The organism is Enterobacter sichuanensis (assembly GCF_009036245.1).
Taxonomy (GTDB): Bacteria; Pseudomonadota; Gammaproteobacteria; order Enterobacterales; family Enterobacteriaceae; genus Enterobacter; species Enterobacter sichuanensis.
Map to the genome: position 1 here is coordinate 4,284,100 of NZ_CP027986.1, position 113,989 is coordinate 4,398,088.

At 56.1% G+C, this 113,989-nt stretch carries 108 protein-coding genes and 1 pseudogene (2 of these 109 running past the window's edge); 46 read left to right on the top strand and 63 right to left on the bottom strand.

What is annotated here, in order from left to right; genetic code table 11:
- The 10 genes in view from gspE to C1N69_RS23090 are tightly spaced (at most 9 nt apart) and all read left to right on the top strand, a layout consistent with a single transcriptional unit that may run on beyond the window.
- Window positions 1–383 carry the 3' end of a type II secretion system ATPase GspE gene (gspE, locus tag C1N69_RS20815; protein WP_155031805.1) on the top strand. The gene continues 1,093 nt to the left of window position 1, outside the view, so only the last 383 of its 1,476 coding nucleotides appear in the window; the start codon falls outside the window, past its left edge; the stop codon is at window positions 381–383.
- Window positions 380–1,579: a type II secretion system inner membrane protein GspF gene (gspF, locus tag C1N69_RS20820; RefSeq protein WP_155031806.1), complete on the top strand. Its 1,200-nt coding sequence runs from the start codon at window positions 380–382 to the stop codon at window positions 1,577–1,579. Before gspE ends, gspF begins: the two co-directional genes overlap by 4 nt.
- Before the next feature lie 9 nt (window positions 1,580–1,588).
- Complete coding sequence (gene gspG, locus C1N69_RS20825) at window positions 1,589–2,032, top strand: type II secretion system major pseudopilin GspG (protein WP_155031807.1); 444 nt, start codon at window positions 1,589–1,591, stop codon at window positions 2,030–2,032.
- Between the two features lie 2 nt (window positions 2,033–2,034).
- On the top strand, window positions 2,035–2,535 hold the full coding sequence (locus C1N69_RS20830; RefSeq protein WP_155031808.1) for a type II secretion system protein: 501 nt from the start codon (window positions 2,035–2,037) through the stop codon (window positions 2,533–2,535).
- Window positions 2,532–2,888 (top strand): type II secretion system minor pseudopilin GspI, encoded by a 357-nt coding sequence (gene gspI / locus C1N69_RS20835; protein WP_155031809.1) that lies wholly within the window; start codon window positions 2,532–2,534, stop codon window positions 2,886–2,888. The genes C1N69_RS20830 and gspI overlap by 4 nt, the downstream gene beginning before the upstream one ends.
- Window positions 2,881–3,462: a PulJ/GspJ family protein gene (locus tag C1N69_RS20840; RefSeq protein WP_072049161.1), complete on the top strand. Its 582-nt coding sequence runs from the start codon at window positions 2,881–2,883 to the stop codon at window positions 3,460–3,462. The genes gspI and C1N69_RS20840 overlap by 8 nt, the downstream gene beginning before the upstream one ends.
- Complete coding sequence (gspK, locus tag C1N69_RS20845; protein ID WP_155031810.1) at window positions 3,459–4,418, top strand: type II secretion system minor pseudopilin GspK; 960 nt, start codon at window positions 3,459–3,461, stop codon at window positions 4,416–4,418. Before C1N69_RS20840 ends, gspK begins: the two co-directional genes overlap by 4 nt.
- Window positions 4,408–5,556, top strand: coding sequence for a type II secretion system protein GspL (gspL, locus tag C1N69_RS20850; RefSeq protein ID WP_161599388.1), 1,149 nt, complete (start codon window positions 4,408–4,410; stop codon window positions 5,554–5,556). The genes gspK and gspL overlap by 11 nt, the downstream gene beginning before the upstream one ends.
- Window positions 5,549–6,031, top strand: coding sequence for a type II secretion system protein GspM (gspM, locus tag C1N69_RS20855; RefSeq protein ID WP_155031812.1), 483 nt, complete (start codon window positions 5,549–5,551; stop codon window positions 6,029–6,031). Before gspL ends, gspM begins: the two co-directional genes overlap by 8 nt.
- Window positions 6,024–6,800, top strand: a complete 777-nt coding sequence (locus C1N69_RS23090) for a prepilin peptidase (RefSeq protein WP_275544598.1) — start codon at window positions 6,024–6,026, stop codon at window positions 6,798–6,800. The genes gspM and C1N69_RS23090 overlap by 8 nt, the downstream gene beginning before the upstream one ends.
- A gap of 34 nt (window positions 6,801–6,834) precedes the next feature.
- Here C1N69_RS23090 and bfr read toward each other — a convergent pair whose 3' ends face one another.
- The 12 genes from bfr to fkpA all read right to left on the bottom strand — a co-directional run bounded on the left by bfr (window position 6,835) and on the right by fkpA (window position 17,762).
- A complete protein-coding gene (gene bfr / locus C1N69_RS20865; protein ID WP_025759242.1) occupies window positions 6,835–7,311 on the bottom strand; it encodes a bacterioferritin in 477 nt (158 codons plus the stop codon).
- A gap of 71 nt (window positions 7,312–7,382) precedes the next feature.
- On the bottom strand, window positions 7,383–7,577 hold the full coding sequence (gene bfd, locus C1N69_RS20870) for a bacterioferritin-associated ferredoxin (RefSeq protein ID WP_025759243.1): 195 nt from the start codon (window positions 7,575–7,577) through the stop codon (window positions 7,383–7,385).
- A gap of 218 nt (window positions 7,578–7,795) precedes the next feature.
- Window positions 7,796–10,219 carry a glycosyl hydrolase family 18 protein gene (locus C1N69_RS20875; protein WP_155031813.1) on the bottom strand — a complete coding sequence of 808 codons (2,424 nt, stop codon included), beginning with the start codon at window positions 10,217–10,219 and terminating at the stop codon, window positions 7,796–7,798.
- A 262-nt stretch (window positions 10,220–10,481) separates the two neighbouring features.
- Complete coding sequence (gene tuf, locus C1N69_RS20880) at window positions 10,482–11,666, bottom strand: elongation factor Tu (protein WP_014830236.1); 1,185 nt, start codon at window positions 11,664–11,666, stop codon at window positions 10,482–10,484.
- Window positions 11,667–11,735: 69 nt separating this feature from the next.
- Window positions 11,736–13,850, bottom strand: a complete 2,115-nt coding sequence (gene fusA / locus C1N69_RS20885) for an elongation factor G (RefSeq protein ID WP_021242224.1) — start codon at window positions 13,848–13,850, stop codon at window positions 11,736–11,738.
- A 96-nt stretch (window positions 13,851–13,946) separates the two neighbouring features.
- On the bottom strand, window positions 13,947–14,417 hold the full coding sequence (rpsG, locus tag C1N69_RS20890) for a 30S ribosomal protein S7 (RefSeq protein ID WP_004106370.1): 471 nt from the start codon (window positions 14,415–14,417) through the stop codon (window positions 13,947–13,949).
- Between the two features lie 96 nt (window positions 14,418–14,513).
- Window positions 14,514–14,888 carry a 30S ribosomal protein S12 gene (gene rpsL / locus C1N69_RS20895; protein WP_000246815.1) on the bottom strand — a complete coding sequence of 125 codons (375 nt, stop codon included), beginning with the start codon at window positions 14,886–14,888 and terminating at the stop codon, window positions 14,514–14,516.
- A gap of 124 nt (window positions 14,889–15,012) precedes the next feature.
- The gene (tusB, locus tag C1N69_RS20900) at window positions 15,013–15,300 is read right to left on the bottom strand and encodes a sulfurtransferase complex subunit TusB (protein WP_155031814.1); all 288 of its coding nucleotides are present in this window, start codon (window positions 15,298–15,300) and stop codon (window positions 15,013–15,015) included.
- A gap of 7 nt (window positions 15,301–15,307) precedes the next feature.
- Window positions 15,308–15,667: a sulfurtransferase complex subunit TusC gene (gene tusC, locus C1N69_RS20905; protein ID WP_155031815.1), complete on the bottom strand. Its 360-nt coding sequence runs from the start codon at window positions 15,665–15,667 to the stop codon at window positions 15,308–15,310.
- Complete coding sequence (gene tusD / locus C1N69_RS20910) at window positions 15,667–16,053, bottom strand: sulfurtransferase complex subunit TusD (RefSeq protein ID WP_155031816.1); 387 nt, start codon at window positions 16,051–16,053, stop codon at window positions 15,667–15,669. Before tusD ends, tusC begins: the two co-directional genes overlap by 1 nt.
- Window positions 16,053–16,775: a helix-turn-helix transcriptional regulator gene (locus tag C1N69_RS20915; RefSeq protein ID WP_003861697.1), complete on the bottom strand. Its 723-nt coding sequence runs from the start codon at window positions 16,773–16,775 to the stop codon at window positions 16,053–16,055. Before C1N69_RS20915 ends, tusD begins: the two co-directional genes overlap by 1 nt.
- 165 nt (window positions 16,776–16,940) lie before the next feature.
- Window positions 16,941–17,762, bottom strand: coding sequence for an FKBP-type peptidyl-prolyl cis-trans isomerase (gene fkpA, locus C1N69_RS20920; RefSeq protein ID WP_025758059.1), 822 nt, complete (start codon window positions 17,760–17,762; stop codon window positions 16,941–16,943).
- A 239-nt stretch (window positions 17,763–18,001) separates the two neighbouring features.
- Here fkpA and C1N69_RS20925 point away from each other — a divergent pair, with 239 nt between their 5' ends.
- Entirely contained in the window at window positions 18,002–18,220 is a 219-nt protein-coding gene (locus C1N69_RS20925; RefSeq protein ID WP_024907948.1) for a protein SlyX, read from the top strand.
- Between the two features lie 82 nt (window positions 18,221–18,302).
- On the opposite strand, the gene slyD is transcribed toward C1N69_RS20925, so the two are convergent.
- The 4 genes from slyD to kefG form a co-directional block, all read right to left on the bottom strand.
- On the bottom strand, window positions 18,303–18,893 hold the full coding sequence (gene slyD, locus C1N69_RS20930; RefSeq protein ID WP_008503010.1) for a peptidylprolyl isomerase: 591 nt from the start codon (window positions 18,891–18,893) through the stop codon (window positions 18,303–18,305).
- Between the two features lie 94 nt (window positions 18,894–18,987).
- Window positions 18,988–19,188: a YheV family putative zinc ribbon protein gene (locus tag C1N69_RS20935; protein ID WP_013099038.1), complete on the bottom strand. Its 201-nt coding sequence runs from the start codon at window positions 19,186–19,188 to the stop codon at window positions 18,988–18,990.
- A gap of 13 nt (window positions 19,189–19,201) precedes the next feature.
- Complete coding sequence (gene kefB, locus C1N69_RS20940) at window positions 19,202–21,007, bottom strand: glutathione-regulated potassium-efflux system protein KefB (protein WP_025758061.1); 1,806 nt, start codon at window positions 21,005–21,007, stop codon at window positions 19,202–19,204.
- Window positions 21,007–21,558: a glutathione-regulated potassium-efflux system ancillary protein KefG gene (gene kefG / locus C1N69_RS20945; protein ID WP_014885493.1), complete on the bottom strand. Its 552-nt coding sequence runs from the start codon at window positions 21,556–21,558 to the stop codon at window positions 21,007–21,009. Before kefG ends, kefB begins: the two co-directional genes overlap by 1 nt.
- Window positions 21,559–21,696: 138 nt before the next feature.
- Here kefG and C1N69_RS20950 point away from each other — a divergent pair, with 138 nt between their 5' ends.
- The 4 genes from C1N69_RS20950 (at window position 21,697) to C1N69_RS20965 (ending at window position 25,850) form a co-directional block, all read left to right on the top strand.
- The gene (locus C1N69_RS20950) at window positions 21,697–23,601 is read left to right on the top strand and encodes an ABC transporter ATP-binding protein (RefSeq protein ID WP_059386645.1); all 1,905 of its coding nucleotides are present in this window, start codon (window positions 21,697–21,699) and stop codon (window positions 23,599–23,601) included.
- A 111-nt stretch (window positions 23,602–23,712) separates the two neighbouring features.
- Window positions 23,713–24,735 carry a hydrolase gene (locus C1N69_RS20955; protein WP_045285963.1) on the top strand — a complete coding sequence of 341 codons (1,023 nt, stop codon included), beginning with the start codon at window positions 23,713–23,715 and terminating at the stop codon, window positions 24,733–24,735.
- A complete protein-coding gene (locus tag C1N69_RS20960; RefSeq protein WP_013099053.1) occupies window positions 24,732–24,950 on the top strand; it encodes a YheU family protein in 219 nt (72 codons plus the stop codon). Before C1N69_RS20955 ends, C1N69_RS20960 begins: the two co-directional genes overlap by 4 nt.
- Window positions 24,951–24,980: 30 nt before the next feature.
- The gene (locus tag C1N69_RS20965; RefSeq protein ID WP_155031817.1) at window positions 24,981–25,850 is read left to right on the top strand and encodes a phosphoribulokinase; all 870 of its coding nucleotides are present in this window, start codon (window positions 24,981–24,983) and stop codon (window positions 25,848–25,850) included.
- A gap of 66 nt (window positions 25,851–25,916) precedes the next feature.
- Here C1N69_RS20965 and C1N69_RS20970 read toward each other — a convergent pair whose 3' ends face one another.
- Window positions 25,917–26,321 (bottom strand): OsmC family protein, encoded by a 405-nt coding sequence (locus C1N69_RS20970; RefSeq protein ID WP_155031818.1) that lies wholly within the window; start codon window positions 26,319–26,321, stop codon window positions 25,917–25,919.
- A gap of 311 nt (window positions 26,322–26,632) precedes the next feature.
- Between C1N69_RS20970 and crp the strand changes: the two genes are divergently transcribed.
- Both crp and C1N69_RS20980 read left to right on the top strand, forming a co-directional pair.
- On the top strand, window positions 26,633–27,265 hold the full coding sequence (gene crp / locus C1N69_RS20975) for a cAMP-activated global transcriptional regulator CRP (protein ID WP_000242758.1): 633 nt from the start codon (window positions 26,633–26,635) through the stop codon (window positions 27,263–27,265).
- 57 nt (window positions 27,266–27,322) lie between these two features.
- Entirely contained in the window at window positions 27,323–29,410 is a 2,088-nt protein-coding gene (locus C1N69_RS20980; RefSeq protein WP_155031955.1) for a YccS/YhfK family putative transporter, read from the top strand.
- On the opposite strand, the gene argD is transcribed toward C1N69_RS20980, so the two are convergent.
- The 4 genes from argD to ppiA all read right to left on the bottom strand — a co-directional run bounded on the left by argD (window position 29,407) and on the right by ppiA (window position 32,571).
- Window positions 29,407–30,627, bottom strand: coding sequence for a bifunctional acetylornithine/succinyldiaminopimelate transaminase (gene argD / locus C1N69_RS20985; RefSeq protein ID WP_179958044.1), 1,221 nt, complete (start codon window positions 30,625–30,627; stop codon window positions 29,407–29,409). The genes C1N69_RS20980 and argD overlap by 4 nt on opposite strands.
- A gap of 86 nt (window positions 30,628–30,713) precedes the next feature.
- Window positions 30,714–31,277, bottom strand: coding sequence for an aminodeoxychorismate synthase component 2 (pabA, locus tag C1N69_RS20990; RefSeq protein ID WP_155031820.1), 564 nt, complete (start codon window positions 31,275–31,277; stop codon window positions 30,714–30,716).
- A 30-nt stretch (window positions 31,278–31,307) separates the two neighbouring features.
- On the bottom strand, window positions 31,308–31,892 hold the full coding sequence (locus tag C1N69_RS20995) for a putative adenosine monophosphate-protein transferase Fic (RefSeq protein ID WP_095442059.1): 585 nt from the start codon (window positions 31,890–31,892) through the stop codon (window positions 31,308–31,310).
- Between the two features lie 106 nt (window positions 31,893–31,998).
- Window positions 31,999–32,571, bottom strand: coding sequence for a peptidylprolyl isomerase A (ppiA, locus tag C1N69_RS21000; protein ID WP_025758075.1), 573 nt, complete (start codon window positions 32,569–32,571; stop codon window positions 31,999–32,001).
- Window positions 32,572–32,849: 278 nt separating this feature from the next.
- On the opposite strand from ppiA, the gene tsgA reads away from it, so the two are divergent.
- The gene (gene tsgA, locus C1N69_RS21005; protein WP_047959606.1) at window positions 32,850–34,034 is read left to right on the top strand and encodes an MFS transporter TsgA; all 1,185 of its coding nucleotides are present in this window, start codon (window positions 32,850–32,852) and stop codon (window positions 34,032–34,034) included.
- 17 nt (window positions 34,035–34,051) lie between these two features.
- Here the strand turns inward: tsgA and C1N69_RS21010 are convergent, their stop codons facing one another.
- Window positions 34,052–35,353: a cytosine deaminase gene (locus C1N69_RS21010; RefSeq protein WP_047959607.1), complete on the bottom strand. Its 1,302-nt coding sequence runs from the start codon at window positions 35,351–35,353 to the stop codon at window positions 34,052–34,054.
- A gap of 238 nt (window positions 35,354–35,591) precedes the next feature.
- Between C1N69_RS21010 and nirB the strand changes: the two genes are divergently transcribed.
- From nirB to C1N69_RS21030, 4 genes are all read left to right on the top strand, one after another.
- Window positions 35,592–38,135 carry a nitrite reductase large subunit NirB gene (gene nirB, locus C1N69_RS21015; protein ID WP_045285971.1) on the top strand — a complete coding sequence of 848 codons (2,544 nt, stop codon included), beginning with the start codon at window positions 35,592–35,594 and terminating at the stop codon, window positions 38,133–38,135.
- The gene (gene nirD / locus C1N69_RS21020; RefSeq protein ID WP_025758081.1) at window positions 38,132–38,458 is read left to right on the top strand and encodes a nitrite reductase small subunit NirD; all 327 of its coding nucleotides are present in this window, start codon (window positions 38,132–38,134) and stop codon (window positions 38,456–38,458) included. The genes nirB and nirD overlap by 4 nt, the downstream gene beginning before the upstream one ends.
- Before the next feature lie 135 nt (window positions 38,459–38,593).
- Complete coding sequence (gene cysG / locus C1N69_RS21025) at window positions 38,594–39,967, top strand: siroheme synthase CysG (RefSeq protein WP_095442055.1); 1,374 nt, start codon at window positions 38,594–38,596, stop codon at window positions 39,965–39,967.
- 143 nt (window positions 39,968–40,110) lie between these two features.
- Window positions 40,111–40,281: a YhfL family protein gene (locus C1N69_RS21030; protein ID WP_003861638.1), complete on the top strand. Its 171-nt coding sequence runs from the start codon at window positions 40,111–40,113 to the stop codon at window positions 40,279–40,281.
- A gap of 97 nt (window positions 40,282–40,378) precedes the next feature.
- Here the strand turns inward: C1N69_RS21030 and trpS are convergent, their stop codons facing one another.
- The 12 genes from trpS to C1N69_RS21090 all read right to left on the bottom strand — a co-directional run bounded on the left by trpS (window position 40,379) and on the right by C1N69_RS21090 (window position 50,338).
- On the bottom strand, window positions 40,379–41,383 hold the full coding sequence (trpS, locus tag C1N69_RS21035; protein WP_020687783.1) for a tryptophan--tRNA ligase: 1,005 nt from the start codon (window positions 41,381–41,383) through the stop codon (window positions 40,379–40,381).
- Complete coding sequence (gene gph, locus C1N69_RS21040; protein WP_025758086.1) at window positions 41,376–42,137, bottom strand: phosphoglycolate phosphatase; 762 nt, start codon at window positions 42,135–42,137, stop codon at window positions 41,376–41,378. Before gph ends, trpS begins: the two co-directional genes overlap by 8 nt.
- Window positions 42,130–42,807 carry a ribulose-phosphate 3-epimerase gene (gene rpe / locus C1N69_RS21045; protein ID WP_024907923.1) on the bottom strand — a complete coding sequence of 226 codons (678 nt, stop codon included), beginning with the start codon at window positions 42,805–42,807 and terminating at the stop codon, window positions 42,130–42,132. The genes gph and rpe overlap by 8 nt, the downstream gene beginning before the upstream one ends.
- 41 nt (window positions 42,808–42,848) lie before the next feature.
- Window positions 42,849–43,661 carry an adenine-specific DNA-methyltransferase gene (dam, locus tag C1N69_RS21050; RefSeq protein WP_025758088.1) on the bottom strand — a complete coding sequence of 271 codons (813 nt, stop codon included), beginning with the start codon at window positions 43,659–43,661 and terminating at the stop codon, window positions 42,849–42,851.
- A 67-nt stretch (window positions 43,662–43,728) separates the two neighbouring features.
- On the bottom strand, window positions 43,729–45,030 hold the full coding sequence (damX, locus tag C1N69_RS21055) for a cell division protein DamX (RefSeq protein ID WP_095452480.1): 1,302 nt from the start codon (window positions 45,028–45,030) through the stop codon (window positions 43,729–43,731).
- A 92-nt stretch (window positions 45,031–45,122) separates the two neighbouring features.
- Window positions 45,123–46,211 (bottom strand): 3-dehydroquinate synthase, encoded by a 1,089-nt coding sequence (gene aroB / locus C1N69_RS21060; RefSeq protein ID WP_025758090.1) that lies wholly within the window; start codon window positions 46,209–46,211, stop codon window positions 45,123–45,125.
- Window positions 46,212–46,268: 57 nt separating this feature from the next.
- Window positions 46,269–46,790: a shikimate kinase AroK gene (gene aroK, locus C1N69_RS21065; RefSeq protein WP_003861630.1), complete on the bottom strand. Its 522-nt coding sequence runs from the start codon at window positions 46,788–46,790 to the stop codon at window positions 46,269–46,271.
- Window positions 46,791–47,076: 286 nt separating this feature from the next.
- Window positions 47,077–48,315: a DNA uptake porin HofQ gene (gene hofQ / locus C1N69_RS21070; protein ID WP_155031821.1), complete on the bottom strand. Its 1,239-nt coding sequence runs from the start codon at window positions 48,313–48,315 to the stop codon at window positions 47,077–47,079.
- A complete protein-coding gene (locus C1N69_RS21075; RefSeq protein ID WP_095452478.1) occupies window positions 48,227–48,631 on the bottom strand; it encodes a HofP DNA utilization family protein in 405 nt (134 codons plus the stop codon). Before C1N69_RS21075 ends, hofQ begins: the two co-directional genes overlap by 89 nt.
- A complete protein-coding gene (locus tag C1N69_RS21080; protein WP_155031822.1) occupies window positions 48,621–49,076 on the bottom strand; it encodes a HofO family protein in 456 nt (151 codons plus the stop codon). Before C1N69_RS21080 ends, C1N69_RS21075 begins: the two co-directional genes overlap by 11 nt.
- A 3-nt stretch (window positions 49,077–49,079) precedes the next feature.
- Entirely contained in the window at window positions 49,080–49,565 is a 486-nt protein-coding gene (locus tag C1N69_RS21085; protein WP_155031823.1) for a PilN domain-containing protein, read from the bottom strand.
- A complete protein-coding gene (locus C1N69_RS21090; RefSeq protein WP_155031824.1) occupies window positions 49,562–50,338 on the bottom strand; it encodes a DNA utilization protein HofM in 777 nt (258 codons plus the stop codon). The genes C1N69_RS21085 and C1N69_RS21090 overlap by 4 nt, the downstream gene beginning before the upstream one ends.
- A gap of 120 nt (window positions 50,339–50,458) precedes the next feature.
- Here C1N69_RS21090 and mrcA point away from each other — a divergent pair, with 120 nt between their 5' ends.
- The gene (gene mrcA / locus C1N69_RS21095; protein ID WP_045285979.1) at window positions 50,459–53,011 is read left to right on the top strand and encodes a peptidoglycan glycosyltransferase/peptidoglycan DD-transpeptidase MrcA; all 2,553 of its coding nucleotides are present in this window, start codon (window positions 50,459–50,461) and stop codon (window positions 53,009–53,011) included.
- 79 nt (window positions 53,012–53,090) lie between these two features.
- Here mrcA and nudE read toward each other — a convergent pair whose 3' ends face one another.
- Complete coding sequence (gene nudE, locus C1N69_RS21100; protein WP_008503041.1) at window positions 53,091–53,651, bottom strand: ADP compounds hydrolase NudE; 561 nt, start codon at window positions 53,649–53,651, stop codon at window positions 53,091–53,093.
- A gap of 324 nt (window positions 53,652–53,975) precedes the next feature.
- Here nudE and C1N69_RS21105 point away from each other — a divergent pair, with 324 nt between their 5' ends.
- The 5 genes from C1N69_RS21105 to pckA all read left to right on the top strand — a co-directional run bounded on the left by C1N69_RS21105 (window position 53,976) and on the right by pckA (window position 60,132).
- The gene (locus tag C1N69_RS21105; RefSeq protein WP_045285980.1) at window positions 53,976–56,111 is read left to right on the top strand and encodes an intracellular growth attenuator family protein; all 2,136 of its coding nucleotides are present in this window, start codon (window positions 53,976–53,978) and stop codon (window positions 56,109–56,111) included.
- Window positions 56,112–56,178: 67 nt separating this feature from the next.
- Window positions 56,179–56,880: a GMP/IMP nucleotidase gene (gene yrfG, locus C1N69_RS21110; protein ID WP_025758101.1), complete on the top strand. Its 702-nt coding sequence runs from the start codon at window positions 56,179–56,181 to the stop codon at window positions 56,878–56,880.
- Complete coding sequence (hslR, locus tag C1N69_RS21115; RefSeq protein WP_126801282.1) at window positions 56,861–57,262, top strand: ribosome-associated heat shock protein Hsp15; 402 nt, start codon at window positions 56,861–56,863, stop codon at window positions 57,260–57,262. Before yrfG ends, hslR begins: the two co-directional genes overlap by 20 nt.
- A 23-nt stretch (window positions 57,263–57,285) precedes the next feature.
- Window positions 57,286–58,164 (top strand): Hsp33 family molecular chaperone HslO, encoded by an 879-nt coding sequence (gene hslO / locus C1N69_RS21120; protein WP_025758104.1) that lies wholly within the window; start codon window positions 57,286–57,288, stop codon window positions 58,162–58,164.
- A gap of 348 nt (window positions 58,165–58,512) precedes the next feature.
- On the top strand, window positions 58,513–60,132 hold the full coding sequence (gene pckA / locus C1N69_RS21125; RefSeq protein WP_023309493.1) for a phosphoenolpyruvate carboxykinase (ATP): 1,620 nt from the start codon (window positions 58,513–58,515) through the stop codon (window positions 60,130–60,132).
- A 90-nt stretch (window positions 60,133–60,222) separates the two neighbouring features.
- Here the strand turns inward: pckA and envZ are convergent, their stop codons facing one another.
- Window positions 60,223–61,569, bottom strand: a complete 1,347-nt coding sequence (envZ, locus tag C1N69_RS21130) for a two-component system sensor histidine kinase EnvZ (protein WP_029882169.1) — start codon at window positions 61,567–61,569, stop codon at window positions 60,223–60,225.
- A complete protein-coding gene (ompR, locus tag C1N69_RS21135) occupies window positions 61,566–62,285 on the bottom strand; it encodes an osmolarity response regulator transcription factor OmpR (protein ID WP_001157751.1) in 720 nt (239 codons plus the stop codon). Before ompR ends, envZ begins: the two co-directional genes overlap by 4 nt.
- 232 nt (window positions 62,286–62,517) lie before the next feature.
- On the opposite strand from ompR, the gene greB reads away from it, so the two are divergent.
- The 5 genes from greB to feoC all read left to right on the top strand — a co-directional run bounded on the left by greB (window position 62,518) and on the right by feoC (window position 68,512).
- Complete coding sequence (gene greB, locus C1N69_RS21140; protein WP_045285981.1) at window positions 62,518–62,991, top strand: transcription elongation factor GreB; 474 nt, start codon at window positions 62,518–62,520, stop codon at window positions 62,989–62,991.
- 86 nt (window positions 62,992–63,077) lie between these two features.
- On the top strand, window positions 63,078–65,408 hold the full coding sequence (locus C1N69_RS21145) for a Tex family protein (protein WP_155031825.1): 2,331 nt from the start codon (window positions 63,078–63,080) through the stop codon (window positions 65,406–65,408).
- 280 nt (window positions 65,409–65,688) lie between these two features.
- Window positions 65,689–65,916 (top strand): ferrous iron transporter A, encoded by a 228-nt coding sequence (feoA, locus tag C1N69_RS21150; RefSeq protein ID WP_008503050.1) that lies wholly within the window; start codon window positions 65,689–65,691, stop codon window positions 65,914–65,916.
- A 30-nt stretch (window positions 65,917–65,946) separates the two neighbouring features.
- Window positions 65,947–68,265 (top strand): Fe(2+) transporter permease subunit FeoB, encoded by a 2,319-nt coding sequence (gene feoB / locus C1N69_RS21155; RefSeq protein WP_155031826.1) that lies wholly within the window; start codon window positions 65,947–65,949, stop codon window positions 68,263–68,265.
- A 10-nt stretch (window positions 68,266–68,275) separates the two neighbouring features.
- Window positions 68,276–68,512, top strand: a complete 237-nt coding sequence (feoC, locus tag C1N69_RS21160) for a [Fe-S]-dependent transcriptional repressor FeoC (RefSeq protein ID WP_025758111.1) — start codon at window positions 68,276–68,278, stop codon at window positions 68,510–68,512.
- A 33-nt stretch (window positions 68,513–68,545) separates the two neighbouring features.
- Here feoC and C1N69_RS21165 read toward each other — a convergent pair whose 3' ends face one another.
- Window positions 68,546–68,815 carry a YdgH/BhsA/McbA-like domain containing protein gene (locus C1N69_RS21165; RefSeq protein ID WP_025758113.1) on the bottom strand — a complete coding sequence of 90 codons (270 nt, stop codon included), beginning with the start codon at window positions 68,813–68,815 and terminating at the stop codon, window positions 68,546–68,548.
- Between the two features lie 111 nt (window positions 68,816–68,926).
- Entirely contained in the window at window positions 68,927–69,700 is a 774-nt protein-coding gene (gene bioH / locus C1N69_RS21170; RefSeq protein WP_045285985.1) for a pimeloyl-ACP methyl ester esterase BioH, read from the bottom strand.
- Window positions 69,701–69,736: 36 nt separating this feature from the next.
- Between bioH and gntX the strand changes: the two genes are divergently transcribed.
- The 3 genes from gntX (at window position 69,737) to gntT (ending at window position 72,736) form a co-directional block, all read left to right on the top strand.
- Window positions 69,737–70,420, top strand: coding sequence for a DNA utilization protein GntX (gene gntX, locus C1N69_RS21175; RefSeq protein ID WP_047959620.1), 684 nt, complete (start codon window positions 69,737–69,739; stop codon window positions 70,418–70,420).
- A gap of 61 nt (window positions 70,421–70,481) precedes the next feature.
- Entirely contained in the window at window positions 70,482–71,057 is a 576-nt protein-coding gene (gene nfuA / locus C1N69_RS21180; RefSeq protein ID WP_008503055.1) for a Fe-S biogenesis protein NfuA, read from the top strand.
- 362 nt (window positions 71,058–71,419) lie between these two features.
- Complete coding sequence (gene gntT, locus C1N69_RS21185) at window positions 71,420–72,736, top strand: gluconate transporter (protein ID WP_024907902.1); 1,317 nt, start codon at window positions 71,420–71,422, stop codon at window positions 72,734–72,736.
- An 86-nt stretch (window positions 72,737–72,822) separates the two neighbouring features.
- Here the strand turns inward: gntT and malQ are convergent, their stop codons facing one another.
- Together malQ and malP are read right to left on the bottom strand one after the other, a co-directional pair.
- Entirely contained in the window at window positions 72,823–74,904 is a 2,082-nt protein-coding gene (malQ, locus tag C1N69_RS21190; protein ID WP_155031827.1) for a 4-alpha-glucanotransferase, read from the bottom strand.
- Between the two features lie 9 nt (window positions 74,905–74,913).
- Window positions 74,914–77,307 (bottom strand): maltodextrin phosphorylase, encoded by a 2,394-nt coding sequence (gene malP / locus C1N69_RS21195; RefSeq protein WP_155031828.1) that lies wholly within the window; start codon window positions 77,305–77,307, stop codon window positions 74,914–74,916.
- Window positions 77,308–77,891: 584 nt separating this feature from the next.
- On the opposite strand from malP, the gene malT reads away from it, so the two are divergent.
- Window positions 77,892–80,597, top strand: a complete 2,706-nt coding sequence (gene malT / locus C1N69_RS21200; protein WP_045285989.1) for an HTH-type transcriptional regulator MalT — start codon at window positions 77,892–77,894, stop codon at window positions 80,595–80,597.
- Between the two features lie 62 nt (window positions 80,598–80,659).
- Here the strand turns inward: malT and C1N69_RS21205 are convergent, their stop codons facing one another.
- Genes C1N69_RS21205 through glpE form a run of 3 tightly spaced genes read right to left on the bottom strand, consistent with a single transcriptional unit; the run spans window position 80,660 to window position 82,645 of the window.
- On the bottom strand, window positions 80,660–81,418 hold the full coding sequence (locus C1N69_RS21205) for a DeoR/GlpR family transcriptional regulator (RefSeq protein ID WP_025758123.1): 759 nt from the start codon (window positions 81,416–81,418) through the stop codon (window positions 80,660–80,662).
- Between the two features lie 16 nt (window positions 81,419–81,434).
- Entirely contained in the window at window positions 81,435–82,265 is an 831-nt protein-coding gene (gene glpG / locus C1N69_RS21210; RefSeq protein ID WP_155031829.1) for a rhomboid family intramembrane serine protease GlpG, read from the bottom strand.
- 47 nt (window positions 82,266–82,312) lie between these two features.
- Window positions 82,313–82,645, bottom strand: coding sequence for a thiosulfate sulfurtransferase GlpE (gene glpE, locus C1N69_RS21215; RefSeq protein ID WP_003861590.1), 333 nt, complete (start codon window positions 82,643–82,645; stop codon window positions 82,313–82,315).
- A gap of 188 nt (window positions 82,646–82,833) precedes the next feature.
- Here glpE and glpD point away from each other — a divergent pair, with 188 nt between their 5' ends.
- Window positions 82,834–84,342, top strand: a complete 1,509-nt coding sequence (glpD, locus tag C1N69_RS21220; protein ID WP_094919398.1) for a glycerol-3-phosphate dehydrogenase — start codon at window positions 82,834–82,836, stop codon at window positions 84,340–84,342.
- A gap of 89 nt (window positions 84,343–84,431) precedes the next feature.
- On the opposite strand, the gene glgP is transcribed toward glpD, so the two are convergent.
- The 6 genes from glgP to asd form a co-directional block, all read right to left on the bottom strand.
- Window positions 84,432–86,879: a glycogen phosphorylase gene (gene glgP, locus C1N69_RS21225; protein ID WP_059386870.1), complete on the bottom strand. Its 2,448-nt coding sequence runs from the start codon at window positions 86,877–86,879 to the stop codon at window positions 84,432–84,434.
- An 18-nt stretch (window positions 86,880–86,897) separates the two neighbouring features.
- On the bottom strand, window positions 86,898–88,331 hold the full coding sequence (gene glgA / locus C1N69_RS21230; protein WP_025759652.1) for a glycogen synthase GlgA: 1,434 nt from the start codon (window positions 88,329–88,331) through the stop codon (window positions 86,898–86,900).
- Window positions 88,331–89,626, bottom strand: coding sequence for a glucose-1-phosphate adenylyltransferase (glgC, locus tag C1N69_RS21235; protein ID WP_008503066.1), 1,296 nt, complete (start codon window positions 89,624–89,626; stop codon window positions 88,331–88,333). Before glgC ends, glgA begins: the two co-directional genes overlap by 1 nt.
- A gap of 17 nt (window positions 89,627–89,643) precedes the next feature.
- Entirely contained in the window at window positions 89,644–91,617 is a 1,974-nt protein-coding gene (gene glgX / locus C1N69_RS21240; RefSeq protein ID WP_155031830.1) for a glycogen debranching protein GlgX, read from the bottom strand.
- Entirely contained in the window at window positions 91,614–93,800 is a 2,187-nt protein-coding gene (gene glgB / locus C1N69_RS21245; RefSeq protein WP_155031831.1) for a 1,4-alpha-glucan branching enzyme, read from the bottom strand. Before glgB ends, glgX begins: the two co-directional genes overlap by 4 nt.
- A gap of 230 nt (window positions 93,801–94,030) precedes the next feature.
- Window positions 94,031–95,134, bottom strand: coding sequence for an aspartate-semialdehyde dehydrogenase (gene asd / locus C1N69_RS21250; RefSeq protein WP_047959626.1), 1,104 nt, complete (start codon window positions 95,132–95,134; stop codon window positions 94,031–94,033).
- Between the two features lie 177 nt (window positions 95,135–95,311).
- Here asd and yhgN point away from each other — a divergent pair, with 177 nt between their 5' ends.
- Window positions 95,312–95,905: an NAAT family transporter YhgN gene (yhgN, locus tag C1N69_RS21255; protein WP_025759646.1), complete on the top strand. Its 594-nt coding sequence runs from the start codon at window positions 95,312–95,314 to the stop codon at window positions 95,903–95,905.
- 34 nt (window positions 95,906–95,939) lie between these two features.
- On the opposite strand, the pseudogene C1N69_RS21260 reads toward yhgN, so the two are convergent.
- Window positions 95,940–97,161: pseudogene (locus C1N69_RS21260) on the bottom strand (IS481 family transposase).
- Window positions 97,162–97,334: 173 nt separating this feature from the next.
- A complete protein-coding gene (tusA, locus tag C1N69_RS21265; RefSeq protein ID WP_008503071.1) occupies window positions 97,335–97,577 on the bottom strand; it encodes a sulfurtransferase TusA in 243 nt (80 codons plus the stop codon).
- Between the two features lie 167 nt (window positions 97,578–97,744).
- Between tusA and C1N69_RS21270 the strand changes: the two genes are divergently transcribed.
- The gene (locus tag C1N69_RS21270; RefSeq protein ID WP_155031832.1) at window positions 97,745–98,410 is read left to right on the top strand and encodes a 7-cyano-7-deazaguanine/7-aminomethyl-7-deazaguanine transporter; all 666 of its coding nucleotides are present in this window, start codon (window positions 97,745–97,747) and stop codon (window positions 98,408–98,410) included.
- 72 nt (window positions 98,411–98,482) lie between these two features.
- Window positions 98,483–99,040: a DcrB family lipoprotein gene (locus C1N69_RS21275; RefSeq protein ID WP_047959627.1), complete on the top strand. Its 558-nt coding sequence runs from the start codon at window positions 98,483–98,485 to the stop codon at window positions 99,038–99,040.
- Window positions 99,041–99,044: 4 nt separating this feature from the next.
- Here the strand turns inward: C1N69_RS21275 and C1N69_RS21280 are convergent, their stop codons facing one another.
- On the bottom strand, window positions 99,045–100,262 hold the full coding sequence (locus C1N69_RS21280; protein WP_155031833.1) for an MFS transporter: 1,218 nt from the start codon (window positions 100,260–100,262) through the stop codon (window positions 99,045–99,047).
- A 145-nt stretch (window positions 100,263–100,407) separates the two neighbouring features.
- On the opposite strand from C1N69_RS21280, the gene C1N69_RS21285 reads away from it, so the two are divergent.
- Together C1N69_RS21285 and acpT are read left to right on the top strand one after the other, a co-directional pair.
- Window positions 100,408–101,457 carry an AI-2E family transporter gene (locus tag C1N69_RS21285; protein WP_045286765.1) on the top strand — a complete coding sequence of 350 codons (1,050 nt, stop codon included), beginning with the start codon at window positions 100,408–100,410 and terminating at the stop codon, window positions 101,455–101,457.
- 104 nt (window positions 101,458–101,561) lie between these two features.
- Entirely contained in the window at window positions 101,562–102,173 is a 612-nt protein-coding gene (gene acpT / locus C1N69_RS21290; RefSeq protein WP_155031834.1) for a 4'-phosphopantetheinyl transferase AcpT, read from the top strand.
- On the opposite strand, the gene arnF is transcribed toward acpT, so the two are convergent.
- The 8 genes from arnF to C1N69_RS21330 form a co-directional block, all read right to left on the bottom strand.
- Complete coding sequence (gene arnF / locus C1N69_RS21295) at window positions 102,115–102,510, bottom strand: 4-amino-4-deoxy-L-arabinose-phosphoundecaprenol flippase subunit ArnF (RefSeq protein ID WP_094919393.1); 396 nt, start codon at window positions 102,508–102,510, stop codon at window positions 102,115–102,117. The two genes, acpT and arnF, sit on opposite strands and share 59 nt — an antisense overlap.
- A complete protein-coding gene (arnE, locus tag C1N69_RS21300) occupies window positions 102,507–102,845 on the bottom strand; it encodes a 4-amino-4-deoxy-L-arabinose-phosphoundecaprenol flippase subunit ArnE (protein ID WP_025759637.1) in 339 nt (112 codons plus the stop codon). Before arnE ends, arnF begins: the two co-directional genes overlap by 4 nt.
- Entirely contained in the window at window positions 102,842–104,497 is a 1,656-nt protein-coding gene (gene arnT, locus C1N69_RS21305) for a lipid IV(A) 4-amino-4-deoxy-L-arabinosyltransferase (RefSeq protein ID WP_155031835.1), read from the bottom strand. The genes arnE and arnT overlap by 4 nt, the downstream gene beginning before the upstream one ends.
- On the bottom strand, window positions 104,494–105,396 hold the full coding sequence (gene arnD / locus C1N69_RS21310; RefSeq protein WP_047959646.1) for a 4-deoxy-4-formamido-L-arabinose-phosphoundecaprenol deformylase: 903 nt from the start codon (window positions 105,394–105,396) through the stop codon (window positions 104,494–104,496). The genes arnT and arnD overlap by 4 nt, the downstream gene beginning before the upstream one ends.
- The gene (arnA, locus tag C1N69_RS21315) at window positions 105,393–107,375 is read right to left on the bottom strand and encodes a bifunctional UDP-4-amino-4-deoxy-L-arabinose formyltransferase/UDP-glucuronic acid oxidase ArnA (RefSeq protein ID WP_155031836.1); all 1,983 of its coding nucleotides are present in this window, start codon (window positions 107,373–107,375) and stop codon (window positions 105,393–105,395) included. Before arnA ends, arnD begins: the two co-directional genes overlap by 4 nt.
- Window positions 107,372–108,355 (bottom strand): undecaprenyl-phosphate 4-deoxy-4-formamido-L-arabinose transferase, encoded by a 984-nt coding sequence (gene arnC, locus C1N69_RS21320; RefSeq protein ID WP_155031957.1) that lies wholly within the window; start codon window positions 108,353–108,355, stop codon window positions 107,372–107,374. Before arnC ends, arnA begins: the two co-directional genes overlap by 4 nt.
- A 1-nt stretch (window position 108,356) precedes the next feature.
- Complete coding sequence (gene arnB / locus C1N69_RS21325) at window positions 108,357–109,496, bottom strand: UDP-4-amino-4-deoxy-L-arabinose aminotransferase (RefSeq protein WP_155031956.1); 1,140 nt, start codon at window positions 109,494–109,496, stop codon at window positions 108,357–108,359.
- A 324-nt stretch (window positions 109,497–109,820) separates the two neighbouring features.
- On the bottom strand, window positions 109,821–110,327 hold the full coding sequence (locus C1N69_RS21330) for a phenolic acid decarboxylase (RefSeq protein ID WP_104557184.1): 507 nt from the start codon (window positions 110,325–110,327) through the stop codon (window positions 109,821–109,823).
- A gap of 99 nt (window positions 110,328–110,426) precedes the next feature.
- On the opposite strand from C1N69_RS21330, the gene C1N69_RS21335 reads away from it, so the two are divergent.
- Both C1N69_RS21335 and C1N69_RS21340 read left to right on the top strand, forming a co-directional pair.
- On the top strand, window positions 110,427–111,308 hold the full coding sequence (locus tag C1N69_RS21335; RefSeq protein WP_155031837.1) for a LysR family transcriptional regulator: 882 nt from the start codon (window positions 110,427–110,429) through the stop codon (window positions 111,306–111,308).
- 33 nt (window positions 111,309–111,341) lie between these two features.
- Entirely contained in the window at window positions 111,342–112,136 is a 795-nt protein-coding gene (locus tag C1N69_RS21340; protein ID WP_047959651.1) for an SDR family NAD(P)-dependent oxidoreductase, read from the top strand.
- A gap of 5 nt (window positions 112,137–112,141) precedes the next feature.
- Here C1N69_RS21340 and C1N69_RS21345 read toward each other — a convergent pair whose 3' ends face one another.
- A complete protein-coding gene (locus C1N69_RS21345; protein WP_032672654.1) occupies window positions 112,142–112,669 on the bottom strand; it encodes an NlpC/P60 family protein in 528 nt (175 codons plus the stop codon).
- Between the two features lie 236 nt (window positions 112,670–112,905).
- On the opposite strand from C1N69_RS21345, the gene C1N69_RS21350 reads away from it, so the two are divergent.
- On the top strand, window positions 112,906–113,565 hold the full coding sequence (locus C1N69_RS21350) for an HAD family hydrolase (RefSeq protein WP_080337400.1): 660 nt from the start codon (window positions 112,906–112,908) through the stop codon (window positions 113,563–113,565).
- An 83-nt stretch (window positions 113,566–113,648) separates the two neighbouring features.
- On the opposite strand, the gene C1N69_RS21355 is transcribed toward C1N69_RS21350, so the two are convergent.
- Window positions 113,649–113,989: the final stretch of a TerC/Alx family metal homeostasis membrane protein gene (locus tag C1N69_RS21355; RefSeq protein ID WP_025759668.1), read on the bottom strand. 685 nt of this gene lie beyond the right edge of the window; 341 of the gene's 1,026 nt are visible here — the last part of the coding sequence; its start codon lies beyond the right edge, outside the window — the gene reads right to left on this strand; it ends in the stop codon at window positions 113,649–113,651.

The following is a 113,989-nucleotide window of genomic DNA, read 5'->3' on the forward strand; positions in this document are numbered from 1 at the left end:
TCGGCGTGATCGCACAGCGCCTGGTCAGGCGACTGTGTCATCAGTGCAAAACACCGCATCCTCTCACCGCTCAACAACATCAACTACTCGTTGCTGAGGGGGTCACCGCGACGCAACTCTGGCAAGCCGCTGGGTGCCCGGCCTGCCGTCAGAGCGGCTATCAGGGCCGCCTGGCTATTCATGAACTCTTCGTGATGACGCCTGAAATTCGCCAGGCCGTACACGCTGAGGTCAACGAGCAACAGCTTGAACAGCTCCAGCGCCAGAACCATCGCAGCTTACTGGCAAACGGATTGCGAGCAGCCGCGCAAGGGTTGACCTCACTGCAGGAGGTGCTGCGCGTTACGTCCGAAGGGCAGATATCAGCGGAGCAAGGTGAATGAAATTTCGCTGGGTAGCCACGGACCCCAGAGGAAATCGCCATACTGGCGTGAGTGATGTTGGCTCCGAGCGGGAGTTGGTCGCCCAACTGCGAAGTCAGTCCCTGTTGCCGCAGTCCATCAAACAGCAGCGGCGCAAGCTGACAGTACGATGGTCACCGGCACGGGTAAGTCATGACGAATTGACACTTTTTACGCGTCAGCTTGCCACATTGATGGCTGCGGCTCTGCCGCTGGATGAAGCACTCGCCGCCATTCAGCAGCAGAAAGAGAACAAGAATCTTATCGGCGTGATCGGCTTGCTTCGTCAGGCTGTGCTTGAAGGACAGTCACTCTCCAGCGCAATGCAACAGCACCCCCGGGTCTTTGATACGGTGTATTGCACGCTGGTAAAAGCAGGTGAAGCGGTAGGCAAGGCTGGCGCCGTACTGGAAAGGCTGGCTGATTTTAATGAAGCCCGCCAGCGAATGCATAGCAAACTGATGCAGGCGCTGATCTACCCCTCCCTGCTGACCATCGTCGCCATTGTGGTGGTGGTGATTTTACTCACCGCCGTCGTGCCCAACGTCGCGGCACAGTTTATTCATCTCAAACACGAACTGCCACTCACGACCCGGATACTGCTCGCGATCAGCGACTTTTTGTCGGTCTACGGTCCGGGGATTTTAGGTCTGCTCTTTGTGGGTGGTGGCCTGTTTTCATACTGGCTGAAGCGAGAAGGCAACCGCCACCGGTTTCATCGTCTGTTGATTCACTTTCGCGCTACTGCACCACTGGTCTGCGCTATTGACAGCGCCCGGTACTTACGCGCCCTCAGCATCCTCAACGCCAGCGGCGTGCCGTTGCTGCAGGGGATGTCACTTTCAGCGGAAGGCGTGGGTAACCAGGAGATACGGCAGCGACTGAGTGACGCCGCTGAGCGCGTACGCCAGGGAAACAGCGTGAGCCAGTCTCTTGAGAAAACCGCCATTTTCCCGCCAATGATGCTGTACATGATCGCTTCCGGGGAAAAAAGCGGTCAGCTCGGAGAACTCATGCAAAGAGCAGCGGATAACCAGGACGTCCGGTTACAGAACCGCATCACCCTGACGCTGGCGATTTTTGAACCGGCGCTGATTGTCGTCATGGCCGCCATCGTTCTGTTTATCGTGGTGGCGGTCATGCAACCCATTTTACAACTCAACTCATTGATGAACTGAGGAAAGGCTATGGAAAGACAAACGTTTAAAACGCAACGCGGTTTTACCCTGATGGAGCTTATGGTGGTCATTGTCATTCTGGGCGTTCTGGCGAGCCTGGTGGTGCCCAATCTGATGGGCAACAAAGATCGTGCGGACCGGCAAAAAGCGGTCAGCGACATAGTCGCTCTCGAAAATGCGCTGGATATGTACAAGCTGGATAACCATCGTTATCCCACAACAGACCAGGGTCTGGACGCACTGGTTGTGGCCCCGACGCTCGCGCCGCTCGCGGAAAATTACAATCCCGAAGGTTATATTCGCCGTCTTCCCGCGGATCCGTGGGGCAATGAGTATGTCCTGATAAGCCCGGGTGAACATGGTGCTATCGATATCAGCTCAACCGGTCCGGATGGTGAAATCGATACGGCGGATGACATTAACAACTGGGATAACGACAAAAAATCGCGCTGAACATGGCTCAGGAAAAGGGATTTACCTTGCTGGAGGTGATGCTGGTGATTGTCATTCTCGCGGCGGCCGTCGCAGGCGTGACGGCCATGCAAAGTGAACGTTTAAGCGTGAGCGGAAAGCTACGTCAGCGTGTCGACATGTTCAAACAAACCGTTGAGTATGCTGCCGATCTGGCGCTGCTGGAAAAACATGCGGTTGCCCTGCTGGTGTCTGAAGAAGGGTGGTTACTCTACGTTCCACAGAAACGCGCACGTACTGGCTGGCAGTGGGAGGCAATCCAGCGTGACGATAACTTGCCGCTTCAGGGAGCATGGGATGGCCCAGCGCGGCCCGAGCTTACCCCCTCGCCACAGGGCGATACACCGCAGATTATCGTTCTGCCTGATGGCCAGATAACGCCCTTCACGCTGTTATTCAGAAATGCAAACGGTGAAAAATTGTTGCATGTGCGCTGCACGGGCTCTCTGCCGCTGGATATCACTCCGCTAAAGGTGGCGCAATGAAAGCGCAAAGTGGAATGCTCCTGCTTGAGGTGTTACTGGCCATGGCCATCTTTGCCTCGGCGGTAACGGCGTTAGTCACCAGCATGCAGTGGCAACTCTCCGCTCTGGAGACCCTGGAGCAGGAGACGCTTGCGCTGTGGGTGGCGGATAATCAGTTAATCAAAACGCACGCCGTCCTTTCCGCCACGGAGCAAGGAGAGTCCTCCCAGCAGGGAAACGCCTTTACCTGGACGCTCACCGGCGTACCCTCTGCCGCCCTGAACTACATTACCGTGACATCCTCCCGGGGTAAAACGGTGAAGCTTTATGCCTGGAGCCCGGTACAAGAGAAGCAAGAGGCGAAACATGACTAATCATCAGAGAGGCTTTACGCTTCTGGAAGTCATGCTGGCTATCGCGATTTTCTCGGTCCTCAGCTTCCTCGCCTCAATGGTCTTTTCTCAGGCATCTGAGCAACATCAGCGCGCCCAAAAGCTGGCCAGTGATTTTCATGCCCTGCAGTACACCCTTCTGCTGCTGGAAAATGATCTGATGCAATACGTCCCGCGCAAAAATCGCCAGACTCACCAGACCTTTGCAAGTGGAACCGATGAGTTGCTCTTCAGCACCCAGATGCGGGACACGACTACCCCTTTCGAAGCCGCTTTCGTACTCACGACCGTACATTGGTACGTCCTGGACGGGACCTTGTATCGTGCTGTGCGCTACTCTCCTGACGGAAAAGAGGACAAGCCCGCGCGTGCCCTGCTGACGAATATCACCCGTTTTGCCTCTGTACTGCTCGCTGGCGAGGGCAATACGGCGTCAGCCACCGTTGCCATTACGCTGGAGCGCGAAAACCGTGAAAGCGTTCGTCGTGTTTTTATTTTGCCTGGATGGGTTCCGGAGAAACAGCAAACCGGCCAGCGCCGTGAGGATAAAAAATGAATCCTCAGAAAGGCGCTGCGCTGTTGATTGTGTTGATGATTCTTGCGCTGATGGCGGCGCTCGCGGCTGAAATGACCCTTAGCTTCCAGACCCAGCTTCAGCGTAGCCGGCGTACCAACGCCAGCGTGCAGGCAAAATATGCCCTGCTTTATGCCGAAGGGGAAGCCACCGCTGGCGTGTTAAAGCATGATGATGAAAGGTTAAACGGCAAGGCCGATCTGGACGCGGATACCACCGTCAGCTGGCGTACGGAGGATCGACAACAGTGCTTCAATCTCAATGCCCTGGAAAACGCTCCCGTTGAAGGCATGGCTACGCCTCCCTACGAAATCAGCGTGTTTCAGGCGCTGCTGGATCAGCTGGGCGCGGAAAAAAACCGCGCTGAAGAGATAATCCAGTCCACTGCAGATTACATCGACGCCGACACATCCCCCCGGCTGAAAGGGGCCGAAGATGAATATTACCTGCAAAACGGCATTCACTCCCTGACGGCAAACCAAATGATCTTTTTACCGGCGGAGATCCGCACGATCAAAGGGATGACGGGCCCCCTCTGGCAGAAACTCGCGCCTTTTGTCTGTACTGCCTTCAGCAGCGAGTTAAACATCAACATCAATAGCCTCACCGAAGCGCAGGCCCCGCTGCTGGCAGCCCTTTTTCTGAACGATATCAGCACATCGGATGCAACAGCCTTACTCAAAAAACGCCCCCGGGAAGGCTGGAAAACGGTCGATGCCTTTCTTTATCAGGCTCAACAGGATCACAGCGCGGCCAAAGCACGTGTGGACACGCTTAAAAAATACCTGACCGTCATCAGCCATTATTTTGTGACCACGTCGAGCGCACGAGAAGGCGAACTGAGCTCAGGGATGAAAACCTTTTTTTATTATGACGACAAGAAGAAAACCATTGGCATCTATCTGCGCCAGCTTACGGACGGCGAACATGACGAGTAAAACGCCACCTGACACTGCCCGGCTGCTCATCCGCCTGAACAGCGAGCCAACGTTGCCGGTGGAATGGACCCTTTTTGACGGCGGCGGCCATGGAGAAATTCACTCCCTGCCACGCGAAAAGCTCGCTGAGCTTTCAGGGATTTCTGCATCCCGGGTAACGCATCTGCTCATTCCGGTTGAGAAGGCAACCTGCCGCACACTGACCGTTCTCGATGAAAAGGACGTCCTGTCCGATCGGCAGTTGCACTGGCTTGCCGATGAGACGCTCGATGAGGATGCTCCCGCTCTCCACTGGACGTTGCTGTCACGCGCAGGAACGACACTCACTGTTGTCGGGGTGGAGAAAGTGTGGCTGGAGGAAGAACTCGCTGCACTCAGTGCCTGCGGATTAAACGTGACGCATGCAACCCTGGATGTGCTCTGTTTACCCAACGTGGAAAACGGCTGGGCGGTGCTGAAAGAGGATGACACCTGGCTTGTCAGGACGCACGAAAATTACGTTTCGCGCCTGACAGGCGCCTGGTTAACTCACCTCCTGCAGCACTTCCCTCCCCGACAGCTTACACACTACGGTGAGTTATCCGCTCCCTGTGCAAACGCGTCAGGAAAACCGGAATGCCACATCATGTCGCTTTATCCGCAAAGGGAGACCGCAAATCTACTGCATGACAGCGTTCTTCCCCCTGTGGCGTTTTCCCCCTGGACATCGCGCCTGAAACGTATCGCCCTTTGCTGTGTTGTTCTGACAGCGGCAGTCGCGCTACTGACTCAGCTATTCTCCTGGTGGCAACTTCAGCAGCGGGAAATACAGCTGAAGGGCAATCTGGCTCAACAGTGGCAACGCTACATTCCCGAGAACCGGCACAGCAATAATCTGCGTTCCTATCTTCCAGAACAGTTACGGCAGCGTTCACCCGCGCCGTTAATGCTTCTGCTTCGTCTGCAGTCCAGTCTGGCCCGTTTCCCCGACATCGCGCTCGAGGGGGTGAGCTATAACCCGCAGCAAAAATCCCTGCGACTTTTTCTTTATGCCGCTGAGGAAAACCAGATACAGCAATTTATCAAAGAGAACACCTTAGGATTTTCTTTGACGATCGACAAACACGAACAGGGAAAGTGGACGTTACGCAATGATTAAATCTGCGCTGAACAGTTTCAGACAAAAACCGCTCAATGAGCAACGGCTCATCATGACGCTGGGAGCATGTAGCCTGATAATACTTTTCTGGTTTGGCCTCTATCAGCCACTCGACCAGACAATTAATACACTGCAGTCGCGTTGTGAACGTTTACGTAACGACGCGGCATGGTTCAGCAAACAGGTTACCGCTGCGGGTCTTTTACCCGAAAAAAAACCGCCAGGTAAACCGGGGGATCTCGTCAGGAATAGCCTCAAAAAAGCGAATCTGGTCGCGACGGTACAGCAGGGAAACGCAGGTGAGTTGAGCGTCTTCGCCACCGACATAGAAATGGAGAGCTTCATGCGCTGGCTCGAGGAGATACAGCTCAGTTACGGCCTGCGCGTTGTGGACCTGGAATTCCATGCCAGTCCCCAAAAAGCGGATTCGATTATTCTCACGCGTCTGACCATCGGGGTGAAGCGAAATGGATAGTATGCTTGCCCTGCTCTTTCTGGTTATTGGCTTACTGGCAGGCAGCACCATGGGGATGGTCACCTGGCGGCTACCGATAATGATCGCACAGACCAACACTGACGGCGCCGCTTCCCGCTTAAATTTATGGTGGCCGGCGTCACACTGCTGCCACTGTCGCATACCTCTGGTGTGGCATGACAATATCCCCCTCTACAGCTGGCTGCATCTGAAGGGAAAATGCCGACATTGTGGACACGCTGTCTCCGGGCGTTACCCGTTGCTCGAAGCGAGTTGCGCGGTTATGGCCCCTCTCTGCTACGCCCTTCACCCTGATAATCTGATGCTTGTTTCAGCTCTTTTACTCTACTTCTGGTTCGCGCTGGCGCTTAGCGTCATCGATGCGCAGCACTTATTACTGCCCGATAAACTGACCCTGCCCTTATTGTGGCTTGGATTGCTGTTTAACCTTATGACAGGTCTCATTCCCTGTGAAGATGCCGTTCTGGGTGCCGTGGCGGGCTACCTCAGCCTGTGGCTGCTTTACTGGATCGTCTGGCTGATATGGCACAAAGAGGGGATCGGCTACGGCGATTTCAAACTGCTGGCGGCGGCAGGCGCCTGGACCGGGTGGCAAAGTCTGTCGGTAATCCTTTATGTGGCGTCCATAATTGGGATTTTATGTGGGCTGGTGTTGTGGTTCAAAAACAGACGATTCACGGGCGCCCTCCCATTCGGTCCTGCGCTCGCGTTGAGCGGCTGGGGTTACTTCTGCTGGCTAACCCTGTAAGTAAACAGGAAGGTGTAACACCTTCCTGCAATCGTTACTCTTCTTCGCGAATTTGCGCCTGCAGATAGTTCTGGATACCCAGTTTCTGGATAAGATCTAACTCGGTCTCCAGCCAGTCGATATGGCCCTCTTCATCTGCCAGAATCTCAATCATCATGTCACGACTCACGTAATCATGAACGCTGTCGGCATAGGCGATAGCTTCCCGGAGATCTTTAGCGCCTTCAAGTTCCAGCCTGAGGTCGGAACGCAGCATCTCCTCGACATCTTCACCAATGCCCAGTTTGCCAAGATCCTGCAGATTTGGGATACCTTCGAGGAAAAGGATACGCTCAATATACTTATCGGCGTGCTTCATCTCGTCGATAGATTCATGATATTCAACGTCATTCAGACGCTTAAGACCCCAGTTTTTGAACATTCTCGCATGGAGAAAATACTGGTTAATTGCGACAAGCTCATTTCCCAATAATTTATTGAGATAACTTATGATTTTAACATCACCTTTCATTATATAGTCCCTCCGCTTCCACACTTAGAGCGTAGATGGGGCTACGGAGATGTCAAAAAAAAGAGCGTCGTTCAGGCGATCTCTTTAAATTCCGGCATTTGCATTAACTCGTCTTGCATAACTTCCCGTGCAGCACGAACACATTTACCACATTGATTTCCAATGGGAATAAACTTGCGTAATTGTTGAAAGGATTGTGGCTGAAACTGACGCACAGCCTGACGGATTTTTTTATCGCTAACGCCATTACACAAACAGATGTACATATGCACTCCCGAACCATGAACACCTTCAGCATAAATGATTATTGTTCTCAATTCAATGGTATGAAAAAGAAATGTACCTGCTGCTCATTAACAAGCGCCTCCGTTAATCGTCACTTACTGCGGAAGCATTAACGACAGGAAAATGCGCAGGATTAAAAAACCTGAGCCAAATAACACATCTGGCTCAGGCTAATTTAAAGATTAAATATCTATTTCATTTATTTAAGCATATCTTCCGTCACAACAACTTTGGCAATTGTCGCTGGATTAGGAGCACTACGTTCCACAACCACGGTTTCTCCAACCGAAATATCGCGCTCATCTGACTTAACGGTAGTGACGCCGTCATGGGTGGATTTCGAAGAGTAGAAGCAACTACCATTCTCGCAGCTAAATACGTAGTTACCGTTCTTTTCATCCCCCATGACTTTAACAACGTAAGCGCTATTAGTTCCTGAAGCGACTTTGTCCGCAGCAAAATCAACATAAACCATTGGGATGCCTTTCTCTTTCTTCACCGACAGTGAGATAACATCAGAGCTGTTTACTAACGGATTGTTTCCCTTAAGCATATCCTCAGTAACAGTCAATGTAGCCAAAACGGCATTATCAGGACTGGTACGTTTAACTGTAACCAAAGAGCCTGCATGAAGAATCGAGCTTACATCTCCGGTGCGTACGGCAGTCTGCGCGCCATAGTTATACTTGACGGCATTTTTTATGCTCGCACCTTCCGTTGAAAAAAGGTATTTGCCATCAACTTCAACGCGATAACTATTTGAACCACTAAGCCTGGTGCTATCAACGTTCATAATCAGGTGATTTTTGCCATCAAATACGTCTACAAAAACAGCTTTGACGTCACCAGGCAGATCGCCTGCCGCATCGCTCTTCGTAAACGGCGCAAACACCTCACTGAAAGCATACTTAGACGCCTGCTGCTCGGTCAGACCGCTGTGTTCAGGAGAAACCTGCTTCGGCACACCCGACTGGTCGCGCATCATAGACCAGATACCAATCATGCCCAGACCACGCTCTGTGGCATCCTGCATCACCAGGTTCGCATCAGACATATAGAACACTTCACCCTGAACATCGTTATAACCGATCATTGGGGTGGTACCCATCATCGCGTTGATTTCAGCATCGCTCTTCTCGGTGAAGATCTGCTTCAGCTGGCTGAACAGGTTTTCAATGGCCGATGTGGCGCACTTGCCATGTATGTTCTGGCCTTCAGTACCGTCGGACTGACAGATGCTGTTGCCATAGTCCATCGCCATCACGTTAACACCTGCCAGCTCCACACCTTTGGCTTTCGCATCTTCCAGCACGTAAAGACCTTCAGCGGTCAAACCGGTTGGCAAAATGGGCAGGGTATACCAGATACCGACCTTGCGGCCTTCTGACTTCCAGGTGTCCTGCACGGCTTTCACCGCTTCATTACGACGGTTGATGGAATCATGATCGGCAACCCAGGTACCTTCAATATCGAAGTCCAGTACGTTCAGGTTCAGGTTGTCCACGATGTCGTAGTAGTGCTGCTTCAGATCGTCGATATTCTTACAGGATGCCGCCAGCGGAGCATTATTGGCGCCGCCAATGGAAACCATCACGTCACCACCCACTTCACGCAGCGCTTTAATCTTGCTGTACTGCGCGTAGTCGTTAATGTTATAGGACGTACCCCAGGTTGGCAGACAGGTTTGGGCATCCTTACTCACCACGAAGGCCATCGTAAAGTGATTAACGCCCTGGTTCTGAGCAAGGCTTGCCAGGTCTGGCTGGGCATTCAGGGTAAAGTCGACATACGGAGCATAGACGTGAGTTGGCCATGCAGATGTTGGCGTACCGACTTTTTCTTTGGTGCCTGTCCAGTCGATAAAGACACGCCACGGGTTGGTATCAGATGGGGAGACTTTCTGTACTTTAGCCTGCGAGACGTAATTCCCACCGTTGTAGCGAATCAGCGTACCGCTTTCATATAGGGTTGAGGAATTATAAACCGGCGCCTTGTTCAGCTGATCCTGAGTGTATGTGGTAACGGCACCCAGTGGTTTCCAGGGACGGCCGTTTGAACCGGTCGGGTTCTGGTTAGCGGCAAGCGAAGGGTCGTCTCCTACGGTATAAAACAGAGCTTCATATTCCTGACCGTTTTTCTGAACTTTATCGCCTTTATTATAAACGGTGGAAGATGACCACTGCGAAACAGGCGCATAAGCTTCCCATGGATTATCCTGGCCCGGAACAAAACCATATGCACTTTGCGCAATTGAGGTTTTATACGTTGCATTGTTATAGCTAACAACGTCACCCGCTTTATAAGCAACGCTATTATTATAGGCTGGATAGGTTACCGTACCACCACTGGTTTCACAGGTAACAGGATTACCGTATTTATCCATTTCAGCGGCGGTCGCGTTGCGTTCAAAACGCCAGGGGTTATTTGCCTGATCGTTAGCAGCATTGCCCGGGCAATCTGAGGCGCCTACCCACCATGCATTCTTATACACACCGCCATCGAAAATAACTTCATAAGTACTGCCACCTTCCTGACCGCTCCATGCTTCGAGCGCGAATGCAGGCAGCGCAGCACATGTCAGCCCCATGCAAAATAAAGCTTTCGTTGCGAGATTTAATTTCATTTTAAACATTCCTGTTGTTTTTAATCCATTGGGTTATTACATAACGATGTAGCAGCCCATAAGGTAATGACCACAGGAATCAAACTCAAATAAGTTTATCTAACAAAAGCCGTTTTAAGAAATAAGCATACTCATCTTACCAGCAAAATAAAAATGAATAATATCGCCTTATATTTATTTAAATTTGCATGTAGTAAAAATAAAAAAAACCCCGAAATAAATTCGGGGTTTTTAAGACTAAAACGTTAATTAAAACGTATAATTAGCCCAGAACTTTAGCAACCACGCCCGCGCCAACGGTACGGCCACCTTCACGGATTGCGAAACGCAGACCGTCGTCCATCGCGATTGGGTGGATCAGAGTCACAACCATCTTGATGTTGTCGCCTGGCATTACCATCTCAACGCCTTCTGGCAGTTCGATGGTACCGGTCACGTCAGTTGTACGGAAGTAGAACTGTGGACGGTAGCCTTTGAAGAACGGAGTATGACGGCCGCCTTCGTCTTTGGACAGGATGTACACTTCAGATTCGAACTTGGTGTGTGGCTTGATTGAGCCTGGCTTCGCCAGAACCTGACCACGTTCGATTTCTTCACGTTTGATACCACGCAGCAGAACACCAACGTTCTCACCAGCACGGCCTTCGTCCAGCAGTTTGCGGAACATTTCAACGCCAGTACAGGTAGACTTCGCAGTCTCTTTGATACCAACGATTTCAACTTCTTCGCCAACTTTGATGATACCGCGCTCTACACGACCGGTAACAACGGTACCACGACCGGAGATGGAGAATACGTCTTCGATTGGCAGCAGGAATGGCTTGTCAATCGCACGCTCTGGTTCTGGGATGTAAGAATCCAGGAAGCCAGCCAGTTCGATGATTTTCGCTTCCCACTCTGCGTCGCCTTCCAGCGCTTTCAGAGCAGAACCACGAACGATTGGGGTATCGTCGCCTGGGAAATCGTACTGAGACAGCAGTTCACGAACTTCCATCTCTACCAGTTCCAGCAGCTCTTCGTCATCAACCATGTCGCACTTGTTCAGGAACACGATGATGTAAGGAACGCCTACCTGACGACCCAGCAGGATGTGCTCACGAGTCTGAGGCATTGGGCCGTCAGTCGCAGCAACTACCAGGATCGCGCCGTCCATCTGCGCAGCACCGGTGATCATGTTTTTAACATAGTCGGCGTGGCCTGGGCAGTCTACGTGTGCGTAGTGGCGAGTCGGGGTGTCGTACTCAACGTGTGAAGTGTTGATGGTGATACCACGAGCTTTTTCTTCTGGTGCGTTATCGATCTGGTCGAATGCACGAGCAGAACCACCGTAGGTTTTAGCCAGAACGGTAGTGATTGCAGCAGTCAGGGTAGTTTTACCATGGTCAACGTGGCCGATAGTACCAACGTTGACGTGCGGTTTTGTACGTTCAAATTTTTCTTTAGACACGGCTATATTCCTTACTATAGTGCTCTCCCCTTGGGAGAGAGCACGGGACTTAGGTTTTAATCCTGTGGATTACTTACCACGGGCTTCAATAACGGCCTGAGCAACGTTGTTAGGCGCATCATCATACTTCAGGAATTCCATGGTGTATGATGCACGACCTTTGGTCAGAGAACGCAGCTGAGTTGCATATCCGAACATTTCAGACAGCGGAACTTCAGCGTGGATCTTAACGCCAGTCACTTCGGATTCCTGACCACGCAGCATACCGCGACGACGGCTCAAGTCACCGATAACGTCACCGGTGTTCTCTTCAGGAGTTTCTACTTCAACCTTCATGATTGGCTCAAGCAGAACTGGTTTTGCTTTCTTAAAGCCTTCTTTAAAGGCAATAGACGCAGCCAGTTTAAACGCCAGTTCAGAGGAGTCAACGTCGTGGTAAGAACCGAAGTGCAGACGGATACCCATGTCAACAACCGGATAGCCAGCCAGAGGGCCCGCTTTCAGCTGTTCCTGGATGCCTTTATCAACGGCTGGGATGTATTCGCCAGGAATTACACCACCTTTGATGTCGTTGATGAACTCGTAACCTTTCGGGTTAGAGCCCGGCTCCAGTGGGTACATGTCGATCACAACGTGACCGTACTGACCGCGACCACCAGACTGCTTAGCGTGTTTACCTTCGATATCGGTAACTTTCGCGCGAATCGCTTCGCGGTAAGCAACCTGAGGTTTACCCACGTTCGCTTCAACGTTGAATTCACGCTTCATACGGTCAACGATGATGTCCAGGTGCAGTTCACCCATACCAGCGATGATGGTCTGGTTAGATTCTTCATCAGTCCATACGCGGAATGATGGGTCTTCTTTCGCCAGACGGCCCAGAGCCAGACCCATTTTTTCCTGGTCAGCTTTGGTTTTTGGTTCAACTGCGATGGAGATTACCGGCTCTGGGAATTCCATACGCTCCAGAATGATTGGGTGATCCGGGTCACACAGGGTGTCACCAGTGGTCACGTCTTTCAGACCAATAGCTGCAGCGATGTCGCCCGCACGAACTTCTTTGATCTCTTCACGTTTGTTAGCGTGCATCTGTACGATACGGCCAAAACGTTCACGCGCCGCTTTCACGGAGTTCAGGATGGTGTCACCGGAGTTAACCACACCAGAGTATACGCGGAAGAAGGTCAGGTTACCCACGAATGGGTCGGTAGCAATTTTGAACGCCAGTGCAGAGAATGGCTCTTCGTCGCTTGCGTGACGCTCAGCCGGAGTATCTTTACCGTCGTCCAGGATGCCGTTGATCGCAGGAACGTCAACCGGGGATGGCAGGTAGTCAACTACCGCATCCAGCATCGCCTGAACACCTTTGTTCTTGAACGCAGAACCACAGGTTACCAGGATGATTTCGTTGTTCAGAACGCGCTGACGCAGAGCTTTTTTGATCTCTTCTTCAGTCAGTTCTTCACCACCCAGGTATTTCTCCATCAGCTCTTCAGAAGCTTCAGCAGCGGATTCGATCAGGTTCTGGTGCCATTCGTCAGCCAGGTCCTGCATTGCAGCTGGGATATCTTCGTATTCGAAGGTAACGCCCTGGTCTGCATCGTTCCAGTTGATGGCTTTCATTTTCACCAGGTCGATAACGCCGGTGAAGCCTTCTTCAGCACCAATTGCCAGCTGCAGCGGAACAGGGTTCGCGCCCAGACGGGTTTTGATCTGGCCAACAACTTTCAGGAAGTTAGCACCCATACGGTCCATTTTGTTAACGAACGCGATGCGTGGAACTTTATATTTGTTCGCCTGACGCCATACGGTTTCAGACTGTGGCTGAACACCACCAACTGCGCAATAAACCATTACCGCGCCGTCAAGAACACGCATGGAACGTTCTACTTCGATGGTGAAGTCAACGTGCCCTGGGGTGTCGATGATGTTTACGCGATGCGGTTCGTACTGCTTAGCCATACCTGACCAGAATGCAGTAGTCGCTGCGGAGGTGATAGTGATACCACGCTCCTGCTCCTGTTCCATCCAGTCCATGGTGGCTGCGCCGTCATGAACTTCACCGATTTTGTGGTTTACACCGGTGTAGAACAGAATACGTTCGGTAGTAGTGGTTTTACCGGCGTCGATGTGCGCACTGATACCGATGTTACGGTAGCGTGCGATGGGTGTTGTACGAGCCATTTGATTCCTCGTTTATATCTTTAGACGTTCAGTTAAGTTACCCAGAGCGGGCGGCTTCTCTGAAGCGCCCGCCTGGTGACTAATACTCCGAAGGGATTACCAACGGTAGTGTGCGAACGCCTTGTTGGCTTCTGCCATACGGTGAACGTCTTCACGTTTCTTAACTGCAGTACCTTTGTTGTCTGCAGCATCAGAAAGTTCGTTCGCCAGACGCAGAGCCATGGATTTATCACCGCGTTTACGAGCAGCTTCAACGATCCAACGCATTGCCAGAGCATTACGACGAACCGGACGAACTTCAACTGGAACCTGATAAGTAGAACCACCAACGCGGCGAGACTTAACTTCTACAGTCGGGCGCACGTTGTCGAGAGCGACTTCGAAAGCTTCCAGTTCATTTTTACCAGAGCGCTGAGCCAGGGTCTCCAGCGCGCTGTATACGATTGCTTCTGCAGTAGATTTTTTACCATCTACCATCAGGATATTTACAAATTTTGCCAGCAGTTCTGATCCGAATTTCGGATCTGGAAGAATTTTACGCTGACCAATGACGCGACGACGTGGCATGGGAATACTCCGTTGTTAATTCAGGATTGTCCAAAACTCTACGAGTTTAGTTTGACATTAAGATAAATCAGTTTGGCCTTACTTAACGGAGAACCATTAAGCCTTAGGACGCTTCACGCCGTACTTGGAGCGAGCCTGCTTACGGTCTTTAACACCTGAGCAGTCCAGCGCACCACGAACGGTGTGGTAACGAACACCCGGAAGGTCTTTAACACGACCGCCACGGATCAGGATCACGGAGTGCTCCTGCAGGTTGTGACCTTCACCACCGATGTAGGAAGTCACTTCGAAACCGTTAGTCAAACGCACACGGCATACTTTACGCAGTGCGGAGTTTGGTTTTTTAGGAGTGGTGGTATATACACGAGTACATACACCACGTTTCTGCGGGCAGGCTTCCAGCGCAGGCACGTTGCTCTTTGCAACTTTGCGTGCACGTGGTTTGCGTACCAGCTGGTTAACTGTTGCCATTAAATAGCTCCTGGTTTTAGCTTTTGCTTCGTAAACACGTAATAAAACGACCTCATACAATATGAGGACGCGAAATTTTAGGGCTACGTCGAAAAGGTGTCAAGAAATATACAGCGATCTCAAATCACCAGTTCATTTGACTGGCGTGCGTCACAGTAAGATTGACGAAATCAGTATAGCCAACCACGTCAATTTTGGCTGAAATTTGACCAGAAAGACCCCGCGCATCCAGATCCTCCTTCAGCGCAGAGACACTTATGGGGGCATTCGTGAGGATTTCAACGAAACGGCTGCCTTCCAGCGCAGCAAGCACGCCATCCTGAATCAACAGCAGATCATCGCCTTCGCGCAGCATGCTCACGAGCGTGTCGATATCACATTGCCACGGTGAGCGGCTCAGGGTATGGAGCATGGCAGCCTCAGAAAGTCAGAATAGTGTCGTAATGCGAGAGTTGCTCGCGCAGGGCAGCGGAGGGCAAGCGCGTCGCATCCAGCACCAGGGGCGTCTTGTCATTTAATCCGCGCGCGGTCAGCGAATCGGCGCAGACATACACCGTTTCAATGTCGTACAGCGGTAACACTTTGAAGGTGGCGATATAATCCCGCGCCAGAATGGCCTGTGGCTGCTGACCCGCCAGAAGCTGAAACACCCCGTCCCCCAAAAAGAAGACGCCGATATCTTCAGTCAACGCGGAAGTCGCGAGCAGCGCATCCAGCCCTTCTCTGCCGGATGCATTGCCGTGCGGTGCCGAGGTAAAAACAAACGCGACACGCTTCATCAGAACTGCACCACTCTGTCGCAGGTTAACGCCGCCTGGGCCAGTGCCCCGAGACCACTCAACGAAAAACCGGGCTGCAGGTTAGCGCCTGCTAAACCAAGACGCCCGGCTTCAGTTGCATCAGCGACACCGCGACGCAGCGCCGCCGCGACGCAGATATGCAGCGCAACGCCCTGCTTTTCGTTTAAGGCCTGCCAGGCACGTACCAGATCAAACTCGTCGCTCGCCGGCGACGTAAACTGGTTCGCGTTATACACCCCTTCCCGATAGAAGAAGACGCTCACCAGGTCATGCCCGGCCGCCAGAAGCGCATGCGCAAACTGCAGCGCGCTGCTGGCCTGCTGTGTACCGTACGCCGGGCCTGTCACCATTAACGCAAAACGCATTACTTGTCTTGTCCCAGGAAATCACCGCTTTTGAACTGGCGGATGTAGAGGTAGACCGTGTGCTTGGAGATGTTCAGACGATCGGCAACCTGGTTGATGGCGTCTTTAATATCAAAAATCCCTTTCTCGTAGAGATTAAGCACGATCTGGCGATTCTTGGCGTTGTTTGAGACGTTGCGATCGGCATTCACCTCTTCAATCGTAAACTCAAGCGTCTGCGTGACCAGATCTTCGACGGAGGAGGCAAAGTTAACCGATGAGCCAACATCCGGCGTTTCAGGTGGAATAAAGGTGCTCATGATTTGCGAGAATGGCACATCAAGGTTCATGTTGATGCACAGCAGCCCAATCACACGATGCTCGCGGTTTCGAATCGCGATAGTTTCTGATTTCATCAGCACGCCACTTTTGGCGCGGGTGAAATAGCATTTGGAGACGCTGCTGTCCGCGCCGGTCATGTCATGCAACATACGCAATGCAAGGTCGGTGATTGGCGAACCAATTTTACGGCCAGTATGCTCACCATTCGCAATGCGGATAGCGGAACACTTCAGATCTTGCAGGGAGTGCAATACGATTTCGCAGTGGGAGCCAATGAGCATCGCTAACCCGTCCACCACCGCTTCATAGGATTTCAGAATATCGAAGTCGGTCTGGTCAAAAGGACGTTGATCCAGCAAATCAAGTTCACTGGTTTCGTTGGTTAAAAGCGACCTGGACATGAAAAAAACACTCCTTTTCAGGAGCCTGTCATTCGGTTTTCAGGGCAGGCTCATTATCTACACGGACAACTAAATTAATACAGCGTGTATAGCGCTTTCCAGTGTTAATTATATCTGCCCCACAATAAAAAAACCGCCGCCTGAAAGGCGGCGGTTTTTGTCACATTACTTCTTAGCGTCTGTCGCTGCTTTTTCTTCAGCCGGCGCGTCTGCCTTCGCATCCGCTTTCGGAGCCGGTTTGATGTCCAGCAGCTCTACGTCAAAGACCAGCGTAGAGTTGGCAGGGATACCCGGAACGCCGGTTTTGCCATAGGCCAGATCCGGTGGGATAACCAGCTTGATTTTGCCGCCTTTCTTGATGTTTTTCAGGCCTTCAGTCCAGCCAGGGATCACACCATCCAGACGGAAAGAGAGTGGCTCACCACGGGTGTAAGAGTTATCGAACTCTTTACCGTCGATCAGCGTACCTTTGTAGTTCACGACAACAGTGTCGCTGTCTTTAGGTGCATCGCCGGTACCTTCTTTCTCAACTTTGTACACCAGGCCAGTAGACGAGGTTTTCACGCCTTTCTCTTTAGCAAAGGTATCGCGGTAGGCTTTGCCTTTCGCTTCGTTGTCTTTCGCGTCCGCTTCCATCTTAGTCTGAGCGGCACCTTTCACACGCGCTTCAAACGCCTGCAGAGTCTGTTCGATTTCCTGGTCAGAGAGCTTGCTCTTATCAGCAAAGGCGTCCTGAACGCCGGCGATCAGTTGGGCTTTATCCAGTTTGATGCCCAGTTTCTCTTGTTCTTTCAGAGAGTTTTCCATGTAACGGCCCAGAGATGCGCCCAGTGCGTAGGCGGATTTCTGGTCGTCATTTTTGAACGCCGCTTTGCTGTCTGCCGTGGCAGCAGGCTTCGCAGCAGTGTCAGCCGCGAATGACAGCGGCGCGTTCAGCGCAACAGCCATTGTCGTTGCCAGCAGCGTTACTTTAAACAGTGATTTCATCCATATCTCCAGGGCCTGGGGACTCTCACCCCAGCATTAAACGTAAAATGAGTGACGTACTATAAAACGTTGCGGAAGAAATCTACAGACAGACACTTCCAATTCTCGCCACTTTTCAGACTATTTTTGTTTAAATAAGTTTCTTGCCAGGGGGATGCAGACTGTACTTAAGGATAAACTCAGTTAAACTGCGCCGCCGCGGGGCCATTATGGCGAATCTGAAATAAACGAGGTGAATGATGAAGGATACAGCATTAGAAGCGAGAATGGCTGAGCTGGAAAGCCGCCTGGCTTTTCAGGACATCACCATCGAAGAACTAAACCAGACCGTGACCGCACATGAGCTCGAAATGGCGAAACTGCGAGATCATATGCGCCTGCTGACGGAAAAGCTGAAGGCCACCCAGCCGTCGAACATTGCCTCTCAGTCAGAAGAGACGCCACCTCCTCATTATTGAGGCATAAAAAAAGCGGGATTCTCCCGCTTTTTTGTGCCCGGTGTCGCAAAGCTTACCGGGCCAGCATGTCAAACGACAGGTCTTAGTGGCAACCGCAGCCGCCGTTACCGCAACCACCTTTACCGTGACCGTGGTCGTGACCATGGTCATGGCCGTGGCCACCGCAGCAGCCGTCGTGGCCGTGATCGTGGTCATGGTCGTGACCGTGCGCACCGTGAACGTGGCCATGAGCCAGCTCTTCTTCGGTTGCTTCACGGATAGCGACAACTTCAACGTTGAACTTCAGGTTCTGGCCAGCCAGCATGTGGTTGCCGTCAACCACAACGTGGTCGTCTTCCACTTCGGTGATTTCAACAGGAACCGGACCCTGGTCGGTTTCAGCCAGGAAACGCATGCCAACCTGCAGCTCGTCAACGCCCATGAACACGTCTTTAGGCACGCGCTGAACCAGGTTGTCGTCATACTGACCGTAAGCGTCGTTCGCGCCTACAGCAACGTCAAATTTGTCGCCAACTTCATGACCTTCCAGCGCGTTTTCCAGGCCAGAAATCAGGGAACCGTGACCATGCAGGTAGTCAAGCGGCGCACTCACCGGAGACTCATCAACCAACACACCGTCTTCTGTACGTACCTGATAGGCCAGGCTGACCACCAGGTCTTTTGCTACTTTCATGATATCTCCTGAGCGTGGGAAAATTGCTGGCGCAGATTGTAGCGGAAATCTGCACCCGTGTACCCTTTAGCTTAAAAAAACTCAGGGCATATCGCTAGTCCGGATGAAAAATCCCGATAACTTGCTCTTCTTTGCGCACATGATCGCGGGCCTCTTTATCAGCTTCACGCATCTGGTGACCGCACTTAACACACTCAACAACATCAATATTATTCTCCCGCCACATCGCCAGGGTATCTTGCGCCTGGCAGGAGGGACATTTTGCACCCGCAATAAAGCGTTTACGTACAGCCATCTTTCGTTACCCTTTATTCAAATTCATCCCAGCCATCAAGCTGGCGTCGTTCCTGTTGCATCTCGCGCTGGAAGATCTCCTCCAGTTCGCGACGCGCTTCCCGCACGCGAGAGATCTGCGCCGTATCGGTATGCACCGGCATCAGCTCGCGTAACATCCGCATATCCAGCCGGCGGAAATGCATCTGGGCGCGTTGCGCCTGGTGAGGATGCATCCCCAGCGAGATTAACGCTTTGCGACCCAACTCCAGCGCACTGGAAAACGTTTCACGCGAGAAGTGTTTCACACCCGCCTGCAACAGTTCGTGAGCTTCAACACGTCCACGCGCACGCGCCAGAATGTGCAGATGCGGAAAATGCTGCTGACAGAGCTCCACCAGCTTCATCGTGTCTTCTGGATCGTTGCAGGTAATCACAATGGATTCGGCAGCCTCTGCGCCAGCAGAGCGCAACAGCTCGAGCTGGGTCGCGTCGCCGTAATAAACCTTATAGCCATATTTGCGCATCAGGTTGACCGCGCTGATATCGCGCTCCAGCACGGTAATGCGCATCTTGTTCGCCATCAACAAACGTCCGATAACCTGTCCGAAGCGGCCAAAGCCCACCACAATCACCTGCGGCTTGTCGTCTTCCACCCACGGGGCTTCATCTTCATCGTCAGACGGGTTTAAGCGGCGCGACAGAAGTTTATCCACCAGCTTCATCAGCAGCGGCGTGGTCATCATCGACAGCGTAACCGTCACCAGCAAAAGCGCCATCTGATCGTCTTTAAAAAGCTTCTGGGAGGAGGCGGTGGAGAAGAGCACAAACGCGAACTCGCCCCCCTGGCTTAACACGCTGGCAAACTGCATACGCTCCGAACTGCGCAAGCCGTAAATGCGTGCCATGACGTACAGCACCAGTGTTTTTACCGCCACCAGAATGGCAACGCTGACCACAACCCACAGCAGATGGGTATAGAGCACGCCGAGATTGAGCGCCATCCCCACCGAAATAAAGAACAGCCCCAACAGCAACCCTTTGAAGGGATCGATAGCAATTTCCAGCTCGTGGCGATATTCGCTCTCCGCCAGCAGCACCCCGGCGATAAAGGTGCCGAGCGCCATCGACAGCCCCAGCGCGTCCATAAACAACGCCGATCCCAGTACCAGCAGCAGCGTCGCGGCGGTAAAGACTTCGCGCACGCCCGAGGCGGCAATAAAACGGAACACGGGACGTAACAGGAAACGTCCGCCAATCAGCATGCCCGCAAAGGCCAGCACCTTCATGGCAATTTTCGCCCAGTCAAAATGATCGTCGCCGGAACCGGCCAGCAGCGGCACCAGCGCCAGCGCCGGGATCACCGCTAAATCCTGGAACAGCAGTACCGAAAAGCCCAGCTGACCGGCTTCGTTGCGGTTCATCCCTTTGTCGCGCATCAGCTGCAGGGCCATCGCCGTCGACGACATCGCAAGGCCTATTCCGCCTATCACCGCCGCCTGCCAGGAAAAATCCGTCAGCATTAGCAGGCCGCCCAGAATCGCGGCGCTGAACAACACCTGCGCGGCACCCACGCCAAAGATAGAGCGTCGGAGCTGCCACAATTTAGAAGGGTTGAGCTCAAGTCCGATGATGAACATCAGGAACACCACGCCCAGCTCGGAGAAGTGGAGTATTTCATCCACATCACTGATGAATCCCAGCCCCCAGGGGCCAATCGCGATCCCCGCCAGCAGATACCCCAGCACCGCCCCGATTCCAATCCGTGCAGCAAACGGCACCGCGACAACGGCCGCAAATAAAAACAGCACCCCGGCGAGGAGCAAATTCGATCCTTCCATTAACGACCTCCTGCCGGAATCGGTGACGCCAGCCATTCACCATAGGCTCGGGCGTGGCTCGCCAGCTCTTTGGGATCCTGACGCCGCGCCCAGTAGACAATAATCGGGCTCATCCAGTGCATACGGCACATTGCCGCCGTCAGCTCGAAAGGCCGCAGGATGTCGCTCATCGGATAGCGGTTCAGCCCGTCGTGGCGGTAAGCGCTTTCTGGCTCACCGGTGGTGATCACACTACGCCAGTACTTTCCCGCCAGTTGGTTGCCCCCCACCCCGCTGGAGAAGCCCCGGCTCAGCACGCGGTCCAGCCACTCTTTGAGCAGCGCCGGACAGCTGTAGGTATAAAGCGGATGCTGGAACACAATCACGTCATGCTGACGCAGCAGTTCCTGCTCATAAGGAATATCAATAAAGAAATCAGGATAGTGCGCGTAGAGATCGTGCACCGTCACGTTGCTGAGCTGAGTAGCCGGCTTAAGCAGAACCCGGTTCGCCACCGAGTCCTGAGATTCCGGATGGGCATACAGCAGCAGCACTTTTGCTGTCTGAGACATCATTCCCCTCCCGGTCTTGTTTCTGTTTTTGTGTATCGTCGTTGTTTTGGGCTACCATGGCGGCCCGGTGCGGAAAATGGCCCACACCTTACATTATCATAATGACAAATTAACATAGTCGGAACATACGGCGCTTCTATGATTGTTTTCTCCTCGTTACAAATTCGTCGCGGTGTGCGCGTCCTGCTGGATAACGCCACTGCTACCATCAACCCGGGCCAAAAAGTGGGTCTGGTCGGCAAAAACGGTTGTGGTAAATCCACGCTGCTGGCGCTGCTGAAAAACGAGATTAGCGCGGATGGCGGTAACTTTACCTTCCCGGGGAACTGGCAGCTCGCCTGGGTGAACCAGGAGACGCCCGCCCTCAGCGAACCGGCACTCGACTATGTTATCGACGGGGACCGTGAATACCGTAAACTCGAGGCGGAACTCAATGCCGCTAACGAGCGCAACGACGGCCACGCCATCGCCACCGTTCACGGCAAGCTGGACGCCATTGACGCGTGGACCATTCGCTCCCGCGCCTCCAGCCTGTTGCACGGCCTGGGCTTCAGCAATGAACAGCTGGAACGCCCGGTCAGCGACTTCTCCGGCGGCTGGCGTATGCGCCTCAACCTGGCGCAGGCGCTGATCTGTCGCTCTGATCTGCTGCTGCTCGATGAACCGACCAACCACCTCGATCTCGATGCGGTTATTTGGCTGGAGAAGTGGCTTAAGAGCTATCAGGGCACTCTGATTCTGATCTCCCACGACCGCGACTTCCTCGACCCGGTGGTGGATAAAATCATTCACATCGAACAGCAAACGATGTTCGAGTACACCGGTAACTACAGCTCCTTCGAGCGCCAGCGCGCGACGCGTCTTGCCCAGCAGCAGTCCATGTACGAAAGCCAGCAGCAGCGCGTCGCGCACCTGCAGAGCTTTGTGGATCGCTTCAAGGCCAAAGCGTCTAAAGCGAAGCAGGCCCAGAGCCGCATCAAGATGCTGGAACGCATGGAGATGATTGCCCCGGCGCACGTGGACAACCCGTTCCACTTCAGCTTCCGCGCGCCGGAAAGCCTGCCAAACCCGCTGCTGAAGATGGAAAAAGTGAGCGCCGGATACGGCGATCGTACAATTCTCGACTCCATCAAGCTCAACCTGGTGCCGGGTTCACGTATTGGTCTGCTGGGACGCAACGGTGCCGGTAAATCCACGCTGATCAAACTGCTGGCGGGCGAACTTAACCCGGTCAGCGGCGAAATCGGGCTGGCGAAGGGCATCAAGCTTGGCTACTTCGCCCAGCATCAGCTGGAATTTTTACGCGCTGATGAATCCCCGATCCAGCACCTGGCGCGTCTGGCGCCGCAGGAGATGGAGCAGAAGCTGCGCGATTATCTCGGCGGCTTCGGCTTCCAGGGCGATAAGGTCACCGAAAACACCGAACGTTTCTCCGGCGGCGAAAAAGCTCGTCTGGTGCTGGCGCTGATCGTCTGGCAGCGCCCGAACCTGCTGCTGCTCGATGAACCGACCAACCACCTCGATCTCGACATGCGTCAGGCGCTGACCGAAGCGCTGATTGAGTTCGAAGGCGCACTGGTTGTGGTTTCGCACGACCGCCACCTGATCCGCTCCACCACGGACGATCTCTACTTAGTGCACGACGGCAAAGTCGAGCCGTTCGACGGCGATCTGGAAGACTACCAGCAGTGGCTGACGGACGTGCAGAAGCAGGAAAACCAGCCGGAAGAGCCAACGAAAGAGAACGCCAACAGCGCCCAGGCGCGTAAAGACCAGAAACGCCGCGAAGCGGAGCTGCGCACCCAGACGCAGCCGCTGCGTAAAGAGATTGCCCGTCTCGAAAAAGAGATGGAAAAGCTCAACGCCACGCTTGCTGCCGTTGAAGAGAAGCTTGGCGACAGCGGTCTGTATGACCAGAGCCGTAAAGCGGAGCTGACGGACTGCCTGCAAACCCAGGCGAAGACCAAATCGAACCTCGAAGAGTGTGAGATGGCCTGGCTCGACGCCCAGGAACAGCTGGAAGCGATGCTGCAGGCCGACTGAGTATTTGCCCCGTTTTGCGAACAGGATCCGTCCCTGGTTCGGAAATCCTGGCTAAACGGGGTACAATTCGGAAAGTATCGTAAATTTCCGACAAGAATCAGCATCGCGCTTATGACCCAAATCATTCCATCAGACTTCGACATTGCGGCCGAAGACAGCACTGAGTTCGTGCCTATGCGCGGCGTGGCCAATCGCCATTTGCAGACCATGCTGCCGCGACTGATCCGCCGCAAGGTTCAGTTCACCCCGCACTGGCAACGGCTTGACCTGCCGGACGGTGACTTTCTGGATCTCGCCTGGAGCGAAGCACCTGAGCAGGCCCGCCATAAGCCGCGCCTGGTGGTCTTTCACGGTCTGGAAGGCAGTCTGCACAGCCCTTATGCGCATGGGTTAATTGAGGCGGCAAAAGCGCGCGGCTGGCTCGGCGTGGTGATGCATTTTCGCGGCTGTAGCGGCGAACCCAATCGTCAGAAACGCATTTATCACTCGGGTGAAACCGAAGACGGTACGTGGTTTTTGCACTGGCTGCGGGATAATTTTGGCAACGTGCCAACCGCCGCCGTGGGCTACTCGCTGGGCGGCAATATGCTGGCCTGTCTGCTGGCCAAAGAGGGCGAAAGCGTACCGCTGAATGCGGCGGTCATTGTCTCCGCCCCGTTTATGCTGGAGCAGTGCAGCTACCATATGGATAAAGGCTTTTCCCGCGTCTATCAGCGCTATCTGCTCAACCTGCTGAAAGCCAACGCGGCGCGTAAGCTGAAGGCTTACCCGGATACGCTGCCGGTCAGCCTGCGCCAGCTGAAAAAGGTGCGCCGAATTCGCGAGTTCGACGATCTGATCACCGCCAAAATTCACGGCTTCGCCGATGCGATTGATTACTATCGTCAGTGCAGCGCCATGCCGCTGCTCAGCAAGATCACGCAACCGACGCTGATCATTCATGCCAAAGATGACCCCTTTATGGATCACCACTCGATCCCCGCACAGGAGTTTCTGCCCGACAACGTTCACTATCAGTTGACCGAGCATGGCGGCCACGTCGGGTTTATCGGTGGCACGCTGCGCCGCCCGAAAATGTGGCTTGAGACGCGTATCCCTGACTGGCTAACCCCTTATCTGGACGGTGCAAAATGATTATTCCCTGGCAGGATCTGGCTCCCGAAACGCTCGATAATCTGATTGAAAGCTTTGTATTGCGCGAAGGCACCGATTATGGTGAACATGAACGCTCGCTTGAGCAAAAGGTCAACGATGTAAAGCGCCAGCTGAAAAGCGGCGACGTGGTGCTGGTGTGGTCAGAACTGCATGAGACGGTCAATATCATGCCCCGCAACGCGTTTCACGGCTGATCTTCCACCCTTTTCAGTCAGGGAGTTGTTATGTCTGCCAGACATCCGATTATTGCCGTTACGGGGTCGAGTGGTGCGGGAACCACCACCACCAGCCTCGCCTTTCGCAAGATTTTCGCCCAGCTGAATCTCCGTGCGGCGGAGGTCGAAGGCGACAGCTTTCACCGCTACACGCGTCCGGAGATGGATATGGCCATCCGTAAAGCGCGCGATCTGGGTAAACACATCAGTTACTTCGGCCCGGAGGCCAATGACTTCGGCCTGCTGGAGCAAACCTTTATTGAGTACGGACAGAGCGGCAAAGGGCAGTCCCGCAAGTATCTGCATACCTATGATGAAGCCGTTCCCTGGAATCAGGTGCCGGGCACCTTTACTCCCTGGCAGCCGCTGCCGGAACCTACCGACGTTCTGTTCTACGAAGGATTACACGGCGGCGTGGTTACGCCGCAGCACGACGTGGCGCGCCACGTGGATCTGCTGGTCGGCGTGGTCCCAATCGTCAACCTGGAGTGGATCCAGAAACTGACGCGTGACATGAGCGAGCGCGGCCACTCACGCGAGGCAGTGATGGACTCGGTGGTGCGTTCCATGGAAGATTACATCAACTACCTGACGCCGCAGTTTTCCCGCACCCATATCAACTTCCAGCGCGTGCCGACGGTGGACACCTCCAACCCGTTCGCCGCCAAAAGTATCCCGTCGCTGGATGAGAGCTTTGTGGTGATCCATTTCCGCAATCTCGAAGGCATTGATTATCCGTGGCTGCTGGCGATGCTGCAGGGCTCGTTCATTTCTCACATGAATACATTAGTGGTGCCGGGCGGAAAAATGGGACTGGCAATGGAGCTCATCATGACGCCGCTGGTACAGCGACTGATGGAAGGGAAGCAGATCGCATAATCATATTCCCTCTCCCTGTGGGAGAGGGTTAGGGTGAGGGCATCAACACGCACGATGCCCAATCAATCACGCCTCAATCACTTCATACGAATGGGTGATTTTTACCGCCTTCTCCAGCATTAACGCCACAGAGCAGTACTTCTCCGCCGACAGGTCCACCGCGCGTGATACCGCCGTGTCTTTCAACGCTTTGCCGGTCACAACAAAGTGCAGATTAATATGGGTGAACAGGCGTGGCGCCTCTTCACGACGTTCTGAGGTCAGTTTAACCTCGCAATCTGTCACGTCATGACGGCCTTTCTGCAGAATCGACACCACGTCAATGGCGCTGCATCCCCCTGCCGCCATCAGCACCATCTCCATTGGGCTTGGCGCTTTATCGCCGGAGTTGCCATCCATCAAAATCTGGTGTCCGGAAGCGGACTCGCCCAGGAACGTTAAACCTTCAACCCATTTCACGCGCGCTTGCATATTCTTAAACTCCAACGTTGCATTTTTGGTGACAGATTACGCGTGCGTTACATTTCTCGCAATGGAAGGCGACCTGCATCATGCTGAAGCGAGACACCAGGAGACACGCGGCGAAAGCTATGCTAAAACACTCAGGATGCTACAGTAATACATTGACGTTACACGTGTATGCAGAGGACATCAAACTTTACTGGCTGCGAAACGTTACGGTAGCCGACTTCCCAGGGTATGGGTAAGAATTCGATTGCAACCCCAGAGTCCGGATGCATCTGATGACTCTGGTGACAGCTTATAACAGAGGATAACAGCGCATGGTGCTTGGCAAACCGCAAACAGACCCGACTCTCGAATGGTTCTTGTCTCATTGCCACATTCATAAGTACCCATCGAAGAGCACGCTGATTCACCAGGGTGAAAAAGCGGAAACGTTGTATTACATCGTTAAAGGCTCGGTGGCAGTGCTGATCAAAGATGAAGAAGGGAAAGAGATGATCCTTTCTTATCTGAACCAGGGCGATTTCATCGGTGAACTGGGCCTGTTTGAAGAGGGCCAGGAACGTAGCGCCTGGGTTCGTGCAAAGACAGCATGTGAAGTGGCTGAAATTTCTTACAAGAAATTCCGTCAGCTGATTCAGGTTAACCCTGACATCCTGATGCGTCTTTCTTCCCAGATGGCGCGCCGTCTGCAGGTCACCTCTGAGAAAGTGGGCAACCTCGCCTTCCTGGACGTGACGGGCCGTATTGCACAGACGCTGCTGAACCTGGCGAAACAGCCAGACGCCATGACCCACCCGGACGGCATGCAAATTAAAATTACCCGTCAGGAAATTGGTCAGATCGTCGGTTGCTCCCGTGAAACCGTAGGTCGTATCCTGAAAATGCTGGAAGATCAAAACCTGATCTCCGCCCACGGTAAAACCATCGTGGTTTACGGAACGCGTTAATTCCGCTCAAACGGCGTGTCACCGCAAGGTGTCACGCCGTTTTTGTCTCTACTCCCCATGTGGCGCAGGCTGATCTATCACCCGGAAGTTAACTACGCACTGCGACAAACGCTGGTGTTGTGTCTTCCTGTGGCCGTAGGCCTGCTCCTCGGACATCTTCAGCAAGGTCTGCTCTTTTCTCTGGTGCCCGCCTGCTGCAACATTGCCGGTCTGGACACGCCGCATAAGCGCTTTTTCAAACGACTCATCATTGGCGGTTCACTGTTTGCCGGCTGTAGTCTCGCCGTGCAGCTTCTGCTGGCGCGCGATATTCCGCTGCCGCTGATCCTGACCGTGCTGGCGATGACCCTGGGTGTCACCGCCGAAATCAGCTCGCTGCACGCCCGTCTACTTCCCGCCTCGCTGATTGCGGCCATTTTCACGCTGAGCCTCGCCGGAAATATGCCGGTGTGGGAGCCGCTGCTGATCTACGCGCTGGGGACATTATGGTACGGGCTGTTTAACTGGTTCTGGTTCTGGCTGTGGCGCGAACAACCGCTGCGTGAATCCCTGAGCCTGCTCTATGTGCAGCTGGCGGAGTATTGTGAAGCCAAATACACCCTGCTCACCCAGCATACCGATCCGGAAAGATCGCTGCCCCCGCTGCTGACCCGTCAGCAAAAGATGGTGGATCTGATAAGCCAGTGCTACCAGCAACTGCATATGCTCGCCGCCAACCAGAATCACGAATATAAACGGCTGCTGCGCACTTTCCAGGTGGGGCTGGATCTGCAGGAACATATCTCCGTAAGTCTTCACCACCCGCAAGAGGTGCAAAAACTGGTAGAGCGCAGCCACGCTGAAGCGGTGATCCGCTGGAACGCACAGACCGTCTCCGCGCGCCTGCGGATCCTGGCCGACGATATTCTCTATCACCGCTACCCCACGCGCTTTAACATGGACAAACAGCTCGGCGCGCTGGAGAAAATCGCCCGTCAGCATCCGGATAACCCGGTCGGTCAGTTTGCCGCCTGGCACTTCAGCCGCATCGCCCGCGTGCTGCGTACCCAGCGCCCGCTTTATTCCCGCGATCTGATGGCGGACAAACAAAAACGGCTTCCGCTGTTGCCCGCGCTCAGAAGTTATCTGTCGCTTAAATCGTCCGCCCTGCGCAATGCCGCACGGATTAGCGTCATGCTCAGTGTCGCCAGCCTGATGGGCATGGCGCTGCATCTGCCGAAACCCTACTGGATCTTAATGACCGTGCTGTTTGTCACCCAGAATGGCTACGGCGCCACGCGGGTGCGGATTCTGCACCGGGCCGGCGGAACGATGGCGGGGCTGATTATTGCGGGCGTGACGCTGCACTTCCACGTGCCGGAAGGCTATACCCTGGCAGGAATGTTGGTGATTACGCTGGTGAGCTACCTGATTATTCGTAAAAACTACGGCTGGGCGATGGTGGGTTTTACGGTGACGGCGGTGTATACCCTGCAGTTGCTCACGCTCAATGGCGAACAGTTTATTGTCGCCAGGCTGATTGATACCCTCATCGGCTGTCTGATTGCCTTTGGTGGTATGGTCTGGCTGTGGCCGCAGTGGCAGAGCGGGCTGCTCAGGCAGAACGCCCACGACGCGCTGGAGGCTGACCAGGAGGCTATCCGCCTGATTCTGAGCGATGATCCTCAGCCCTCCCCGCTGGCTTATCAGCGGATGAAGGTCAACCAGGCGCACAACGCCCTGTTCAACTCGCTCAACCAGGCGATGCAGGAGCCCGGCTTTAACTCGCACTATCTTGCGGACATGAAGCTCTGGGTGACGCACAGCCAGTTTATCGTCGAACATATCAACGCCATGACCACGCTCGCGCGTGAACATACCATGCTGACGCCAGACCTGGCGCAACGTTACCTGCAGTCGTGTGAGATTGCTCTGCAGCGCTGTCAGCAGCGTCTGGAGTATGACGCGCCGGGTGAGTCGGGGGATTCAAATATTCTGGAAGCGCCGGAAACGCTCACCCACGGGCCAATGAGTACCCTTGAGCAGCATTTACAGCGCATTCTGGGACATCTGAACACCCTGCACACCATTTCATCGGTGGCATGGCGTCAGCGTCCGCATCACGGGATTTGGTTAACCCGTCGCCTGAAGCGGACGGCGTATTAACCTTTTACGATCTTCGCGACTGCCGCGGCAAAGCGGGTTAAACCGTCTTCAATGTCTTTCTCTTCCACCACCAGCGACGGCGCAAAACGCATCACGTCCGGCCCGGCATTGAGCACCATCACCCCTTCGTGGGCGGCGGCGTGCAGGAAATCGCGTGCGCGGCCTTTGTACTGCGGTTTCAGCTCGGCACCGATCAGCAGCCCCATCCCGCGGATCTCGCTGAACACGTCGTACTGGTCATCAATCTTTTGCAGATGTTTTACGAACAGTTCGCGCTTCGCGCCCACGCCATTGAGAACCTCAGGCGTGTTGATAATATCAAACGCCGCGCCCGCCACAGCGCTCGCCAGCGGATTACCGCCGTAAGTGGAGCCGTGCGACCCCACATGGAACGCGGAGGCAATCTCCTGGGTGGTCAGGACCGCACTCACCGGGAAACCGCCGCCGAGCGCTTTGGCGCTGGTCAGAATATCCGGCGTCACGCCGTAGTGCATATAGGCAAACAGGGAGCCGGTACGCCCCATCCCGCACTGCACTTCATCAAATACCAGCAGCGCCTGGTGCTCGTCGCAAAGCGCGCGCAGCCCTTTCAGGAATTCCGGCGTGGCGGCCGTCACGCCACCTTCGCCCTGAATCGGCTCCACCACCACCGCGCAGGTGTGATCGTCAATCACCGCTTTTACCGCATGCAGATCGTTAAACGGCACGTGGACAATGTCAGCCGGTTTCGGACCAAAACCGTCGGAATACTTCGGCTGACCACCAACGGAGACGGTAAAGAAGGAGCGCCCATGGAAGGCGTTGTGGAAAGCGATGATTTTGGTTTTGTATGGGCTGTGGCGCGTGGTGGCATAGTAGCGCGCCAGCTTGAAGGCGGTTTCGTTGGCTTCGGTACCGGAGTTCATAAACAGCACGCGCTCGGCAAACGTGGCATCAATGATCTTGCGGCCAAGACGCAGCGCCGGTTCGTTGGTGAAGACGTTGCTGGTGTGCCACAGGGTTTCGCCCTGGGTTTTCAGCGCCTCGACCAGCGCAGGATGGCAATGACCCAGCGCCGTTACCGCAATCCCGCCCGCGAAATCCACGTACTCTTTACCCTGTTGATCCCAGACTCGGCTGCCTTTTCCCTTTACCGGGATAAACTCAGCCGGTGCATAAATCGGCAGAATCACTTCATCGAATGTCGCGCGGGTAATTGCTGGTTGTTCAGTTGCCATGTCATGCCCATCCATTTTATGTCACATCAATTGTGAAAATATAATCACAAAATATGCATAAAAAATCACAACAAGGCAACAGATATTCAGCGATTGAGGAAATTTGCCAGCAGCGCGTGCCCCTGTTCGCTGAGGATGCTTTCCGGATGGAACTGCACGCCTTCGAGATCCCATTCGCGGTGACGAATCCCCATGATCTCCTGCGTATCGCTCCAGGCGGTCACCTCAAAGCAGTCAGGCAGCGTCGGCGGGTCAATCACCAGCGAATGATAGCGCGTCACGGTCAATGGATTATTGAGCCCCGTAAATACCCCGGTACCCGTGTGCGTGACCGGCGAGGTTTTGCCGTGCATCACTTTCGCCGCACGGACGATGGTGGCCCCAAACGCCTGGGCAATCGCCTGATGACCCAGGCAGACGCCCAGAATGGGCAGCTTGCCGGCATACTGCCGGATAACGTCCAGCGAAATGCCCGATTCCGACGGTGTGCAGGGGCCGGGTGAGATGACGATTTTTCGCGGAGCCAGCGTCTCAATATCGGCAAGGCCAATCTCGTCATTGCGGCGAACAACCACCTCTGCACCCAGTTCACAAAAATACTGGTAAAGGTTCCAGGTGAAGGAATCGTAGTTATCAATCAGCAGAATCATGGCGGCTCCCGAAAAAAATGCCGCCCTATTCTACTCAGATTCCCGCGCTTCACTCACTACTTTGGCAAAGATAGCGTTTAACGCGCTGAGATCGCCCGTTGCGCCGCTCCGGTTAGCCGCCACCCAATCTTCGGGATCGATATCGCGCCAGTCCAGCGCGTAACCCGCATGGATCGCCAGCTGCTCAAAGAAAACACGCTGAGCAATACCGTTACCGCTGGCAAAAGGGTGCAGCATGTTGATTTCACAATAATAATGGCTAATTCGTTCTATAAACGCCGCTTTCTCCAGACCAACCAGATACTTTTCGCTTTCCAGCGCCGCCATCAGTTCGTTGCCCATCTTCTCAATGTACTCGAAATGGCAGAAAGGAATGTCGCCCTTAAAAATATCATCAGTACGCAACTCGCCAGCGTGCTTCAACTCTCTGCGGTACAGATGGCGGTGAATAAGGCACAGATGGGGCAAGCCAGGAGCGGAAGGTCCAAGCTCCAGCGTTTCAATGTGGGGATCGGAAGGACCATGACCTTTTTCAAGGAGACAACTGGCCTGAAAATTGACGTTACGCTGCTGCTCCCAGAGACGGGATTTTTGCTTGTCGGTGAGTTTTTTCACTTAACGCCTCCCTGAATATGTCCGTTTGCCACAAGTATAAGCAGCAAAACGCGCTTTCGCAGGGAGGGCTAACAACACGGGCAAGGATCGCCCGTGTCGAAACAGGTTACGGCAGAACTTTCGCGGAGAGGATCACGACAGGTTTTGACGGCACATTCTGGTACGGGCCAACGTCATGGGTAGGAACCTGAGAAATCTTGTCCGCCACGTCCATCCCTTTCACCACTTTACCGAACACCGCATAACCGAAGTCGCGCTGGCCGTGGTCGAGGAAGGCGTTATCCGCCACGTTGATAAAGAACTGGCTGGTCGCGCTGTCTTTATCCGCGGTACGCGCCATGGAAATGGTGCCACGGGTGTTCAGCAGACCGTTATCTGCTTCGTTTTTAATCGGCGGGTTCGGCTGTTTCTGCTGCATCTGCTCATTAAAACCACCGCCTTGCACCATAAACCCAGGGATCACGCGGTGGAAGGTGGTGTTGTTGTAGAAACCACTGTTCACATAGTCGAGGAAGTTTTTCACAGAAACCGGAGCTTTCTGGCTATTCAGTTCCAGCTCAATATTCCCGGCGGAGGTGGTCAGCAGAACGTGAGGGTCCCCTTTTGCTGCCAGCGCAGCAGGGGAAACGGCAGAAAGAGCAAACACAGCTGCGACAGCCGCCAGTGTTGATTTGAGCATGAGAATTCCTTAACAAAGCGCAGTATATAAAGCGAATGGCTTGATTCTAAAGAGCAGTATGAACGGAGACCAGCCTTTTACCTAATTTTACGAAATTGAAACAGTTGTAACCACGCAAACGATTGGTTCCGGCGGCTTTTTATGTGATCAAGATCACATAAAAAACTGCAATGAAGTTCGAATTTCTCTTAAAAGATATGAATAGATCACTTTAATGTCTAAAATCTGCCCGCTCTCAGCGCCCGATGGGCGCTTTTCTTATTTTGAACAGGCCAGACATGACTAACAGCAATCGCATCAAGCTCACATGGATCAGCTTCTTCTCCTACGCCCTGACCGGCGCGTTGGTGATCGTCACCGGGATGGTGATGGGAAATATCGCAGACTACTTCCATCTGCCCGTTTCCAGCATGAGTAACACCTTCACCTTCCTCAACGCCGGGATCCTGATCTCCATCTTCCTGAATGCCTGGCTGATGGAAATCGTGCCACTGAAAACGCAGCTGCGTTTTGGTTTTGTGCTGATGGTCGCCGCCGTGGCGGGTCTGATGCTGAGTCACAGCATCGCCCTGTTCTCCGCCGCCATGTTTGTACTCGGTCTGGTCAGCGGCATTACCATGTCGATCGGGACCTTCCTGATTACCCATATGTATGAAGGCCGTCAGCGTGGCGCGCGCCTGCTGTTTACCGACTCCTTCTTCAGCATGGCCGGGATGATTTTTCCGATGGTGGCTGCCGTTCTGCTGGCGCGCAGCATTGAGTGGTACTGGGTGTATGCCTGCATCGGCCTGGTCTACGTGGCGATCTTTATTCTGACTTTCGGCTGCGAGTTCCCGGTGCTGGGCAAAAAAGCGCAGACCACGGCAGAGCCTGTCGCGAAAGAGAAATGGGGGATCGGCGTACTGTTCCTCTCCATCGCCGCCCTGTGCTACATCCTCGGCCAGCTGGGCTTTATCTCCTGGGTACCGGAATACGCCAAAGGCCTGGGCATGAGCCTGAACGACGCGGGTAAGCTGGTGAGTGATTTCTGGATGTCTTACATGTTCGGCATGTGGGCGTTTAGCTTCATCCTGCGCTTCTTCGATCTGCAGCGCATTCTGACCGTACTGGCGGGCCTGGCAACCGTGCTGATGTATCTGTTCATCAACGGTTCACCGGAACATATGCCGTGGTTTATTCTGACCCTGGGCTTCTTCTCCAGCGCGATCTACACCTCGATCATTACTCTGGGCTCCCTGCAGACCAGGGTGGCCTCGCCGAAGCTGGTTAACTTCGTTCTGACCTGTGGCACCATCGGCACCATGCTGACCTTCGTGGTCACCGGCCCAATCGTCGCCCACAGCGGCCCGCTGGCCGCGCTGCACACGGCGAATGGTCTGTACGCCGTGGTGTTTATCATGTGCTTCATCCTGGGCTTTGTGACCCGCCACCGCCAGCATAACGCTGCAGCGGCGACGCACTAATCCCGTCCCCCTCTGCCCTACACAGAGGGGGTGTTTCTGGCAAAGCTCACCTCTTCTCCCCCGTTATCCATCTGGATCCAGGTCTGCGCCAGCTGTGTGGTGGCAATAATTCGTCCCTGACGAATGGACCAGCGCACCGGCACCTGACAGCGTACCGCTTCAAACCCGCTCTCCGCAGGCAGAATAATCAGGTTCGCCGGGTTACCCGTCTCAATCCCGTAATCGCTCAGGCCAAAGGTTCGGGCACTGTTATGGGTGATCAGGTTCAGGCCGCTGTCGATTTGCGGATAGCCCATCATCTGACAGACGTGCAGCCCCATATGCAGCACCTGCAGCATATTGCCGGTACCAAGCGGGTACCACGGGTCAAAGACATCATCATGGCCAAAGCAGACGTTAATGCCCGCCGCCTGTAGTTCTTTCACCCGGGTGATGCCGCGACGCTTCGGATAATCATCGAAGCGCCCCTGCAGGTGGATATTGACCAGCGGGTTCGCAACGAAGTTAATCCCCGACATTTTCAGCAGTCGGAACAGCCGCGAGGTATAGGCGCCGTTGTAGGAGTGCATGGCGGTGGTGTGGCTGGCCGTTACCCGTGCGCCCATACCGGCCTCATACGCCAGCGTGGCCACCGTCTCGACAAAGCGAGACTGCTCGTCATCAATTTCATCGCAATGAATATCCAGCGGACGGTCATATTTCTTCGCCAGCTCAAAGGCGATATGCAGCGACTGCACGCCGTACTCGCGGGTGAACTCAAAGTGGGGGATCGCCCCCACCACATCCGCACCCAGCCGTAATGCCTCTTCCAGCAGCGCCGCGCCGTTCGGGTAAGAGAGGATACCTTCCTGCGGGAACGCGACGATTTGCAGGGTCACCCACGGCGCAACCTCCTGCTTCACTTCCAGCATTGCCTTCAGGGCAGTGAGCGTCGGGTCGGAGACATCCACATGAGTGCGGACAAACTGGATCCCGTTGGCGATTTGCCACTTCAGCGTTTTCCACGCCCGCGCTTTCACGTCGTCATGACTGAGTAGCGCCTTGCGCTCCGCCCAGCGCTCAATGCCCTCAAACAGCGTTCCGGACTGGTTCCAGTTCGGCTCGCCCGCCGTCTGGGTGGTATCAAGATGGATATGCGGCTCAATAAACGGGGGAATAGCCAGCCCACCGCGCGCATTTAACACTTCATAGCTTTCGGTATGGGTGTCATCCATGGGGGTGATGTCACCAAATCGCCCGTTCTCAATGGCAAGCTGCCACAGCCCTTCCCGACCCGGTAAACGAACATTCTGAACAAGCCATAACGGTGTAGTAGACATATCTTTCCCCTAAAAACGCAGCTGCTGGACAGGCGTATCGATTTTTGCAAAACCGCCCCTGATTTGTACACAAATTCAACTAACCCGAAAAGCCTGCGATTTCCATAACTTATAAAAATCCTGACAAATCAGTCATATACCACCTAAGGAGTAGGCGAAGACGTATTTGATTTGCATCAATAAGCGCCCCTGCTGAATCGTTAAGGTAGGCGGTAATAGAAAAGAAATCGAGGCAATAATGAGCAAACTCAGACTCGCTATCATCGGTAACGGCATGGTCGGTCACCGCTTTATTGAGGATCTTCTCGATAAAGCCGATGCCGCTCAGTTCGATATTACCGTGTTCTGTGAAGAACCCCGCAAGGCGTACGACCGTGTGCACTTATCTTCCTATTTCTCCCATCATACTGCCGAAGAGCTCTCACTGGTGCGTGAAGGGTTCTACGAGAAGCATGGCGTAAAGGTGCTGGTGGGCGAACGCGCTATCACCATCAACCGTCAGGAAAAAGTGATCCACTCCAGCGCCGGGCGTACGGTTTTTTACGACAAGCTGATCATGGCGACCGGCTCTTATCCGTGGATCCCGCCGATTAAAGGCGCTGAAACGCAGGATTGCTTCGTCTATCGTACCATTGAAGATCTCAACGCCATTGAGTCCTGCGCCCGTCGCAGTAAACGCGGTGCGGTGGTGGGTGGTGGCCTGCTGGGCCTGGAGGCCGCAGGGGCGCTAAAAAACCTCGGCGTTGAAACCCACGTCATCGAATTTGCTCCGATGCTGATGGCCGAACAGCTCGACCACATGGGTGGCGACCAGTTACGTCGCAAAATCGAAAGCATGGGTGTGAAGGTTCACACCAGCAAAAACACCAAAGAGATCGTCCAGGAAGGCACTGAAGCGCGCAAAACCATGCGCTTTGCCGACGGCAGCGAGTTGGAAGTTGACTTCATCGTCTTCTCCACCGGGATCCGCCCGCGCGACAAGCTGGCAACCCAGTGCGGTCTGGCCGTCGCCCAACGTGGCGGGATCATGATTAACGACACCTGCCAGACCTCCGATCCGGATATCTACGCCATTGGCGAATGCGCCAGCTGGAATAACCGCGTGTATGGTCTGGTGGCGCCGGGTTACAAAATGGCGCAGGTCGCTGTGGACCACATCCTTGGCAACGAAAACGCTTTCGAAGGTGCGGACCTGAGCGCCAAGCTGAAGCTGCTGGGCGTGGACGTTGGCGGTATTGGCGATGCACACGGCCGCACGCCGGGTGCCCGCAGCTACGTTTATCTCGATGAGAGCAAAGAAGTTTATAAGCGCCTGATCGTCAGTCAGGACAACAAAACCCTGCTTGGGGCGGTGCTGGTGGGTGACACCAGTGATTACGGCAACCTGCTCCAGCTAGTGCTAAACGCCATCGAACTTCCGGAAAACCCGGACGCGCTGATCCTCCCGGCGCACGCCTCCAGCGGCAAGCCGTCTATCGGCGTGGATAAACTACCGGACAGCGCGCAGATCTGCTCCTGCTTTGACGTCACCAAAGGCATGCTCATCTCTGCCATTAACAAAGGCTGCCACACCGTTGCGGCGCTGAAAGCGGAAACCAAAGCCGGCACCGGCTGCGGCGGCTGTATTCCGCTGGTCACCCAGGTGCTGAACGCCGAGCTGGCGAAACAGGGCATCGAAGTGAACAACAACCTGTGCGAGCACTTCGCGTATTCTCGCCAGGAGCTCTACCATCTGATCCGCGTGGAAGGCATCAAGTCCTTCGACGAACTGCTGGCGAAGCACGGCCAGGGCTACGGCTGTGAGGTATGTAAACCCACCGTCGGCTCCCTGCTGGCCTCCTGCTGGAACGAGTATGTACTCAAACCCGAGCATACGCCGCTGCAGGATACCAACGACAACTTCCTGGCCAACATCCAGAAAGACGGTACCTACTCCGTGATTCCACGTTCCGCCGGTGGCGAAATTACCCCGGAAGGGCTGGTGGCGGTGGGCCGTATCGCGCGTGAATTTAACCTGTACACCAAAATCACCGGTTCCCAGCGTATCGGCCTGTTTGGTGCGCAGAAAGACGATCTGCCGGAGATCTGGCGTCAGCTGATTGACGCTGGCTTCGAAACCGGTCACGCGTACGCCAAAGCGCTGCGTATGGCGAAAACCTGCGTGGGCAGTACCTGGTGCCGCTACGGCGTCGGCGACAGCGTCGGTTTCGGCGTGGAGCTGGAGAACCGCTACAAAGGCATCCGTACGCCGCACAAAATGAAGTTTGGCGTCTCCGGATGTACCCGCGAATGTGCGGAAGCCCAGGGTAAAGACGTAGGGATTATCGCCACCGAAAAAGGCTGGAACCTGTATGTCTGCGGTAACGGCGGGATGAAACCACGCCACGCGGACCTGCTGGCCGCGGATCTCGATCACGACACGCTGATTCAGTATCTCGACCGCTTCATGATGTTCTACATCCGTACCGCCGATAAGCTGACCCGTACCGCCTCCTGGCTTGATAATCTGGAAGGCGGCATCGACTACCTGAAATCGGTCATTATCGACGACAAGCTGGGCCTGAACGAGCATCTGGAAGCGGAGATGGCACGACTGCGTGAGGCGGTGATTTGCGAGTGGACTGAAACCGTCAACACCCCGGCGGCACAGACGCGGTTCAGACATTTTATCAACAGCACTCAGCGCGACCCGAATGTGCAGGTTGTGCCAGAGCGTGAACAGCATCGTCCGGCGACACCGTATGAACGTATTCCGGTCACGCTGGTGGAGGAAAACGCATGAGCCAGTGGATAACCATCTGCGATATTAACGACATTCTCCCCGCAACCGGCGTCTGCGCACTGCTGGGCAACGAGCAGGTTGCGATTTTCCGCCCCCGCCACGATGAACAGCTCTTTGCCATCAGCAACATCGATCCGTTCTTCGAGGCCAGCGTGCTCTCCCGTGGGTTGATTGCGGAGCATCAGGGCGAACTGTGGGTCGCCAGCCCGCTGAAAAAGCAGCGCTTCCGCTTACGCGACGGGCTGTGCATGGAAGATGAAAACTACTCGGTGAAGCACTACGACGTTCGCGTGAAGGACGGCAAGGTGCAATTACAGGGCTAATTCCCTCGCCTTTTCAATATGAAAAGCTTATGACCCCTTATGGGTAACGGCAGGAAAAACCGTATATTTTCGGCGATTCCTGCTGTTATCCTGACGTCAATTCCTGTCCCTCCATGAATGCTGTGAGGTAATGTCGTGGATCACCTGCCGATTTTTTGTCAATTACGCCATCGCGACTGCCTGCTTGTGGGCGGCGGCGACGTGGCTGAGCGCAAAGCGCGCCTGCTGTTAGAGGCGGGCGCCCGACTGACCGTCAACGCCATTGCCTTCGCTCCTCAGTTTAACGTCTGGGCCCAGGAAGGGATGCTGACGCTGGTGCAGGGGGAGTTTGATGAATCCCTGCTGGAGACCTGCTGGCTGACCATTGCCGCGACGGATGACGATGGAGTGAACCAGCGGGTCAGCGATGCCTGTGAAGCACGCCGTATCTTCTGTAACGTGGTGGATGCGCCGAAAGAAGCCAGCTTTATCATGCCGTCGATTATTGACCGTTCACCGCTGATGATCGCTGTGTCATCCGGGGGCCGCTCGCCCGTTCTGGCGCGCCTGTTGCGGGAAAAACTGGAAGCCCTGTTGCCGCAACATCTCGGTCAGATTGCCCACTACGCAGGGCAACTGCGTTCACGCGTGAAGCAAACCTTCGCGACCGTTGGCGAGCGTCGTCGTTTCTGGGAAAAATTCTTTGTGAATGACCGCCTGGCGCAGTCGCTGGCGAATCAGGACAGTAAAGCGGTTGAAGAGACGACGGCGCAGTTACTCGCTGAGCCGCTGGATCATCGGGGCGAAGTGGTGCTGGTCGGTGCAGGTCCTGGCGATGCGGGCTTGCTGACGCTGAAAGGCCTGCAGCAGATCCAGCAGGCGGATATTGTGGTGTATGATCGTCTGGTCTCGGATGACATCATGAACCTGGTACGCCGCGACGCTGACCGCGTCTTCGTGGGCAAACGGGCGGGCTACCACTGCGTACCGCAGGAGGAGATTAACCAGATCCTGCTGCGCGAGGCGCAAAAGGGAAAACGCGTGGTGCGCCTGAAAGGGGGCGATCCGTTTATCTTCGGTCGCGGCGGCGAGGAGCTGGAAACCCTGTGTAACGCGGGCATTCCCTTCTCCGTGGTGCCGGGCATTACCGCGGCATCCGGCTGTTCAGCGTACGCGGGTATTCCACTGACCCACCGCGATTACGCCCAGAGCGTGCGTCTGGTGACGGGCCACCTGAAGACGGGCAGCGAACTGGACTGGCACAACCTCGCCGCCGAAAAACAGACGCTGGTGTTCTACATGGGGTTAAACCAGGCCGCCACCATTCAGGCGAAGCTGCTGGAGCACGGCATGGCGGCAGATATGCCCGTCGCGCTGGTCGAAAACGGAACCGCCATTACGCAGCGCGTGGTGGATGGCGTACTGACGCAGTTAGGCGAACTGGCGCAGCAGGTTGAAAGCCCGGCGCTGATTGTGGTTGGCCGTGTTGTTGAGCTGCGCGACAAACTCAACTGGTTCTCAAATCACTAACGCACACTCTTCCTTTCCGGAGTAGTCCTGAAGCGGACTACTCCCCTCTTACCGCTGTCGATAACATACCGACCCGAAGTGGAACGTTTCCCTTTATTCCCTTGAGTGACATCTGATTTTCGTTTTTAAGACAAGGAATGCGTATGTTTAAACTGGCAAAAGCCGCCGTTCTGGTCGGCCTGTTAACCACTCTGACGGCCTGCACCGGTCACGTCCAGAACACCAAAAACAACTGCAGCTATGATTATCTGCTGCACCCGGCGATCTCCATTTCGAAGATCATCGGTGGTTGCGGCCCGGCGGCACAGCAGTAAGCGTTTTTCAGGCGTAAAAAAACCGGGGGTTCCCCGGTTTTTTTGTTTGTGCGGTTTTTTGTCGGGTGGCGGCTCCGCCTTACCCGACAAAGCAGACTTACGGCTTCGCAACAAACCCAATCGCTTCGTACACCGCTTTCAGGGTTTCGGACGCGCGGGCGCTGGCTTTTTCCGCCCCCTCTTTCATCACTTTCTGCAGGAAGGCTTCGTCGTTGCGGTAGCGGTGATAACGCTCCTGCAGCTCGGTCAGCATGCCGGAAACGGCATCTGCCACTTCGCCTTTCAGGTGGCCATACATCTTGCCTTCGAAGTGCTGTTCCAGCTCAGGGATGCTCTGGCCGGTAACACCGGAGAGAATATCCAGCAGGTTGGAAACGCCCGCTTTATTCTGCACATCGTAGCGCACCACAGGCGGCTCGTCAGAGTCGGTCACTGCGCGCTTGAGTTTTTTCACGACCGATTTCGGATCTTCCAGCAGGCCGATAACGTTGTTGCGGTTATCGTCAGACTTGGACATCTTCTTGGTCGGCTCCAGCAGCGACATGACGCGCGCACCCGATTTCGGAATAAACGGCTCTGGCACTTTGAACACCTCGCCATAAAGCGCATTAAAGCGCTGGGCGATATCGCGGCTCAGCTCCAGGTGCTGCTTCTGGTCTTCACCCACCGGCACCTGGTTCGTCTGGTACAGCAGAATGTCTGCCGCCATCAGCACCGGATAGTCAAACAGACCGGCGTTGATGTTTTCCGAGTAGCGCGCGGATTTATCCTTGAACTGGGTCATGCGGCTCAGTTCACCGAAATAGGTGTAGCAGTTCAGCGCCCAGCCCAGCTGCGCATGCTCTGGCACATGGGACTGAACGAAAATGGTGCTTTTCTCAGGGTCGATCCCACAGGCCAGATACAGGGCGAGGGTGTCCAGCGTGGCTTTACGCAGCTTCTCAGGATCCTGACGGGCGGTAATCGCATGCAGATCCACGATGCAGTAAATGCAATGGTAATCATCCTGCATGCTGACCCACTGACGTAACGCACCCATGTAGTTACCAATGGTCAATTCACCTGAAGGCTGTGCGCCACTAAAAACGATGGGCTTAGTCATTATTCAATTCCTGATGTTCACTGTGCGAAAGCCCGAGAGCGGGCAACAAATCTTTGAAGTGGTCGAACACAACATCCGGCTCACTTAGCGTGATGGCCTCACCGTAGTTGTAGCCATAGGTTAATCCGACGGAAGGACATCCAGCCGCTCGGGCAGCCAGAATATCATTGCGTGAATCACCGACAAAGAGCAGCTCCGCAGGTGTTAAGGATAATTTTCCTGCCACCAGCAACAGCGGTTCCGGGTGCGGTTTTTTGTTTTGCACATCGTCTCCGCCCACAATCACGGAGAAATACTTCGCGATATCCAGCGCTTCCAGCAGCGGTGCCACAAACGGCGTGGGTTTGTTGGTCACCAGCCCCATCGGAATGCCCTTCGCGTGCAACACGCTCAGGGTTTCCAGAACGTCCGGGAAGAGGAAACTGCCCTCTTCGACGGTCTCTTCATAGAAACGATCGAACAGTTTGCGCAGAATACGCAGTTGCTCTTCCTGTGGGATGTCCGCATGGTCAACGCTCGGTTTACCCTGTGCAGAACGCTGCGATGCGCGCTCCTGACGCGCCCAGGTCAGCGCGCGTTCCATCAGGACATCAGCGCCGTTGCCAATCCACGTGACGACACGATCTTCACCCGCCACGGGCAGCTCAAGGGCATACAGCGCCTGGTCTACGGCACTCGTTAAGCCTGGCGCGCTGTCGACCAGCGTGCCGTCGAGGTCGAATGCCACACCCCGAATTGCCTGCAATTTATCCATGACTTACCTTCGCCAGCTCACGGCGCATTTCATCAATGACTTTTTTGTAATCCGGTTGGTCGAAAATCGCCGAACCTGCAACGAACATATCCGCGCCCGCTGCCGCGATTTCACCAATGTTATTGACTTTCACCCCGCCGTCCACTTCCAGACGAATATCGTAACCTGACTCATCAATACGACGGCGTACTTCACGCAGCTTATCCAGCGTGTGAGGAATAAACGACTGACCACCAAAGCCCGGGTTAACGGACATCAGCAGGATCACGTCCAGCTTATCCATCACATAGTCGAGATAGCTCAGCGGCGTTGCCGGGTTAAACACCAGACCTGCTTTACAGCCGTTCTCTTTGATGAGCTGCAGGGTGCGATCCACATGTTCAGAGGCTTCCGGATGGAAGGTGATGATGCTGGCGCCCGCTGCGGCGAAATCCGGCACGATACGGTCAACCGGTTTCACCATCAGATGCACATCAATCGGGGCGGTAATGCCGTAGTTACGCAGCGCCTTAAGCACCATTGGGCCAATGGTCAGATTGGGAACGTAGTGGTTATCCATCACGTCGAAATGGACAACATCTGCGCCAGCCGCGAGAGCTTTAGCGGTGTCTTCACCCAGGCGGGCAAAATCGGCCGACAGAATTGAGGGAGCAATCAAAAACTGTTTCATCCGCATCTCCTTGAAATGTGTTTACCGGCGGGCAAAACGGCTCAGGGGCGATAAAGAGCCAGGAGTTCGTCCACCTTTTTACGTGTGCCGCCGTTGCTGCTAATGCTACGCCGCACTTTAACCTGAAAATGCGTCGCGGCTTTGTACCATTCGCGCGTATCAGGGGTATCGTGATTCGAAATTAACACCGGAATTCTTTTGCTGACCAGCTTTTCCGCCATCTCCGCCAGGCGGGCCTGTTCGGCCGGGCTGAAGCTGTTGGTGTGATAGGCGGTGAAATTCGCTGTCGCAGACAGCGGCGCGTACGGAGGGTCACAGTAAACCACCGAGTTTACCCCTGCCAGCTCCATACACTCTTCATACGAGAGGCAATGGAATTCCGCATGCTGTGCTTTTTCGGCGAAGTGATACAGCTCGTCCTGCGGGAAATAGGGGCGCTTATAACGGCCAAACGGCACGTTAAATTCCCCACGAAGATTATACCGGCACAGACCGTTATAACCATGTCGGTTGAGATAGAGGAACAGCAGCGCCCGGCGGAACGGATCCTGACTCTGGTTAAACTCCGCACGGAACTGGTAGTAAACGTCCGGGTTATTGTTCTCCGGCGTAAACAGTTTGCGCGCCTCTGCGACATACTCTTCGGTACGCAGCTTAACGATGTTATAGAGGCTGATAAGGTCGCTGTTGATATCCGCCAGGATATAACGCGAAAAATCGGTGTTCAGGAACACCGATCCCGCGCCAACGAAAGGCTCGATAAGACACTCGCCCTCAGGCAGGTGCTTTTTAATATCATCGAGCAGGGGGTATTTCCCCCCTGCCCATTTCAGAAAAGCGCGATTTTTTTTCATGCTGACTAACTGATTACACCTTCTCCGGCTGTGGAGAAAGCTCCGACAGCATCCTGCGCTTTAAACATTACTTCAGATCGGCCTGAACCTGATGAATCGGCTTCGCCCATGGGTTTTTTGCCTGAACATCAGCAGGCAGGGCCGCTACGGCACGTTTTGCTTCATCTTTGGATGAATACACACCGCTGACCAGCACATACCACGGTTGACCGTTACGGGTCGTCTGATAAACCACATAGTTTTTCAGATTGGATTTCTTCGCCCAACTGTTGAGGTTGTCATAGTTAGACGAACTGCTCAGCTGCAGCGTGTAATTGCTGGATGGCGCAGACTTCAGCGAACCGACGTTGCCTGCCGTTTTACCTGCCGCGCTGCTGGATGCTGTTGCCGTCGCGGCTGGAGCCGTGGTGGTGACCGGTGCCGTGGTGGTCGCCGTTGCTTTCGGCGCGGTCTGCGTGACAGGCGCTTTTGCAGGCTCGCTCACCGCAGCCGTTTCAGTGCGTTTCGGCTGTGCCGGTACGGTTTTCACTTCAGGCGCTTTTACCACAGCCTGAGGTTTGGTTTCACGCTTAGGCTCAATTACCGCCTGCTTACGTTCAGGACGCGTGGTGGTTTGCGTCTGACGCGGTTTGGTTTCCGTCGCCGCCGTTTGTGGCTGAGCGTTAGCACCGCGAATCGGGGCAACCGTTGCAGGTTCAGTTGGCAGCGTAGAGTTAACCACGACGTTATCAACCTGCTGCTGATTCTGCGGCTGCGTCAGGGCATTGTTCAGGTCACCCTGAACTTCTACGCGCTGCTGGCCTTCAGGCGTAACAGGTGCCTGACCCTGAGCGGGGGTTGAAGATACGGGTGGCAGAGAAACATCCTGCGGCGCAGCGGTATTGCCTGCCGTCTGCTCTGCGGAGGTGGTTCCCGGTGCAGGCTGTGCGCCATTCGCCTGATCGCTTGCATCGTTACCGGAAAGGTTGATGCTCTTCTCAGCGGAAGCGGTTTGCTCGGTTGAGTTCGATGAAGGTGCTTTTAGCGCGGAGCCAATGCCAACAATCAGCAGCACCAGCACCAGAACGCCAAGGCCCATCATGATGTACTGACGGGAGGCTGGTTTTGGCGCAGCGGCTTTTTTACGTTTACGCGGGCGACGCTCTACAGGCTCTTCGTCCATTGAATCTTCTTCGGACTCATAATCCTCTTCTTCTCGCTCATCACGCGCGTTGCGGCTGCGCGAAGGGCGACGATCGTCTGCATCCAGATCAACATCGTCAAAGTTGATCTGCGGCTCGTTATCACGTTCTGAAGATTGACGAGAACGACCAGTACGACGATCGCTGGGATCGGGTTTCAGCTCGTCTTCTGGTTTGAATTCATCCATTTAACACCCCACTCAAAGGCTTATGCCAACGACTTTGCATTTCACCTGAAGCTAAACGACCACCTGCAACAGTGGCCTGACCTTTCTAGTTGTTACGCCTGCTGACAATCAGCGATAGCGCCAAGAACGACATCGTGCGGCACTCCGCCGCGTACTTCACTCTTCCCTATTGCAAGCGGGAGTACAAGACGCATCTCGCCTGCCAATACTTTTTTATCGCGCATCATGTGGGGTAAATACGCGTGTGCCGACATCTCCTGCGGCCCGGTTACCGGCAAACCAGCACGCTCAAGCAGCGCAACAATACGTGCCGTCTCTTGCGGTTTGAACTGGCCAAGACGTTCAGAGGTGCGGGCGGCCATCACCATGCCAGCCGCGACGGCTTCACCGTGCAGCCAGTTGCCGTAACCCATTTCGGCTTCAATCGCGTGACCAAACGTATGCCCAAGATTCAGTAAAGCACGTAAGCCCGTTTCACGCTCGTCCGCAGCGACAACTTCTGCTTTCAGCTCACAACAACGACGAATGCAGTATGCAAGCGCAGCCTCATCCAGGCGCAGCAGCGCATCCATATTCTCTTCAAGCCAGTTAAAGAACTCGCCATCCAGAATAATGCCGTATTTGATCACTTCCGCCAGACCAGAAGCCAGCTCGCGCGCCGGCAGGGTTTTCAGACAGTCGAGATCCACCACCACCGAGGCAGGCTGGTAGAACGCGCCAATCATGTTTTTGCCGAGCGGATGGTTAACGGCCGTTTTGCCACCAACAGAGGAGTCGACCTGAGACAGCAACGTGGTCGGGATTTGAATAAAGCGAACACCACGCTGATAGCTTGCGGCCGCAAAGCCGGTCAGATCGCCCACAACACCGCCGCCCAGGGCAAGCAGTGTCGTATCGCGACCGTGCGGTTTTTGCAGCAATGCGGTAAAGACGGTATCCAGTACCGTCAGGCTTTTATACTGCTCGCCATCGGGGAGAATCACACTGTCGACTTTAACGCCCGCCTGCTCAAGCAGGTGGCGTACACGGTCGAGATAAAGCGGAGCCAGCGTCTCATTGGTGACCAGCATCGCCTGATCACCCGCTTTCAGTGGTAAAAAGGAAGCTGGGTCGTTAAACAAACCAGCCGCGATGGTGATAGGGTAACTACGTTCCCCGAGAGTAACTGTAATCCTCTCCATGACGCGACATCCACCTTTAATGCTTTTACCCGCAGGCGAGTGTATATAAAGCCAGAATCAGTTGCTTTCCAGCATATGAATAATCTGGTTTGCAACCACTTTAGCGCTCTGATCGTCAGTACGAATGGTCACATCGGCAATCTCTTCATACAGCGGATTGCGTTCATCGGCCAACGCTTCCAGAACTTCGCGTGGTGGCGTTTCAACCTGCAGCAGCGGGCGCTTTTTATCGCGCTGCGTACGTGCCAGCTGTTTCTCAATGGTCGTCTCAAGATAGACCACTACGCCACGGGCGGAGAGACGGTTGCGGGTTTCGCGAGATTTCACAGAGCCGCCGCCTGTTGCCAGTACGATGCCCTGTTTTTCCGTGAGTTCGTTGATCACTTTTTCTTCTCGGTCACGGAAACCTTCTTCGCCTTCTACGTCGAAAACCCAGCCCACATCAGCTCCGGTTCGTTTCTCAATCTCTTGATCAGAATCGTAAAATTCCATATTGAGTTGTTGAGCTAACTGACGCCCAATAGTGCTTTTGCCGGCACCCATAGGCCCAACCAGAAAGATATTGCGTTTCTCTGCCATTTTATCGGTACTACTAAGACTATTCGTTAATGGTAATCCCCGCTTCGCAGACACCCAGCGTAGCAGGACATGAACTGAAACCTCATATGCAATAGAGCGAGAGTCAGACTAAAAATTATCTCAATACTCCGGCTTGTTTGGCAACTGATTAAATCACCGCGCCGGGCGCATAAGGTAATAAGACGTAAGTCCAACTCAAATCGGTACTCCTTGTATGCTAATTCATGCCCCACGTCAAACATCTGCAACAAACTGAATGCAAAATCATTGCGGGGATCGTTACCCGTCAGTGAATACCGACCAGACGTGGTGTAATAAACACCACTAATTCACGTCGTTCGTGGTCTTTCCCGTCATGGCGAAAAAGCGTCCCCAGCCAGGGGATGTTCCCCAACCCCGGCACACTGTCACTGCCGGTTTTGTTCTTCTGCGAAAAAATTCCGCCCAATGCCAGCGTTTCTCCACTTTTTACCTCAACCTGCGTCTCTATCTCTTGTTTGTCGATAGCCAGCGTTTCGCCGTCAGCCTGCTGCAGGACCTGTCCTGGCATATTTTCGCTGATGTGCAATTTCAGGCGCACGCGCCCCCCCGGCAATACCACCGGCGTCACTTCCATCCCCAGTACGGCCTCTTTGAACTCCACGGAGGTGGCGCCGCTTTCCCCGCTAGAGACCTGATAGGGGATCTCGCTCCCCTGTTTGATACTGGCCGGCTGCATATGCGAGGCCAGCAGTCGCGGGCTGGCAATAATATCGACCTGCTGTTTTTGCTCCAGCGCAGACAGTTCCAGATCCAGCAGCCGACCGTTGATCCGCCCGATATTAAACCCTACGTGGCTGGTGGCGCTGGCCACGGACAGATCGCTGCCAAGCGTCGTGAGCTGTCCCACCTTCCCCGCGTCGGCGGCATCGGCGAGCGCCCACTTCACCCCCAGTTCACGCAGGCTTTTTTCAGTTATGGTCACAATATGCGCCGCCAGCTCTACCTGCTCGACGGGAATGTCCATCTGAGTGGCCCAGCGCACCAGCGTATCCACCACCGTCTGGCTATCCCGAATCAGCAGGCGATTGGTCCGTTTGTCGACAGATAAACTTCCCTTTGGGCCCAGGAGTTTTTCCGCTGCTTTTTGCAGCTCTCCGGCATCGGCATAGGAAAAAGGGATGCTATGTGAAACCAGCGGCGCATCAAGCTGTCGACGCGCCTTCTCCTGTTCTGAACGTTCCCGCTGTTCACGATGCCAGGCTGCGGTATGAACATAGAAAATGTCCCCCTCCTCGCGCAAAACGAGTCCGGCGCTGGAGACAACCGTCTGAAGCGCCTGCCGCCAGGGGACATGCGTCAGGTTAAGCGAAAGCGTGCCGCTGACATCAGGCGATACCACCAGATTACGGCTCTCCTGAGTGGCCAGCGCCTGCAACACCTGAACGACCGGAACATCATCCACCACCAGCGTGACCGGCTTTGGCGCGGCGGCCCACAGCGGATGGCTGAACATCAGCAGCAACAGCGTTATCCGTAAATTCATTCTTCTCGATTCCTTCTCGTTGCCACGTCCACTGGACGGGTTCACAGGTGTCTCCCACCTCAACAACCAGTTCCGATTCAGTAATGGCAGTTATTTGCCAGCCCGCCGGGAAGCGCTCATCCATTTTTAGTCGGTGCCAGCGCTTTTGCCCATCCTGCAAAATGCCGATAGCATCGCGTCCTCCCACCATGCCGCGATAGCGCCACTGCGTCAGTTCACCCGTCGCGCAGGGATCGTCCGGCGGGCGAAAGGGATCGCGCATGCCGGTCAACAGCAATACTGAGCACACCAGCCAGTATCGTGTACTATTTCGCATGATCCAGCTCCAGCCGCAGGCGTAACGCCTTACCTTCAGGTGCAATTGCGAAAGCCGCAATCTCGACATCCCGCTGCGCCAGCCGAGAAAAAAGCCCCGGAATGGCCTGCCACTCCGCCTCCAGCGTCAGCTCTCCTCCGTTCTGCAGCGGCTTCCAGTGAACCAGCGTCGTCTCATCCCCCTGAAAATCAAGCGGCGAAAACGGCTTCATTTCTGGCGCTTGCGCGGTTTCTGTGCGCAGCGGCACCGTGCTGACGACAGGCCATAACGATGCGTTGGTCCTCGCCTCCTGGATCAGCTGGTTTTCTCGTTCAGCACACTGCCTCTCTACCGGTCTGAGCAGGGTGCCCCACGCAGCGAGCCCTGCCAGGAAAGTGCTCAGACACCAGCAGAGACCGCGGATCCAGGGACGGCTTTCGCACCAGCGTTCCAACAGGATATTCACGCGTTACCCCTCGCTAAGATGAAAGGTGAACGACCAGCGCCCCTGGCTATCCTGCCGAAGCTCACCCGCTGTCCCGGGCGTAAAGCCCGGGAGTTGTCCAAGCGCATCGCGTAGCGCAGACAGGGCCGGCAGGGTGGTGGCAAACCCGGTAAACATCAGAGCGGGAGGCTGGTAGCGCAGTTCCGTCAGCCAGACCTGCGCAGGAAGGGTGGCGGACAGCGACTCCAGCACCGGCTGCCATGCGCGCCGCTGGCGTGCGGGGCTTTGCACGGGTGTCGCGAGTCTCTGGCGAGCAACGAGGCCGTGCTGCACGGACTGTATCCCCGTCAGATCCGTTTGCAGGGCGTGCAGCCGCAAAAGCGGGTTCATCCGCAAACAGGCGATGGTCGTGACCATCAACAGCGACGTGCAGACAAACGTTGCTCCCCAGAAACGCAGGCATCGCGCGCGCCGCTGCTGCCGCCACGGCAGAAAATTCGTGAGGCTCATGCGGGCACCTCACTCATGGCTAACGCCAGCGCAACGGTATAGTCCGCGCCGCATTCCGGTAACGGGGCATGGCATCGCTGCAGGGTTTCCCATGGATTACGCTGGCTATCAAACAGCGCGATATCCGCCGGCTCCACAGCCAGCAGCGCTGAGAGCTCAGCCACGTTGTCAGCTTCTGCGGCAACACGGCGCCCCCACTGGTGGCGCATCGCCCAGAGCCACTGCCGTTCATCCCGCCAGACGACACACTGCGCCGGTGCCACCGCCGAAAGAAGATTCTTCAGCGCACTGGCATCCGGGGTAATGGTCGCCAGCCGCAAACATAACGTTTTGGCCAGCGTCAGCAAGGTTTCAACCTCGTTGTTTTGCGCCGCAGTCACGTGAATTGTGCTGCTGAAGGTGTCCTGCGCGTAATCGAAACAGAGCGTATCGGCAGACATCTCCAGCTCTCGTGCCAGCGCAGCGCCAAGCCATGAGATCTGTTCGCTGTCGCGCAGCGCAATGGCCGGGCGGGGAAGCGATCTTTGCAGGGTGCGCGCTGCCGGAAAAGAGAGAAAAACCCGGTGATAGTGCGGCAACGTTTTCCGCCAGTCGCGTAACGCATCAATCAGCTGTTCTGGCTGATAAATCTTGCCGTCACCAATGATCCCTTCGGCCAGAGGAACGGCCCACCAGCGGCGCAGGCACCAGCCCGACTTCTCTCTTACCAGCGCGACAATCAGCACCCTATCCTGTTGAATATGAACGCCCGTTTGCCATGTTTTAAAAGCCATGTTTCACGATCTCCTTATCGCCCGTCGCCTTGACGGCTATATCAATGAATCAGGCTTGCCTTTATACTACCGCGCGATTGTTTAGAAACTGCCCAAGTGAAACCAAATGGGAAATCTCCGGTGAAGTTCGTAAAGTATTTATTTATCCTTGCAGTCTGTTGCATTCTGCTGGGAGCAGGCTCGATTTACGGTTTATACAAATATATTGAGCCACAGCTACCTGATGTCGCCACGCTTCGCGATGTGCGTCTCCAGATCCCGATGCAGGTCTATAGCGCCGATGGCGAATTAATGGCGCAGTATGGCGAGAAGCGTCGTATCCCGCTGACCTTAAACCAAATTCCGCCAGTGATGGTGAAAGCCTTTATCGCCACAGAGGACAGCCGTTTTTACGAGCACCACGGTGTCGATCCGGTGGGGATTTTCCGTGCCGCGAGCATTGCACTGTTCTCCGGCCATGCCTCCCAGGGGGCAAGTACCATTACGCAGCAGCTGGCGCGTAACTTCTTCCTCAGCCCTGAAAAGACGCTGATACGTAAGATCAAAGAGGTGTTCCTTGCGATCCGTATTGAACAGTTGCTGAGCAAAGACGAGATCCTTGAGCTGTACCTCAATAAAATCTACCTGGGCTACCGTGCCTATGGCGTGGGGGCGGCCGCGCAGGTGTACTTCGGTAAGCCTGTTGAGCAGCTCACCCTAAGCGAAATGGCAACCATCGCCGGTCTGCCAAAAGCGCCGTCAACCTTTAACCCGCTCTACTCGCTCGATCGCGCCACCGCGCGTCGCAATGTCGTCCTGTCACGTATGCTGAGCGAAGGCTACATTAGCCAGAGTGAGTACGAGCAGGCGCGCAACGATGTCATTGACGCCAACTACCATGCCCCTGAGATCGCCTTCTCTGCCCCTTATCTGACCGAAATGGTTCGCCAGGAGATGGTGAACCGCTATGGCGATAAGGCCTATGAAGATGGCTACCGCGTTTACACCACCGTTACCCGCAAAGTGCAGCAGGCGGCTCAGGACGCGGTGCGCAACAACGTGATGGATTACGACATGCGTCACGGCTATCGCGGCCCGTCAAACGTGCTCTGGAAAGTGGGCGAAAGCGCGTGGGACAGCAAAAAAATCACCAGTACGCTGAAAGCGCTGCCGACCTATGGTCCTCTTCTTCCGGCCGTGGTGACGCAGGCCGATCCTCAGGAAGCCGTGGCAACGCTCGCGGATGGGACATCCGTCTCCCTGCGTATGGAGGGGATTCGTTGGGCGCGTCCGTACCGTTCAGATACCCTGCAGGGGGCAACACCGCGTAAAGTGACCGATGCAGTCCAGACCGGACAACAAATCTGGGTGCGCAAGGTGGGCGATGCCTGGTGGCTGGCACAGGTGCCGGACGTCAACTCCGCCCTGGTCTCCATCAACCCGCAGAATGGCGCCGTGCTGGCGTTGGTCGGTGGATTCGATTTCAACCAGAGCAAATTTAACCGCGCCACTCAGGCGCTGCGTCAGGTGGGTTCCAACATTAAGCCGTTCCTCTACACGGCGGCAATGGATAAGGGCCTGACCCTGGCCAGCATCCTTAACGACGTGCCTATCTCCCGCTGGGATGCCGGAGCAGGTTCCGACTGGCAGCCGAAGAACTCCCCTGCGGAATATGCCGGCCCTATTCGTCTTCGTCAGGGTCTGGGACAGTCGAAGAACGTGGTGATGGTGCGAGCCATGCGCGCGATGGGCGTCGACTATGCCGCTGAGTATCTGCAACGCTTCGGTTTCCCGGCGCAGAACATCGTGCGTACCGAATCGCTGGCGTTAGGCTCTGCGTCATTCACCCCGCTTCAGGTGGCGCGTGGATATTCCGTGATGGCCAACGGCGGCTTCCTGATTGACCCGTACTTCATCAGTAAAATTGAGAACGATCAGGGCGGCGTACTGTTTGAGGCGAAGCCGAAAATTGCCTGTGCAGAGTGCGATATTCCGGTGATCTACGGTAATACACCGAAATCTGACGTGCTTGAGAATAAGGACATGGAAGATCCTGCCGTGTCGCAGGAGCAGCCGAACGGCGTTGTACCGCAGCCACAGCTGGAACAGGCGAACCAGGCGCTGGTCGCACAGACTGGCGCGCAGGAATATGCCCCGCATGTGATCAATACCCCGCTGTCATTCCTGATCAAGAGTGCGCTGAACACCAACATCTTCGGAGAACCCGGCTGGCAGGGTACCGGCTGGCGCGCAGGGCGTGATTTGCAGCGCCATGATATCGGCGGTAAAACGGGGACCACCAACAGCTCGAAAGATGCCTGGTTCTCGGGTTACGGCCCTGGCGTGGTGACCTCGGTGTGGATCGGTTTCGACGATCACCGCCGTGATTTAGGTCGTACAACGGCGTCTGGCGCGATTAAAGATCAGATTTCCGGCTACGAAGGCGGCGCGAAAAGCGCGCAACCGGCCTGGGATGCCTACATGAAATCGGTGCTTGAAGGTGTGCCGGAGCAGCCGCTGACGCCACCGCCGGGCGTGGTGACGGTCAATATCGACCGCAGCACGGGCCAGCTCGCCAACGGCGGCAACAGCCGCGAAGAGTATTTCATCGAGGGCACGCAGCCGACCACACAGGCGGTGCATGAGGTGGGTACCGAGATTATTGATAACGGCGAAACGCACGAGCTGTTCTAAATATAAAATTGCCCGGTAAAACCGGGCAAAACATCGCAGACCGGGTCAGGCGAAGCCGCCACCCGGCTTTTTTTATGGACTACAGTCGCCCCTGCCCCTTCAGCCACTCCCGGACCAGGAACAGCGCGCTCACGTTGCGAGCTTCATTGAAGTCAGGGTCTTCAAGCAGATCCATCAGATGCGCCAGCGGCCAGCGAACCTGCGGCAGCGGCTCCGGCTCGTCCCCTTCCAGCGATTCAGGGTAGAGGTCTTCAGCCACCACGATATTCATTTTACTGGAAAAATAAGACGGTGCCATGCTCAGTTTTTTCAGGAACGACAGCTCATTCGCACCAAAACCCACCTCTTCTTTCAGCTCGCGGTTTGCCGCTTCAAAGACGGTTTCGCCCGGATCGATAAGCCCTTTCGAGAACCCAAGCTCGTAAGATTCCGTTCCCACAGCGTATTCGCGGATCAAAATCAGGTGATCGTCGACAATCGGAACTATCATCACCGCTTCGCGCGACGAGGGGCGCATACGCTCATAAACGCGACGCACACCGTTGCTGAACTCCAGGTCCACACTTTCGACATTAAACAGGCGCGATTTAGCGACAGTTTCAACATTCAGAATGGTGGGTTTTTGTAGTGGTTTGCTCATCTTGATGGGTCTTAGCAGTGAGAACTGGCGTTATTGTGCGATACGCTGCACGGTTTCGGCAATGTCAATCGCTCTTTATTTACATTTGTGCAACGTAGCAGGGATCAATCCTCAATTCAAAACAAATGTCAAGAGGTTGAAATGTTTCCAGGAATTTGCTGATATCGCGCCCTATCAGGCTTTGCTATTATCAGCGGTCACTGGGATGCGCTTCAGAATGCTCAAGTTCGACTCCATACTTGCCGATAGCCAGCCACAGAAACTCATTCAATGTAAAGGTGCTACAGACAACACCTGTAAGACGATAAGTAAGATGGGGAAAGCATGAGCACCATTTTGATTGTTCTCGCTGCTATGCTGGCCGGCGCATTGGTTGCAGGATGGATCTACAGGCGTCGCGTACAGCGCCGTTACCGTCTGCCCTTTTTGAATGCTTTTGCGGGTGCGAGCACGCGTAAGCTCACGCAAGACGAGCGCGATGCGGTTGAAAACTATCTTGAAATACTGAACCGTTCTCAGCTGACCCCTGGGCCAACGGGGGCCACTGCTGCGCCCGTTGCGCTAAAACTTAATGCGCAAAGCGATACCGTGCTTTGCGTGACACGCTCCATCACGCGGTATGGCATCACCACCGACGACCCCAACAAATGGCGCTATTATCTTGATTCTGTCGAAGTGCATCTGCCCCCGTCCTGGGAGCAATACATTAATGACGAAAACAGCGTTGAGCTGATCCATACCGATTCATTGCCCCTGGTTATCTCACTGAACGGCCACACGCTGAATGAGTACCTTCAGGAAGCCCCGCGTTTTGCGCTTGAGCGCGCAAGTTCAACGCAGGCCTCCATCCGTGGCGAAGAGACTGAGCAGATCGAGCTGCTGAACATTCGCCAGGAGACGCATGAAGAGTATGCCCTGAGCCGCCCGGACGGCATTCGTGAGGCCGTTCTGATCGTCGCTGCCTTCCTGCTCTTTTTTGTCTGCCTGCTGACGCCGGATGTGTTTGTCCCCTGGCTGGCCGGTGGTGCGGTGCTGCTGCTGGCTGCCGGGCTATGGGGACTGTTCGCCCCGCCTGCCAAAACCTCGCTGCGAGAGATCCACTGTCTGCGCGGTACGCCCAAGCGCTGGGGTCTGTTTGGTGAAAACGATCAGGAACATCTCAACAATATCTCGCTCGGTATTATCGACCTTATCTACCCGCGTCACTGGCAACCGTGGATTGCGCAGGACTTAGGTCAGAAAACCGATATTGATATCTACCTTGACCGCCACGTTGTGCGCCAGGGACGCTTCTTATCCCTGCATGATGAAGTAAAAAATTTCCCGCTTCAGCACTGGCTACGCAGCGCGGTCATTGCCGGCGGCGCTGCGCTGGTCTTTATCATGCTGCTGCTTTTCGTGCCGCTGGATATGCCCATCAAATTCACCCTGTCGTGGATTAAAGGGGCGCAAACCATCGAAGCGACCAGCGTCAATCAACTGGATGAAGCCGGTGTGCGCGTGGGAGACACGCTGCGCCTGAAGGGAACCGGGATGTGTAATATTCACACCCCAGGGGCGTGGAACACACGTCAGAACTCACCGTTCACGCCGTTCGATTGCTCGCAAATTATCTGGAACGACGCACCGCCGCTGCCGCTGCCGGAATCCGAAGTGGTGAACAAAGCCACGGCGCTTACCCAGACGGTCAACCGCCAGCTGCACCCGAAACCGGACGATGATTCGCGCGTCAGCCCTGCGCTGCGCTCGGCCATTCAGAAATCGGGCATGGTTCTGTTGGATGATTTTGGTGACATCGTGCTGAAAACACAGGATCTCTGTGCCTCTCAGGACGAGTGCATACGTCTTAAAAATGCGCTGGTCAACCTGGGGAACAGTAAAGACTGGGACTCGCTGGTGAAGCGTGCCGAAGCGGGACGACTGGATGGCGTTAACGTGCTGCTGCGCCCGGTTAGCGCTGAATCGCTGGATAACCTGGTCGCCACCTCGACATCACCGTTCATGATGCGCGAAACCACCCGTGCGGCGCAGGCGCTAAACAGCCCGGCACCCGGCGGTTTTGTGATTGTCAGCGATGAAGGCAGCGACCTGGTCGATCAGCCTTACCCGCAGGTCGCGCTTTATGACTACCCGGCGCAGGAACAGTGGAGCCAGTTCCAGCGCCTGGCGCAGATGCTGATGCAGACGCCGTTCAGCGCCGAAGGCATCGTCACGAGTATTTATACCGATGCCAATGGCACCCGCCATGTCGGCCTTCACCGGATGCCGGATAGCGCAGGGTTGTGGCGTTACATCGGCACCTCACTGCTGATGATCGCGATGCTTGCCGCCATTTTCTGGAACGGTGTTATGGCCCTGCGCCGCTACCAGCGCTCGCGCACCCGGCTTGCCGAGATCCAGCAATATTACGAAAACTGCCTCAATCCTAAGCTGATCCCCTCTTCTGAGAGCCTGATCTGATAACGTCGCTGCGCGACAAGATGTGCTACCCTGTCGCGCACGTTTCTTCTGGCTGGAGTTCCCCCTTATGCATCTTGATATCGCCTGGCAGGAGGTTGATACCGTTCTGCTGGATATGGACGGCACGCTGCTCGATCTCGCCTTTGATAACTATTTCTGGCAAACGCTGGTTCCTGAAACCTATAGCGAGCAACAGGGGATCACCCCGGCAGAAGCGCAGGCATTCATTCGTTCGCAATATAGCGCGGTGCAACATACGCTAAACTGGTACTGTCTTGACTACTGGAGCGAGCGCCTCGGTTTAGATATTTGTGCCATGACCACCGCCCAGGGCCCACGCGCCGTTTTGCGCGAGGATACGGTTCCGTTCCTGGATGCGCTGAAAGCGAGCGGCAAGCGCCGTATCTTGCTGACCAACGCGCATCCGCACAACCTGGCCGTGAAGCTGGAGCATACGGGGCTGGCGTCGCACCTTGATTTATTACTTTCCACCCACACATTTGGTTATCCGAAAGAGGATCAGCGTTTGTGGCATGCGGTGAAGGAAGAGACGGGTTTGCAGCCGGAGCGCACGCTGTTCATTGATGACAGCGAACCCATTCTGGATTCCGCCGCGACGTTTGGCATTCGCTATTGTCTGGGCGTCACCAATCCTGACTCTGGCCTGGCTGAAAAAAGCTATCTGCGCCATCCGGGACTGAACGACTATCGCCAGATGATCCCCTCACTGACCGTGAAGGAGACGCCACATGAAAGAAAAACCCTCTGACGGGGTAAGACTGGATAAATGGCTGTGGGCGGCGCGTTTTTATAAAACACGCGCCCTTGCCCGCGAGATGATTGACGGCGGTAAAGTGCATTACAACGGCCAGCGCAGCAAACCGAGCAAGCTGGTTGAGCTGAATGCCACCTTAACGCTGCGTCAGGGCAACGATGAACGAACGGTGGTGATTAAAGCCATTACCGAACAACGACGGCCCGCCTCTGAAGCCGTACTGCTTTATGAAGAGACGGCGGAAAGCATTAAAAAGCGCGAGAAGACCGCGCTGGCGCGCAAAATGAACGCGCTGACCATGCCCCACCCGGACCGGCGACCGGATAAAAAAGAGCGCCGCGATCTGATGAAATTTAAACACGGTGAGACCGAGTAACCTCACCTGCACGAGAGACTATTATGGCCCAACACGACCAATTACACCGCTATCTGTTTGAACAATTCGCCGTGCGTGGCGAGCTGGTCACCGTATCCGAAACCTGGAAACAGATTCTGGAAAACCACACCTACCCGCTGCCGGTGAAAACCCTGTTGGGCGAACTGCTGGTTGCCACCAGCCTGCTGACCGCTACGCTGAAATTTGCCGGTGATATCACCGTGCAGCTGCAGGGTGACGGCCCGATGTCGCTGGCGGTCATCAACGGCAATAATCAGCAGCAGATGCGTGGCGTGGCGCGCGTTCAAGGCGACGTGCCTGAAAATGCGGACCTCAAAACGCTGGTGGGTAATGGTTACCTGGTGATCACTATCTCCCCGGAGGAAGGTGAACGCTATCAGGGTGTGGTCGGTCTGGAAGGCGACACCCTGGCAGCCTGCCTTGAAGATTACTTCATGCGTTCTGAACAGCTGCCAACACGTCTGTTTATCCGCACCGGTGAAGTGGACGGCCAGCCTGCTGCGGGCGGTATGCTGCTGCAGGTTCTGCCGGCACAGGATGCTCAGACCAATGATTTCGAACACCTGGCAACGCTGACCGAAACCATCAAGGCAGAAGAGCTGTTCAACCTGTCGGCGACCGACGTGCTGTGGCGTCTGTACCACGAGGAAGAAGTGACCGTCTACGACCCGCAGACTGTGGAGTTTAAGTGCACCTGCTCTCGCGAGCGTTGCGCTGGCGCGCTGAAAACCCTGCCTGATGAAGAGATCGACAGCATCATGGCGGAAGATGGCGAAATTGATATGCACTGTGACTACTGCGGTACGCACTACGTGTTCAATTCAATGGATATCGCTGAGATCCGCAACAATGCCTCCCCGGCGGATCCGCAGGTCCACTAATACTCTTTGCCCCTCACCCTAACCCTCTCCCCAAAGGGTGAGGGGGTAAAAAAACCGCCCCCAGCTGAATCGTTTTCATAATGTAACACTTACGTAATTTTCTTACGTGTATGCGATTACATTCACATTCCTTCCGATAAAATCACCAGCGTTTAACCTTTTCGGAACATTTTCCCCAACAAAAAAGCGATTCCTGCGATAATCCGCCTGCACTGTGACTGGAGTCGCAGCGTTTTCCGTTAGTAAGGGTTTTGTCCAGATGCGTAAATCTATGAGCCCCGTCGCGGTTAGCAACCTCAGAAAAACCCTACAATTTTAGGCAGTACATATTGGCTAAGGAGCAGTGATATGCGTGTTACTGGTTTAACCCCGCAAGATCTCAAGGCTTATGGTATTCACGACGTCCAGGAAATCGTCTACAACCCCGACTACGATACGCTGTATCAGGAAGAGCTCAATCCAGCACTGGAAGGATACGAGCGCGGTGTGTTGACGAATCTTGGTGCTATCGCCGTCGATACCGGTATCTTTACCGGTCGTTCGCCGAAAGATAAGTATATCGTCCGTGACGAAACCACCCGCGATACGCTGTGGTGGGCTGACAAGGGCAAAGGAAAGAACGATAACAAACCGCTCTCTCCGGAAACCTGGCAGCATCTGAAAGGGCTCGTCACTCATCAACTTTCCGGCAAGCGTCTGTTCATTGTCGACGCTTTCTGCGGCGCTAACGCCGACACCCGTCTCTCCGTACGTTTTATCACCGAAGTGGCCTGGCAGGCGCATTTCGTGAAAAACATGTTTATTCGTCCAACCGACGAAGAGCTGCAGGATTTCACCCCAGATTTCATTGTGATGAACGGCGCGAAATGCACGAACCCACAGTGGAAAGAGCAGGGTCTGAACTCCGAAAACTTTGTTGCCTTCAACCTGACCGAGCGTATCCAGCTGATTGGCGGTACCTGGTACGGTGGCGAAATGAAGAAAGGGATGTTCTCCGTCATGAACTACCTGCTGCCGCTGCGGGGCATCGCCTCCATGCACTGCTCGGCGAACGTCGGGGAAAAAGGCGACGTGGCGGTGTTCTTTGGTCTTTCCGGCACCGGGAAAACTACGCTGTCCACCGATCCAAAACGTCGTCTGATTGGCGATGACGAACACGGCTGGGATGACGACGGCGTATTCAACTTTGAAGGCGGCTGCTACGCGAAGACCATTCGTCTTTCTGAAGAGGCCGAACCGGATATCTTCCACGCCATCCGTCGCGATGCGCTACTGGAAAACGTCACCGTGCGTGCTGATGGCTCCATCGACTTCGACGATGCGTCGAAAACGGAAAACACCCGCGTCTCTTACCCGATCTACCACATCGACAATATCGTCAAGCCGGTGTCAAAAGCGGGTCATGCCACAAAGGTCATTTTCCTGACGGCGGATGCGTTCGGCGTGCTGCCTCCGGTCTCTCGCCTGACCGCCAGCCAGACGCAGTACCACTTCCTCTCCGGCTTCACCGCGAAGCTGGCCGGTACCGAGCGCGGCGTGACGGAGCCAACCCCGACCTTCTCCGCCTGCTTCGGCGCGGCTTTCCTGTCGCTGCACCCGACGCAGTACGCGGAAGTGCTGGTGAAACGCATGCAGGCATCCGGGGCACAGGCATATCTGGTAAACACCGGCTGGAATGGCACCGGCAAGCGTATCTCCATCAAAGATACCCGCGCCATTATCGACGCCATTCTGGATGGTTCTCTGGACGACGCCGAAACCTTCACGCTGCCGATGTTTGATCTGGCCATCCCGACGTCGCTGCCGGGTGTGGATACGCATATCCTCGACCCGCGCAATACGTACGGTTCGCCGGAGCAGTGGCGTGAAAAAGCGGAATCGCTGGCGAAACTGTTTATTGAGAACTTCGAGAAGTATACCGATACCCCGGCAGGTGCTGCGCTGGTGAGTGCGGGACCGAAGCTGTAGGTAAAAACAAAAAGGCAACGAAAGTTGCCTTTTTTAATGTTTTCTCCCTCTCCCCTTGGGAGAGGGTCGGGGTGAGGGCATCAGACCGCACTATCCCTCTTTCACCTGCCCCCGCGTGACCGGCACCGGCAACCAGGCGCGAATGCTTAAACCGCCCCGCTCGCTGGTACCAATCTCCAGCAACCCGTTATGGTTATCCACAATACGCTGCACAATCGCCAGGCCCAGGCCTGTACCGCTGGTGCTGCGGGCGCTGTCGCCGCGCACAAACGGCTGGAACAGATGCTTACGCTGCTCCGGCTTAATGCCAGGACCGTCGTCTTCGACCTGGAACCAGGCGCGGTTGAGCTCCGATCCGCTGCTCACCTTGATCCAGCCATTGCCGTAGCGCGCCGCGTTGACCACCATGTTCGCTACCGCGCGCTTAATGGAGAGCGGGTGCATGCGAACCTGAATTTCACCCGCCTGAAGGTCGGTATCAATTTCACGTTCATAGCCACTTTCCGCTGCCACCACTTCACCCAGCACCGCGTTCAGATCGGCCATCTCCATCGGCATCTCCTGCCCGGTGCGCAGGTAGTCGATGAACTGCTCGATGATGGCGTTACACTCTTCGATATCCTTGTTGATGGACTCGGCGAGATAGCCGTCTTCTTCTCCCATCATCTCCGTCGCCAGACGGATACGCGTGAGCGGCGTGCGCAGGTCATGGCTGACCCCCGCCATCAGCAGCGTACGATCATCCGCCAGCTGCTTCACGCCTGCCGCCATATGGTTAAACGCACGCGTCACCGAACGGACTTCCGAAGCGCCATACTCGCGCAGCGGGGGAGGAATAATGCCTTTACCGACCTGCAGCGCCGCGTGCTCCAGGTCGACCAGCGGTCGGTTCTGTATACGGATAAACAGCCACGCACCGCCTATCGCCAGCAGCATAATCGCCAGGGTGTAGCGGAACAGCGGCGAGAAATCGCCCTGATGGATTTCGGTCAGCGGGACGCGCACCCAGATGTTGGGCGACAGCCAGGTTTTCAGCCAGACGACAGGCGAGCTTTTGTTTACCTCAACGCGCACTTCCGTTGGGCCGCCCAGCTGCTGCGCCATCTGCTGACTGAGAAATTCGTAGTGCTGCGCCCAGCGCAGGCCAGCGTCTTCCGCCGCTTCATTGGAATAGAGCGAAATGCCCAGCTCACGGTAGATTTCACGGCGAAACGCCGGAGGCACAACCAGTTGCGTGCCATCCTCCAGCTGCAGCTTATCGGTCATCAGCATACGGACTTCATAGGCCAGGACCTTATTAAACTGCTGGAGGCTAGGCAAAATTGCAAAGTTCAGCACGACCAGGTAGGTCGTCACCAGGCTGACGAACAGCAGGGTGACGATCAGTAACAGGGTGCGGGCAAACGAGCTTCGCGGTGAGAAGCGCATTCGCCTCATGCTTTAGAGCCGTCCGGGACGAACACGTAGCCCAGACCCCAAACGGTCTGAATATAACGAGGATGCGCTGGATCTTCTTCCACCATGCGACGCAGACGGGAAATCTGCACGTCGATGGAGCGTTCCATTGCGGAGTATTCACGACCACGCGCGAGGTTCATCAGCTTGTCACGGGAGAGCGGTTCACGCGGGTGGCTGACCAGCGCTTTCAGCACCGCAAACTCGCCGCTGGTGAGCGGCATAGGCTCGTCTTCACGGAACATCTCGCGCGTGCCGAGATTCAGCTTAAACTTGCCGAAGGCGATGACGGCTTCTTCCTGCGACGGTGCGCCCGGCAGTTCGTTCGCCTGACGACGCAGCACAGCACGAATACGCGCCAGCAGTTCACGCGGGTTAAACGGTTTAGGAATGTAGTCGTCCGCGCCGATTTCGAGGCCCACGATACGGTCCACTTCCTCGCCCTTCGCCGTCACCATGATGATCGGCATCGGGTTGCTCTGGCTACGCAGACGGCGGCAGATCGAGAGCCCGTCTTCACCAGGCAGCATCAGGTCGAGAACCATCAGGTGGAAAGATTCACGGGTCAGCAGACGGTCCATCTGCTCAGCGTTCGCGACGCTACGAACCTGGAAGCCCTGCTCGGTCAGATAACGTTCCAGCAGCGCACGCAGGCGCATGTCGTCATCCACGACCAGAATTTTGTAGTTCTCTTGCATTGTGTGTACTCCCAAAGGTTCGGATAGTCTAATAACAGCGTATTCTAAAAAAGTGCACGTGTTCGACCAGCTAATTCTGGTATAAATTCTAGTCGAAATTGTTACAAAGCATATTTAACAGCAGCTTATCTGCACATTTCATCACATAAATCATTATTAACGCTGTCAGATATGCGATGTGATACGTAATGTGCGCAAGGTTTGCAATGATGTCGAGTCTGAAGGTCACCGAATGAAAACGCCCCTGATCACCCGCGAAGGGTACGAAAAACTCAAAAAAGAGATGGACACCCTGTGGCGCGAAGAGCGCCCTGAAGTGACCAAAAAAGTGACCTGGGCAGCAAGCCTGGGCGACCGCAGCGAAAACGCTGACTACCAGTACAACAAAAAGCGGCTGCGTGAGATCGACCGCCGGGTACGCTATCTGACCAAATGCCTTGAAAACCTTAAAATTGTCGATTACTCCCCCCAGCAGGAGGGCAAAGTGTTCTTTGGCGCGTGGGTTGAGATTGAGAACGACAACGGTGATACCCTGCGTTTTCGCATTGTCGGCTACGATGAAATTTTTGGTCGTAAGGATTACATCTCCATCGACTCCCCGATGGCCCGCGCGCTGCTGAAAAAAGAGGTGGGCGACCTCGCCGTCGTGCAGACACCCGCCGGTGAAGCCAGCTGGTACGTCAATGAGATCGTCTACGTAAAATAGTCCGAGAGCGCCCTCCCCGGCTGGCATTTTGCCGTGTCAGCCCGTATAACTATCCCCTGATTTTTGACCCACAAGATGATAAAGCCATGATGAAAGATTCGCTCTGCCGCATTATTGCGGGTGAACTTCAGGCCAGAGCCGAACAGGTAGAAGCTGCCGTTCGCCTGCTTGATGAAGGGAACACCGTGCCGTTTATTGCACGTTATCGTAAGGAAGTCACCGGCGGGCTGGATGACACGCAGCTGCGTAACCTGGAAACCCGTCTGGGTTATCTGCGCGAACTGGAAGAACGTCGTCAGGCGATCCTCAAATCCATCGGCGAACAGGGCAAACTGACCAGCGAGCTGGAAACCGCCATTAACGGCACCCTGAGCAAAACCGAGCTCGAAGACCTCTATCTGCCGTACAAGCCGAAGCGCCGCACGCGCGGGCAGATTGCGATTGAAGCGGGACTCGAGCCGCTGGCAGAGCTGCTGTGGAACACGCCGTCACATGACCCGGAAACCGAAGCGGCGAAATTTATCGATGCCGATAAAGGCGTGGCGGACACCAAAGCCGCCCTTGATGGCGCACGCTACATTCTGATGGAGCGCTTCGCCGAAGACGCGGCCCTGCTTGCCAAAGTGCGTGATTACCTGTGGAAGAATGCACACATCGTCTCTACCGTCGTCGCGGGTAAAGAGGAAGAGGGCGCGAAATTCCGCGACTACTTCGATCACCACGAACCGATTTCTACCACCCCTTCTCACCGTGCGCTGGCGATGTTCCGTGGCCGCAACGAAGGCGTGCTGCAGCTCTCCCTGAACGCCGACCCGCAGTTTGACGAGCCGCCGAAAGAGAGCCACTGTGAGCAGATCATCATCGACCATCTTGGCCTGCGCCTGAACAACGCCCCGGCAGACAGCTGGCGTAAAGGCGTGGTGAGCTGGACCTGGCGCATCAAGGTGCTGATGCACCTCGAAACCGAGCTGATGGGCACCGTGCGCGAGCGCGCCGAAGATGAAGCGATCAACGTCTTCGCCCGTAACCTGCACGACCTGCTGATGGCCGCCCCTGCGGGCCTGCGTGCCACCATGGGTCTCGATCCGGGGCTGCGTACCGGCGTGAAGGTGGCCGTCGTGGACGGCACCGGTAAACTGGTCGCTACCGACACCATCTATCCGCACACCGGCCAGGCCGCCAAAGCGGCCGTCGTGGTGGCCGCGCTGTGCGAGAAGTACAACGTGGAGCTGGTCGCCATCGGCAACGGTACGGCGTCCCGCGAAACCGAACGTTTCTACCTCGACGTGCAGAAGCAGTTCCCGAAAGTGACTGCGCAGAAAGTGATCGTCAGCGAAGCAGGGGCCTCCGTCTATTCCGCGTCCGAGCTGGCAGCGCAGGAGTTCCCGGACCTGGACGTTTCTCTGCGCGGCGCGGTCTCGATCGCCCGTCGCCTGCAGGATCCGCTGGCAGAGCTGGTGAAAATCGACCCGAAATCCATCGGCGTGGGCCAGTATCAGCACGACGTGAGCCAGACTCAGCTGGCGCGTAAGCTGGATGCGGTGGTGGAAGACTGTGTAAACGCCGTCGGCGTGGATCTGAACACCGCCTCCGTTCCTCTGCTGACGCGCGTGGCGGGCTTAACCCGCATGATGGCGCAGAACATCGTCGCCTGGCGCGATGAGAACGGTCAGTTCCAGAACCGCCAGCAGCTGCTGAAGGTAAGCCGTCTGGGGCCAAAAGCGTTTGAGCAGTGCGCGGGCTTCCTGCGCATCAACCATGGCGATAACCCGCTGGATGCCTCCACCGTCCACCCGGAAGCGTACCCGGTGGTGGAACGCATTCTGGCCGCCACCCAGCAGGCGCTGAAAGATCTGATGGGCGACAGCAGCGCCCTGCACAACCTGAAAGCCGCTGATTTCACTGACGACAAGTTTGGTGTGCCTACCGTTACCGACATCATCAAAGAGCTGGAAAAGCCGGGCCGCGATCCGCGCCCTGAGTTTAAAACAGCGACCTTTGCCGACGGTATCGAGACCATGAACGACCTGCTTCCGGGCATGGTGCTGGAAGGCGCAGTGACCAACGTCACCAACTTTGGCGCATTTGTCGATATCGGCGTGCATCAGGATGGTCTGGTGCATATCTCATCGCTTGCCGACAAGTTCGTTGAAGACCCGCATACCGTGGTCAAAGCGGGCGACATCGTGAAGGTTAAAGTGCTGGAAGTGGATCTGCAGCGCAAGCGAATCGCCCTGACCATGCGTCTGGACGAGCAGCCAGGTGAAACCAGCGCGCGCCGCGGCGCTAACGGTGGCGGTCGCGAGCAGCAGCGCCCGGCCGCTAAAGGCGCGAAACCGCGCGGACGTGATGCCCAGCCTGCAGGCAACAGCGCGATGATGGATGCGCTGGCGGCCGCGATGGGTAAGAAACGCTAACCCCTCACCCTAACCCTCTCCCCAACGGGGAGAGGGGACAAATTATACCGTAATAGATGAAACCGATTGCACATCCATATTTAAACCGCGAATTATCACCCCGTTAACAAATACTCTCCTTTTCGTTTTCCCGTCATTTCAGCAAATATTGAGCAAGGTCAAACAGGCCGTAAATTAATACCGCAAACAACATTCCGTCACAGTTTTAATATTGCTGATAAAAACTATTCTCATTATCATCGCATAGTAGATTATTTAACCTTTCGTGGAATCAGGCATTATGCAATTCACTCCAGACAGTGCATGGAAGATTACCGGTTTTACCCGCGAAATTAGCCCGGCCTATCGGCAAAAGCTGCTGTCACTGGGCATGCTGCCCGGCTCGTCATTCCAGGTGGTACGCGTGGCCCCGTTAGGCGATCCGGTTCATATCGAAACCCGACGCGTGAATCTGGTACTGCGTAAGAAAGACCTCGCATTAATAGAAGTCGAAGCCTTATCCCGATAACAAGCCAGCGGTTTCAGTGAGTCTAAAAAAATGAAAAAGTTAACTATTGGCTTAATTGGCAATCCTAATTCCGGCAAGACGACGCTTTTTAACCAGCTGACAGGGGCCCGCCAGCGCGTGGGCAACTGGGCTGGGGTAACGGTTGAGCGTAAAGAGGGTCAGTTTACGACAACCGACAACCAGGTCACGCTGGTTGACCTTCCCGGCACCTACTCTTTAACCACCATTTCGTCACAAACCTCGCTCGATGAGCAAATTGCCTGTCACTATATTCTGGGCGGCGACGCGGACCTGCTGATCAACGTGGTCGATGCCTCCAATCTCGAGCGTAACCTTTATCTGACGCTGCAGCTGCTGGAACTGGGGATCCCCTGCATCGTGGCGCTCAACATGCTCGACATTGCGGAGAAACAAAAGCTGCGCATCGACGTCGACGCCCTCTCCGCGCGCCTGGGTTGCCCGGTGGTTCCGCTGGTCTCGACGCGTGCTCGCGGGATTGATTCCCTGAAGCTCGCCATCGATCGCCATGCGGGGAACCGCGACGTTGAGCTGGTGCATTACGCGAAGCCCCTCCTGCGCGAAGCCCATATGCTGGCGCAGGAGATGGACAACAGTATGCCGGCGAAACAGCGGCTGTGGCTCGGCCTGCAGATGCTGGAAGGCGATATCTACAGCCGTGCTTACGCCGGACACGCGGCTGATAAACTCGACGTAACCATGGCCCGTCTGAGCGACGAGCTGGACGACCCGGCGCTGCACATCGCCGATGCCCGTTACCAGGCCATCGCGTCGATCTGCGATGTGGTCAGTAATGCCCTCACGGCAGAACCCAGCCGCTTTACGGCGGCGGTGGATAAGGTTGTGCTTAACCGCTTCCTCGGCTTGCCCATCTTCCTGCTGGTCATGTACGTGATGTTCCTGCTCGCCATTAACATCGGTGGCGCGCTCCAGCCGATTTTCGATGCCGGTTCCGTTGCGGTCTTCGTGCATGGGATTCAGTGGGTGGGCTACACCCTGCACTTCCCGGAATGGCTAACCATCTTCCTCGCACAGGGGATCGGCGGCGGTATCAACACCGTTCTGCCGCTGGTGCCGCAGATCGGCATGATGTACCTGTTCCTCTCGTTCCTGGAAGACTCCGGTTACATGGCGCGCGCCGCGTTCGTGATGGATCGCATGATGCAGGCGCTGGGCCTGCCGGGTAAATCCTTCGTCCCGCTGATTGTCGGCTTTGGCTGTAACGTCCCGTCGGTGATGGGGGCGCGCACGCTTGATGCGCCGCGCGAACGTCTGATGACCATCATGATGGCGCCGTTCATGTCCTGCGGTGCCCGACTGGCGATCTTTGCCGTCTTTGCCGCTGCCTTCTTTGGCCAGCAGGGCGCGCTGGCGGTCTTCTCCCTGTATGTGCTGGGCATCGTGATGGCGATCCTCACTGGCTTAATGCTGAAACACACCATCATGCGGGGTGAAGCCTCACCGTTTGTGATGGAGCTGCCGGTCTATCACGTGCCGCATCTGAAAAGCCTGGTGATTCAGACCTGGCAGCGTCTGAAAGGCTTTGTGCTGCGCGCCGGTAAGGTGATTGTCATCGTCAGTGTTTTCCTGAGCGCGCTGAACAGCTTTACCCTTAGCGGGCAGGCGGCAGATAACATTAACGACTCGGCTCTTGCCTCCGTCAGCCGCGTCATCACCCCGGTCTTCAAACCGATTGGCGTGCATGAGGATAACTGGCAGGCAACCGTCGGGCTGTTCACCGGTGCGATGGCGAAAGAGGTGGTTGTCGGCACCCTGAATACGCTCTACACCGCAGAGAACATTCAGGAGCAGGAATTTGATCCAGCAGCGTTTCATCTCGGCCATGAACTGCTGGGTGCCGTAGAGGAAACCTGGCAGAGCCTGAAAGATACCTTTAGCCTGAGCGTGCTGGCCAACCCGATTGAAGCCAGCAAAGGCGACGGTGAAATGGCGACGGGCGCCATGGGCGTGATGAGCGAGAAATTTGGCAGCGCCTCCGCGGCCTATAGCTACCTCATCTTTGTTCTGCTCTATATCCCGTGCATCTCGGTGATGGGGGCAATTGCCCGTGAGTCCAGCCGCGGCTGGATGGGCTTCTCCATCCTGTGGGGGTTAAACATCGCCTACTCGCTGGCAACGCTCTTCTATCAGACCGTTAACTTCAGCCAGCACCCGCGCTACAGCCTGGTCTGCATCCTCGCGGTGGTTCTGTTTAACGTCATCGTGCTCGGCCTGTTACGGCGCGCGCGCAGCCGCGTCGATATCGACCTGCTGGCGAAGCGTAAAACCGCCGCGACCTGCTGCAATAGCCCGGCGGGCGACTGTCACTAAGGAGCACCTCATGGCATCGTTGATTCAGGTTCGTGATCTGCTGGCGCTACAGGGACGGATGGAGGCCAGACAATTAAGCCTCACCCTGCATACGCCGCAGCCGATGATCGATGCCATGCTGGAAAGGCTCGAAGCGATGGGGAAAGCCGTGCGGATTCAGGAAGACGCGGAAGGTTGCCTCTCCGGCAGTTGTAAAAGCTGCCCGGAAGGTAAAGCCTGCCTCAGGGAGTGGTGGGCACTGCGATAATAAAGCCGGGCTGTGATGCCCGGCTTTATCGTATTACTTATAGACGTCCGCCGTTGCGCGTACGTTTTTGGTCTGCTTTTCAGCACTGGTGACAACGTAGTAGGTTCCACCCAGTTCATCCGCTTTCTTCGACAGCTCTCTTCTTGCGTCCATCGGCGCGGTGGTGTCAGACGTAGAAATCTCACCAATTTTGGTCAGATTCATTCCTGCAACTTTATCTTTTTCCAGCTCTTTTGCCGCAAAGGCGCCAAATGAAAGTGACCCAATAACCAGAGAAGTGACAATACCTGTAACAAGTTTCATAGCCTGACTCTCCATAGGATTGTTGTTTTGATTATCGTAGGCAGAACAACCGCAACGACAAATGGAGTATGGTTGCGGTGTGTTACTTTTTCCAGGCTGGATGGAAAATAATCAGTCGAAACGTTGACTTAACGCAATGAGCGCTGAACAAAATTCCGCCGGATGAGAGATAAACGGGGCGTGCGCGGCTTTGGCAATGACCTGTGACTCGCTCTCCGGCCACAGCGCATCCAGAAGCGGAACCACTTTACGCGGCACCAGGCCGTCAAGGTAGCCATAGATACGCAGGTGCGGCATGGCCAGCGCAGCCAGCGGCTCGCGCAGGTCGACCGTTTTCAGGATCTCCAGCCCGCCGTTAAGCACCTCCACCTCCGGCATCGGCAGGGAAAGCACGGTCTGCTTCAGCGTTCTCGCATCCTGACGCGCGGTTTCTGTGCCCATCGTCTGCAGGGCGAGGAAGCGCTCAACGGTCCGCTGGAAATCTTCGCTCAGCTGTTGCTGGAAGCTCGCCAGCACGTCAGGTTTTATACCTGGCCACGCCTCTTGCGCGCTAAAGCAGGGCGACGAGGCCACGGTCACCAGCGCCTTTACGCGCTCGGGCTGCGACAGCGCAATCTGGCTTGCCACCAGCCCACCCAGGCTCCAGCCGAGCCAGATGGCGTTTTGCGGCGCAGCGTCCAGAACCTGCCGGGCCATCTCATCAAGCGACATCGCCCCAAAACCGCGGCTGCGGCCAAAACCGGGCAGATCCACCAGATGCAGGGTGAAATGCGAGGCAAGTTCCTCACTTATGCAATGCCATACTTCTGCATTCAGGCCCCATCCGTGCAGCAGCACAAGATGGCAATTTCCTGTTCCTGCAGTCTGCCACCACAGCGTCTTCATCAGTTACTGTTCTCTTTTTTCACATGGAGGTTGCACATGCTAACAGTGCCAGGCTTGTGCTGGCTATGCCAAATGCCGCTTGCGCTCAGCGGATGGGGTATCTGTTCTGTCTGCACGCGATCGTTCACAAGGCGTATCGCGACCTGCCCACAGTGCGGTTTACCGGCCACGAACCCCGCGTTTCCCTGCGGTCGTTGTCTAAAAAAAGCCCCGCCGTGGCACGCGCTGGTGGCCGTGGATGATTATGTTCCGCCGCTAAGCAGGCTTATTCATTCGCTGAAATTTTCCGGTCAAAGTTCGCTGGCCCCGTCCCTGGCCCGCCTGCTACTGCTGGCGGTTTTACAGGCACGGCGTCAGCGCGCCCTGCCGAAAATCGACAGGGTGGTAAACGTGCCCTTATACCAGCGTCGGCACTGGCGGCGCGGCTATAACCAGAGCGATCTGATCTGCCGCCCCCTCGCCCGCTGGCTTGGCTGTCGGTATGACGCCCGCGCGCTTACGCGTGTTCATGCCACCGCCATCCAGCATCAGCTCAACGCCCGGCTTCGCAAAAGAAACCTCAAAAATGCCTTTCGCCTTGAATTGCCGGTCGACGGCCTCCATATCGCGATTGTGGATGATGTCGTCACCACAGGCAGTACCGTTGCTGAACTTTCCCGACTGCTTTTGCAAAGCGGCGCCGCGTCGGTTCAGGTATGGTGTCTGTGCCGTACCTTGTAGCCCTTCTTCAATGGGCGTATGATTATACCCAGGTAATTTAGTCAACTATTAGGCCAAAGCTATGATCCGTATTTCCGATTCTGCACAAGCGCACTTTGCCAAACTGCTGGCAAATCAGGAAGAAGGGACGCAGATCCGCGTGTTTGTGATTAATCCAGGCACTCCGAATGCAGAATGTGGTGTTTCTTATTGTCCGCCGGACGCGGTGGAAGCCACCGACACCGCCCTGAAATTTGAACAGCTCACCGCCTACGTTGATGAGCTGAGCGCACCGTATCTTGAAGATGCGGAGATCGACTTCGTCACCGACCAGCTGGGTTCTCAGCTGACCCTGAAAGCGCCAAACGCGAAAATGCGCAAAGTCTCTGACGATGCCCCGCTGATGGAGCGCGTTGAGTATCTGCTGCAATCCCAGATCAACCCACAGCTGGCTGGCCACGGCGGTCGTGTCTCCCTGATGGAGATCACCGATGAAGGCTTCGCCATCCTGCAGTTTGGCGGCGGCTGTAACGGTTGTTCCATGGTAGATGTGACCCTGAAAGAAGGGATCGAGAAGCAGCTGCTGAACGAATTCCCGGAACTGAAAGGCGTGCGCGACCTGACTGAACACCAGCGCGGCGAGCACTCATACTACTGATTCTTTGCCCGCCCGTATTGCCCGGTGGCGCTGCGCTTACCGGGCCTACAAAACAGTTACTGCATCCGAATCCCAGGCCGGGTACGGCGAAGCCGCCACCCGGCTTTTGTTATCCCGCCCCCCTCTATATGTTGACCTGCGTCTCATAATTCAAATTTAGCCTCCCAGGGTGATTCTCAATCTCGCCATGTTACCCGTATCATTCTCGTGGGCACTCAGCATCCTTATAACAGCCGACTAAACTTAATGGTTTCGAAGGCATCAGTATGAGTGCCGTTAACACTCTGTTCCCAGTTGGGACAATCGGAACTTGTCGTTGAAACAATGACGTTACCCATAACAATTCAAAGGCCAGGTAAATCATGCCATTAGTCATCGTTGCTATCGGTGTTGTGTTATTACTGCTCTTGATGATCCGTTTCAAAATGAACGGATTTATCGCTCTGGTTCTGGTGGCGCTTGCAGTCGGTCTGATGCAGGGGATGCCGCTGGTAAAAGTCATCAGCTCGATTAAAGCCGGCGTTGGCGGCACGCTCGGCAGCCTGGCGTTGATCATGGGCTTCGGCGCTATGCTCGGTAAAATGCTGGCGGACTGCGGAGGCGCCCAGCGTATTGCCACCACGCTTATCGACAAATTTGGTAAGAAGAACATCCAGTGGGCGGTGGTGTTAACCGGTTTTACCGTCGGTTTCGCGCTGTTCTATGAAGTGGGCTTCGTGCTGATGCTGCCGCTGGTATTTACCATCGCGGCTGCGGCGAGCATCCCGCTGCTGTATGTCGGTGTGCCAATGGCTGCGGCGCTGTCCGTAACCCACGGCTTCCTGCCGCCGCACCCGGGTCCAACCGCTATCGCAACCATCTTCCACGCGGATATGGGTAAAACCCTGCTGTTCGGTACCATTCTGGCGATCCCGACCGTTATTCTGGCCGGTCCGGTCTATGCCCGCTTCCTGAAAGGCATTGATAAGCCGATTCCGGAAGGTCTGTACAGCGCGAAAACCTTCACCGAAGAAGAGATGCCTGGCTTTGGCGTCAGCGTCTGGACCTCTCTGGTACCGGTGATCCTGATGGCGATGCGCGCCGTGGCAGAGATGATCCTGCCAAAAGGTCATGCATTCCTGTCCGTGGCCGAATTCCTGGGTGACCCGGTGATGGCAACCCTGATTGCGGTCCTGATTGCGATGTTCACCTTCGGTCTGAACCGCGGCCGTTCAATGGATCAGATCAACGACACGCTGACCTCGTCCATCAAAATCATTGCCATGATGCTGCTGATCATCGGCGGTGGCGGTGCGTTCAAGCAGGTTCTGGTCGACAGCGGCGTGGACAAATACATCGCGGCCATGATGCATGAAACCAACGTGTCGCCGCTCCTGATGGCCTGGTCCATCGCCGCGGTTCTGCGTATTGCGCTGGGCTCTGCGACCGTTGCGGCGATCACCGCAGGCGGTATCGTTGCCCCGCTGATTGCGACCACGGGCGTGAGCCCTGAGCTGATGGTTATTGCCGTCGGTTCCGGTAGCGTGATTTTCTCTCACGTTAATGACCCGGGCTTCTGGCTGTTCAAGGAGTACTTTAACCTGACAATCGGTGAAACCATCAAGTCCTGGTCCGCGCTGGAAACCATTATTTCGGTGTGCGGTCTGGTCGGGGTGTTGCTGTTGAATATGGTGGTTTGATGTAAAAAAGCCGGGTGGCGCTGACGCTTACCCGGCCTACATTCCATTCCCTCTCCCCCTGGGAGAGGGTTAGGGTGAGGGTGGAACTACCGCTTCTTGCCCACCGCCCTTCTGCGCTTATCCAAATCCTTAATCAGCCTGTTCACCCCGTCATCGGCAAACATCTTCTCAAGCGTAGTGGAAAGCTTGCGACGCCAGTTCTTGTACTGATAGCTGGTGCCCGGAATGTTGACCGGCTCCGCCATATCAATCCAGTCTTCCGGCTGCAGGCCCAGCAGGGCACTGTTGCTGTCGGCAATGTAACGCTGCAGACCACGGTTGAGCGTCGGGGTCATCGCCATCAGCGATGCCTTATGCCCGGCACGTTTCGGCAGACAGCCATGCTTATGCAGTGCATCCAGCAGGCCCTGCTTCGCCAGCTCGCGATCCTGATACAGGCCGCGAAGCACATCCTCATCCGGATAGAGACCCAGCGTTTTACCGAGCGTCAGATCCCCGCTTTCCCAATAGCCACGAAGCGTAGGAAGGTCATGCGTCGTCGCGACTGCCATTGACTGTTCAGGGTACGCTTTCGGCGCGCGGAAGGTTTTCTCATGGTCGTTTTCAAAATAGAGCACTTTATAGGAGTAAACGCCGCTGTCGCGGAGTTTGCTGACAATTTCCACCGGTACGGTGCCAAGATCTTCGCCGATCACCATGCACTGGTGACGCTTGCTTTCCAGCGCCAGGATCGACAGCAGATCGTCAACCGGATACTGCACATAGGCCCCGTGATCTGCCGTTTCACCGTACGGGATCCACCACAGGCGCAGCACAGACATCACGTGGTCGATACGCAATGCCCCGCAGTTCTGCATGTTGGCGCGCAGCAGGTCGATAAACGGCTCGTACGCGCGCGCCGCCATCACGTGCGGATCCATCGGCGGCAGGCCCCAGTTCTGGCCGAGCGGGCCAAGGATATCCGGTGGCGCGCCGACGGAGGCTTTCAGGCAGTAGAGTTCACGGTCGCACCAGGTTTCCGCACCGCCCTCAGCGACGCCGACGGCCAGGTCACGATACAGGCCGATCGGCATCTTATAGCCCTGGCTCTCCTGCCAGCAGGCGGCAAACTGGCTGTACGCCAGCCACTGCAGCCACAGGTAGAAGTCCACTTCATCCGCGTGTTTTTTACAGAAGGCTTTCACTTCCGGCGTGTCGACGGACTGATACGCTTCCGGCCACACCGGCCAGCCCCAGCGCATTTCGTCCTCTTTCACCTGATATGCGTGCAGCGCATCAAATGCTGCCTGCCAGTACAGGCTCTCGCCCTCCTGAGTGACAAACTGACGGAAGGCCGCCATCTGCTCGTCATCGCGCTGCGAAAAGCTTTTCCACGCCAGACGCAACGCGGCCATTTTCAGCGCCGTGACGGTAGAATAGTCCACCCAGTCCGCGTCACGCGCCTGCTTCAGCGCCTGCTGGGTGGTGCTGAGTTTCCACCACGCCTGCGCCTCCTGGCTGTTTTTGAAGTCGTCTAACGCATTAACATCGATATAAATCACGTTCAGCCAGCGGCGGGATGACGGGCTGTACGGGCTGGCGCTCTCCGGGTTGGCCGGATAAAGCGCATGGATCGGGTTGAGGCCGATAAACGCGCCGCCGCGTTCCCCCACGGAGGCCAGCATTTTCTTCAGATCGCCAAAATCACCGATACCCCAGTTGCTCTCTGAACGCAGGGTGTAGAGCTGCACGCAGGCGCCCCACAGCTTTTTACCCTCAAGCAACGCCTGCGGCTCATAGCAGCGTTTTGGCGCGACGATCACCCGGCAATGGAAGCGCTGGTCATCCTGGGTGAGCGTTAAGGAGTGGTAACCCTCCGGCAGCTTTGCCGGAAGGTTAAGGGTCTTACCGCCGGTGGCGTGGCCTTTATGCTGCTGGCCGTCTTCGGTGGTAAGCAGCCAGGTAAACTCGCCGCGCCCCTCCACCGTCAGCAGCATCTTTTTCCCCGAGGTGAAAACCTTCACGTTCGGCACCGGTGCAGCCGACGCTTTCGCGTCGGTTTTGTGCATGGCATCCAGCAAACGTCTTTTGGTGTCGGCGCCAATAGACTGCGGTTTGCCGTGAGCATTAATGTAACTGAGGCTGATCCCCGCCGCCTGCGCGGCGCTGTCCAGACGTTTACTCTCCATCGCGCTTCCTTAGCGTTTTGCCTGCCAGATACGGGCCTGATAATCACGGATTGAGCGGTCAGAGCTGAACATACCGCAGCGGGCAGTGTTCAGAATGCACGCCCGGGTCCACGCTTCCTGGTCGCGATACAGCACGTCGACCTGTTTTTGCGCGTCCACATAGGCTGTGAAATCGGCCATCACCAGATACGGGTCACCGCCGTGTTTGTCCATGCTGTGCAGCATCTGGTCAAACGCGTGCTTGTCGCCGTCGCTGTATTTACCGCTTTCCAGCTCTTTCAGTACCGCATCCAGCACTTTGTCTTTCTTGCGCCACTTCACCGGATCGTAGCCTTTGGCCTTAATGGCTTTCACCTCTTCCACGGTGTGGCCGAAAATAAAGATATTCTCTTCACCCACCTTCTCGGCGATTTCGACGTTGGCCCCGTCGAGCGTACCGACGGTCAGCGCGCCATTCAGCGCCAGCTTCATGTTGCCGGTGCCGGAGGCTTCTTTACCCGCAGTCGAGATCTGCTCGGAGATATCCGCCGCCGGGATCAGCATTTCAGCCGCAGAGACGCAGTAGTCCGGCAGGAACACCACCTTCAGCTTGTCGCCCACTTTCGGATCGTTGTTGATCGCCGCCGCCACTTTGTTGATGGCGAGGATGATGTTTTTCGCCAGATAGTAGCCCGGCGCCGCTTTCGCACCGAACAGGAACACGCGCGGTACGCGGTCGGCCTGCGGGTTCTCGCGGATCTCTTTGTACAGCGCCAGAATGTGCAGCAGGTTCAGGTGCTGGCGTTTGTACTCGTGCAGACGTTTGATCTGGATATCGAAAATGGCATGCGGGTTGATCTCAATCCCGGTACGCGCTTTAACAAACGCCGCCAGACGGACTTTGTTCTCCTGCTTGATGGCGCGGTACTGCTCGCGGAATTTTGCGTCGTCCGCATATTTTTCCAGATTGATGAGCTGGTCCAGATCGTTGGCCCACTCTTTCTTCAGGGTTTTGTCCAGCAGACCGGCCAGCAGCGGATTGCACTGCTTGATCCAGCGACGCGGCGTAATGCCGTTGGTCACGTTATGGAATTTGGTCGGCCACAGCTGGTGATATTCCGGGAAGAGGTCTTTCACCACCAGATCCGAGTGCAGCGCCGCCACGCCGTTCACCGCGAAGCCGCTCACCACGCACATGTTCGCCATGCGAACCTGCTTATCGTGGACCACCGCCAGCTTCGCCCAGACCGCTTTGTTGCCCGGCCAGGTTTTATCCACCAGCGTTTTAAACTGGTCGTTAATATTGTTGATGATCTGCATGTGGCGCGGCAGGAGGTTTTTCACCAGCTTCTCATCCCAGCACTCCAGCGCTTCTGGCATCAGGGTGTGGTTGGTGTAAGCGAAGGTACGGCTGGCGATCGCCCAGGCGTCATCCCAGCTCAGCTGATGCTCGTCGATCAGCACGCGCAGCAGTTCAGGAATGGCAATGGTCGGGTGCGTGTCGTTGAGCTGAATCACTTCGAAGTCCGGCAGCTGCGCCAGCTTGCGGCCCGCCAGATGATGGCGGCGCAGAATGTCCGCCACAGAGCAGGCGCACTGGAAATACTGCTGCATCAGACGCAGTTTTTTACCCGCCAGGTGGTTGTCGTTCGGGTAGAGCACTTTGGTCAGTTTCTCGGCGTCGATGCCCTGCTGCTCGGCGCGCAGGAAATCACCGTCGTTGAATTTGGTCAGGTTAAACGGATGCGCATGCTTCGCCTGCCACAGACGCAGCGGCTGCGCCACGCCGTTACGGTAGCCGAGTACCGGCAGGTCCCAGGCTTCGCCGGTGATGGTGAACGCCGGTTCCCAGCGCCCCTGCTTCGTGACTTTCCCGCCAATCCCGACCTGCACATCCAGCTGCGCGTTATGGCGGAACCACGGATAGGTGTTACGGTGCCAGTCGTCCGGCGCTTCCATCTGATGGCCATCGGCAAATGACTGACGGAACAGGCCGTACTGATAGTTCAGGCCATAGCCAATCGCCGACTGGCCGACGGTTGCCATGGAGTCCAGGAAACAGGCCGCCAGACGCCCCAGGCCACCGTTACCCAGCGCAGGGTCAATCTCTTCTTCCAGCAGGTCGGTAAGGTTAATATCGTGCTCTTTCAGCACGTCCCCCACCTCCTGATACCAGCCGAGGTTCAACAGGTTGTTGCCCGTCAGACGGCCAATCAGGAACTCCATTGAGATGTAGTTGACATGGCGCTGACCTTTTACCGGTTTTGCCAGAGGTTGAGCATCCAACTGCTCTGCGAGCGCACCGCTCACTGCCTGCCACCACTGGTGAGGCGTCATTTCGTTAGCAGCATGAAGGCCAAAACGCTGCCACTGACGCGTCAGGGCAGCCTGGAATTGAGCTTTGTTGAAGGTAGGCTGTGACATAGGGGATCGGCATCCTTTAGAAAGAAAACACAAGTTGGCGCTAGTGTGCCTGGCTCATTTCACCTCTTCCTCCTCCCGCGGGGGATTAGACAGGGAGGAGTAGCGGGGATGAGCAGAAAAGTGTGATCGAGGCCACTCTCAGAGCATAGTTCGAGTGTGCCCGGAAGATAAAATAGTCACCGTGGAGAATGTCAAAGAAATGAAATGCGGTTTCGGCTGAAATTAAAACGCGCTGAAATGATTACTTACGTAGAATAATATTTCTGCAATCAGGTCATTACTAAGGAGATTATTAATCCCCCTTAACTTTACACCGGGTATATTAAATTTTCCGTCACTATCCCTTTCTGAAACCAGTTTCAGCGCAGCCGCAACACAGCCATACAAGCCAGCACTGACAAGGCATCAAAGCCCTTTCCAGAAAGTTCCGCCATCCGCCTGAATGTTTTGTGACAGAGTGCAAATTCAGAGCCACCAAATTCAGACATAACTTGCAATAGTTAACTTATTGGCCGACCTTATATCTATTAATTACGAAGCGCAAAAAAAATAAAATCTCTCGTCCCCACAGTGAAGTGAAACCTATGTTGATTCCGTCAAAATTAAGTCGCCCGGTTCGCCTTGACCATACCGTGGTCCGCGAGCGTCTGTTGGCTAAACTTTCCGGCGCACATAATTTCCGACTGGCGCTGGTTACGAGCCCTGCAGGTTATGGAAAAACAACGCTCATTTCGCAATGGGCAGCAGGTAAGAGCGATCTTGGCTGGTACTCCCTTGATGAGGGCGATAACCAGCAAGAGCGTTTTGCCAGCTATCTGATTGCCGCTATTCAGCAGGCAACCAATGGACACTGCGTCGCCAGCGAGGTGATGGTGCAAAAGCGCCAGTACGCCAGCCTGTCCTCCCTTTTCTCCCAGCTGTTTATCGAGCTGGCCGAATGGCATCGTCCGCTATACGTGGTGATTGATGATTACCACCTCATTACCAACCCGGTGATTCATGAATCGATGCGTTTCTTCCTGCGTCATCAGCCGGAAAACCTGACCTTAGTGGTGCTGTCACGCAATCTGCCACAGCTGGGGATTGCAAACCTGCGCGTGCGCGATCAGCTTCTCGAAGTGGGCAGCCAGCAGCTGGCCTTTACCCACCAGGAAGCAAAACAGTTCTTTGACTGCCGCCTGACGTCACCGATTGAGGCCGCCGAAAGCAGCCGCCTGTGCGACGACGTCGCCGGCTGGGCGACGGCGCTGCAGCTCATCGCCCTCTCAGCCCGACAAAACAACAGCCCGGCGCATCAGTCTGCGCGCCGCCTGGCAGGTATCAACGCCAGCCACCTTTCGGATTACCTGGTGGACGAGGTGTTGAACAGCGTTGATCCGGCGACCCGCAATTTCCTGCTGAAAAGCTCGCTGCTACGCTCCATGAACGATGCGTTAATCGTGCGCGTGACGGGGTGTGAAAACGGTCAGCTACAGCTTGAAGAGATTGAACGTCAGGGCCTGTTCCTGACCCGCATGGACGACCCCGGCGAGTGGTTTAGCTATCACCCGCTGTTTGGCAGCTTCCTGCGCCAGCGTTGCCAGTGGGAGCTGGCGGTTGAACTGCCGGAAATTCACCGCGCCGCCGCCGAAAGCTGGATGGCGCAGGGCTTCCCGAGCGAAGCCATTCACCACGCCCTGGCGGCGGGTGATGCCAGCATGCTGCGCGATATCCTTCTCAACCATGCGTGGGGCCTGTTTAACCACAGCGAACTGACGCTGCTGGAAGAGTCGCTTAAAGCCCTGCCGTGGGAAAGCCTGCTGGAGAACCCGCGTCTGGTCCTGCTTCAGGCCTGGTTGATGCAGAGCCAGCATCGCTACAGCGAAGTGAACACCCTGCTGGCCCGCGCGGAGCAGGAGATGGAAAGCAACATGGATACGCCCCTGCACGGTGAATTTAACGCCCTGCGGGCCCAGGTAGCAATTAACGACGGCGACCCGGATGAGGCTGAACGCCTGGCGATGGTTGCCCTGGATGAACTGCCGCTCGCTAACTTCTACAGCCGGATTGTTGCCACGTCGGTACACGGTGAAGTGCTGCACTGCAAAGGCGAGCTGACGCGCTCCCTGTCGCTAATGCAACAAACCGAGCAGATGGCGCGTCGCCATGATGTCTGGCATTACGCGCTGTGGAGCCTGATCCAGCAAAGCGAAATTTTGTTCGCGCAGGGGTTCCTGCAGGCCGCCTGGGAAAACCAGGAAAAAGCGTTCCAGCTGATTCGTGAACAGCATCTTGAACAGCTGCCGATGCACGAGTTCCTGCTGCGTATTCGCGCTCAGCTCCTGTGGGCATGGTCGCGTCTGGATGAAGCCGAAAGCTGCGCCCGCCAGGGTGTGGACGTCCTCTCCAGCTTCCAGCCTCAGCAGCAGCTGCAGTGTCTGGCGCTGCTGGTGCAGTGCTCGCTGGCGCGCGGCGATCTCGATAACGCCCGCAACCATCTTAACCGCCTGGAAAACCTGCTCGGCAACGGTCAGTATCATAGCGACTGGGTTTCAAACGCCGATAAGGTCCGGGTGATTTACTGGCAGATGACCGGCGATAAAAAATCCGCCGCTAACTGGTTACGCCAGACGCCAAAACCGGAATTTGCCAATAACCATTTCCTGCAGAGCCAGTGGCGCAACATTGCCCGCGCGCAGATCCTGCTTGGTGAATTAGAGCCCGCAGAGATTGTGCTGGAGGAGTTGAACGAGAACGCGCGCAGCCTGCGTCTGATGAGCGACCTCAACCGCAACCTGCTCCTGCAAAACCAGCTCTACTGGCAGGCGGGCCGTAAAAACGATGCGCAGCGCGTGCTGCTGGAGGCGCTACAGCTGGCTAACCGCACCGGGTTTATCAGCCACTTTGTGATTGAAGGTGAAGTGATGGCGCAGCAGCTGCGTCAGCTTATTCAGCTCAATACGCTGCCGGAGCTGGATCAGCATCGCGCCCAGCGCATTCTGCGCGAGATTAACCAGCATCATCGCCACAAGTTTGCCCATTTCGACGAGAACTTCGTTGAACGTCTGCTGAACCACCCGGAAGTGCCGGAACTGATCCGTACCAGCCCGCTGACTCAGCGCGAATGGCAGGTTCTGGGGCTGATCTATTCCGGTTACAGCAATGAGCAGATTGCCGGTGAGCTGGCGGTAGCGGCGACCACCATCAAAACGCATATCCGCAATCTGTATCAGAAGCTGGGTGTGGCGCATCGTCAGGATGCGGTACAGCATGCGCAGCAATTGTTGAAGATGATGGGATACGGAGTGTAAGTCCTTTGCGGTCTGATGCCCTCACCCCGGCCCTCTCCCACAGGGAGAGGGAGAAAGGCTTCTCAACACAACTCTAACTGCAAATTATTATCTTTAATCACCTGCATAACGCCCGCCGGCGGCATCACGTCGGTATAGACCGCATCCACCATGCTGATGCTGCCCATGTTGACCATCGCGTTACGGCCAAACTTCGAGTGATCCACGACCAGCATCACGTGGCGCGAGTTTTCAATGATCGCCCGCTTGGTGCGTACTTCGTGGTAATCAAATTCCAGCAGCGAGCCGTCGCTGTCGATGCCGCTAATCCCGAGAATGCCGAAGTCGAGACGGAACTGAGAGATAAAATCGAGGGTCGCCTCGCCGATAATCCCGCCATCGCGGCTGCGCAGTTCACCGCCGGCGAGAATAATGCGGAAATCGTCTTTCTGCATCAGGGTATTGGCCACGTTCAGGTTGTTGGTAACGATGCGCAGGTTCTCGTGATCCAGCAGGGCATGGGCCACCGCCTCCGGCGTGGTGCCGATATCAATAAACAGCGTCGCCCCGTTGGGGATCTGGCTGGCCACTTTACGGGCAATGCGCTCTTTTTCTGCCGTTTGCGTGGCTTTGCGGTCGTGCCAGGAGGTGTTGACCGAGCTGGACGGCAGCGCCGCGCCGCCGTGGTGGCGCAGAATGCGGTTTTGATCGGCCAGGTCGTTCAGGTCACGACGGATGGTTTGTGGGCTGACGGCAAACTGCTCAACCAGCTCTTCGGTGCTGACGTATCCCTGTTTTTTTACCAGTTCGATAATGGCGTCATGGCGTTGTGTTTGTTTCATCAATTATCCCTGAGAATTATGTTCGTTTTCGCGCATGGAGCGTGTCGGCAAAGGCCATCGCCAGCCCAACGGCCAGCCCGGTGACGTGCGCACCATTGGCGATAGACATACCAAACAGATCAAACCATCCGGCAATAAGCCATATTAACGCAAAGGTTATTAATCCGCGCTGCAGATAAATGCCACTTTCAGGGTCACGCTCCCCCCTGAGCCAGACATAGCCCATCAGGGCATACACCACGCCGGAGAGCCCGCCAAACCACGGGCCGCTGAATTTGTGCTGCACGTAGCCGCTCAGCAGGGCGCTAATAAGGGTGATAACGATCAGCTTCCCGCTGCCCAGACGCTTCTCCACGGCACCGCCGAGATACCACCACCAGAGCAGGTTAAAGAGGATATGCATCACCGAGAAGTGCATCAGCGCGTGGGTAAAGTAGCGCCAGACGTCAAAATCCAGAGACGGGTCATACGGCCACGCCAGGGCGATCATGACGCTCTGGTCGCCCACCACATTCATGATAATGAAGACGATAATGCAGGCCGCCATCAGCAACAGCGTAAACGGGCCTGCGCGCTCGCGAATGGTGGCAAGAAAGGGAAAGCGGTTGTAGTGCAATCCGCTACCGGTCTGACCCGACTGCCAGCTTGCGGCCAGATAGCGCGGGTCACCAGGGTTTTCCAGAAAACGCGCCAGCTCCTCGTTTACCCGCCCGGCCTGGCTCTCATCGGCCAGCCAGACGTCGGTCTGTGTATGTTGCTGGATGGTCAGAATAACGCCCTGCGTCGCCATATAGTCGACAAACGCCTGGGCGACGCGCGGGTTGGTAAAAGAGGTGATCATCAACATGGGCAGCGGTCGCTTATTTCCACACAAAAGGGGACAGTATAGCGGGATCAGCGCTCAAAAGCGTATTCCACTTCCGCCGGGAAATGGCGATGCCAGGCATCGAAGCCACCGTCGACGCTATATACCGCCTCGTAACCCTGCTGAAGCAGATACTGCGCCGCGCCTTTACTGCTGTTGCCGTGGTAGCACATCACCATCACCGGCGTGTCGAAGTCGTTATCGCGCATAAAGGCGCCCAGCGTGTCGTTGGTGAGATGGAACGCGCCTGGCGTGTGGCCCATCGCAAAACTCTGCGGATCGCGGATGTCCACCAGCACCGCTTTTCCCTGGTGCATCTTCTGGTGGGCTTCTTCTACGTTAATACATTCAAACTGATCCATGGTGTTCTCTTTACAGTGGTCGGCGACATGATTTTACCGCGTAGTGTACGTCCTGGCGGCGGGTAAACGCCATTATGTTATCCATATCACTCTAAATTGTTTTTTTGATGTTACCAAAAGCGCGTTCCTTTGCTATTATGAGCGATATCGAACATTTCTGAGCTTTAACGAAAGTGCGTGAGGGTGTTATGGAAACCAAAGATCTGATTGTGATAGGCGGTGGCATCAACGGTGCCGGTATTGCGGTCGATGCCGCAGGACGCGGCTTATCCGTACTGATGCTGGAAGCTAACGATCTCGCCTGTGCGACCTCGTCCGCCAGCTCCAAACTGATTCACGGTGGCCTGCGCTACCTGGAACACTACGAATTCCGCCTGGTCAGTGAAGCACTGGCTGAACGTGAAGTGCTGTTAAAAATGGCGCCGCATCTGGCGATTCCGATGCGCTTCCGCCTGCCCCATCGCCCGCATCTGCGTCCGGCGTGGATGATCCGAATCGGTCTGTTTATGTACGATCATCTGGGTAAACGCACCAGCCTGCCGGGTTCGACCGGTTTGCGTTTTGGCTCAGAATCGGTCCTTAAACCTGAAATCGTGCGCGGTTTCGAATATTCCGACTGCTGGGTGGACGATGCGCGCCTGGTGCTGGCGAATGCGCAGATGGTCGAGAAGAAAGGCGGCGAGGTGAAAACCCGCACCCGTGCCACCGCCGCCCGCCGTGAAAACGGCCTGTGGATTGTCGAAGCGGAAGATATCGATACCGGCGAGAAATTCAGCTGGAAAGCGCGCGGCCTGGTGAACGCCACCGGTCCGTGGGTGAAACAGTTCTTTGACGACGGTATGCATCTGCCCTCCCCGTACGGCATTCGCCTGATCAAAGGCAGCCATATTGTGGTGCCGCGCGTGCATACCCAGAAACAGGCCTACATTCTGCAGAACGAAGACAAGCGCATCGTGTTCGTGATCCCGTGGATGGACGAATTCTCGATCATCGGCACCACCGACGTGGAGTACAAAGGCGATCCGAAAAACGTTGAGATCGACGAGAGCGAAGTTAATTACCTGCTGAAAGTGTATAACGCGCACTTTAAGAAACAGCTGTCGCGCGATGACGTAGTCTGGACTTACTCCGGCGTGCGTCCGCTCTGCGATGATGAATCGGATTCCCCGCAGGCCATCACCCGCGACTATACGCTTGATATTCATGACGTAGACGGCCAGGCGCCGCTGCTGTCGGTGTTTGGCGGTAAGCTCACCACCTACCGCAAGCTGGCCGAGCACGCGCTGGAAAAACTGGCGCCGTACTACAAAGGCATTGGCCCGGCATGGACCAAAGACGCGGTACTGCCCGGCGGTGATATTGGCGGCAACCGCGATGATTACGCCGCGAAGCTGCGTCGTCGCTTCCCGTTCATCACCGAGGGGATGGCACGCCACTATGCCCGCACCTACGGCAGCAACACCGAGCTGTTCCTGGGTGAGGCGAAAGAGCTTGCCGATCTGGGCGAACATTTCGGTCACGAGCTGTACGAAGCCGAGCTGCGTTATCTGGTCGAACACGAATGGGTTCGCCGTCTGGACGATGCCATCTGGCGTCGTACCAAAGAAGGGATGTGGCTTAACGCCGAACAGCAGTCTCGCGTGGCGCAGTGGTTGCTGCAGCATGCGGGGAAGCGTGAGCTGTCGTTAGCATCTTGATGTGAAAAAAAAGCCCGGTGGCGCTACCGCTTACCGGGCCTACGGGATCGACCAGGCCGGGTAAGGCGTAGCCGCCACCCGGCTTTCTTTTACAACCGCACCGGATCAATATGCCAGATCGTCTCGGCATACTCCTTGATGGTCCTGTCAGACGAGAAATACCCCATATTGGCGATGTTATGCATCGCGGCACTGGTCCACTTCTCCTGCTGACGGTACAGCTCGTCCACCCTGTCCTGACAATCCACATAGCTGCGATAATCTGCCAGTACCTGGTAGTGGTCACCAAAGTTAATCAGCGAATCCACCAGGTCGCGGTAACGGCCCGGCTCCTCAGGGCTAAACACGCCGGTCGCAATCTGCGTCAGCACCTGACGTAGCTCTTCATCCTCTTCGTAATATTCACGCGGCGAGTAGCCTTTCCGGCGCAGCGCCTCCACCTCTTCCGTCGTATTACCGAAGATAAAGATATTGTCTTCCCCCACATGCTCCAGCATCTCGACATTCGCCCCGTCCAGGGTACCGATAGTCAGCGCGCCGTTGAGGGCAAACTTCATGTTACTGGTGCCGGAGGCTTCCGTTCCCGCGGTGGAGATCTGCTCAGAGAGATCCGCCGCCGGGATGATCAGCTGCGCCAGGCTGACGCTGTAGTTCGGGATAAACACCACCTTCAGCTTGTCACCAATATCCGGATCCTGGTTTACCACCTTCGCCACATCGTTGATGAGATGAATGATGTGCTTCGCCATGTAATAGGCAGAGGCCGCCTTACCGGCAAAGATCTTCACGCGCGGCACCCATTCTGCCGTTGGATCGGCCTTGATGCGGTTGTAATGGGTGATCACGTGCAGCACGTTCATCAGCTGACGCTTGTATTCGTGGATGCGTTTGATCTGCACGTCGAACAGCGCTTTCGGGTTGGCCACCACGTTGAGGTGCAGCGCCAGCCAGACCGCCAGCCGTTTTTTGTTCAGCAGCTTGGCTTCGCGCACGGCCTTATTCACCGTCGGGAAATCAATATGCTGTTCAAGCTCGCTCAGTTGGCTCAAATCGGTACGCCAGGTGCGGCCGATATTCTCGTCCAGCACCTCAGAGAGCGGCTGGTTAGCCAGCGCCAGCCAGCGGCGCGGCGTAACGCCGTTGGTTACGTTGCAAAAGCGCGTCGGGAAAATCTTCGCGAAGTCCGCAAACAGCGACTGCACCATCAGGTTTGAGTGCAGCTCAGATACCCCGTTCACCTTGTGGCTGATCACCACCGCCAGCCAGGCCATGCGCACACGGCGGCCGTTGGATTCATCAATGATGGATGCCCGGCTCAGCAGGCCAGTATCGTTCGGGTACTGCTCCTGCAGGGTCTTGAGGAAGTAGTCGTTAATCTCAAAGATAATCTGCAGATGGCGCGGCAGGATCTTGCCCAGCATATCCACCGGCCAGGTCTCCAGCGCTTCGCTCATCAGCGTGTGGTTGGTGTACGAGAACACCTGGCAGGTCACCTCAAAGGCGTCGTCCCAGCTGAACTTATGCTCGTCAATGAGCAGGCGCATCAGTTCCGGAATGGAGAGCACCGGGTGGGTGTCGTTGAGGTGAATCGCCGTTTTCTCCGCCAGATTGGCGTAGGTTCTGTGCAGCTGATGGTGGCGGCTAAGGATATCCTGAATCGTCGCGGAGACGAGGAAATATTCCTGACGCAGGCGCAGCTCACGGCCGGAATAGGTCGAGTCGTCCGGGTACAGCACGCGGGACACATTCTCGGAGTGGTTTTTATCCTCCACCGCCGCGAAGTAGTCACCCTGGTTAAATTTACCGAGGTTGATTTCGCTACTGGCCTGCGCGCTCCACAGGCGCAGCGTGTTGGTGGCATCGGTGTCGTAGCCGGGGATAATCTGGTCGTAGGCCACGGCCAGGATCTCTTCGGTTTCCACCCAGCGGGATTTTTTCCCTTCCTGCTGAATACGCCCGCCAAAGCGCACCTTATAACGCGTATTGTGGCGTTTGAACTCCCACGGGTTACCGTACTCCAGCCAGTAGTCCGGTGACTCTTTCTGGCGCCCGTCGACGATATTCTGTTTGAACATGCCGTAGTCGTAGCGAATACCGTAGCCGCGGCCCGGCAGCGCCAGCGTCGCCAGCGAGTCGAGGAAGCAGGCGGCAAGACGCCCCAGACCGCCGTTACCGAGGCCCGGGTCGTTCTCTTCGTCGATCAGTTCTTCTAGATCTAACCCCATCTCTTCCAGCGCGGTTTTGACGTCGTCATAAATACCGAGCGACAACAGCGCATTGGACAGGGTGCGGCCAATCAAAAATTCCATCGACAGGTAGTAAACCTGTCGCGTTTCCTGCGAGAGCTGGGCGCGGTTTGAGCGCAGCCAGCGTTCCACTAAGCGGTCGCGCACCGCAAACAGGGTGGCGTTCAGCCACTCGTGCTTGTTGGCGATAACCGGATCTTTCCCGATGGTGAACATCAGCTTGTAGGCGATGGAGTGCTTTAACGCCTCAACGCTGAGCGTGGGTGAAGAGTAGCTAAAGGGAGCGTTCATATCAGTAACTTCGCCTCGTTACATCAAGCGTTGATAAAGATCGCGGTACGACTGCGCCGCGACATGCCAGCTAAAGTCCATGGACATCGCCTGACGTTGGACGTAACGCCACAGCGATGGACGGGACCACAAGACGAAAGCACGCCGAATCGCCCGTAGCAGCGACCAGGCATTACTGTCCTCAAAGACAAACCCGCTGGCGATACCGTCCGCCAGGTTTTCCAGAGAGCTATCGGATACCGTATCCGCCAGCCCGCCCGTGCGGCGTACCAGCGGCAGGGTGCCGTATTTCAGACCGTAGAGCTGCGTCAGGCCGCAGGGTTCGAAACGGCTCGGCACCAGAATGACGTCCGCGCCGCCCATAATGCGGTGCGAAAACGCCTCGTGATAACCAATCTGCACGCCCACCTGCCCCGGATGTTCCGCGGCGGCGGCCAGGAAACCTTCCTGCAGTACCGGGTCGCCCGCCCCGAGCAGGGCCAGCTGTCCCCCCTGCTCCAGTAAACCGGGCAGCGCCTCCAGCACCAGATCCAGCCCTTTCTGGCTGGTCAGGCGGCTCACTACCGCGAACAGCGGCACTTTGTCGTTAACCTTCAGGCCCATCGCAATCTGCAGCTGGCGTTTGTTTTCCGCTTTGTCTTCCACCGAATCACGGCCATAGCGCGACGCCAGCAGGAGATCGGTTTCCGGGCTCCAGATCTGTTCGTCGACGCCGTTCAGAATGCCCGACAGGCGCCCTTCACGATGGCGCTGGCGCAACAGCCCCTCCAGACCGTAGCCAAACTCAGGCTGGGTAATTTCGCGGGCGTAGGTTGGGCTCACGGCGGTAATATGATCGGCGTAATAGAGCCCGGCTTTCAGGAACGAGATCTGCCCGTTAAATTCCAGCCCATGCATGTTATAGAACGATAATGGCAGATCGATTTCACTCATGTGATGGGCATAGTACATCCCCTGATAGGCCAGGTTATGCACGGTGAAGACCGATTTCGCCGGGTGGCCGCGCGCGGCCAGGTATGCCGGGGCCAGCCCGGCGTGCCAGTCGTGCGCATGCACGACATCCGGGCGCCAGAACGGATCCAGCCCCGTCGCCATTTCTGCACCGACCCAGCCAAGCAGCGCAAAGCGCAACACGTTGTCGGTATAGGCGAACAGGTTCGTATCGTGATACGGGCTGCCCGGTCGGTCGTATAAGTGTGGCGCGTCGATCAGGTAGATCCCTACACCGTTGTAATGCCCAAACAGCAGGGTAATGCGTCCGGCAAACGTGTCACGGCGGGTCACCACTTTCGCATCAGGTATACCGCGCCGGATATCCGGGAAGGCGGGCAGCAGGACTCGGGTATCCACGCCTCCGGCGATTTGCGCCGCCGGTAATGCACCAAGTACATCTGCCAGACCGCCCGTCTTTAATAACGGGAACATCTCAGAACATACGTGTAAAACCTGCATCATCGCTCCTGTTTGATTTGCAGCTTCCGCAACATTTCCCGTGTGACTAACACGATCCCCTCTTCCGAACGGTAGAAACGACGCGCGTCTTCTTCCGCATTCTCCCCAATGACCATCCCTTCAGGGATGACGCAGGCACGGTCGATCACGCAACGACGCAGACGACACGAACGCCCTACCCAGACATCTGGCAGCAAGACTGCCGAATCGATATTACAGAATGAATTTATCCGCACGCGGGGGAACAGTACCGACTGCACCACCACCGAGCCTGAAATGATGCACCCGCCGGACACCAGCGAGTTCAGCGTCATACCGTGGCTGCCGGAGCGGTCCTGAACGAATTTAGCCGGCGGCAGCGATTCCATATGTGTACGAATCGGCCAGTTTTGATCGTACATATCCAGCTCAGGCGTGACGGAGGCTAAGTCGAGGTTCGCTTTCCAGTACGCTTCCAGCGTTCCCACATCGCGCCAGTAAGGTTCCGCATTCGGGTCTGACTGCACGCAGGACAACGGGAAAGGATGTGCATACGCCATGCCAGCTTTGGTGATTTTCGGAATGATGTCTTTACCGAAGTCGTGGCTGGAGTTTTCGTCTTTGTCGTCTTCTTCCAGCAGTTCATAAAGATAATCGGCATCAAAGACATAGATCCCCATGCTGGCGAGGGATTTGGTGTCATCTCCCGGCATGGTTGGCGGGTTCGCCGGTTTTTCAACGAAGTCGATGATTTTGTCATCCGCATCCACGTGCATCACGCCAAACGCCGTCGCTTCAGCAACGGGCACCGGCAGACACGCCACGGTGCAGCGCGCCCCTTTTTCGACGTGGTCGATGAGCATGTGGGAGTAATCTTGCTTGTAGATGTGGTCCCCGGCGAGGATCACGATGTATTCCGCGTTATAGCGGCGAATGATGTCGAGGTTCTGCGTCACTGCATCCGCCGTACCGCGGTACCAGTTTTCCCCGTGAACGCGCTGCTGAGCAGGAAGCAGATCGACAAACTCGTTCATCTCTTCGCTGAAGAATGACCAGCCGCGCTGGATATGCTGAACCAGCGTGTGCGACTGATACTGCGTAATGACGCCAATGCGGCGAATGCCAGAGTTCAGGCAGTTGGAGAGCGCAAAGTCGATAATGCGGAACTTACCACCAAAGTGCACAGCCGGTTTGGCGCGCTTGATGGTCAAATCTTTCAGACGGGTACCACGCCCACCCGCAAGGATCAGGGCAACCGTTTTTAATGGTAGCTGGCGTGCCAACATTAAGGGATCGTTCTTCTCTAATCTAACCATGACTAACTCCTTTTTTATCATCTTTGGAATACGCACACTCCGTGCGCAGGCCCGTGCCAGACAGCCATTACTACCGGATTATCCGCTCCGGCAAAGGGGGGAACGGCGCGCCATTCCCCGTCAGGTAAAACAATCTCTGCGACGTCATCCGTCGCGTTCAGCGTGACCAGCCAGCGATCCGACAACAGGATCTGCAGGCGGGGTACGCCGTGTTGCCACTCTTGCGCGCTTAACGGTTGCGCGTCTTTATTCAGCCAGCGAACGTTTCCGTCACCCTCTTCCCACCAGCGGTCGGCGGTCAGTGCGGGAATGTGCTGGCGAAGATGGATCAGCGCCGCGGTGAAGTGGATCAAACCGCTGTTCGCTTCTCCCCAGTCGAGCCAGGTTAAGGTGTTGTCCTGGCAATACGCATTGTTGTTACCGTGCTGACTGTGGCCATGCTCATCGCCTGCCAGCAACATCGGCGTGCCCTGCGACAATAAAAGCGTTGTCAGCAGCGCATGTACGCTGGCGCGTCGCCGCTCGATAACATCCAGACTTCCGCCTAATCCTTCTATACCATGATTAAAGCTATGGTTATTGTTAGTGCCATCGCGATTCTCTTCGCCGTTTGCCTCATTGTGTTTCTGATTGAAACAAACGCAGTCCCGAAGCGTAAAACCGTCATGCGCCGTTAACAGATTAACGGTGGCCGACGGGCGTTTACCGTCACGCTTAAAGAGATCGCTGGATGCGGCAAAGCGTCCGGCAAATTCCCCCAGCGACAGATTCCGCTCCAGCCAGAAGCGGCGCACGGCATCGCGATAATGATCGTTCCACTCGGCAAACAGCGGCGGGAAATTCCCGACCTGATAGCCGCCTTCACCGATGTCCCACGGCTCCGCGATGAGCTTCACCTGTGAGAGCACCGGACAGTTTTTTATCGCCTCAAACAACGGCGCCTGCTGGCTGAACGCCGGCGTGCGGCCCATGACGGGCGCGAGGTCGAAACGAAAACCGTCGACGTGGAACGTGTCTACCCAGTATTTCAGGCATTCATACGCAAAATGCGTGACCGCCGGATGGCTGAGATTGAGCGTGTTACCGCAGCCGGTCCAGTTCTCATAATCGCCATCCTGCCTGATCCAATAATAGCTACGGTTATCAATTCCGCGCATGGAGAGCGTCGGGCCGTCGAGATCGCTTTCCGCACTGTGGTTCAGCACCACGTCCAGAATGACCTCAATACCCGCCGCATGCAGCGCCTTCACCGCGTCGCGAAACTCGTCCCGCGCCTTGTCAGGATGGACGGCATAACGCGGCTCAAGCGCGAACATCGCCAGCGGGTTGTAGCCCCAGTAGTTGCTCAGCCCCAGCCGCTGCAGGCGAGGCTCGCTGGCGAAATGGGCAACGGGCAGCAGTTCCAGGGCGGTAATGCCAAGGTGTTTCAGGTAGGCGATCATTGTCGGATGCCCGAGCGCCTTATAGGTGCCGCGCATCTCTTTGGGGATCGACGGGTGCAGGTAGGTCAGCCCTTTGACGTGGGCTTCATAAATGACGGTATTGCCCCACGGCGTGTGCGGTGGAGCATCGTCTTCCCAGTCATAGAGATCGTTCACCACCACGCTTTTTGGCGCGACGGGCGCACTGTCGCGGTGGTCGGGCTCGCCGTAGCCCACATGGAACAGCGGGTCGTCTTTAAACTCACCGTCCACGCGGTGCGCACACGGGTCAATCAACAGCTTCGCAGGGTTAAACCAGTGTCCCTGCGCGGGTTCCCACGGACCGTGCACGCGAAAGCCATAGTGCAACCCTGGCCGCCCTCCGGCCAGGTAACCGTGCCAGGTATCCCCGGTGCGGGCAGGTAAATCGTAACGGTGCTCGTTACCTTCGCCGTCAAACACGCACAGTTCTACCCGCTCAGCGTGGGCGGAAAAGAGGGTGAAATTAACCCCCTTTCCGTCAAAACTCGCCCCGAGCGGTTCGGGTTTACCTGCCGTAAGCTGCGTCATTCGCCCTCCCGCACCAGCCAGATAGTGCTAAGCGGCGGCAGCGTCAGGCTCAGGGAGTTTGGCCGCCCGTGGCTTTCGATGGCATCGCTCTGTACCAGCCCGCCGTTACCGGCGTTGCTGCCGTGGTAATGCATCGAATCGGTGTTGAGAATTTCACGCCATTTACCCGCCTGATTAATGCCGAAGCGGTAATGGTGACGCGGAACGGGCGTGAAGTTGCTGGCGACGATAATTTCGTTACCCGCCTTGTCACGACGCACAAAGACAAACACCGAGCGCGCATGGTCATCCACCACCAGCCACTCAAAGCCGTAAGGATCGAAGTCCAGCTCGTGCAGCGCTTTGTGATGGCGGTAGGTCAGGTTCAGGTCACGGACCAGACGCTGAACGCCGTGATGCCAGTTATCGCCCCCTTCCAGCAGATGCCAGTCGAGGCTGGAATCGTGGTTCCACTCGCGTCCCTGGGCGAACTCATTGCCCATAAACAGCAGTTTTTTACCCGGGAAGGCAAACATCCAGCCGTAGTAGGCGCGCAGGTTGGCAAACTTCTGCCACGCGTCGCCCGGCATGCGGTCGAGAATAGATTTCTTACCGTGCACCACCTCATCGTGCGACAGCGGCAGCATGAAGTTTTCGGTGTAGTTGTAGAGCATCCCGAACGTCAATTTATCGTGATGATACTGACGATAAACCGGATCGAGTTTCATGTAGTCGAGCGTGTCGTGCATCCAGCCGAGGTTCCACTTGTACCAGAAGCCCAGACCGCCCATTGACGGTGGACGGGAGACGCCGGCAAAGTCAGTCGACTCTTCCGCCATCGTCACCGCGCCCTCAACCTGCTCGCCGATAATGCGGTTGGTGTTACGCAGGAACTCAATCGCTTCCAGGTTTTCGCGGCCGCCAAATTCGTTCGGGATCCACTCGCCCTCTTTGCGGCTGTAGTCGCGGTAGATCATCGACGCCACCGCATCCACGCGCAGGGCGTCAATGCCGAAGCGCTCGATCCAGTACAGCGCGTTCCCGACAAGGTAGTTCGCGACTTCACGACGCCCGTAGTTATAGATCAGCGTATTCCAGTCCTGGTGATAGCCTTCACGCGGATCGCTGTGCTCGTACAGCTTTGTGCCGTCAAACTCGGCCAGCGCGAAATCGTCCGCCGGGAAATGGCCCGGCACCCAGTCGAGGATGACGTTCAGCCCGGCGGCGTGCGCGGCATCGATGAAATAGCGGAAATCATCACGCGTGCCGAAGCGGCGCGTTGGCGCATACAGCCCGGTAGGTTGATAGCCCCAGCTGCCGTCGAACGGGTGTTCGTTAACCGGCAGCAGCTCAAGGTGGGTAAAGCCCATCCATTTGGCGTACGGCACCAGCTGGTCCGCCAGCTCGCGGTAGCTCAGCCAGAAGTTGTTATCCGTGTGGCGACGCCAGGAGCCGAGATGCACCTCATAGACGGAGATCGGCGCATCGAATCGGTTGGCCTGTTTGCGCTCCTCGGTCTGCACAACTTTCTCCGGCAGGCCGCAGATCAGCGAGGCGGTGTCCGGGCGCATCTGCGCTTCAAAGGCGTAAGGGTCGGATTTAATGCGCAGCTTGCCGTTGGCATCGATCATCTCGAACTTATAGAGCTGCCCGTTGTGCGCCCCGGGGATAAACAGCTCCCAGATGCCGGTTTCCCGGCGCAGGCGCATCGGGTGACGACGCCCGTCCCAGTAGTTGAACTGCCCCACCACGGAGACCCGCTGGGCATTGGGTGCCCACACGGCAAACCGCGTGCCGGTGATCCCATCCATCGTATCCGCATGGGCACCCAGCGTTTCATAAGGACGCAGATGGGTCCCTTCGGACAGCAGCCAGGCGTCCATCTCTTTTAAGAGCGGGCCAAAGCTATAGGGGTCGTCAATCAGGTTTTGCTGGCCGTGCCAAATGACGGCGAGCTGGTAACGAAAGGGGTTTTTACGACGAGGCATGACGCCTGAGAAGAAGCCACGCGAATCGAGGCATTCCAGATTACCCACCTTGCGGCCGGTTTTGGGTTCAATCACCCAGACTTCCGTCGCATCCGGTAACAATGCACGGACTTCGAGCCCGGCCTCAGTACGGTGCATCCCTAGCACAGAAAAGGGGTCGGCAAAATGACCCGCAATAAGCGCATTAATCACGTCTCTCGAAATACGATCGGACATGGTATTCATCCTGTTTTTTTATGTCGTCCTTTTTAGCGCCCGGGACGACTTTAATGTGACCTGAACGAGCATCCTGTCAGCCCGTCCTAACCTCAGGTAAGAAATGACTCTTCCTTAAAGCATAGCCAACGCTCTACATGACTCCTGATAAAAAATAAGACATCTGCGTTTTACTCCCTGTAGTACGCAAAAAAAGGGGGTGAAAATCACCCCCGGTAGTTAACAAATTATTACGCCAGCTGGCGCAGCATACGGCGCAGCGGCTCGGCGGCACCCCACAGCAGCTGGTCACCCACGGTGAACGCGGAGAGATACTCCGGCCCCATGTTCAGCTTACGCAGACGGCCAACCGGCGTGGTTAGCGTGCCGGTTACGGCTGCTGGGGTCAGTTCACGCATGGTGATATCGCGATCGTTTGGCACCACTTTCGCCCACGGGTTGTGCGCGGCCAGCAGCTCTTCCACGGTCGGAATAGACACATCTTTTTTCAGTTTAATGGTGAAGGCCTGGCTGTGGCAGCGCAGCGCGCCGATACGCACGCACAGACCGTCAACCGGAATGGTGTTCGCGGTATTGAGGATTTTGTTGGTCTCGGCCTGGCCCTTCCACTCTTCGCGGGTCTGGCCGTTATCCAGCTGTTTGTCGATCCACGGGATCAGGCCACCGGCCAGCGGTACGCCAAAGTTATCCACCGGCAGCTCGCCGCTGCGGGTCAGCTGGGTGACTTTACGCTCGATATCAAGGATCGCAGACGCCGGGTTGGCCAGCTCGGTCGCGACGCTATTATGCAACTGGCCCATCTGGGTCAGCAGCTCACGCATATGACGCGCGCCGCCGCCGGACGCCGCCTGGTAGGTCGCCACGGAGACCCACTCCACCAGGTCCTGCGCGAACAGGCCGCCGAGGGACATCAGCATCAGGCTGACGGTACAGTTACCGCCGACAAAGGTTTTCACGCCCTTGTTCAGCCCCTCGGTGATCACGTCCTGGTTAACCGGGTCGAGGATGATAATGGCATCATCTTTCATGCGAAGCGACGAGGCCGCGTCAATCCAGTAGCCCTGCCAGCCGCTTTCACGCAGCTTCGGATAAATTTCGTTGGTATAATCGCCGCCCTGGCACGTCACAATAATGTCGAGTGCCTTCAGCGCTTCCAGATCGTAAGCATCCTGCAACGTACCGGTGGAACCACCAAAGGACGGCGCAGCCTGGCCAAGCTGGGAAGTGGAGAAGAAGACCGGGCGGATGGCGTCGAAATCGCGCTCTTCAACCATGCGTTGCATGAGTACAGAGCCGACCATACCGCGCCAGCCGATAAAACCAACGTTTTTCATAGCATTTTTTTCCTGCAAGGGGTGTGTGCTGATTGTGCAAGCCAGTATTGAACTGGGATATGCTTCACATTACAAAATGCTGCCAAAGTCGCAAGCGAAATTAATCGATGATTGCCCGGCTATCAGAAAAAGAGCTAATCATCATAATAACCATAGAGAGTTTCAGGGATAATTTACATGAGTGAAATCATTTCCGCCGCGGTTTTATTGATCCTGATAATGGATCCGCTGGGAAACCTGCCGATCTTCATGTCGGTGCTAAAGCATACCGAGCCGAAGCGCCGCCGCGCGATCATGATCCGCGAGCTGCTCATCGCCCTGCTGGTGATGTTTATCTTCCTGTTTGCCGGTGAAAAGATCCTCGCGTTCCTGAACCTGCGCGCCGAAACCGTTTCGATTTCCGGCGGGATTATTCTGTTCCTGATTGCGATTAAGATGATTTTCCCGAGCGCGGAAGGCAGCAGCAGCGGCCTGCCCGCCGGTGAAGAGCCGTTTATTGTGCCGCTGGCGATCCCCCTCGTTGCCGGACCGACCATTCTGGCCACGCTGATGCTGCTGTCGCATCAGTATCCCAATCAGATGAGCCATCTGGTGATTGCTTTACTGATCGCCTGGGGCGGGACATTTATTATCCTGCTGCAGTCGTCGCTGTTCCTGCGCCTGCTGGGCGAGAAAGGGGTGAACGCGCTGGAGCGTCTGATGGGGTTGATTCTGGTGATGATGGCAACGCAGATGTTCCTGGACGGGATCCGGACGTGGATGAAAGGCTAGGTAAACGCAAAACGGCAATCAAAGATTGCCGTTTTTAGTGTTTGCTCCCTCTCCCCGTGGGTGTACAGTCCGGGGACATGGTAGACAGGTGTTCGGGGACATGGTGAACACTTTTTAACATCCTTTACCCATGGTGATCGACTTTTTCTTCAGGTCGATCACCCCCACTTTCGTGCTGTACCACCACACTTCATAGCAGCCATCCTCCTGCGTTTCCTTCAGTCCGACCCGCTCTCCCCTGAACGCTTTACCCGCGCTCAGACTCACCCCTTTCACGCTCAGCTTTCCGCTGATATCCACTTTCCTGACCATCACCCCCTCGTCGTATTCCGGGGGCGTTGTGTTGCCGCTGTACCGTCGCGATGACGGCTGATACCGCGAGCCCGGTACCGCCATATCCAGCGCCTCATGCGGGCGTTCAAGGTTATAGACCGTCCGCCAGTGGTCGAAGGCGCGCTGCAGTTCACCGCTGTCCGCGAACCACTTCCCCTGCAGCACTTCCGCCTTCAGGCTGCGGTGAAAACGCTCCAGCTTGCCCTGCGTCTGCGGATGATACGGCCGGGAGTGCCCCACCCGGATACCCTGGCGCATCAGCCACAGCTCCAGCGCCGTCCAGGTGCCGGTGGTGTCTCCCACGGTGAGCCGTTATCCATCGTCATCCTGTCCGGCAGGCCGTAGCGTTCAAACACGCTGACCAGCTGCTGCTGCACGGTCTCTCGACGTTCATCGTTACAGTGCACCAGGCACAGGGAAAAACGGGAGTGGTCGTCCAGCAAAGTGAGCGGATGGCAGCGGCCACCGCCAAAGGGAAAGTGGCCCTTAAAATCCATCTGCCAGAGCCGGTTGGGCGCGTCATGTTCGAACCGTCCCGTGGCGGGAATGCCCGGTGAAGTGCCCGGCAGCAGGCCGTGACGGGCCATCAGGGTATGAACGGTGCTGAAGGCGGGCATGGTGTGCCCCTGGTCTTCCAGCCAGCGCTTAATCTTGCGGGCTCCCCAGCGTTGATGACGGTCATGGGCCATGCGCAGCAGGGCAGTGATGTCGTCAGATGAGCGGTTCGGGGAATGGTGCGGCATGCGCGGGCGGTCCTGAAGGCCGGAGGCCCCTTCCTCCGCCCAGCGACGAAGCCACTTGTAGCCGGTGGCAGGTGAAATGCCGAAGCGACGGCAGAGGGAACGGATATTCGCCCCGTCCTGCGAGGCGAACAAAACAAACTCGGTACGTAATGACATGGTATCTCTCGCATCCCAGGGCATAAGCGACTCCATAAACGGGTTCTTATGCCTTAGTTGTAAGTGTCTACCATGTCCCCGAACAAGCGTTCACTATGTCCCCGGACCGTACAGTGGGAGAGGGCCGGGGTGAGGGCATCAGGCCGCAGAGGCCTTTTTTGCCGGGTGGCGGCTTCGCCTTACCCGGCCTACAAAACTTAACCCTTACGAATCAAATACCGGTACGGTAGCGCCTCAGTCTGCTGTGCCACCAGCTCATGCTCCATAAAGGTACAAAACCCGGGGATATCGCGGGTCGTTGCCGGATCGTCGGCGATGATCAGCAGCGTTTCTCCGGTCTGCATGTTGCGCACGGTTTTACGTACCATCATTACCGGTTCCGGGCAGCGAAGGCCCTGGGCGTCAAGAGTGTGGTCTGGGCTGGAAAACAGGTCGGTCATGATCTTCTCGGTCAGGTAAAAACGGCTGTAGTTTACGCCCCGTGGCAGTCAATGCAAACCAGGTTAACGATTGCGTAAAAACTAACCATTGCAATGTCCTGCCAAAGCAGTATCATTCTGCGGTTTTTATTGGGTTCCCTCACCCCAACGTATAAAAAGGTCACAATATGACGCAGTTTTCTGAATCACAGCGCGTAAAAGCGTTGTTCTGGCTTTCACTTTTCCATTTGCTGGTGATCACCTCCAGCAACTATCTGGTGCAGCTCACGATCGCCATTTTTGGTTTTCACACCACCTGGGGCGCGTTCAGTTTTCCGTTTATTTTCCTCGCCACGGATTTAACCGTACGTATTTTTGGCGCACCGCTGGCCCGACGCATTATTTTTGCCGTCATGCTTCCGGCGCTGTTTATCTCGTACGTGATTTCCTCCCTGTTCTATATGGGAAGCTGGCAGGGCTTTGAGGCGTTGACCCACTTCAACCTGTTTGTCGCCCGCATCGCCACCGCCAGCTTTATGGCTTATGCGCTGGGGCAGATCCTCGACGTGCATGTGTTTAATCGCCTGCGTCAGAATCATCGCTGGTGGATGGCCCCCACCGCCTCGACGCTGTTCGGCAATGTCAGCGATACGCTGGCGTTCTTCTTCATCGCTTTCTGGCACAGTCCGGATGCGTTTATGGCCGAACACTGGATGGAGATCGCCCTGGTGGACTACTGCTTCAAGGTGCTCATCAGCATTGTCTTCTTCCTGCCCATGTACGGCGTCCTGTTGAATATGCTGCTGAAAAGGCTGGCAGATAAATCTGAAATCACAGCATTACAGGCTGGTTAAAGGTTCGCTTTATCAGTTGTGATAAGATGAGCGAATGAGCCGTTATGGCCGTTTATCGAAAGGAAGAAGTCAATGCGCAATCTGGTTAAATATGTCGGGATTGGCCTGCTGGTTGTGGGTCTTGCAGCCTGTGATAACAGCGACACGAAAACGCCTGCTCAGGGTGCATCCGCTGAGAGCAACGCAACCGGTCAGCCGGTGAGTCTGATGGATGGCAAACTCAGTTTCTCTCTGCCAGCCGATATGACTGACCAGAGCGGCAAGCTGGGTACGCAGGCGAACAATATGCACGTTTACTCCGACGCAACCGGTCAGAAAGCGGTCATTGTGATTGTGGGCGACGACACCAGCGAAGACCTGGCCGTCCTGTCCAAACGCCTGGAAGATCAGCAGCGCAGCCGCGATCCGCAGTTGCAGGTGGTCACCAACAAGTCCATCGAACTGAAAGGCCACACGCTGCAGCAACTGGACAGCATCATCTCTGCAAAAGGCCAGACCGCTTACTCTTCTGTTGTGCTGGGCAAGGTCGATAACAAACTGCTGACCCTGCAGATCACCCTGCCAGCGGAAGATCAGCAGAAAGCGCAAACGGCTGCGGAAAACATCATTAACACCATCGTGATCCAGTAACGCTTCACGATGATGACATGGCCTCCGGTGCCTGCACCGGGGGCCATTTTTTTAGCCGCCATGTCAGCATCAAGGCAATCACCACCAGACCCGCCGCGGCCAGATAGATAACCGGTACGCCTGCCCAGGCCATCACCAGACCCGCCAGCGGGCCGGTAATACCTAATGACATATCCATAAATACCGTATAGGTCGCCAGCGCCGCCCCCTGATTCTGCGGCGGCACGGCTTTAACCGCCACCACGCCCAGTGCCGGGAAGACCAGTGAAAAGCCCGCCCCCGCGAGGAAGACGCCCACTTTCGCGATCCATGGCGCCATGGCTATGCCGGTCAACAGCAGGCCAACCATCTCCACCGCAAAGCAGATCATCGCCACGTTCAGCCCGCCCAGACGGTTGATACCGTTAGGGAAAAGTAACCGCGCGCCCACAAACGCACAGCTGAACAGGGTTAACGCAAAGGCGGCACCGTCCCAGCCTTTGGCATCGTAAAACAGGGTAATGAAGGTGGCGATGACCCCGAAACCGGTGGTCGCCAGCGCCAGCGCCATCCCGTATGGCCAGACCCGCCCGAGCACCGCCCGGAACGGCAGTGGTTTACCTTTGCTGGCTTTGACTTTCGGGCGCGGCAGGGCAAAGAGGACCGCCACCAGCGCGACCAGCATGATGGTGCCCGCCAGCCCGTAGAGACCGCCATACGCATAACACATCACCCCAAGCGGGGCGCCCAGCGCCATTGCGCCGTAGGTGACAATGCCGTTCCAGGAGATCACCCGTCCAATGTGCGGCGCACCGACCACCCCCACGCCCCACAGCGTTGACCCGGTTCCCGCCAGGCTTTGCCCAATGCCGAGGATGACGCGGCCCAGGCAGAGCAATGCCAGACTGACCTGCGGCCAGTGGCTGGTTGTGGCAGCCAGCAGGTAGCTCAGCCCACTCAGGAAACAGCCACACAACCCGACAACCACGATGCTTTTTGGACCGAACAGGTCCGCGTAGCGTCCGGCATGCGGGCGGCTCAGGAGCGTGGCGAAATACTGCAGGCTAATCACCAGCCCCGCCCAGAATGCGCTGAAGCCCATAACGTCATGGACATAGCCCGGCAAGACCGCCAGCGGCAGGCCGATGGTCAAATAGCTGGCAAAGTTAAAAATCACGACGGACACGATGCGCAGATTGAGGCGCAGTCCGCTTAGCACCGGTTCAGCGGCAGGTTCGGGCATGGGGTTTTACCTGGAATTTTGCAACAGTGTTTCACTATTACCACGACGCCAACAGAAAATCAGCAGCGACTTTTCAGATTAACGGTGCCAGACGAGGCGGATCCCGCGCACTACACTTAACGGGCAACCACATAAAGGAACACGCATGACCCCTAATCCGTCCGACAAAGCTGGACTCCATATCTTATTAAAACTCGCCTGTCTGGTGGTTATCCTTGCGGGTATCCATGCCGCCGCCGACATTATTGTCCAGCTCCTGCTGGCGCTCTTTTTTGCCATCGTGCTTAACCCGCTGGTGACCTGGTTTTTACGCCGGGGCGTCAGCCGCCCGGTGGCTATTACCATCGTGGTTATTGTGATGCTGATTGCCCTGACGGCGCTTTTCGGCGTGCTGGCGGCCTCCCTGAGCGAGTTCTCCACGATGCTGCCGCAGTACAACAAAGAGCTGACGCGGAAGATCGTGGCGCTGCAGGAGATGGTCCCCTTTCTGAATCTACATATCTCACCCGAACGGATGCTGCGCAGGATGGATTCAGAGAAAGTCATGACCTACGCCACCACGTTAATGACGGGCCTCTCCGGGGCGATGGCCAGCATTCTGCTGCTGGTCATGACGGTGGTGTTTATGCTGTTCGAAGTGCGCCACGTCCCCTATAAGCTGCGCTTTGCGCTGAATAATCCCCAGATCCACATTGCCGGCTTACACCGGGCGCTGAAGGGCGTCTCCAAATATCTGGCGCTGAAAACGCTGCTGAGCGTATGGACCGGGATCATTGTCTGGCTGGGGCTGATGCTGATGGACGTGCAGTTCGCGCTGATGTGGGGCGTTCTGGCCTTTCTGCTGAACTACGTGCCTAATATTGGCGCGGTGCTCTCTGCCGTACCGCCGATGATTCAGGCGTTTCTGTTTAATGGCTTCTACGAGTGCATGCTGGTGGGGGCGCTGTTCCTCGTGGTGCACATGGTGCTGGGCAATATTCTTGAGCCGCGCATGATGGGCCACCGGCTGGGAATGTCGACGCTGGTCGTGTTCCTATCTTTACTGATTTGGGGATGGCTGCTGGGTCCGGTCGGGATGCTGCTGTCGGTCCCGCTCACCAGCGTGTGTAAGATCTGGATGGAGACCACCAAAGGCGGCAGCAAGCTGGCCATTCTGCTTGGGCCGGGACGACCGAAAAGCCGGTTGCCCGGGTAAGCGCTCTCGTCTGGTTAGCCATTCCTGGGGTCAATGGATTATAGTAATGGTTTCGCCGCGCAACTTTGCGGCTCTCTCTGTTTTGACTGAAGGCCAGACGTTATATGTACCAGGTTTTTCTGGGAAAGATCTCTTCGCTGAGCACCGATCGCTGGGCTGAAGCACTCTGTGAACACGCGCCCGAAGGCGCCCGGCGCGCGCGCTGGCTGGCGGGTCGCGGGCTGCTTTCGCGTCTGCTGGCTCCGAAGCCGCTCCCGGAGATTATCCACAACGAACAGGGGAAGCCCCTTTTTGCGGACGACTACCCGCTGTGGTTCAGCCTTAGCCACTCTCAGGACGATATTGCATTAATTATCAGCGATGAAGGCAGCGTGGGATGTTCGCTGGAACATATTCGCCCGCAGGACAACTGGCGCACGCTCGCCAATGCCCTCTTCAGTAACGCCGAGCACGATGAACTGGAAAAGGAGACGCCAGAGAGCCAGCTTACGGCATTCTGGCGCATCTGGACGCGAAAAGAAGCGATTGTTAAACAGCGCGGCGGTCACGCCTGGCAAATGGTCAGCATTGACAGTACCGCCAGCGCGTTCCACTCGGTGAGCCACTGCCGGGTAGACTCGCTCAGTCTCGCGGTCTGCACCGCAACGCCCTTTGAGCTCAGGGCCGGTTTGATCCACGATGCGCTGGCCGAAATATCACCAGTACGCCCAGTATAATCAACCCGACACCCGCCAGCCCACGCCAGGAAAAATGTTCGTCCCAGCCGGGCAACAGGATCGCCGCGCCCCACACCAGGATATAGCTGAGGCTCAGTAAGGCATACGCTTTGCTGAGCGCCATACGGTGCAGCGCCAGATACCAGCAGCCCATAGAGGCGACATACCCCGTTAACCCCAGCAGCAGCGCACCGGTACCGGACGAGAAATGCCAGAGGGCCTGGAGAAATGCGAACGCCTCGCCTACAGAGGGAAGCGCCTGCATGGCGCTTCGCAGCAGCAGCTGCGCGGCGCTGACTAACAGCACGCTACATAACGCCCACAACGCCCCTTTCACAGGCTCCCTCCCAGGATAATAATCCCCATGATGATGAATCCCACCCCCAGCCAGTGGTGTGACGCGACGTGCTCACGCCAGACGACCTTCGCCGCCAGCGTCACCCAGACAAAATTGAGGCTCAGCATCGGATAGGCAATGCCGACGGGCAGGCGTTGCAGCACCACCAGCCAGACCAGCATCCCGCAGCCCAGCATCAGCATTGCCAGACCAAGCCACAGCGCGATATGCGCCCCACGCCGCCCGGCTTTCGCCGGACGAGTGGCTTGCTTCTGACACAACTGCCCCGCACAGCTGAGCACGCTTGCCAGTATCAGCCAGATCCAGATCATCATTTCGGCAGATACTGCAGGTAGGCCAGACGGCCCTGGATATAGAGGCTGTCAGGCTCGGGCAGATTCGCCCGGGCAAGGTCATCGCGTTTTGACAGCAGGATAACCAGCGATACGCGTCCCTGCTGACGATGCGCCGCCAGCCACTGCGCGAAGTCATCTTTGCCGACAAAACGATCGTTCACATCGGGATAATCCAGCCCGTAGCGAAGCTCGCCACTCTGACCAAACAGGGTGATGTCATTACGCTTCAGCTCCCACGCCAGGCCGGCGGCCACGCCAACATTGTTGGCCAGCACAAACCGGCTGTTCTGCAACGGCTCGCGCACGGTATCGACCAGCGACTGCGGCTGTTTGGAATCCACCACCAGGTTAGGAATGGCAAAACCAATCAGCAACGCCAGTCCCGCAGGACACAAGGCAGCCAGCCACCAGCGCTGCGGGCTCTGTCGGAAGGTAAACCAGCCTACCGCAGCCCAGATGAGGAACGCCACCACCGCACAGAAGACTTTATACAGCTCAACGGATGTCCAGACAGGATGCTTAGCCAGCCCCCACGGCGAGACCACCAGCGCCGCCGCCACGCCGATGACGCCAAACGCCAGGTTAATCCCGCCGTTAATGCGCAGCGCTCTGGCACCTTTTTCCGCCGCGAGGCAGGCATAGCGCGCCATCAGGATCGCCAGCGGGGCAAAACAGGGCAGGATATAGGTCGGCAGCTTGCCTTTGGCAATGCTGAAGAACAGCAGCGGCATCACCACCCAACCCAGCAGATAGAACCCGCCGCCCGCGTTTTGTCTGTCATGCCAGCCGAAACGAAACGCGCCGGGCAGCAGCGCCAGCCACGGCAGGCTGCCCGCAATCAGGAACGGCAGGTAATACCAGAATGGTGCTTTGTGCTGCGCGTCGCTCTGAGCAAAACGCTGAATATGCTCCACCCAGAAGAAGTAACGCCAGAAATCAGGCTCACGCTGCGCAATGGTCAGCGCCCACGGCAGAACAATCAGCACGCAACTCAGGATCGCGAGCCAGCCAAATATCAGCACCTCTTTCCAGCGCTTCTGCGCAATCACCCACGGCAGCACGCCAATCACCGGTACCGCCAGCGCCAGGAAGCCTTTGGTCATCACCCCCATCCCGCACGCCAGCCCAAGCAGCACATAGCCACCGGCTTTTCCGGCCACGGTTTGGGCCTGTGAGGCCAGCCAGAAGCTGCACATTGCCGCCACCAGCCACAGGGTGATAATGGGATCCAGCACCGCATACGTACCAATGCCATAGACAAGGAACAGGGTCAGGAAAATAAGGCCGGAGAAAAGGGCTGTTCGCTTATCCCGCCAGAGACGCCAGGCCATCCAGATAACCAGCAGCGCCGTCAGTCCGGTGGAGAAGATCGCCCCCGCGCGCACGGCAAGGTTCGAGTGCCCGAACAATAATTGCCCGAGGCTGTTGATCCAGTAGCCAGCAATCGGTTTTTCAAAGTAACGCAGCCCCAGAAAATGCGGGACCACCCAGTCACCGGAGGCCAGCATTTCGCGACTGATTTCCGCATAACGCGTTTCATCAGGCTGCCACAGCAGGCGGATATCGACCGGGATGAGGTAGTAAACGATAAACAGTGCGAGAAGCGCTAAGCCATAACGGGCTGTTTTCATGGGACCGAACTCACGGTTTGTTGAAAGCCAAGCCAGCCTTCCCGGCCAGCCAGTTCATTACGGACCACTTTGCCCACGGGCAGGGTGCTGAGATCGTCAGGCAGCAACTCGCTTAACGGGCAGAAGGTAATCCCCTCCTGCGCGGCCAGGGTCAGCAGCGCATCGAAATCCTGCTGGAAGGCAATCCCTTCCACTTCGGCATGGATGGTATACACCGGCGTACCGGCGTCGCGATGGATGCAGTCCAGAATATAGCGGTTGAACCCGTCGGCGGTCACCTCGCGCCCCACCACTTCATCCCAGGTGGGAAGCGTGACGGGAATTTGCACCGTACCGTAGCGATTTTCGCCCAACAGTGGCAAAAAGGGTCCGGTTCCGCGGCAGTCGCTGTTGTAGCGAAACGCGAAGGGCTCTTTGGCTTTCACCACACGCTGATCCGCGCGCCAGCCTGCCACAGCGGAGCAGCGCACCGGCTGACCGGTAATCGCCTCCAGCTCCAGCATCCCGCGCTCGACTTCGCGGGTCAGGCGGGGGATGTCCCAGACGCCCGCCCAGGCTTGCCAGGCATGGTGATCCCAGGCGTGCAGGCCCACCTCATGATGCTGCGCCGCCTCCCGGATAACCGCTTCATTACCCGCGCCGATGCGCCTGCCGGGCCAGGCGGTGCCGGCCAGCAAAATATCCCAGCCGTAGAGGGATGCGGCGCGCGAGCGCAGCATTTTGAACAGAAATGCCGGTTTAACCAGACGCCATAAATGGCGTCCCATGTTGTCAGGCCCCACGCTGAAGAAAATGCTGGAACGCACACCGTGCCTGCCCAGCAGTTCCAGCAGTTTGGGTACGCCGTCACGCGTTCCCCTGAAGGTGTCGACATCAATGCGTAAACCGACTTTTTTCATGAGGCCTGTTCCGAGAGCTCCACGGTGCGCAGGAAGAAATCGAGCGTTTCATCGATGGTCTGCTCCATCTTCACCGTCGGCGTCCAGTTCAGGCAGCGTTTCGCATTGCGAATGCTGGGCTTACGGTGCTCGACATCCTGGTAGCCTTTGCCATAGTAGCTGCTGCTTTCCACTTCGCGGAAACCGGCAAACGGCGGGAATTTATCGCGCAGCGGATGGCGCTCAAAGCTTGCCAGCAGCATTTCGGCCAGCTCGCGAATGCTCGCTTCGTTATCCGGGTTGCCGATGTTGATGATTTCACCATTGCAGCGGTTATCTTTGTTTTCGATGATGCGGAACAGGGCTTCGATCCCGTCGCTGATATCCGTAAAGCAGCGTTTCTGTTTACCACCTTCGATAAGCTTAATAGGTGAGCCTTCCACCAGGTTCAGGATCAGCTGGGTGATCGCGCGGGAGCTACCGATACGCGCCGCGTTCAGGTTATCCAGACGGGGTCCCATCCAGTTAAACGGACGGAACAGGGTAAAGCGCAGCCCTTCTTTCTCGCCGTAGGCCCAAATCACGCGGTCCAGCAGCTGTTTAGAGACAGAGTAGATCCAGCGCTGTTTGTTGATCGGCCCGACCACCAGGTTAGAGGTGTCTTCATCGAAGTTCTTATCGGTGCACATGCCGTACACTTCAGAGGTGGACGGGAAGATGATGCGCTTGTCGTATTTCACGCAGTCGCGGATGATCTTCAGGTTCTCTTCGAAATCCAGCTCGAACACGCGCAGCGGGTTACGGGTGTACTCGATTGGCGTGGCAATGGCGACCAGCGGCAGCACCACGTCACATTTTTTAATGTGGTACTCGATCCACTCTGAGTGGATGCTGATGTCCCCTTCCACAAAGTGGAAACGCGGGTTATTGAGGAACCGGCTGATGGCATCCGCGCCAATATCCAGGCCATATATTTCATAGTTATCATCTTTGAGCAGGCGTTCGGTCAGGTGGTTACCGATAAAGCCGTTCACGCCGAGGATGAGCACGCGGGTGCGGCGTTTGAGAGCCACCACCGGTGCGCTGGTGATCAGTGCCCCGGCCACCAGCCCCAGAGACTGCGCCAGCTGGGTGCCCTGCACGTACAGGCCGTTGTCGGTTTGCCCGGTGACGATCTCCAGCGCCTGCTCACCACAGCTCACAATCAGCGGGGAGACGGAGACAACGGTGCCCGGTCTGGCGGCCGGAATGTCGTCACGCACGCGAGATTTCCAGACGATAAATTTGCTGACGCCCGCAAAGCTGTATGCGCCCGGCCACGGGTCGGTCACGGCGCGCACCAGGTTGTGCAGCTGGCGGGCCGGCTTGCTCCAGTCCAGACGGCCATCTTCCGGCGTACGGCGGCCAAAGCAGCTTGCCTTGCTCTCATCCTGCGCGGTCTCGCTGAAGGTGCCGTTCAGGATGGTCGGCAGCACATCGCGCAGCAGCGTCTGCGCCGTCGCATTCAGCTTCTGATGCAGCTGCAGCGCGGTGTCGTCAGCGTCGATAGCGACTTTCTGCTGAGCCACGATGGCGCCCGCATCCGCACGGCGCACCATGCGGTGCAGCGTCACGCCGGTTTCCGTCTCACCGTTCACCAGCACCCAGTTCAGTGGGGCGCGGCCACGGTAGGCAGGCAGCAGAGAGCCGTGAAGATTAAAGGCCCCTTTTGCGGCCAGGCCTAAGATCTCATCGCAGAGCAGGTTGCGGTAGTAGAACGAGAAGATCATATCCGGGGCGAGCGCGCGGATGCGCTCCACCCACAGCGGGTGGTTAACGTCGTCCGGCGCATAAACCGGGATCCCATGCTCGGCGGCGATACGCGCCACAGAGCCGAAAAAGGTATTCTCTCCGGCGGTGTCCGGATGGGTAAAAATTGCAGCAATATCATAGCCCGCGTCCAGCAGGGCCTGCGTGCCCGTGCACCCCATATCGTGATAGGCAAAGACAACAGCTTTCATGGGTGGTTTTCCTCTTGAGATGCTTTGTGTTCCTGACGGACAACACGTTGGATATAGTAGCGCGGACGCGCGCGAACATCGTTATAGATACGGCCAATGTACTCACCGAGCAGCCCCATCCCGACAAACTGGGCGCCGATGAACATAAACAGCACGGCAAAGAGCATGAAGACCCCTTCCGCCGCCCACTGCGGACCAAAGACCAGGCGCAGGACAACCAGCAGAACGGACAGCGCAAATCCGGCGACGGCGATAATGCTGCCGAAAACGCTCAGCAGGCGCAGCGGCGTGGTGGTCAGGCAGGTGATGAGGTCGTACATCAGGTTGATGAGACGCATAAAGCTGTACTTCGACTCCCCGTGCTCGCGCTCGGCGTGCAGAACCGGGATCTCCGTCGCCTTACGGGCAAAGGTGTTGGCGAGGATCGGAATAAAGGTGCTGCGTTCATGGCAGTGCAGCATGGCGTCGACGATATGGCGGCGGTAAGCGCGCAGCATACAGCCGTAATCGCCCATCGCTTTACCGGTGGTACGCTGGATAAGACGGTTAATGGTGCGTGAAGCCAGCTTGCGGAACAGGCTGTCCTGACGGTTTTGCCGTACCGTGCCGACCACATCAAAGCCTTCATCGGCTTTGGCCACCAGACGCGGGATCTCTTCCGGCGGATTTTGCAGGTCCGCATCCAGGGTGATGACCAGATCGCCCGTAACGTGGCTAAACCCCGCCATAATCGCCGAGTGCTGGCCGTAGTTACGGTTGAGCAACACCGCAACAATATGGCTGCCTTCAGCCTGCGCGGCTTCGGTCATCATCAGCGCGGAATTGTCGCTACTACCATCATCCACCAGCAGAATTTCGTAGGCTTTGCCCATCGTGTCGCAGGCAGCCGTGGTGCGGCGAATCAGTTCAGGCAGGCTCTCCTGCTCGTTATAAACCGGGATAACCACGGAAACTTTTTGTACGGGCGGTGCACTGAACATATCAATGTCCTGCAAGCTGATGGAGCGCGGTAATGACGCGGGTTGTGTCGTCATGAGTCATGTCCGGGAAAAGTGGGAGAGAACAAATACGCGCGCTATTCCATTCAGAATTCGGGAGCGATACATCAGGAAAACGCTCGCGGTAGTATTTTTGCGTGTGTGCCGCGCGGAAATGGAGGCCGGTGCCGATGCCCTTCTCTTTCAGCGCGGTCATCAGGCTGTCGCGGGAGATCCCGCAGCGCGCTTCATCCACGCGAATAATAAACAGGTGCCAGGCGTGAATGTGCGGCCATGACGGGATAGTCAGCGGCTGGAACGGCGTATCGGCGAGCTCGCGCAGGTAGCGTTCAGCGATCGCCTGGCGGCGTTGGTTGGCCTCTTTCAGCTTGCCCAGCTGCACCAGCGCCAGGGCAGCATTGATATCCGCCAGGTTGTATTTATAGCCCGGCGCGATCACCTCCGCCTGCGGCGCGCGGCCGTGCGTCTGGCGGTCATAGGCATCCACCCCCAGGCCATGGAATTTCAGGCTGCGGATCCGCGCCGCAAGCCCGGCATTATCCGTAACGACTAAGCCGCCTTCTGCACAGGTCATATTTTTAATGGCGTGAAAGGAGAAAATCGCCGTTCCTTTCCAGCCGACATGACGGTTTTTGTAGTACGTTCCGGCGGCATGGGCCGCGTCTTCAATCACCGGAATACCGTGACGTTCACCGATGGCGTGAATAGCGTCGGTATCACAGGGCGCGCCGGCATAATGCACGGGAATAATGGCTTTAGTACGCGGGGTAATAGCCGCTTCAACGGCGTCGGGCGTCACCATCAACGTCTCTTTATCCACGTCAATCATCACCGGCGTGGCGCCCAACAAAACGATCATATTCAGCGTGGAGACCCAGGTCTGGGAGGGGGTAATGACTTCATCACCCGGGCCAATATTCAGCGCCATCAGCGTGACGTGCATTCCTGCAGTGGCTGAACAGACCGCAATCGCGTGCTGATTGCCGGTAAGCTGGCAAAATGCCTCTTCCAGCGCCTGATTTTTCGGCCCGGTCGTGATCCAGCCGGAGGCTAATACCTCCTGCAACGCCGCTAATTCCTCATTGCCCATAGACGGGCGGGAAAAAGGCAAAAAATCACTCATCATTAAATTCCTTGCAATAAGAATGGCATGCTTTTGATATTAACCATTTGCCAGTTCGTTTATTTCAACGAACCATAAACTCATATCAAGGTAGCGCTCATTTCTTAGGGAAAAATTAAGACGAGTATTTAAACCGAAATAAACAACATGAAAATCAGTTTATAATCAACAGATTGCACTTTTATGAATTATTTATTTTGTGATCGTATTCAACCTTTTCAAAATGTAACGTTTAAACCAAACCTCAACAAACAAAAAAAATCCCGGTTCTTCCGAAATAATATGGAGTAACCGGGAACTTTTCTTTTTAGTTAATTGTCGCGCTTATTTTAAGTTATCTGGAAAGTTTTCTGGTAGCTCGCTGGCCGCACACGCAATAACGCTGTCATCGTTTGCACCGCAATCGTGCACAAAGGTAATAGTGGCAAATTCATCAATCACTTCCGTTGGATACGCAGGGCCAGCATCGCGATAGCTGTTCATCAGCGGAATGTGATCGTTCTGGAAGCAGACGGTTTTTTCCGGGTTGTTCATGACCCAGCGCGGGAAGAAGATGGTGCCATGGAACAGTTTATCGCCCAGGTTCACGATCAGGCTGACGTCGGTGCCGGTTGGCTCGGTCCATGAGATTTTGCAGATGCTCTCACCCACGCGAGCGATATACACCCGCTGATCTTTTACCCAACGATTCCCTACCAGACCGCTGTGAATACGGTAGTCGATGGTCGTGTCATTTTTGATATAAATCTCATAGTTCCAGCCATTATCGTAGGTATAAACCAGATGTTTGCCGACGAAGCCGCTTAAATCATGTTTGTCGAAGGTGTTCATAAGATGTCTCCTTTGTTTTGATGAGACGATCGTACCCCTTCAAAAAATGAATGAATAACGCTATGTTTGAATCAAATTCATCCAAATTTTAGATTGATTATGCACAAGACGACGCTTGAGCAATGGTCTTTACTGGCGAAAGTGATTGAGGCGGGCAGCTTTGCCAGAGCCGCAGAAGAGACTCACCGCAGCCAGTCTTCCGTCAGCTATAACCTGTCGCTTTTGCAGGAACGGCTGGGAGTGGCGCTTCTGGTTCAGGAAGGCCGCCGGGCGGTGTTGACCCCCGCCGGGGAACTGCTTCTCAACCAGGTCAAACCGCTATTAAAAGCCTTCGCGTATGTTGAAACCCGCGCGGCGACCCTGCGCAACGGCATGCGCACGCGGCTGGATCTGGTGGTGGATAATATCTTCCCCCGCCGTCGTCTGTTCGCCATCCTGCGTCAGTTCCAGCAACAGTACCCGCAAACGCAGGTGCGCCTCACCGAAGTGCTGGAAAACACCCGCGCCGAGGCCATTAACGATGAAGCCGATGTGATGGTGCTCACCCGCCGCCAGGATATTACCGGGCTGGGCGAATGGCTGATGAACATCGACTTTGTTGCCGTGGCGCATCACCAGCATCCCCTCTTTACGCTCGACGCACCGCTTAGCGATGAGATGCTCCGCCCGTGGCCGCTCATCCAGATTGCGGATAACCAGTCTTCGGCACGCACGGCCGGAGGCTCCTGGACCTTCTCCACCATTGACGCCGCCATTGAAGCGGTGATGTCGCAGGTGGGTTACGGCTGGCTGCCGGAGGAGCGCATACAGGCTCAGCTCGAGCAAGGGGTGCTGAAGTTGCTGCCGCTCAGTCACGGCGTGCGCCGGGCCACGCCGCTGCACCTGATCGTTAAGCGCTCCCTCGCCCCGCTTGATGAGCAGGTCGAAACGCTGTTGCGCCTTTTTAGCCAGGAGCCGTCATCATCACCTGCTACGCTTTAAGGTCCGAACGTTAAAACGATAAGGAGCCTGATGATGAAGATCGACCTGACGGGAAAAGTGGCGCTGGTGACCGCCTCAACGGGCGGAATTGGTTTCGCCATTGCCAGAGGGCTGGCTGAAAGCGGCGCGGAAGTGATCGTCAATGGGCGCAGCACCGACTCGGTGAACAAGGGTATTCAACAGCTACAGCAGGTGGTGCCTGGCGTGCAGGTGCGTGCCGCGATCGCCGATCTCGGTTCAAATGAAGGGGTGGAGTCGCTGCTGAAGGTAGCGAGCAATGTCGACATTCTGGTCAATAACGCCGGGATTTACGGCCCGCAGGATTTCTATGCTACCGACGATGACACCTGGGAGCGTTACTGGCAGACCAACGTGATGTCCGGCGTGCGCCTCTCCCGCGCTCTGCTTCCCGGTATGGTGCAGAAAGGCTGGGGACGGGTGGTGTTTATCTCCTCGGAGTCAGCCTGCAATATTCCGGCGGACATGATCCACTACGGTGTGACCAAAACGGCGCAACTCTCGCTGGCGCGCGGGCTGGCGAAGTTCGTGGCGGGCAGCGGTGTGACGGTCAACAGCGTCTTGCCGGGCCCGACGATGTCGGACGGTTTCGCGGAGATGATGAAAGACGAGATCGAGAGAACCGGAAAATCGCTGGAGCAGCTGGCAAAAGAGTTTGTGATGGCCAACCGGCCCAGCTCGGTGATCCAGCGCGCAGCCACGGTTGAAGAGGTCGCCAACATGGTGATTTATGTCTGTTCGCCTCAGGCCTCCGCCACCTCTGGCGCGGCGTTGCGCGTCGACGGTGGCGTCGTGGATGACATTATCTGAGCAGGTCAGGCCGCACTGCCTGCAACCCGGCGGGCAGTAATATAGTGCGCTTGCCAGTAGCTATCGTTCAGGGTGGACACCGTCACGCCCTGGCTGCTTGAGGCATGAATAAACTGGCTGTCGCCAATGTATACGCCGACGTGCTTCCGGTTCGGGCCGGTCTGGAAGAACACCAGATCCCCGACCTGAAGGCGGTATTGCGCCACCTGCACGCCGCGATGGATCTGCTCACCTGTCGTGCGCGGCAGGTCGAGATGTACGGCATCGCTGAACAGATGCTGCATCAGCGCGGAGCAATCCACCCCGCGATGCGTGGTGCCGCCCCACTGATACTGCGTGCCTTTCCACTTCTGGTATTGATCGAGAATACGTGAGCGCAGCGGACCCGTTTCCGGGTGAAGCAGCGCCGATTTCGCAGGCGCTGCCGCAAGCTCGTTGTTCATCGATAGCATTGATGCCGGCAGTTGAAAACTGAAGGCGGAAAACGAGGCAAAACTTAACGAGAGTATTGAAATAAGCGATCTTAAGGTCATATCAGAGAGCGTATGTGAGTGAATTTTTCCTTACCTGCGGAGGCCAAGGGTCCCCCTAAAAATCGTGATGTGGCGATAATATAGGCAGCTCACTTTTTCACCAACGCTTATCGAGACCAAAATTGGACTCACTTTCAGTTCGCAAGATCGAGAAAAAAATGGTGGTGATCTAAGGACTCCCAGGGTAAAGCAGGTAAACTGATCCGAAGAATGTGTATTTCAGCTAAGACGTATTTATGACCAATATGATTGCCGACGAGACGGTGGCGAAATCCAGCGTGCTCTCTGTCTTTGACTTTGACGGGACATTAACGCACCACGACAGCTTTATCCCTTTCCTGCGGTTTGCCTTCGGGAAACGTTACTTCGCAGGCCGCCTGGTGCGTATGGCGCTGCCAACGCTCCACTGCGTGCGCCGTAAGCTGACGCGCGATGAGCTAAAAGAAGTGCTGATTAAAACGTTCCTGACGGGCGTGGATGAACACTGGTTACGCCAGCAGGCGGAAGCGTTTTGCGAAAAATACTGGGACAAGCTGATGCGCCCCGAAGGGGTTCTGGCGGTTGCGGCTGAGGTGAATTCCGGTGCGGAGGTGACCATCTGCTCCGCGTCGCCGGCGCTGGTGCTCCAACCCTGGGCCGACAAACTGGGCATTAAGCTGATTGGTACCCAGCTGGAAGTGAAAGACGGTAAGCTGACGGGGCGCATTACCGGACATAACTGCCGCTGCGCTCAGAAAGTGGCCAGGCTGGAAAAAGTGTACGGCGATTTGAACGCCTATCACCTGCGCGCCTGGGGAGACACCCGCGGCGACCACGAACTGCTGGCAGCCGCGCAGGATCCACACTGGCGGCATTTCCATCCCCCGCGCAAGCGCCGGAATTCACCGATCAAGTAGCCTTTTGCCGGGTGGCGGCTGCGCCTTACCCGGCCTACATTCGAACCGTAGGCCCGGTAAGCGAAGCGCCACCGGGCGGTACATCAAGCCTCACGTTTCCCCGGGAACATCACGCTCGCAATAATCCCCAGCGCCAGCACGCCGAGCACGACAAACAGGCTTGCCGTGGCGCCAATGTTGTAACCGTGATGCCAGAAGTGATCGGTGGCATTTAATCCCAGCTTGAACGCCACGAAGAACAGCAGCAACACGACGGCTTTTTCGAGGTGCACCAGATACTGCTTCAGCGCTTCCAGCACGAAGTAGAGCGTACGCAGGCCCAGAATGGCGAACATCATGGCGCTGTAAATAATCAGCGGTTCACGGCTCACGGCAATAATGGCCGGCACGGAGTCAAAGGCGAACATCACATCAGAGAGTTCGA

Excerpts from the sequence above, each read along its gene's own strand:
- rpsG (WP_004106370.1), bottom strand. The coding sequence starts at position 14,417 with ATGCCACGTCGTCGCGTCATTGGTCAGCGTAAAATTCTTCCAGATCCG.
- C1N69_RS23090 (WP_275544598.1), top strand. The coding sequence starts at position 6,024 with ATGGATAGTATGCTTGCCCTGCTCTTTCTGGTTATTGGCTTACTGGCA.
- hofQ (WP_155031821.1), bottom strand. The coding sequence starts at position 48,315 with ATGAATTTACGGATAACGCTGTTGCTGCTGATGTTCAGCCATCCGCTG.
- trpS (WP_020687783.1), bottom strand. The coding sequence starts at position 41,383 with ATGACTAAGCCCATCGTTTTTAGTGGCGCACAGCCTTCAGGTGAATTG.
- C1N69_RS21350 (WP_080337400.1), top strand. The coding sequence starts at position 112,906 with ATGACCAATATGATTGCCGACGAGACGGTGGCGAAATCCAGCGTGCTC.
- C1N69_RS20965 (WP_155031817.1), top strand. The coding sequence starts at position 24,981 with ATGTCTGCCAGACATCCGATTATTGCCGTTACGGGGTCGAGTGGTGCG.
- nfuA (WP_008503055.1), top strand. The coding sequence starts at position 70,482 with ATGATCCGTATTTCCGATTCTGCACAAGCGCACTTTGCCAAACTGCTG.
- C1N69_RS21090 (WP_155031824.1), bottom strand. The coding sequence starts at position 50,338 with ATGGCTTTTAAAACATGGCAAACGGGCGTTCATATTCAACAGGATAGG.
- C1N69_RS21075 (WP_095452478.1), bottom strand. The coding sequence starts at position 48,631 with ATGCGAAATAGTACACGATACTGGCTGGTGTGCTCAGTATTGCTGTTG.
- slyD (WP_008503010.1), bottom strand. The coding sequence starts at position 18,893 with ATGAAAGTAGCAAAAGACCTGGTGGTCAGCCTGGCCTATCAGGTACGT.
- glpE (WP_003861590.1), bottom strand. The coding sequence starts at position 82,645 with ATGGATCAGTTTGAATGTATTAACGTAGAAGAAGCCCACCAGAAGATG.
- arnD (WP_047959646.1), bottom strand. The coding sequence starts at position 105,396 with ATGAAAAAAGTCGGTTTACGCATTGATGTCGACACCTTCAGGGGAACG.
- yrfG (WP_025758101.1), top strand. The coding sequence starts at position 56,179 with ATGCATCTTGATATCGCCTGGCAGGAGGTTGATACCGTTCTGCTGGAT.
- nirD (WP_025758081.1), top strand. The coding sequence starts at position 38,132 with ATGAGCCAGTGGATAACCATCTGCGATATTAACGACATTCTCCCCGCA.
- C1N69_RS21085 (WP_155031823.1), bottom strand. The coding sequence starts at position 49,565 with ATGAGCCTCACGAATTTTCTGCCGTGGCGGCAGCAGCGGCGCGCGCGA.
- bfr (WP_025759242.1), bottom strand. The coding sequence starts at position 7,311 with ATGAAAGGTGATGTTAAAATCATAAGTTATCTCAATAAATTATTGGGA.
- nudE (WP_008503041.1), bottom strand. The coding sequence starts at position 53,651 with ATGAGCAAACCACTACAAAAACCCACCATTCTGAATGTTGAAACTGTC.
- glgB (WP_155031831.1), bottom strand. The coding sequence starts at position 93,800 with ATGTCCGATCGTATTTCGAGAGACGTGATTAATGCGCTTATTGCGGGT.
- bfd (WP_025759243.1), bottom strand. The coding sequence starts at position 7,577 with ATGTACATCTGTTTGTGTAATGGCGTTAGCGATAAAAAAATCCGTCAG.
- tusC (WP_155031815.1), bottom strand. The coding sequence starts at position 15,667 with ATGAAGCGTGTCGCGTTTGTTTTTACCTCGGCACCGCACGGCAATGCA.
- C1N69_RS21285 (WP_045286765.1), top strand. The coding sequence starts at position 100,408 with ATGACCCCTAATCCGTCCGACAAAGCTGGACTCCATATCTTATTAAAA.
- malP (WP_155031828.1), bottom strand. The coding sequence starts at position 77,307 with ATGTCACAGCCTACCTTCAACAAAGCTCAATTCCAGGCTGCCCTGACG.
- C1N69_RS20925 (WP_024907948.1), top strand. The coding sequence starts at position 18,002 with ATGAAGGATACAGCATTAGAAGCGAGAATGGCTGAGCTGGAAAGCCGC.
- C1N69_RS21335 (WP_155031837.1), top strand. The coding sequence starts at position 110,427 with ATGCACAAGACGACGCTTGAGCAATGGTCTTTACTGGCGAAAGTGATT.
- gspM (WP_155031812.1), top strand. The coding sequence starts at position 5,549 with ATGATTAAATCTGCGCTGAACAGTTTCAGACAAAAACCGCTCAATGAG.
- bioH (WP_045285985.1), bottom strand. The coding sequence starts at position 69,700 with ATGAAGACGCTGTGGTGGCAGACTGCAGGAACAGGAAATTGCCATCTT.
- glgC (WP_008503066.1), bottom strand. The coding sequence starts at position 89,626 with ATGGTTAGATTAGAGAAGAACGATCCCTTAATGTTGGCACGCCAGCTA.
- gspI (WP_155031809.1), top strand. The coding sequence starts at position 2,532 with ATGAAAGCGCAAAGTGGAATGCTCCTGCTTGAGGTGTTACTGGCCATG.
- C1N69_RS21340 (WP_047959651.1), top strand. The coding sequence starts at position 111,342 with ATGAAGATCGACCTGACGGGAAAAGTGGCGCTGGTGACCGCCTCAACG.
- crp (WP_000242758.1), top strand. The coding sequence starts at position 26,633 with ATGGTGCTTGGCAAACCGCAAACAGACCCGACTCTCGAATGGTTCTTG.
- C1N69_RS21010 (WP_047959607.1), bottom strand. The coding sequence starts at position 35,353 with ATGTCTACTACACCGTTATGGCTTGTTCAGAATGTTCGTTTACCGGGT.
- gspF (WP_155031806.1), top strand. The coding sequence starts at position 380 with ATGAAATTTCGCTGGGTAGCCACGGACCCCAGAGGAAATCGCCATACT.
- fkpA (WP_025758059.1), bottom strand. The coding sequence starts at position 17,762 with ATGAAATCACTGTTTAAAGTAACGCTGCTGGCAACGACAATGGCTGTT.
- C1N69_RS20840 (WP_072049161.1), top strand. The coding sequence starts at position 2,881 with ATGACTAATCATCAGAGAGGCTTTACGCTTCTGGAAGTCATGCTGGCT.
- gspG (WP_155031807.1), top strand. The coding sequence starts at position 1,589 with ATGGAAAGACAAACGTTTAAAACGCAACGCGGTTTTACCCTGATGGAG.
- gph (WP_025758086.1), bottom strand. The coding sequence starts at position 42,137 with ATGGATAAATTGCAGGCAATTCGGGGTGTGGCATTCGACCTCGACGGC.
- C1N69_RS21280 (WP_155031833.1), bottom strand. The coding sequence starts at position 100,262 with ATGCCCGAACCTGCCGCTGAACCGGTGCTAAGCGGACTGCGCCTCAAT.
- ppiA (WP_025758075.1), bottom strand. The coding sequence starts at position 32,571 with ATGCTCAAATCAACACTGGCGGCTGTCGCAGCTGTGTTTGCTCTTTCT.
- C1N69_RS21145 (WP_155031825.1), top strand. The coding sequence starts at position 63,078 with ATGATGAAAGATTCGCTCTGCCGCATTATTGCGGGTGAACTTCAGGCC.
- fusA (WP_021242224.1), bottom strand. The coding sequence starts at position 13,850 with ATGGCTCGTACAACACCCATCGCACGCTACCGTAACATCGGTATCAGT.
- arnC (WP_155031957.1), bottom strand. The coding sequence starts at position 108,355 with ATGTTCAGTGCACCGCCCGTACAAAAAGTTTCCGTGGTTATCCCGGTT.
- pabA (WP_155031820.1), bottom strand. The coding sequence starts at position 31,277 with ATGATTCTGCTGATTGATAACTACGATTCCTTCACCTGGAACCTTTAC.
- malT (WP_045285989.1), top strand. The coding sequence starts at position 77,892 with ATGTTGATTCCGTCAAAATTAAGTCGCCCGGTTCGCCTTGACCATACC.
- feoC (WP_025758111.1), top strand. The coding sequence starts at position 68,276 with ATGGCATCGTTGATTCAGGTTCGTGATCTGCTGGCGCTACAGGGACGG.
- C1N69_RS20950 (WP_059386645.1), top strand. The coding sequence starts at position 21,697 with ATGATTGTTTTCTCCTCGTTACAAATTCGTCGCGGTGTGCGCGTCCTG.
- dam (WP_025758088.1), bottom strand. The coding sequence starts at position 43,661 with ATGAAAAAAAATCGCGCTTTTCTGAAATGGGCAGGGGGGAAATACCCC.
- hslR (WP_126801282.1), top strand. The coding sequence starts at position 56,861 with ATGAAAGAAAAACCCTCTGACGGGGTAAGACTGGATAAATGGCTGTGG.
- C1N69_RS20935 (WP_013099038.1), bottom strand. The coding sequence starts at position 19,188 with ATGGCTGTACGTAAACGCTTTATTGCGGGTGCAAAATGTCCCTCCTGC.
- arnA (WP_155031836.1), bottom strand. The coding sequence starts at position 107,375 with ATGAAAGCTGTTGTCTTTGCCTATCACGATATGGGGTGCACGGGCACG.
- C1N69_RS21205 (WP_025758123.1), bottom strand. The coding sequence starts at position 81,418 with ATGAAACAAACACAACGCCATGACGCCATTATCGAACTGGTAAAAAAA.
- nirB (WP_045285971.1), top strand. The coding sequence starts at position 35,592 with ATGAGCAAACTCAGACTCGCTATCATCGGTAACGGCATGGTCGGTCAC.
- C1N69_RS21030 (WP_003861638.1), top strand. The coding sequence starts at position 40,111 with ATGTTTAAACTGGCAAAAGCCGCCGTTCTGGTCGGCCTGTTAACCACT.
- pckA (WP_023309493.1), top strand. The coding sequence starts at position 58,513 with ATGCGTGTTACTGGTTTAACCCCGCAAGATCTCAAGGCTTATGGTATT.
- C1N69_RS21270 (WP_155031832.1), top strand. The coding sequence starts at position 97,745 with ATGACGCAGTTTTCTGAATCACAGCGCGTAAAAGCGTTGTTCTGGCTT.
- arnT (WP_155031835.1), bottom strand. The coding sequence starts at position 104,497 with ATGAAAACAGCCCGTTATGGCTTAGCGCTTCTCGCACTGTTTATCGTT.
- C1N69_RS21275 (WP_047959627.1), top strand. The coding sequence starts at position 98,483 with ATGCGCAATCTGGTTAAATATGTCGGGATTGGCCTGCTGGTTGTGGGT.
- glpG (WP_155031829.1), bottom strand. The coding sequence starts at position 82,265 with ATGTTGATGATCACCTCTTTTACCAACCCGCGCGTCGCCCAGGCGTTT.
- yhgN (WP_025759646.1), top strand. The coding sequence starts at position 95,312 with ATGAGTGAAATCATTTCCGCCGCGGTTTTATTGATCCTGATAATGGAT.
- glgP (WP_059386870.1), bottom strand. The coding sequence starts at position 86,879 with ATGAACGCTCCCTTTAGCTACTCTTCACCCACGCTCAGCGTTGAGGCG.
- C1N69_RS20960 (WP_013099053.1), top strand. The coding sequence starts at position 24,732 with ATGATTATTCCCTGGCAGGATCTGGCTCCCGAAACGCTCGATAATCTG.
- envZ (WP_029882169.1), bottom strand. The coding sequence starts at position 61,569 with ATGAGGCGAATGCGCTTCTCACCGCGAAGCTCGTTTGCCCGCACCCTG.
- C1N69_RS20980 (WP_155031955.1), top strand. The coding sequence starts at position 27,323 with ATGTGGCGCAGGCTGATCTATCACCCGGAAGTTAACTACGCACTGCGA.
- glgX (WP_155031830.1), bottom strand. The coding sequence starts at position 91,617 with ATGACGCAGCTTACGGCAGGTAAACCCGAACCGCTCGGGGCGAGTTTT.
- rpsL (WP_000246815.1), bottom strand. The coding sequence starts at position 14,888 with ATGGCAACAGTTAACCAGCTGGTACGCAAACCACGTGCACGCAAAGTT.
- tusD (WP_155031816.1), bottom strand. The coding sequence starts at position 16,053 with ATGCGTTTTGCGTTAATGGTGACAGGCCCGGCGTACGGTACACAGCAG.
- tusA (WP_008503071.1), bottom strand. The coding sequence starts at position 97,577 with ATGACCGACCTGTTTTCCAGCCCAGACCACACTCTTGACGCCCAGGGC.
- malQ (WP_155031827.1), bottom strand. The coding sequence starts at position 74,904 with ATGGAGAGTAAACGTCTGGACAGCGCCGCGCAGGCGGCGGGGATCAGC.
- C1N69_RS21105 (WP_045285980.1), top strand. The coding sequence starts at position 53,976 with ATGAGCACCATTTTGATTGTTCTCGCTGCTATGCTGGCCGGCGCATTG.
- damX (WP_095452480.1), bottom strand. The coding sequence starts at position 45,030 with ATGGATGAATTCAAACCAGAAGACGAGCTGAAACCCGATCCCAGCGAT.
- rpe (WP_024907923.1), bottom strand. The coding sequence starts at position 42,807 with ATGAAACAGTTTTTGATTGCTCCCTCAATTCTGTCGGCCGATTTTGCC.
- feoA (WP_008503050.1), top strand. The coding sequence starts at position 65,689 with ATGCAATTCACTCCAGACAGTGCATGGAAGATTACCGGTTTTACCCGC.
- gspL (WP_161599388.1), top strand. The coding sequence starts at position 4,408 with ATGACGAGTAAAACGCCACCTGACACTGCCCGGCTGCTCATCCGCCTG.
- hslO (WP_025758104.1), top strand. The coding sequence starts at position 57,286 with ATGGCCCAACACGACCAATTACACCGCTATCTGTTTGAACAATTCGCC.
- acpT (WP_155031834.1), top strand. The coding sequence starts at position 101,562 with ATGTACCAGGTTTTTCTGGGAAAGATCTCTTCGCTGAGCACCGATCGC.
- gspK (WP_155031810.1), top strand. The coding sequence starts at position 3,459 with ATGAATCCTCAGAAAGGCGCTGCGCTGTTGATTGTGTTGATGATTCTT.
- feoB (WP_155031826.1), top strand. The coding sequence starts at position 65,947 with ATGAAAAAGTTAACTATTGGCTTAATTGGCAATCCTAATTCCGGCAAG.
- C1N69_RS20830 (WP_155031808.1), top strand. The coding sequence starts at position 2,035 with ATGGCTCAGGAAAAGGGATTTACCTTGCTGGAGGTGATGCTGGTGATT.
- glgA (WP_025759652.1), bottom strand. The coding sequence starts at position 88,331 with ATGCAGGTTTTACACGTATGTTCTGAGATGTTCCCGTTATTAAAGACG.
- ompR (WP_001157751.1), bottom strand. The coding sequence starts at position 62,285 with ATGCAAGAGAACTACAAAATTCTGGTCGTGGATGACGACATGCGCCTG.
- C1N69_RS21345 (WP_032672654.1), bottom strand. The coding sequence starts at position 112,669 with ATGACCTTAAGATCGCTTATTTCAATACTCTCGTTAAGTTTTGCCTCG.
- aroK (WP_003861630.1), bottom strand. The coding sequence starts at position 46,790 with ATGGCAGAGAAACGCAATATCTTTCTGGTTGGGCCTATGGGTGCCGGC.
- tsgA (WP_047959606.1), top strand. The coding sequence starts at position 32,850 with ATGACTAACAGCAATCGCATCAAGCTCACATGGATCAGCTTCTTCTCC.
- gntX (WP_047959620.1), top strand. The coding sequence starts at position 69,737 with ATGCTAACAGTGCCAGGCTTGTGCTGGCTATGCCAAATGCCGCTTGCG.
- tusB (WP_155031814.1), bottom strand. The coding sequence starts at position 15,300 with ATGCTCCATACCCTGAGCCGCTCACCGTGGCAATGTGATATCGACACG.
- arnE (WP_025759637.1), bottom strand. The coding sequence starts at position 102,845 with ATGATGATCTGGATCTGGCTGATACTGGCAAGCGTGCTCAGCTGTGCG.
- arnB (WP_155031956.1), bottom strand. The coding sequence starts at position 109,496 with ATGAGTGATTTTTTGCCTTTTTCCCGCCCGTCTATGGGCAATGAGGAA.
- argD (WP_179958044.1), bottom strand. The coding sequence starts at position 30,627 with ATGGCAACTGAACAACCAGCAATTACCCGCGCGACATTCGATGAAGTG.
- C1N69_RS20875 (WP_155031813.1), bottom strand. The coding sequence starts at position 10,219 with ATGAAATTAAATCTCGCAACGAAAGCTTTATTTTGCATGGGGCTGACA.
- C1N69_RS20915 (WP_003861697.1), bottom strand. The coding sequence starts at position 16,775 with ATGTCCAGGTCGCTTTTAACCAACGAAACCAGTGAACTTGATTTGCTG.
- kefG (WP_014885493.1), bottom strand. The coding sequence starts at position 21,558 with ATGTCTCAGACAGCAAAAGTGCTGCTGCTGTATGCCCATCCGGAATCT.
- C1N69_RS21165 (WP_025758113.1), bottom strand. The coding sequence starts at position 68,815 with ATGAAACTTGTTACAGGTATTGTCACTTCTCTGGTTATTGGGTCACTT.
- C1N69_RS21330 (WP_104557184.1), bottom strand. The coding sequence starts at position 110,327 with ATGAACACCTTCGACAAACATGATTTAAGCGGCTTCGTCGGCAAACAT.
- gntT (WP_024907902.1), top strand. The coding sequence starts at position 71,420 with ATGCCATTAGTCATCGTTGCTATCGGTGTTGTGTTATTACTGCTCTTG.
- aroB (WP_025758090.1), bottom strand. The coding sequence starts at position 46,211 with ATGGAGAGGATTACAGTTACTCTCGGGGAACGTAGTTACCCTATCACC.
- kefB (WP_025758061.1), bottom strand. The coding sequence starts at position 21,007 with ATGGAAGGATCGAATTTGCTCCTCGCCGGGGTGCTGTTTTTATTTGCG.
- C1N69_RS20970 (WP_155031818.1), bottom strand. The coding sequence starts at position 26,321 with ATGCAAGCGCGCGTGAAATGGGTTGAAGGTTTAACGTTCCTGGGCGAG.
- greB (WP_045285981.1), top strand. The coding sequence starts at position 62,518 with ATGAAAACGCCCCTGATCACCCGCGAAGGGTACGAAAAACTCAAAAAA.
- asd (WP_047959626.1), bottom strand. The coding sequence starts at position 95,134 with ATGAAAAACGTTGGTTTTATCGGCTGGCGCGGTATGGTCGGCTCTGTA.
- glpD (WP_094919398.1), top strand. The coding sequence starts at position 82,834 with ATGGAAACCAAAGATCTGATTGTGATAGGCGGTGGCATCAACGGTGCC.
- C1N69_RS20955 (WP_045285963.1), top strand. The coding sequence starts at position 23,713 with ATGACCCAAATCATTCCATCAGACTTCGACATTGCGGCCGAAGACAGC.